Here is a 115343-nt window from a genome sequence, read left to right as displayed (position 1 = left end):
GGCCTTGTTCCATCCGGCACTGTTCTGGCTCAGTAACCTGTTTGGCGGCGGTTCGTGGACGCGCATTCTGCATCCGTACATGGGTGTGGCGATGTTTGTGCTGTTCCTCGGACTGGTGTTCAGTTTCTGGCGGGCGAATTACTTCAGTGCCAATGACCGAATGTGGCTCAGGCGCGTCGGACGTGTCGTGCGTAACGAGGAGGAGGGCGTGCCGCCGGTTGGCAAGTACAACCCGGCGCAGAAGCTGCTGTTCTGGGTGTTGCTGATCTGCATGCTGGTGCTGCTGTTCACCGGGCTGGTGATCTGGCGCGCCTGGTTCAGCGAGTACTTCGGCATCACCAGCATTCGCTGGGCGATGCTGCTGCATGCGTTGGCAGGTTTCATCCTGGTGCTGAGCATCATCGTCCACGTCTATGCCGCTATCTGGATTCGCGGTTCGGTCAACGCCATGGTGCATGGCGGAGTCAGCCGCGCCTGGGCAAGAAAACACCATAAGCTCTGGTACCGGGAAGTGACCGGTGACGAGACGCCTGAGCGACCGATCACGAAAAAAGGATGACCCCTTGGCCACGATCCTCGAGCCCGGGCAGATAGAAGCGGCGGCGAGTTCACCGCCGTTTCTGTACCTGCCACCGAACAACCTGTTCACCTTGCGCGCGTTGCGTCTGGAACGCATGGCCGAGGGGCATCCACTGGCGGACTATCTGCGTTTGATCGCAGGTCTGTGTCACGTCCAGCAGCGCCTGATGGACGATCCGCCCGTGGCCGCCATGCCCGATCCCGAACGCCTGCGGTTATGCCAGCAACATGGCTTGCCACCGTTCGCCGCCGACAGCCTGGTGCGCGAAGACGTTTGGCTGCCGTATCTCGAGGCCTTGTTGCAGCGTTATCAAACACCGCCTCAACCGGCGGTAGAGAAAGCGCTGGCGACCTTGCGCAACGCCAACACCGGGCAACGCAAAGCCTGGGCGATTGCCTTGGTCAGCGGTCAGTATTCACTGCTGCCGGCAGCGCTGGTGCCGTTTCTCGGTGCAGCGCTGCAAGCGGCCTGGAGCCATTGGCTGCTGAGCACGCCCAACCTTGAACTGCAGCGTGGCGACAGCCTCAGCCAATGCCCGGCCTGCGGTTCGCCGGCGATGGCCGGGGTCATTCGTCATCGCGGCAAATACAACGGATTGCGTTATCTGGTGTGCTCGTTGTGCGCCTGCGAATGGCATGTGGTGCGGGTCAAGTGCGTGTATTGCGAACAGAGCAAGGGGCTTGAATACACAAGCTTCGAGGATGACCGTCATGCCGCCAATCAGGCGCCGTTGCGGGCGGAAGTCTGCCCCGGCTGCAACAGCTACCTGAAATTGATCTACCTGGAAAACGACGCCGAAGCCGAAGCCCTCTCGGCGGACCTGTCCAGCCTGATGCTGGACATACGCCTGGAGCAGGAAGGCTACCAGCGTCCATCACCCAATCTGATGCTGGCACCGGGAGGCGACTGAGCCCTTATCCCTGCGAGCCCAGCGGCTACACTCAGAGGCGACGGTCAATCGTTTCCGGGAGCCTCTGATGTCCGCAACATCCGCCGGCCAAGCCTTGCGGCTGCCCTCCATCGACAGCTTGCTGCGTCATCCCGCCTGCCAACCACTGGCCGAGCGTTATGGGCGTGAGGCACTGCTGGCCGGCCTGCGGCAACTGCTCGATGAGTTGCGCGAACCGGTGCACAAGGGTGAACTCGATGCCGTTGAAATCGCCCCCGACGTATTGGCGGGGAGGGCGGGCGAGCGTCTGGCGATCCAGCATCAAAGCCGGGTCCGCCGGGTGTTCAACCTCACCGGGACGGTGCTGCACACTAACCTCGGGCGGGCGTTGTTACCGGAGGAGGCTATCGAAGCGGTGCAACAGGCTGCCCGCTATCCGCTCAATCTGGAATTCGACTTGCACAGCGGCAAGCGCGGCGACCGCGATGACTTGATCGAAGGGCTGATCCGCGAGCTGACCGGCGCCGAAGCGGTGACGGTAGTCAACAACAATGCCGCCGCCGTGTTGCTCGCGCTCAACAGCCTGGGCGCGCGCAGGGAGGGCATTATCTCCCGAGGTGAGCTGATCGAAATCGGCGGTGCTTTTCGCATTCCCGACATCATGGCCCGGGCCGGGGTCAAACTGCATGAAGTGGGCACCACCAACCGCACCCATGCCGGTGATTACGAGGCTGCCATCGGCCCGCGCAGTGGTCTGCTGATGCGCGTACACGCAAGCAATTACTCAATTGAAGGCTTCACCGCCCGGGTGCCAACAGCTGAATTGGCGGAGCTGGCTCACCGCCACGGACTGCCGCTGCTCGAAGACCTGGGCAGCGGTAGTCTGCTGGACCTGACCCGCTGGGGCTTGCCCGCCGAACCTACGGTGCGTCAGGCCTTGATCGATGGCGCGGACATTGTCACCTTCAGCGGCGACAAATTACTTGGCGGTCCCCAGGCCGGGTTGATTGTCGGCCGCAAAGACCTGATCGCGAAGATCAAGAAGAATCCGCTCAAGCGTGCCCTGCGGGTCGACAAGCTGACCCTGGCCGCGCTCGAAGCCGTATTGACGCTGTACCGCGATCCTGATCGGCTGGCCGAACGGCTGCCGAGTCTGCGCTTGCTCACCCGACCCCAAGCCGACATCCTCGCTCAGGCTGAACGCCTGCAACCGTCGCTGGCGCATGTGTTGGGCGATGGCTGGAGCGTCAGCGCAGTACCGGCGCTGGGCATGATCGGCAGCGGCAGTCAGCCAGTGGCTCGATTGCCCAGCGCTGCTTTATGCCTGCGGCCGAACGTTTCCAAACGTCTGCGTGGGCGGCGATTGCTTGGGCTGGAGGCAGCGTTTCGGCAGCTGCGGATTCCAGTGCTCGGTCGCATCGATGACGATGCTCTATGGCTGGACTTGCGCCAACTGGACGACGAAGTGGCATGGCTGGCCCAACTCGATCAATTGCAGGAGGAGGGCCGGGACGGGTGATTGTCGGCACGGCGGGGCACATTGATCATGGCAAGACCTCCTTGCTCCAGGCATTAACCGGCCAGGCCGGCGACCGTCGCCGGGAAGAACGCGAACGCGGCATGACCATTGACCTGGGCTATATCTATGCGGCGCTGGAACCGGGCGCAGCCCTGACCGGTTTTATCGACGTGCCCGGCCATGAGCGCTTCACCCACAACATGCTGGCCGGAGCTCAGGGCATAGATCTGGTGTTGTTGGTGGTGGCGGCCGATGACGGTGTCATGCCCCAGACCCGCGAACATTTGGCGATTGTCGAGTTGCTGGGCATCCCTCGGGCACTGATTGCAATCACCAAATGCGACCGGGTCGATCCGGCCAGAGTGCAAGCCGTCCGGGAACAGATCGAAACATTGCTCGCACCCGGCCCCTACGCCGACGCGCCGCAGATTGCGCTGTCGAGCGTGACCGGCGAGGGTATCGAGACACTGCGTCAGGCATTGCTGGATGCGCAACATGAGGTTCTTCAACGCAGTGCCAGCGGCGGTTTTCGTCTGGCGATCGATCGGGCTTTCAGCGTGGCCGGCGCCGGCATCGTGGTGACCGGCACCGCGTTGTCCGGGCAGGTTGCCGTGGGCGATACGCTGATGTTGAGTCCGCTGGGCAAACCCGTGCGGGTGCGAGGCCTGCATGCGCAAAACCAGGCGGCTGACTGCGCAACGGCCGGGCAGCGAGTCGCGCTGAACCTGAGCGCCGACCGTTTGGCCCTGGAGCAGATTCACCGTGGTCATTGGCTGTTGGCCGAATGGCTGCATGCGCCCACTCAGCGTCTGGATATCGAGATGGCATTGTTGGCCAGCGAAGCGCGAAGCTTCGAGCACTTTCAACCGGTGCACGTGCATCTGGGTACTCAGGATGTGACCGGGCGAGTGGCCTTGCTGGAGGGCTCCAGCCTGGCACCGGGTGAGCAGATGTTCGCGCAACTGCTGGTGAACGCGCCGGTGCTGGGGGTGAAGGGCGACCGCTTGATCCTGCGCGACCAAAGCGCCCAACGCACCCTTGGCGGTGGCCGAGTGCTCGACCCGTTCGCCCCAGCCCGACAACGCCGCAGTCCCGAACGATTGGCGCAGCTACAGGCGCTGGCCACCACGAACAGCCTGGAAGAGGCACTGCCGGCGCTACTGGCCAACAGCGACATCGGGCTCGATCCCCAGCGCCTGGAGCGCCAGTTCAACCGTCCGCGCGATAGCTGGGTGTTGCCCGCTGACGTGCGCTTGATCGAGACGCGGCAGGGGCCGTTGCTGTTCAGTGCAGTGCGCTGGGAAGCCCTGAAAGCGCCGTTGCTGGAACACCTCGCACGCTTTCATCAACTGGAACCGGATCAAATGGGACCCGACAGGGATCGCCTGCGTCGGTTCACCGGCACCGCGCTGGAGCGGCCGACCTTTATCAGTCTGCTCGACGAATTATTGGCCAGCGGTTCGATCGTCGCCAGCGGCCCATGGCTGCATTTACCCGATCATCAGGTGCGTTTGAGCGAGGACGACGAAACCCTGTGGCAACAGTTACAGCCGCTGTTCGAACAGGCGGGTTTCGATCCGCCGTGGGTGCGTGATTTGGCCAAAGGCGCTGGCCATGACGAGGCCACCGTGCGCCTGCTGCTGCGCAAGATGGCGCGCTTGGGACTGCTGCATCAAGTCGTCCGTGACCTGTTTTACACCGACACGCTGGTGCGCCGATTGGCAGCTATGCTGGTGCAACAGGCCCGCGATAATCCGGTGATTCAGGTCGCCGCGTTTCGCGATGCCGTGGGCCTGGGGCGCAAGCGTAGCATTCAGATTCTTGAGTACTTCGACCGGATCGGCCTGACCCGACGCTTTGGCGATCGGCGCCACATCCGGCTCGACAATGCACTGGCCCAACAAACAGCAGACTGACTTCAAGGAAGGCAATCGCGCCCGGTGGCGCGGCCGGGCTTCAAACCCGGTTGGGGACGGCAGCCGTTCCCGGGCAGGTCCGACTCCCGCTGCCTTCCGCCATACCGCCATTGTAGGAGCGAGCTTGCTCGCGATGGTCGTTAACGATAACGCGTGTTTACTGGCTAAACGCGGCGCTCTTGAGTCCATCGCGAGCAAGCTCGCTCCTACAAAAGAGACCTCATGTCCTTAACTGAACGGCATTGCAGTCTTTGCCTGTGTGTCTACCGCCCCGGCATTCATATAGCGACCCTGTCGGAGGTCAGCATGACCAGGAGTGGGAGTAGGGCGCGCGTTAGCCGTAAAAATTTTACGATATTTTTACGGTAGGTGTTTTTACCCACAACGATACTGGCAGTCGATTTTTATATCGGCCATTCGATTTTAGAGAAGCAACAAGTGAGCGAAACAGCGACCCGTGAATATGAAGACTCCCACACCAAGACTTCAGGCGTGGGCTTGCTCGTCGCCGCTGTCGGGGTGGTCTACGGAGATATTGGCACCAGCCCGCTTTACACCTTGAAAGAGGTGTTCGCCGGTCACTACGGTGTCCAGGCAAACCACGATGGCGTGCTGGGTATTCTGTCGTTGATCTTCTGGTCACTGATCTGGGTGGTCTCGATCAAGTACGTGCTGTTCATCCTTCGCGCTGACAACCAGGGCGAAGGCGGCATCATGGCCTTGACCGCATTGGCCCGGCGCGCTGCTGCTCCCTATCCGCACTTGAGTAAAGTGCTGGTCCTGCTCGGACTGTTCGGTGCCGCGCTTTTCTACGGTGACAGCATGATCACCCCGGCAATCTCGGTGCTCTCCGCTGTTGAAGGGCTTCAGCTGGCATTTGATGGAATCGAGCACTGGGTTGTCCCCTTGTCCGTGATCGTACTGGTGGCGCTGTTCTTGATTCAGAAACACGGTACGGCAAGGATTGGCACTCTCTTCGGACCGGTGATGGTGCTGTGGTTTGTGGTTCTCGGAGCCCTCGGGATCTACGGCATCTTGCAGCGCCCCGAAGTGCTGCAAGCGCTTAACCCCTATTGGGGCGCGCACTTTTTTATCGCTCATCCGGGGATTGGTGTGGCCATCCTCGGCGCAGTCGTGCTCGCGCTGACCGGCGCCGAAGCGCTGTATGCCGACATGGGCCATTTCGGCCGCAAGCCGATTGCTCGCGCCTGGTTCATCCTGGTACTGCCAGGATTGGTGCTGAATTACTTTGGCCAAGGCGCGTTGATCCTGGAGAACCCTGAGGCTGTACGCAATCCTTTCTATCTCCTGGCGCCGGGCTGGGCGCTCTTGCCGATGGTCGGACTCTCTACGCTGGCGACCATCATTGCTTCACAAGCAGTGATTTCCGGAGCCTTCTCCTTGACTCGTCAGGCCATCCAGCTGGGCTATGTTCCCCGTATGTTTATCCAACATACCTCCAGCCAGGAACAGGGTCAGATTTACATCGGCATGGTGAACTGGGCGTTGATGGTGGGCGTGGTACTGCTGGTCATCGGCTTCGAATCTTCCAGTGCTTTGGCTGCGGCGTATGGGGTCGCGGTGACGGGCACCATGCTGATCACCACCATTCTGTCCTCAGCGGTAGCCCTGCTCCTATGGAAAACGCCTCGCTGGCTGGCAATCCCGATGCTTCTCGGTTTTCTGCTGGTGGACAGCCTGTACTTCGCGGCCAACGCACCGAAGATTTTTCAAGGCGGTGCCTTTCCCGTCATCGCGGGCATTGGGCTGTTCATGTTGATGACGACCTGGAAACGCGGCCGCAAGATCATGGTCGAGCGGCTGGATGAAACCGCTCTTCCACTACCGCTATTCATTAGCAGCATCCGCTCGCAGCCGCCACATCGCGTGCAAGGTACAGCGGTGTTTCTGACTGCCAGGGCAGATGCGGTCCCTCATGCGCTCCTGCACAACCTGCTGCATAACCAGGTGCTGCACGAACAGGTGGTGTTGCTCACCGTGGTGTCCGAAGACAGTCCGCGGGTGGCGGCGGATCGGCGCTTCGAGGTCGAGGCTTATGGCGAGGGATTCTTCCGGGTAAACCTGCACTTTGGCTTTATCGAGGAGCCCGATGTACCCGCCGCATTGAGTCTGTGTCACTTGAGTGAACTAAATTTCAGCCCGATGCGTACGACCTATTTCCTTAGCCGCGAAACGGTTATCCCGACCAAGCGTATCGGCATGGCTCGTTGGCGAGAAAGCCTGTTTGCCTTTCTGCTGAAGAACGCCAACAGCAACCTGAAGTACTTCAAGCTGCCGTTGAACAGGGTGATAGAGCTAGGTACTCAGGTTGAGATGTAGGGGGCATGTTCGTCATCTGTTGGCTTGGCTTTCCAGGTGTAGCAGCCGGTAGGCCGCAGTGCTGGTCTGATTCATAAGCCGCTTTGAACCTGCTCACCAATAAGTTGGGCCAGTATCCTCACCGGTTCGGTAAAGCTTTGCCGAGACCGGTGTACGAGCCCGATATCACGATGGAAGGTGTGCTGTCCCAGATCCAGTGCCCGCACACCGGCGGGCCACTCTTGATGAGTGGCTGTCTGCGGCACCAGTGCTACACCGACACCATTTTCAACCAGCTTGATGATGGCCTCCAGTTCATCCAGCTCGCAAACCTCACGCAAGGTGAAATGCGCCTGCCGCAGGAAACGGTCGACCTGTCTGCCGCCGAATGATGATCGGTCATACCGAATGAAGGGTTGGCTGGAAAGCAATTGCGACCAATCTTCTCCGGGCACATCGCGCGGAACGATCAACCGGTAGGGTTCAAGCGCCAAGGTCGTCCAGCGCAAATCGCTTTGCAGCGAGAAGGGTGGGCGAATGATTGCTGCCATGTCGATCTCGCCCGCATCAACCAGGTTAACCAACTCCATCGATAGACCGGGGATTACACGGGTTCGGCATTGCGGGCACTGTTGATGAAATTTGGCCAGCGCGTCCGGTAAAAAGGAGCGCTGCACCGAAGCGATAGCGCCGATGTTCACCAGAACGCTGGCCGGTACCCCAACCGTGGTGGAGCCCAGGTTGTCATAAAGGCGAAGCAGTTCCTGCGCCTGCAGGAGTATCTGATGCCCCATCCTGTTCAGATGGGCCGAGCGTCCCTTGCGGTCGAAAATCTGGAAACCCAGCTCGGCCTCCAGTCGTTGCATCTGGGCGCTTACCGCCGCCTGGGTAAGACCAATCTTGTTCCCGGCAGCTGCAAAGGTGCCTTCCCGCGCGACGGCGATGAGTGTTTTCAGTTCTTTGATCATTCACAAATATTAATTGTGTTTCTAAGAAATATATATTGATTTTTTTGCTTGGTCTGCGGCTCTACGATAGCTCCGTCCTCAAAAACAAAACCGCTAACAACACCTCAATTGGAGTTCCGATGAGCCTTTCTCCTTTTCACCTGGCGATCCCTGTTTATGACCTCGCGGCGGCACGCACCTTTTACGGTGAAGTGTTCGGACTGGAAGAGGGTCGCTCCAGCACGCAATGGGTCGATTTCAACTTCTATGGCCATCAACTGGTTATTCATGAGCACCCAAAGACCGCTTCCCAAGAGAGTGTTCATAGCAATCCGGTAGACGGGCATGACGTACCCGTTCCGCACTTCGGCATTGTCCTGGGCTGGGAGCAATGGGAGGCACTGGCCGAACGACTGAAGTCCTTCGGTACCGAGTTTGTGATTGAACCCTACATTCGTTTCAAAGGGCAGGTGGGCGAACAAGCGACGATGTTCCTGTTCGATCCGTGTGGCAACGCACTTGAGTTCAAGGCGTTCAAGGATATGGGCCAGCTCTTCGCAAAATAATAGAACTAATGGCACAACCTTGTTGTGCCATCTGATTTCAAGTGAGCTGGAAGCTCATGACTCTAGCAACTGCCACATAACGCAGTCCTTTCATTCCAACAAGAAGGCTAGACATGAAACGTATTCCTTTGGTTTGGCAAATAATTGCCGGGCTGTTGCTTGGCGTGCTCGTCGGTTGGTACTTCAATACACACCCGCAGTATCAATTGTGGGTCAGTGCTGAAATCCTCAAACCCCTTGGCGACATCTTCATTAAAATGATGAAGATGGTCGTTGTTCCCATTGTGTTCTGTTGCATGATTCTGGGTATTGCCGGAGGCGGTGATAACAAGTCCTTTGGTCGCATGGGCGTAAAGTCGCTGGCTTACTTCTTTGCGATTACGGGCCTGGCCATTGTGATGGGGTTGTGTTTCGCGAACATTTTCGAGCCCGGAACGGGCACTGACATTTCGGGAATTTCGTACAGCACCTCTTCGGTCAAAATGGAGCCCTCGAAGGGCGCCCTCGTCATCCTGCAGAACATCGTCCCCGATAACGTTTTGGTAGCGATGTCGGAAGCGAAGTTGCTGTCGGTGCTGTTCTTCGCCGTGCTGTTTGGCCTGGCATTGAACTCGCTCCCCAGAGAGAAAAGCGCGCCGGTGGTTGCGGTGGTTCAAGGCATCTCTGATGCCATGTTCAAGGTTGTCTCAATCGTCATGGCTTATGCGCCGATTGGTGTGTTTGGCATGATCGGTGCCACCGTTGCGACCTTTGGCTTTGCCTCACTGTTGCCTTTGCTCAAGTTGATCGGTGTGGTTTACCTGGCACTGATTCTCTTTGCTCTGGTGGTGCTCGGCGGTGTCTGCTTCCTGATTGGCGAGAATATTTTCAAGCTGATCAAGTACTTCAGGAGTGAGCTGATTCTGGCTTTCTCGAGTGCTGCATCGGCAGCCGTCATGCCGCAGTTGATGAACAAGCTGGAGAGCTATGGCGTTCCCCGTCGTATCGTCAGTTTCGTGGTGCCTGTGGGCTATGCCTTTAACCTGGATGGAGCGTCAATCTTCCTCGGCGTGGCGACGATTTTTGTCGCACAACTTTATGGGATCGACCTGTCGTTGTCTCAGCAGATTCTGCTGGTGGTAACAATGGTTCTGACGTCTAAAGGGGCTGCCGGAGTCCCTGGGTTCGCCATCATTATTCTGTCCGCCACATTGGCGTCTGCCGGGCTTCCATTGGAAGGGGTAGCGCTTATCGCGGGGATCTTCAGGATTATCGACAGCGGAACAACCACGCTGAACGTGCTGGGAAATGCAGTTGCACCGTTGGTCATTGCCAAATGGGAGAAGGTCAGCATTGAGCCTTCAGGGGTTGCTCGAGTGGCGCAGAAAACCTGACCACCACCACCCAGTCAAGCGCAATCAGCTCATTGCATGACTCCTGACAAGTAAATGGCGCGGAACCTGTGGGAGCGAGCTTGCTCGCGAAAGCGGACTGACAGTCGACATAGATGTTGAATGTTATGACGCCTTCGCGGGCAAGCCCGCTCCCACAGGGGGTGCCAAGGCTGAGAGCGCGTTGATGAAGCCCGCCTTCAACGAGCAGGCCACCCTGTTCGGTGTCGATGGCGACAAGCTCGTCGGCGGTGCGATCCAGAATCTCTACGACATCATCGACAACGCGTTCCGTCCATCCCCGGAAGCCAAAGCCGCCATCGTTCGTATCGACATCGTCGGCACTGCTGCCAGTGCGCGGGTCGATACCGACAACGTCTCTGGGTTCCGCTTCACCGACTTCTTCAACCTGCTGAAGGTAGAAGGCAAGTGGACGATCGTCAGCAAGATTTACCACACCCATCCGAGCGCCTGATCCCTCGGACGTCTCAGGTGACCAGGAAGAGGCATTACACAGGCCTCTTCCTGGTCACCAGGACGATGTTCAGGTGTGCGCTGCGCTCACTTCGCCGGTGGTCGTGGAGTTCTTCCGGACAGCCTGATACAGCAGGCTGGACACCATGAACCCAAGAATGGCCAACAGACTCATCAAGCTGAAAACGTAGTTGTAGCCTTGCTGGCCGGGGAAATGGTCGAGGATCGCGCCATAGATGACGTAAGCGAACATGCCTGGCGCATAGCCGATCAGGCAACCAATACCGAAGGCAGAGCCGGTGATGTGCTGGGGAATGCCGACTTCACCCATGGGCGCCCAGAACACCCCGCGCATGGAGAACACGATGAGTGCGAAGGACAGGGTGGCCGCCATGCCCGCGTAGATGAAGCTCGGGCTTTTCGGGATGAGCATGATGACGCCCATGAGCGGCAGCAAGGCCAGGAATGCCCATTTCAGGTAGCGGCTGGTGCTCTTGAACTGCTTGTCGGCAATGAAGCCGCCGGCGGGACCACCCAGGATCTTGAGGAAGTACTGGTTGATGATGCCGTAGGCGCCCACCAGCGCTACGGGCAGCCCGTACATTTCCTTGAGGTAGGGAATGAAATAGGTCAGGCCGCAGTAGACGATGTAGACCATGAACACGTTAAGGCTGACCAGCCAGATGCCCGGTATCCTGATGGCTTCGAACAGGTTGGACAGGCCTTTTTGGGGCTGTGTGGTCGACTGCGGGGTGCCGCCCTTGAGCAGGAACCAGGTCAGGGTTCCGGCAAGAATGTCGATGACCGAGTAAAACAGGATCGCCGATTTCAGACCAGCCTCACCGGAGCCCATGGCGACGAAGACGCCCAGGGCAGAAAAGGCGACCAGGGTATCAATGACGCCACGCCCGCCTTCCAGAAGACCGAACAACCGCCCCTGTTCCTGATCATCACCCAGGTTGCGGATGGCCTTGAGCAGCGAGGGCCAGAAGAAGCAATCGGCACAGACGGCCAACAGGCTGAACACGATCAGCAGGTTGCTGAAGGGCGGGAAGGTCGCCAGGTAGAGCCCCAGGCCGCCGGTACCGATCAGGCCGAGGGGGATCAGCTTGCGTGTGTCGTATCTATCTGCGAGCAGGCCGCCGACGACAAACAACGCGGTGGCGACAATGGCGTTGGCGCTCAGCAGCAAACCGATTTCAGTATGGGTTAATCCCATGAACTCTTGCATGGGCACATAGAAGGCGTCCTTGAGGCTCGACAGCTTGTAGATGGTGCCACCACCGAGGATGAGAATCAGGAATCTGAGCCATTTGGCCTTGTCACGAGTTGTCATTATTGTTCTCCAGGCGTAATTGGGTAAGCAGTGCCGGTTGTTACGTCAGGTTCAGGCGTTAGCGTGGTTGGCCAGGGTCAACTCGGCCAGGGTTCGGAACTCGGCCAGCAGGCTTCGTACATAGGCGACCTGGTTGTTCGCCCAACGGTGTTCATCGGCCAACATTCGCTCCAGCGAGTAGCCGCTTGGCAGCGCCGTTTCACTCATTTCCCGGTACGCAATGAACGGGTCGGCGGCCTCAAAGGTCTGGCGGAACGCCGGGGCGACGTAGTGATTTTCCTGCTCAAGGATGAACGCGATCACTTGCAGGGTTGATTCGCCGAGCATCAACAATTCGAACACCATGCGGGCGTTGGGCAGGTCGTCTTCGTCACAGCCCTGGAGCACGCCGTAATGGCCGAAGCCGTTTTGCTCGGGGACGATGCGCACACCCTTGAGGTGGACCTGGCGTATGTGCGGCGCCAGGGTCCGGAGCGCCTGCATCGGCTGCTCGCAGGCATTGATCATGTTGCCGAAGTCGAACAAGGCATGCAGCCGGGGGTGGTTGAGGCGGTTCAGCAGTTGCGCGATCTCGGCGCTCTTGAGTTCCTCATGCTGCTCGAAGTCGAAGAACAGGTCATGCTCGTCTGCCTGCTGCGCGAGGTAATGCAGGTCGGACTCGATCACGTCCATGACCCGAGACAGCGCCCCTTCGTAGCGTGAGTAAACGCGGATGTTGCGGGTGCCCAGGGCCTTGGCAATGGCGATCACCTGATCGACATCTTTTTTCAGCGTGCTGCTGATTTCCAGGTGTACATCCAGTCCGAGCGCATTGGCCTTGTCAGCAAACGCCTGAAGCTGCGAGGGGGTCATTTGACTCAGGCTGTTTTCCTCGCCGTCGAGCAGGTGCAGGCTCAGCCCCTGCAGCTCGTGGCGATAGGCGAAATCCAACAGGTCGGCAGGCGTGACACGACCATGGGTGAGGTTGGTCAGCAGGGGATAGGCATGGGCAAACAGGCGCAGCTGCCCAAGTCGGTCGAGCAGCTGGCGGGCCAGTGCTTCAGTCAGTGCGGGAGGTGCCCCGGCCCGGGCAGCCTTGTGGCTGAGCAAGGCATTGAATCGTTCCTGGATCTTATTGTTCATTCGAGTCATTCCTGGTTCAGACGCCGGGTCTACCGGCGCAGCCTTTATCGCGCCAGTCAGGAACTCTCGATAGATCCATTATTATTTAAATGATAAGACCACTCTGCTCACCTGACGGGGTCCTGGCGCAGGAGCTCCATTTCGATCAGCGCCTGAGCCAGTGCCTCGACGCGCTCCTTGGCCTTATCCTCTGGCGTGCCGGCGAAACCGATCAACAGGGCCGGTGGCAGGTAATGCTGCAGGCAATAGTCGCTCAGGGCATAGGTGTGGATATTGTGCCGGGCCAGTTCCTTGGCGATGGCGTCGTCATCAAGCTGCGGTGGCAGCCAGGCGATCAGGTGCATGCCGGCTTCCACCGGGGTGATCTTGAAAAAACCACCCAGCCGTTGCTGCAGTTGCTCGACCAGTGCTTGCTGGCGAGCCTGGTACAGCGCCCGCATGCGGCGAATATGGCCGAGGAAGTGGCCTTCGCGCATGAAATCCGCTGTCACGGCCTGCAGCAGTGTCGGCGGGCTGCGATCCATGACCGCCCGCAGAGTGCAGAAGGGTTCGATCAAGGCGTGCGGCAATATCACGTAACCCAGTCGTAGCGAGGGGAAGAGCACTTTGCTGAACGTTCCGACGTAGATCACCCGGGCCCATTGGTCCATGGCATAGAGTGCAGGCAGGGGGCGGCCGCTGTAGCGAAATTCGCTGTCGCAGTCGTCCTCGATGATCCAGCTTTGGTTGCACGCGGCCCAGTCAATGAGTTCCTGGCGCCGCGCATAACTCATGGTCACGCCCAAGGGATGCTGACGAGAAGGCGTGGTAAACACCAGGCGAGCGTCAGGGCACTGAGCCAGGCCTTGCTGGATATCGATCCCCTGTTCGTCGATACGCAACGGGACCACCAGACCACCCTGGGCCTGGAGCGCGATTCGCGCCGCGATATGCCCCGGATCCTCCATCCACACGCTGTCCTGTGGATTGAGCAACAGCATGCCCAGCAGGTTAAAGGCTTGCTGGGCGCCGGAAACGATGACCACCTGCTCGGCACTGCAGTCGATGCCACGGGCATCAAAGACGTATTCGGCAATCGCCGTGCGCAAGGCCTGCAACCCCTGCAGTTCGCCATAGCCGAGCATGGCCTTGGTCGGCTTGTGCAGGTGGCGGTTCATCAGACGCTTCCAGACCAGTTGCGGGAACGCGTCGTAAGCGCTGTGGCTGGGCAGGAATGAGGTTGGGCTCCCGGCGGCCCAGTCGGCATAGGAAACCCCTCGAAAATGATTGCTGCGCAGAGACAGCATGGACTGGCTCAGATTGGACAGGCGGGGAGGCTGGCGCTGCCGCTGATCGTCGGCAATACCACGGCTGTCCCACTCATTGCCGACATAGGTACCGGCCCCGGTACGCGACGCCAGAAAGCCTTCGGCAATCAGTTGATCGAAAGCATTGAGAATGGTGATCCGCGACAGCGCAAGCTCTTTGCTCAAGGTCCGGGTCGACGGCAGGCGCACGCCCCCTTGAATTCTTCCACTGAGAATCTGTTTGCGAATCTGCAAGTAGAGTTGGCGGTACAGGGGGATGGAGCTGGCACGGTCCAGCTCGATACCCGACAACAGCAAACCTGCGGAGGATTTCATTACATGCTCGTCTGGATGGAGAGTGGTTTGACCTGGAACACCGTCAGGCATCGAGGTGCGCAAGGGTATCCAGAGGCACTGGATAAGTCATCCACTTGGGGACCGACGTTGGGGTAAGCCGACCGATTGTGACTTGCGCCAGAGAAATCAGCCGACCGGCTCGGTCGTACAACTCATTTCCCCTGAGCCTGGCTTCTGGAAAAGGACCACGTTGCCGTTTTGCCAGAAGCTGTATTTCCCCTGGTAATCCTTGCCAGTGTATCGGGTTCCCGAATCACTCTGCACCTGGCTCAGGGTGATCGAGGTGTTCGCCCATTTCAGGTACACGACACCAGGCTGCGTGCTAAAGAAGGTGGCGGCAATCAGCGCGTTAAACCCGGTACAACGAAAAACCAGGGGGCCTTCGGTGAGTCTGTCTGGATCCCTGGTTCTCACAATGGCCGAGCCTTGGCGTAGCTGGTGCGCGCGCTCGGCATAACTGCGGATCGTGCACGCCTTGGGCGCAGACTCGGAGGCACACTGATTGCGGGTCTCGATCCAGAACTGCTGGTCGATCATGACTTCGTCTGGACGCGGTACTGAATGTTCATCCGAGAGCGCCAGGCGATAAAGACGCGTCAGTTCGATATCCATCTGCGTCAGTTGCGGATCGCGACAGATAAGCTTTTCGACGGATGCCCTTGCCTTGGCGCAGTCGAAGCTGGTCTTGAAGATTGGCGAAGGGGGCGCAGCATTTGCACAGGTGCTCGTCGCCGCGCACACGCTGGCAGCGAGCAGACCGGTGAAAAGGGCCGTGACCGTTTTCATGTTGGCTTCACCCAGATCATTACGTGGGAATTATAGCGTCCTGGCTAAGGTATCTGACTTCATCAGGGGGGCTTGCGTTCGATAAGGATCGCTTTGTATGATGCTGTCGTTTACGTAAACGTCATAGTGTCACAGCGCCATAACCAATAAAAATAATCAAGGTTAGAGGGCTTCACATGTCACCAGAGATCGTGTTGGAAACACGTGACTTGACCAAGGAATTTCGCGGTTTCACCGCGGTGGACTCGGTCGATCTACGTGTGCAAAAGGGGCACATCCACGCACTGATCGGACCCAACGGGGCCGGCAAAACTACCGTTTTCAACCTCCTCACCAAGTTCCTCCCGCCCACTCGTGGCGAGATCCTCTACCTTGGCAAGTCGATCACCCATTTGAAACCCAATGAAATCGCGCGTCTGGGCCTGGTGCGTTCATTCCAGATATCCGCGGTGTTCGGTCACATGAGCGTGGTGGATAACGTACGCGTGGCGCTGCAGCGCAAGCTGGGCAACTCCTTCCACTTCTGGAAGTCCGAACGCAGCCTCGACGCACTCAATGAGCGGGCTCTGCAATTGCTGGAGGAGGTCGGTCTACTCGACTACGCCGACACCCTGACCATCGAGTTGCCCTACGGCCGCAAGCGCGCCCTGGAACTGGCCACCACCCTGGCACTGGATCCGACGGTGCTGCTGCTCGACGAACCGACCCAGGGCATGGGTCGCGAGGACGTGAACATGGTCATTGGCCTGGTGCGCCGGGCCGCTGTAGGGCGCACGGTACTGATGGTCGAGCACAACCTCGGGGTGGTCAGCGAACTGTGCGACCGTATTACCGTGTTGGCCCGTGGGGCGATTCTCGCCGAAGGCGACTATGCCAGCGTTTCCGCCAATGCGCAGGTGCGCGAGGCCTACCTGGGCAGCGAAGCCGTCAGCCTTGAAGGGGCCCACGCATGAGCAGTCTGCATACCCCGGATTTCGAGCAACTGCGAGTCGGCGACCTGCATGCCTTCTATGGCGAATCGCACATCCTGCATGGCATCGACCTGCAGGTGCGGCGCGGCGAACTGGTTACCTTGCTTGGGCGCAACGGCTCGGGGCGTTCCACTACCCTGCGCGCGATCATGAATATGGTAGGCCGTCGCACCGGTTCGATCGTGGTCAACGGCAACGAGACCATCGGCCTCGCCGCGCACTTGATCCCGCGTCTGGGCGTCGGCTACTGCCCGGAGGAGCGCGGCATTTTCGCCAGCCTCAATGTCGAGGAAAACCTCCTGCTGCCACCGATGGTGCGCAGCGACGGGATGAGCCTCGACGAAATCTACGAGATGTTCCCCAATCTTTACGAGCGGCGTTTCAGCCAGGGCACCCGGCTGTCCGGGGGCGAACAGCAGATGCTGGCCATGGCGCGGATCCTGCGCACGGGCGCCAATCTGTTGCTGTTGGACGAGATCACCGAAGGCCTGGCCCCGGTGATCGTCCAGAAGTTGGCCGAGGTGCTGATCAAGCTCAAGAAGAAAGGGTTGACCATTGTGTTGGTGGAGCAGAATTTCCGCTTCGCCGCTCCACTGGCTGACCGCCATTACTTGATGGAGCACGGTCAGATCGTGGAGGAAATCAGCGCCGCTGAGCTGGAGTCGAAACAAGAACTCCTGCAGAGCTGTCTCGGCGTCTGAGACACCGTTTTACCCCTCGCAATGTATCTGTCGGCGCGGCTCCCTGCCTGCCGGCACGGGGTTGCTTTGCCCGAAACAACAACAATAACTGTGGAAAGTGGGTGAACTAGATGAAGGTTTTTCAGAAGACTGCACGTGCCATCCTTGTCTCCAGCCTGATCGCCAGCGCTGCCCAGGCACAGGTCAGCAATGACGAGATCCGAATCGGCTACCTGGCCGATATGTCCGGGACTTACCGCGATCTCTCCGGCCCCGGTGGCCTGGAAGCGCTGAATATGGCCGTCGAGGACTTCGGCGGTCAGGTCAACGGCAAGAAGATCGTCGTCTTCAGCGCCGACGACCTGAACAAGCCGGATGTCGGTGCCAACACCGTGCGCCAGTGGGTTGATGAGCGCAATGTCGACATGGTCACCGGTATGGTTGCTTCCTCGGTGGTACTGGCGGCGAGCAAGGTGGTGGAGCAGGCCGGCAAACTGGCGCTGATTTCCGGCGCGGCGGCGTCCAGCCTGACCAACGAATTCTGCTCGCCCAATCACATCCACTGGACCTACGACTCCTACGCGCTGGCCAATGGCACTGCCAAGGCCGTGCTCGCTTCAGGCGGCAAGAACTGGTTCATCCTGACGGCCGACTATGCCTTCGGCCATGCGATGGAAGCGGACATTACCAAGGTCGTCGAGAGTGGTGACGGCAAGGTGGTTGGCAAGGTTCGCCACCCGTTCCCGAGCAGCGATTTTTCTTCCTACATCTTGCAGGCTCAGGGATCTGGCGCTGATGTGATCGCGTTCGCCAACGCCGGTTCCGACACCGTCAATTCGCTGATGACCGCCAGCCAGTTCGGCGTTGCCCAGTCAGGGCAGAAGCTGGCCGGCATGGTGGTGTTCCTCAACGACGTCCATGCCATGGGCCTGAACGTGACTCAGGGGCTGATGCTGACAACCGGCTGGTACTGGGACATGAACGACGACAGCCGCGCCTGGGCTCAGCGCTACTTCAAACGGACCGGCAAGATGCCGGGCATGGTTCCGGCAGGCATCTACTCGGCGACCATGAACTACCTGAGCGCGGTCAAGGCCAGTGGTAGCGACGATGCGCAGACGGTACGCACGCAGATGATGGCGACTCCGGTCAACGACATGTTCGCCAAGAACGGCAAAATCCGCGCCGATGGCCGGATGGTTCACGACATGTACCTGGCTCAGGTCAAGACTCCAGCAGAATCGAAAGGGGAGTGGGACCTGTACAAGATCATTCGCACCATTCCGGGAGACGAAGCCTACCGTCCGCTGGCTGAAAGCAAGTGCAAGCTGCTGACGAAAAGCTGATCGGCATGTGACTCCAGCTATTGCCCGGCTGCCAGCAGCCGGGTGTCACGGACTTCCAGCGAGTAGTAAATCATGACTATCGTATTCGGTATTCCCCTGAGCGTACTGTTCGGCCAGCTGCTCCTGGGGCTGATCAACGGGGCTTTCTATGCCTTGCTCAGCCTGGGCCTGGCGATCATTTTCGGGCTGCTGCGGATCATCAACTTCGCCCATGGTGCCCAGTACATGCTTGGTGCCTTCACCGCAGTAATGGGGCTCAACTACCTGGGCGTGAACTATTGGGTCGCGTTGGTGCTGGCGCCGTTGCTGGTCGGCGTCCTCGGCATGCTCATCGAGCGTGGCCTGCTGCGGCGGATTGCCGGTGAGGATCACCTCTACGGTCTGCTGCTGACCTTTGGCCTGGCGCTGATCGTCGAAGGCTCCTTCGTCAAACTGTTTGGCGTGTCCGGGTCTTCCTACCCGATGCCGGAGCTGCTCAAGGGCGGCTATAACCTCGGCTTCATGTTCCTGCCCACCTATCGCGCCTGGGTGGTAGTGGCTGCGCTGGTCGTGTGTCTGGCCACCTGGTTCATGATCGAGCGTACTCGTCTGGGCTCCTACCTGCGTGCCGGTACCGAGAATCCGAAGCTGATGCAGGCGTTCGGCATTAACGTCCCGCTACTGATTACCCTGACCTATGGCTATGGCGCAGCTCTGGCGGCGTTCGCCGGTGTACTGGCCGCGCCGATCTACTCGGTCACGCCGACCATGGGTGCCAACCTGCTGATCGTGGTGTTCGCCGTGGTGGTGATCGGCGGCATGGGCTCGATCATGGGCGCCATTGTTACCGGTCTGGCCATGGGCCTGATCGAGGGGTTGACCAAGGTTTTTTATCCTGAGGCGGCCAACACCGTGGTGTTCCTGGTCATGGTGCTCGTGTTGCTGGTTCGTCCTGCGGGACTGTTCGGAAAGGAGGCGTAAACATGACGAGTCTGGAAATCAAGCAGGGCGCTCGGGTCCTGCAACCGCAGGTTGTCCAGGAGCGGCGTCAGGCCGCCGTACGGCGCAAGCGTTGGTTCTATCTGGCATTGTTTGCCGTAGCGCTGGCCGCGCCGCTGGCGGTATACCCGGTGTTCCTGATGAAGCTGCTGTGCTTCGCCCTGTTCGCCTGCGCCTTCAACCTGTTGCTCGGCTACGCCGGTCTACTGTCCTTCGGTCATGCGGCCTTCCTCGCCACCGGCGGCTATGTCACCGGCTACTTGCTTAGCCACTACGGCGGCTTGGGGACCGAATTGGGCATTCTCGCCGGGACGCTGGCATCCGCCGCGCTCGGCCTGCTGTTCGGCCTGCTGGCGATCCGACGCCAGGGCATCTACTTCGCGATGATTACCCTGGCGTTGGCGCAACTGGTGTTCTTCATCTATGTGCAGGCGCCATTCACCGGCGGCGAGAATGGTCTGCACGGCGTGCCACGTGGCCAGCTGTTTGGCCTGTTCGACCTGAACAACAACCTGACGATGTACTACTTCGTCCTCGCGGTGTTCGTGTTCGGTTACGCCGTCATCCAGCGCACCATCCACTCACCCTACGGTCAGGTGCTCAAGGCGATTCGCGAGAACGAGCCGCGGGCGATTTCTCTGGGTTACAACGTCGACGCGCACAAGTTGCTGGCCTTCGTCATCTCCGCCGCTCTGACCGGCCTGGCAGGCTCGACCAAGACCGTGGTGTTCCAGTTGGCATCGTTGACCGATGCCCATTGGCACATGTCAGGAGAGGTGATCCTGATGACGCTGCTCGGTGGAGTGGGCACCGTACTCGGCCCGTTCGTTGGCGCCGCCGTGGTAGTCACCCTGCAAAGCTACCTGTCCAACGGACCGCTGGGTGAATGGGTGCACGTGATCCTCGGGATGATCTTCGTCATCTGCGTGCTGTTGTTCCGGGTCGGCATTGTCGGCTGGGTGCTAAAGCTGGCGCGGCGTAACTTCTAAAGCAAGTCATCAGTTGTGCTCTCAGGGTGCGGATCCAGATCTGCGCCGCGGGAAGCTGTTTGTCTGATTCAGCCGGTCGAGTCATTGGCTGGTTGTCTGGAAATTGCGGGAATACAAAGCGAATAACGGGTCACCGCCAAGGGCATTGCGTTGCAGCAGCCTGATTCGGGGGCGCGCTACCCATCTATGAGAAGAGAGATTTATGCGCATACATCGTTCCGCTCCATTCTTCACATTGTCTGGTCTTGCCGCTGCACTGTGCGTCTCGACGCCGGCGTCGGCTGATTTCATCAGCGACAGCAAGGCCAGTCTGGACACGCGTAATTTCTACATGAACCGCGACTTCCGTCAGAACGGTGCTGCTCAGTCCAAGGCCGAGGAGTGGGCTCAGGGCTTCATGCTGCGCTTCGAGTCCGGTTACACCGAAGGTCCCATCGGCGTCGGTGTCGATGCTATTGGCCTGCTCGGCGTCAAGCTCGACTCCAGCCCCGACCGGGTCGGCACCGGCATCCTCAAGAGCGATCGTGAAGCCCCAAGGCGGGCCCAGGACGAGTACGGCGAAGCCGGGTTCACCGCCAAGCTGCGCGCGTCCAAAAGCACCTTGAAACTGGGCACCCTGCAGCCGGTAGTGCCGGCGCTGATGCGCAACGACAGTCGCCTGCTGCCACAGACGTTCCGTGGTGCCTGGCTCAATAGCAACGAGATCAAGGGCCTGAACCTGGACCTTGGGCGTATCGACCGGGTCAACCAGCGCGATTCTTCGGATAACCAGGAGATGACGGTATTCAACGGCGGCAGGCGCAATATCGTACTGGGTGGCGCCAAGACCAGCGACGAGTTCCTGTTCGGCGGCGGTCGTTACCAGTGGACGCCCGAACTCTCCACCAGCTACTACTACGGCGGTCTCGACGGCATCTACAAACAGCACCTGGTCAACCTGGTACACCAGTTGCTGCTGGGCGAGGGCCAGAGCTTCAAATCCGATATCCGTTTCGCTCGCTCCAGCGATGACGGCGGCAGCAATGTCGACAACGACGCCTTCGGTGCGCTGTTTACCTATCGCCTCGGTGGCAACAGTTTCACCTCCGGCTACCAGCACCTTAGCGGGGACACTGGCTTCGCCTACGTCGCCGGCGCCGATAACGCACTGGTCAACCTGGTGCAGATCAACGACTTCGGCAACCAGGACGAGCACTCCTGGCAACTGCGCTATGACTTCGACTTCGCCGCCCTCGGCGTGCCGGGGCTGAGCTTCATGACCCGTTATCTCAATGGTGATAACGTCGACCGTGGCCCAGGGCTGAGCGAGGGCAAGACCTGGGAGCGCAACACCGATATCGCGTATGTGTTCCAGGACGGACCGCTGAAGAACCTCGGCCTGCGCCTGCGCAACGCCACCACCCGCAGCAACATCGGCAGCGACCTGGACGAGAACCGCGTTATCGTCAGCTACAGCCTGCCGCTCTGGTAAGGGAGTCCCCTCGCAAGACTCGCGGCCGCCTCCCTGGCGGCCGCGAGCCTGAGTCGCTTGTTTGACGTTAACGTAATGAGTTGTAGCGAACCCTGGGTCAGCTTCTAGCTGTCCAGCGCGAGCAGCCGCGGATCGGCACCACACATCTGCGCCAACACTTGAACCACCAGGGCATGATCTTCGCGCTGGGGAAGCCCTGAAACGGTGACCGCCCCGATGCAACCCACGCTTTTGACCAGAATGGGGAAGCTGCCGCCATGGTCGGCGTAATCACGCACGGGCAATCCCATCAAATGCTCGAGTGAATGCCCCTGCAGCTCAAAGGAGCGACCTACCCGGTAGGAACTGAGCTCCATCAGTTCCACGACATTTCGCTTGCGTCGCGCCCAGTCGGTATTGCTGGCGGCGGTTCCTGGCATCGAGTAGAAAAATACCGTCTCCCGAGCCAGCCTGACCTCGATCGTGGCTGACACGCCTTGCTCCTCGCAGGCCGTCTTCAATCGGGTTCCCAAGTCCCAGGCTGTCGCTTTGTCGAAGCGCTCGAACCTCAGGGTTTGCTCCTGGAATGCGATGCGTTGGAGATCGCTTTCTATGTCCATGGTCTCTCACTCATAGCTATCGGGCCGTTGGATTCAGCGCTGACCTTTATCCTGCATTCCATTCAAACCGTCGAGTATCTTCGCCAAAAAGCTTCGTCTGGCGGCAACAGGTTCGACACGCACATCGCCTGATGCTGATTCGACGAGGCCACTCCAGGCAGTGACGGTCTCCCGAGTGCGCTCGGCGAAGTCACTCAGCCTCGGCTCGGCGAAGGTTGTCGAATCCGTGGTGAGCAACTCAGTGCGAAAAAAGCCGGGCTCGAGGGAGAACCACGCCATCGGCACGCCTCCAGGCATTTTGTACCGTGATTGCGCATGAAGATCGGGTCTTGCTTTGCGATAAGCGATGTAGGACGCCAGGATGGCCGACACCGTCGACACGATGGTAAAGGTGGTCATGACTTCAGGGATGATGAACAGCAGCCCCCCCAGCAGCGTATCGCCATTCCAGGGCGGACAAGACAGTAAATTAATCGGAGAACAGCTCGAACATGAGCTGGCGTAACCAACGATTGGCCGGATCCTTGTTGTAGCGGGCATGCCAGAACAGATTGATCTCGATTTTCGGCAGTTCCAGAGGCGGCGGTAGAACGGCGAGTCCGAAGGGTTGTTCGCAACTGGTGGCGAATCGTTCAGGCACTGTTGCCAGCAAGTCCGTGCGTTGAAGTATGTGGCCGACTGCGACGAAATGCGGAACCTCCAAGCGTATGTTTCGCTCGATGCCGGCCCGTGCGAGGAACGTATCAACTTCGCCGTGTCCGGTGTTCGCCGCTACCACACGAACGTGGTCATAGCTGCAAAAACGTTCCAGCGTTAACGGTTCCTTGGTGGCGGGGTGGCCTTTGCGGCATAGGCATACGTAGCGATGGTGGAACAAACGCTGCTGGAAAAAACCCGCCTGAAGGTGAGGAAGCAACCCGACTGCAAGGTCGATCGCACCGTTCTGCAGCCCTTCGGCCAAGGTATCGGCGTTGTTGCGCAGCGTGCTGATCGAGCAACCCGGAGCGCGTTCAGCCAGAGCATCCATCAGCCGCGGCATGAAGTAGATTTCACCAATATCGGTCATTGCCATGGTGAATCTGCGATTGCCATTGAGCGGGTCAAACGTGTCCTGTCGACTCAGTGCATCGCGTAAAGTCTGAATGGCTAGCGCAATCGGCTCAGCCAGTTGCCGGGCATAAGGCGTGGGTTCCATTCCCTGGTAAGTGCGTACGAAAAGTTCGTCGTTCAAGGCGGTACGCAACCGCTTTAGCGCGTTACTGACAGCCGGCTGGGTCAGCTCAAGATTATCTGCCGCAGTCGAGACCCTACGGTCGATGAGCAGTTGGTTGAACACCAAAAGAAGATTGAGATCCAGCTCACGTAATTCCATAACGCCTCATGCAGATTGGGCTCATGCCAGGGCGATAACCGTTGCCTGCCGTTGGGTCTGCACCGCTCTGAAATGGCCGCTGCAAGAGTTGCAAGCCTATCAAGTGCTACACCGTCGCGTCCATCGCAAGGGCTGTGTGGCTTTTGCTCGTCTCCGATCTTTATTCACGCTCGAAATACCAGGTATTCGGATCGCTGCATTTATCACGGTTGATGCCTTGGCCATGATCGCTGCAATGCCCAAATTCTGAACGGTTTACGTCACCCAAGAACAACACGCATGTCGGTCAGCTGCTTGGGCACTGCGCGACTCCCGGAGGTGTCTGATCCTCCGGCTCTATAACAATCACAAAAAGAGCGATGCCATGCGTACGATCGATGTATCAGCCCTGATTGACGGGGCACGTTTCAACGCCTTCCATGCGCGCGTACTGTTCTGGTGTGCGCTAATCATCATCTTCGACGGCTATGACCTGGTCATCTATGGAGTCGTGTTGCCCTCACTGATGACCGAGTGGGGGCTGAGCTCATTACAGGCCGGAGCGCTGGGTAGTTGTGCGCTGGTGGGCATGATGTTGGGCGCGCTGTTTTTCGGATCATTGTCGGACCGGATAGGCAGACGTAAAACCATCATGATGTGCGTAGCTCTTTTCAGCGGTGTCACGGCGATCAACGGCTTGGCACAGAGCCCGGAGGTTTTTGCGTTATGCCGGTTTATCGCCGGCCTGGGGATCGGTGGGGTCATGCCGAACGTCGTCGCGTTGATGAATGAGTACGCGCCGAAGAAATCCCGCAGCACCTTGGTCGCCATCATGTTCAGTGGCTATTCGCTAGGAGGGATGCTGTCTGCAGGTTTGGGCATGGTGCTGATTCCTCAGTGGGGATGGCAAGCTGTGTTCTATGTGGCCTTGATTCCACTATTGGCATTGCCATTTTTGATAAGGCAGTTGCCCGAGTCGCTGGACTTCCTTCTGCGCACCGGGCAGACGGTCAAGGCCCAGATGTTACTGGCGCAGGCCGTACCGAGTTATGAGCCCAGCGCAACCGATCAGTTGAATCACATAGTAACTAAAGGCACGAACGTGTCGATTGCGCAGTTGTTCCAAGAGGGGCGCAAGTTGAGCACCTTCATGCTGTGGCTGGCGTTTTTCTGTTGCCTGCTGATGGTCTATGCATTGAGCTCCTGGTTGCCAAAACTCATGAGCGCCGCAGGTTACGGTTTGAACTCGAGCCTGGCGTTTCTGGTAGCACTGAACGTTGGCGCGATTATCGGCGCGGTAGCCGGTGGGTGGCTGGGTGATCGAATAGGTATCGCAAAGGTCTTGTTCGTCTTCTTCAGCTGTGGGGCTTTGGCCCTGAGCCTGCTCGCGCTCAAGGCCCCATTACCTGTGCTCTATTTGCTCATCGCCGTTGCCGGGGCGTGCACCATCGGTACGCAGATCCTGGCCAACGCCTGTACCGTGCAATATTACCCACCGCAAATCCGGGCTACAGGCCTCGGTTGGGCGATGGGCGTTGGTCGCACCGGCGCAATCATTGGGCCTCTGTTGGGCGGCGCACTGCATGCCTCTTCGTTACCGCTACAGGCGAGTTTTCTCATCTTCGCAATACCGGGGCTGGTAGGGGCAATAGCCATTCTGGTCTTCCTGATACAGAACGCGCGAAATCGATCTGGCTCCCTTCGTCACTCATACACTTGAACGTATCAATGAGGCCTTCGATCTAATGCATGAGGGTAAATCGATCTGCACTATTATCAAATAGTGATCCGCACCCTGGAGCTCAGGCTCCAGATCCAGACTCCCTGATACTGGAGGTCTATCGTGAGCGACTTGAAGCTTCATCCTTCGCTGGATAACGGAATAGAGCCAAGCTCTGCAAACTTCTCTGGCGGTACCCTGCAATGCCTGTGTCCGAGCGATAAGGTTGAAATCAGGATTGACGCCCAGACCCTGCACAATCACGCCTGTGGCTGCAGCAAATGCTGGAAGCCGGCAGGTGCGAAATTCGCGGTCATTGCAGTTGTTCCCCGCGATAAAGTCAGCGTCACCGCGAACGCTGAGAAGCTGGTCATTGTCGACGAGCGCGCGGTTATTCAACGACATGCTTGCAAAGAGTGCCATGCGCACATGTTCGGCCGCATCGAAAATAAAGACCATGCCTTCTATGGCCTGGACTTCGTGCATACCGAGCTATCTCCGCAAAAAGGCTGGGCTGCACCAGGCTTTGCAGCCTTCGTTTCGTCGATCATCGAAACCGGCACCCCGCCGGAGGACATGAAGGAAATTCGCGAAAAACTGCGCGCGCTCGGTTTGGAACCTTATGATTGCTTATCGCCAGATCTGATGGACGCATTGGCTACGCAAGTGGCGAAGTTGAATGGTGTTCTCGCATCCCGTTAAACCCCATTTGCCGAAGGCATTATTCGGCACGACCCACCTTGGCAGAACCATTGGTGCAACGCCCTTCACCTCTACCCGTTTCAGGTGAAGGAGGTTGCGTTCAAGCACCATTTTTCCGGATAAGGGCGGTGTTTTGATGGGCATGATGGCGAGGGATCGTCATTGCTCCGGCGAGCAATATTCACATTCGTAATGCTGGGTATGGGAGTTGCGGTATTTATCAATAGCGCTCAGATGGCGATGATTGAGTTACTCCAATAACAATCAGCCTTATGGGTACCTTGCTATGCATACCTCTCAATCTACTTTGCACATCGGTATTGTCGGCGGTGGTATCGCCGGCGTGGCATTGGCACTGGATCTGTGCCGCCACTCCCATCTGCGCGTTCAGTTGTTCGAAGCGGCGCCAGCCTTTGGCGAGGTCGGTGCAGGTGTCTCCTTCGGCGCCAATGCCGTTCGTGCCATCGCAGGTTTAGGTATTGCCGAACCCTACCGGCAGATCGCCGACCGCACGCTTGATCCCTGGCAGGATATTTGGTTCGAATGGCGCCGTGGCGAGGATGCCGGCTACCTCGGCGCAAGCCTGGCCGAAGGGGTAGGGCAGTCTTCGGTGCACCGTGCGGATTTTCTCGATGCTCTGGCCAGTCAGTTGCCAGAGGGAATCGCCCAATTCGGCAAGCGCGCGGTTAGCGTGGAACAGGATGCCGAACAGGCCCGTGTACTGTTTACCGATGGCAGCGAGCACCGCTGCGACCTGTTGATCGCCGCTGACGGTATCAAGTCTTCGATTCGTGATCATGTTCTTCAAGGCCTCGGCCAGCCCCTCGCGGCACCGCGCTTCAGCGGTACCTGTGCTTACCGTGGGATGATTGACAGCCAACAGTTGCGCGCTGCCTACCGTGCTCGGGGTGTCGATGAACACCTGGTCGACGTCCCGCAGATGTATCTGGGTCTCGATGCACACATCCTCACCTTCCCGGTCAAGCAAGGCCGGCTGATCAACGTAGTGGCCTTTATTTCCGATCGCAGTCGGCCTGACCCATCCTGGCCGAGCGATTCCCCATGGGTTCGTAATGCCAGCCAGGAAGAAATGCTTTCGGCCTTCGCCGACTGGGGCGATGCCGCGCGGGTGCTGCTCGAGTGCATTCCGGCACCGACCCTTTGGGCTCTGCATGAACTCGAAGAGCTGTCGGGCTACGTGCACGGCCGCGTAGGGCTGATCGGAGATGCGGCCCACGCGATGTTGCCGCACCAAGGCGCCGGCGCAGGGCAGGGGTTGGAAGATGCCTGGCTGTTGGCCCGACTGCTGGCCGACCCACAGGTTCTGACAAGCCGGCCGCAAGCGGTACTCGAGGTCTATGACGCTATCCGTCGTCCACGTGCCTGTCGTGTGCAACGCACGTCCTGGGAAGCCGGCGAGCTCTACGAACTGCGTGATCCGGCTGTAGCCAATAACGAGCAGCTGCTGGGCAAAACCCTTGCACAGCGTTTCGACTGGCTGTGGGATCACGATCTGCAGTCCGACTTGCGAGAGGCTCGTGAGCAATTGGGCTGGAAAGCACCCGCCTGGTGACTTGAACCAGCATGCACGGGGTGGGGCCCTAACGGCTCTGCTTCGTCCGCGAACACCAATCAGATCCTTGAGTGGCGAAGTGTCTGCTCTCGAGCCGACGCTGTTGTATCTCAGCGTATCCGGACGAGGCTTGCGGGGATTGGCTTACAAATTCTCCTTGCACCCGATACATCGTGGATACATGGCTGCGGCTAAATGGCCTCACCCGAATAGGTTTGCCCTGTCGAGGTGGAGGATGCTTTCGCGCATGTCGCTCCGGGATTCCCGGCTTCTTCCCCTTCGTCTTGTGCCTCCTCCAGGGTTTATCCGCCCTTGTGGCATGTCCCGCGCGGTTTGGCCGCGCACAGCATCCGGAGTAGCACCATGTCCCGTATATCGTTCTCGAACAAAACCAGCCTCGGCCTGGCCGCTATCGCCCTGGCCGGTGGCATGAGCCTGGCGTCATCCGCCGCCTTTGCCGTGGAGGCACTGCCCCAGGGTTACCAGTTGGCCTCCGCAGAAAAGGCCGGGGAAGGCAAGTGTGGTGAAGGCAAATGCGGTTCCAGCGAAGCCAGCAGCAAGCCCTCCAAGGCCACCACCGCCGAAGGCAAGTGCGGTGAAGGCAAGTGCGGCGATGCTTCTTTCGCCCGCACCGACACCGACGATGACAGCCGCGTTTCGCTCAAGGAACTCCTGGCGGTGGCCCCGAAAGGTACTGAGGATTTCAAAGCGATAGACACCAACAAAGACGGTTACCTCTCCGAGGCCGAGACCTACAAGTACAGGAGCAATCAGTACACCTCCAACGGCAAGAAAGTGCCCACGGAGCTGTTCTCCCGCCTGAGCAAAGCCCAGGACTGAGGCCGACGCCTTCACCTTCTGTCCTCCCTGCGCCTGTGGCCGGGGAGGGATTCTTGCCTTCTGGAGAACTCCCCATGAGCGCTGCCTCTACCTTGCATGGCGCAGGCCTCGGCTTGCGCCGTGCGCTGCTGCCCGAACTGCTGGCGACGGACGTTGGCGCCGTGGACTTTCTCGAATGCGCTCCGGATAACTGGATTGCTGTCGGCGGCGCCTATGGCGACGGCCTGGCACGCCTGGCCGAGCGGTTTCCCTTATCCTGCCACGGGCTGTCGCTCTCCCTCGGTGGACCTGCTCCGCTGGATCGCGACCTGCTGCGGCGCACCCGTCTTTTTCTCGAACACCATCGTGTGGCGCTATACAGCGAGCACTTGAGCTACAGCGCCGACGATGGTCAGCTTTACGATCTGCTGCCGCTGCCCTTTACCGAGGAGGCGGTGCACCATGTCGCCGCGCGCATTCGCCAGGCACAGGACGCACTGGGCCGGCGCATCGCGGTGGAGAACATTTCTTACTACGCCGCACCTTACCAGGCCCTGCGCGAGATCGACTTTCTCCGTGCGGTACTTGAGGAGGCCGATTGCGACCTGCTGCTGGACGTCAACAACCTCTTCGTCAACGCCTGTAATCACGGTTACGACGCCGCTGGCTACCTGGCCGCGATTCCGCCGCAGCGGGTGGTTTGCCTGCACGTGGCCGGCCATTACGACGAGGCACCGGACCTGAAGATCGACACCCACGGTGCAGCGGTTAAAGACGGTGTCTGGGCCTTGCTGGAACAGGCCTACCAGCGCTTTGGTGCGCTGCCGACACTGTTGGAGCGCGATTTCAACTTCCCACCGCTGGGCGAGTTGCTGGTCGAGGTCGAGCACATTCGCGCGCGGCAGCAGGCTGCCATTGCCTGGCCGGAGGTGCGCCATGCATGAGGTATTGCATGACCAATTGATGAGCATGGCCCGCTATGTGCGTGACCCGCAGCACAATGCGCCGCCGCCCGGTATTGAGGCGCGGCGCTTGGCGGTGTACCGAGAGCTATTCTTCGGCAATGTCGAATCCCTGCTGGCGGGTAGTTTTCCGGTGATCCGTTCCAGCCTGGGGGCGCAACTGTGGCAATCGCTGGTCCATGCCTTCTACGCCGATTACCGCTGCCGCACGCCGCTGTTCACCGAGTTGGCCGGGGAGTTCGTCGCCTACCTCGAAGAAGGCGCCGGTGATGCCCTGGAGATGCCACCCTGGCTCGCGGAGCTGGCCCATTACGAATGGGTGGAAGGCGCGCTGTTGCTGAGCGACAGGAGCGAGCCGGCGCATGACCCGGAGGGTGATCTGCTCGATGGCGTTCCTCTGCTGTCGCAGCTTGCCTGGCCGTTGGCCTACCACTGGCCTGTCAGCGAAATCGGCCCTGACTACCTGCCGCGAGAGGCACCACCACAGCCGACCTTGCTGCTGGCGCAGCGCCGGGCGGACCTGCAGGTGCATTTCTCGCTCCTGGCACCCATGGCCCACGCGTTGCTCGCTTCGCTGCAGGAGCGGCACTGCACCGGTCGCCAGCACCTGGAGGCACTGGCTGCAGCCATCGGTATCAACGCCGCGGCCATCCTGCCACAGGGCCTGGCCTTGCTGGAAAACCTGCGCGCGCAGGGCGTGGTGCTCGGCACCGCGCCCTGCGCGTAACCCAACGCCGGCACCCTCTCGTACCACCCAAGGAGACTCAACGATGACATCTATCCTGGATAGCATCATCTACACCGCTCATACCCGTACCACCGGCGGCCGCGACGGACACGGCACATCCTCTGACGGCGAGTTGAATGTGCGCCTGAGCCCGCCCGGCTCGGGCCGCCCGGGCAGCAACCCCGAGCAGCTGCTGGGTGTTGGCTGGTCGGCTTGTTTCATCGGTGCCCTGCGTCGCGCCGGGCAGAACCTCGCGATCAGCCTGCCGGAGGACGTGGCAGTGGCCGCCGAGGTTTCACTAGGCACCACCGACGGCGGCACCGGCTTTGCCCTGGCGGCCAAGCTGACCGTGGAGCTGCCGGGACTGGCGGCCGAGGACAAGGCTCGGCTGGTGGAAACGGCGCACCAGCTCTGCCCGTACTCCAAGGCGACTCGCGGCAATATCGCGGTAACTTTCGACATTCCCGCTATCTAGTCTTGATACCGCTACCTCTCTGTGGGGGCACTGGCTGTGTTCCCCACCTCCCTGACAATGAATCAAAGGGGATCAAGCCAATGCAAACAAACACCTCATCAGTCTTGAAGGGCCTGCACCTTAACCTCGATCGGGCTGGAAACTGGTTCGCACCTCTAAGCCTGCGTATTTTTCTGGCATGGGAGTTTTTCGAGTCAGGCCTGGAGAAATGGAACGGTGAAAATTGGTTCCAGGACATCCAGGCGGCCTTTCCGTTTCCCTTTAACCATGTTCCGGCCACGCTGAACTGGCAACTCTCCATGTGGGCAGAATTGCTCTGCGCCATTGCTCTGCTTGTGGGCCTGGGAACACGCCTCTCGGCACTCACCCTGATAGTGGTAACCGTGGTGGCAACCGCCGCAGTTCACTGGCCAGCCGACTGGTCGACATTGAGCGAGCTAGCCCAGGGCTACTCCATCAGCGACAAAGGCTACGGCAATTTCAAACTGCCAGTGATCTATCTCGCAGCGCTCCTGCCGCTGTTGCTCACAGGAGCCGGCAAGCTGAGCCTGGATGCGTTCATCGCACGATGCAGCGGGCGTCGGCAAACACGGTGAAAATAGACCGTGGGCCCTGCCAATCACGGCACACAACAAGAGGAACAACCAATGAATGCTTTGTTGAAGCAGGTCTTACAGGCCCACGGCGGGCTTGATCGCTGGAACAAATTTACCCGCGTCACGGCCACCATTATTGGAGGAGGTGGGTTGTGGGCCTTGAAAGGACTTGAAGCGACTACGACCCCGCGCGAGATGACTGCGACGATTCATGAACAGACAGCGTCTGCAAGTCCATTCGGACGCCCGGAATGGCATAGCGTGTTCGAACCTGGACGTGTTGCTATCGAGACCAGCGAGGGTGTGGTGGTGAGCGAACGGCTTGATCCAAGGAAGTCTTTCCTCGGCCACGCCATCGATACACCTTGGGATCCTCTTCATCTTGCCTATTTCAATGGCTATGCGATGTGGACTTATCTCAACACACCGTTCCTGCTGGCCTCGGACCGCTTCGAGGTTACCGAGGTTGAGCCCTGGCAGGAGGGCAACGAGCAGTGGCGGGTACTGCGAGCGCGATTCCCCAGGGAGGTCGAAAGCCACTGCATCGAGCAGGACTTTTACTTTGGCGAAGACTTCCTGTTGCGTCGACATGACTACCAGGTTGATGTGGCAGGAGGGTTTCGGGCTGCCCAGTACGTCAGCGACATCATCCAGGTGAAGGGTATTTCGTTTCCAACGAAGCGCCGCGCCTATATGCGCGGCAACGATCTCAAGCCAATTCGAGACTTGCTGCTGGTCTCGATTGATCTCAGTAACTTGCGACTTGAGTGACTCTGTTTTGTTGCCACCCACGCAAAACTGACGAAACGTAGGGGAATGTGTTGACCCTGAAATTCCTTAACTTACCGGCGTTGGGCCCAGCCTGATCTGCGCCGACAAGCCGCCACCCTCGCGATTGCTGAGGGTCAGGCTGCCACCGATGGCCAGCGCCAGTTGCTGGGCGATGGCTAGACCCAGGCCAGTGCCGCCGGTGTCGCGATTGCGCGAGGTTTCCAAACGGTAGAAGGGTTGCAGTACCGCCGTCAGTTCCTCGGCGGGGATACCCGGACCGCGATCCAGCACGCAAATGGAAATCTGTTCTCCGGCCTCGGAATGGACCTGGATCTCGGCCGCGCCAGCGAACTTCAGAGAGTTGTCGATCAAGTTGGTCAGGATGCGGCGCAAGGCATGGGGACGAGTAGTTATGGGAATACCGAGCCTGCCTTCGAGCGTCACCTGTTGGCCTGAGTCCTGGTAGTCGCAGGCCAGGCTGTCGAGAAACGCATCAGGGTCGATGCGACAGCTTTTCTCCACTGCACCATGCATGCTACGCGCGTAGGCCACGCCTTCATGGACCAGGCGTTCCATCTCGCTGAGGTCTTGCCAGATCTTGTCCTTTTCCGGCGAGTCATCCATGAACTCCGAGCGCAGCTTCATGCGGGTGATGGGGGTTTGCAGGTCGTGGGAGATGGCGCCGAGAATTTGCAGGCGCTCTTCCAGGTAGGCGCCAATCCGCTCCTGCATGGCGTTGAAGGCCACCGCCGCATGGGCGACTTCCGTGGGGCCGCCCTCGTCGAGCCGCGGGCCCTTGGTGTTGGGATCGAGGTTGTCAGCGGCCTCGGCCAGCTGTGCCAGCGGACGGATTGCGGTTCTCACCGCAAGCCAGGTGCAGGCCAGCAAAACGATCAACTGGATCAGTAGCACAATGGGCAACCAACGTGCCAGCGGCCACATGGCCGGCAGGATATCGAGGGTGATCGGACTGCCATCTTGAAGCGTCAGATGGGCCTGCAAGTGCGCACGCTCGCCGGCAAGCACCTCGACCGTCACCCTGTAGCGCTTGCCCACCGAGTCGTCGATCGCCTGTACCAGTTCATTGTATTGATTGGAGGGTACGGGGGAGCCTGGCTCCCCGGGGCCGAGCAGATAGCGATAGTTCCTGCGCTCGAGCTGCGGCAACCAGCCGGCCCGCTCAGCGGCGGGAAGTTGATCCAGGATGGCGATGGAGGTAGCCACATCGGTCTCCAGATTGTCGAGCATCATCGACTGAGAGCTCTGGTAGCGCTCGTAGAACAGCAGCGCGAACGACAGCCCGTGCGCCGTCACCAGACCGATCAGGAAAATCAGTGAAAGCCGGGAGGCGAGGGTGCGTGGCCAGAGGCGCAGGCGCGTGCTGCTCACTGGCGCGCCTCGAGGATTTCGACGGGCATGGAGAATACATACCCCTCGTTGCGCACGGTCTTGATATAGGCCGGCTCGTCCGCATCATCCACCAGCGGCTGACGCAGACGCTGGCGCAAGCGGCTGACCAGCAGATCGATGGAGCGGTCGAACAGGTCGGCGTCGCGGCCCTGGGTCAGGTTCAGCAACTGATCCCGGCTCAGTACTCGCTGAGGATGATCGAGGAACACCCGTAGCAACCGGTATTCGGCACCGCTGAGGGCGACCATCGTGCCGCTGCGATCGAGTAGATGACGGGTGGTGGTATCCAGCTGCCAGTCGCCGAAGCTCAGCAGGCGCCCGGGTTCGGTGACCTGAAAGTTGGGCGGCAACATGCGGGTACGGCGCAGCACGGCCTTGATCCGGGCGAGCAGTTCACGGGCGGCGAAGGGTTTGACCAGGTAATCGTCCGCGCCCATTTCCAGGCCGATGATCCGGTCCGTCTCGTCGTTGCGCGCGGTCAGCATCAACACCGGTGTGGCCCTGTGCTTGCCTACCCTGAGTTCGCGGCACAGCACCAGACCATCATCGCCGGGCATCATGATGTCCAACACGATCAGGTCCACCGGAGTGGTCTCAAGGAACGCGCGCATCTGGCGCCCATCGGCGACCACCGTCGCGCGCAGACCATTCTTCTTCAGGTAATTGGCTACCAGCTCGCGGATTTCACGATCGTCATCGACGACCAGTATGTGATCTACATGGTCCATGGACTGTTACCTCTGTGCCCCAGGTGCCATTGCATTCTATCCAATCGCATAGCGAGCGCCGCCCGGTTTTGTATACCAGTGTATCTGCAGTCCAGCAGATACATTCGCTGGAAAATCCCTGCCGTTTCCAGACCGATTCCGCTCGATTTGTATCGAACTGTATTTCCCTGTCGTTTGGATACACACCGACTGACTGCTCCGGTCAGGCTGACACATTGGAGATACGTGCACAGCCCTTAATTGCTTCACCGAGTCGCCAAGCCAGGCCACTCAGTCATTCAGCAATCGAGGATCAATCATGGGCACGAAACTCATCACCGCCGCCGGCCTTTTCGCAGCGTTGAACCTGTGCACGCTGTCGGCCCGTGCCGAAGTCGAGGCCGCCACACACGGCGCGCCAAGCCGTTTGGACATCAAGCAGGTCGTGGCCTTCGAAGAATCCTCGACTCAATTCTGCGAAATCGTCGAAGCGGGTATGACTTACCTGGACTCCCAAGACAAAACCCAGGTCTTGAAGTATCGGAAAATATCGAGCGCCTGCAGCGAGGGCGGTTGAGTTCTGTAGAACATCCGGTTTTTCAATCATCCCGAGGACACCATCATGAAAAAAATCCACACCTGTTTCACCGCGTTGTTGTTTGTTCTGGCCGGTGCGGCCAGTCATGCGGGTGCTGCGTCCGCCAAACGTCCGGACGCGAATCCGCAAAGCTGTTTCCAGCTTACGTGCGGCAAGTCCGGGATCGGCCAGCACTTGGTTGAGGGGGGGCTGATCGTACCCCTGGCCAGCGTGTTGCGTGACGGCCGCGCTGCCGCAGCCGAAGGCCTGGGCCGAGTGATTTGCGCGTCGGCCAATCACGCTGAAAACCAAAAAAACCGGAACGGATCCGCTTACTGCGGGCCGGGTTTCCGATCCCTGTCTATCCGCCTCAATTCCCTTACAGGTGAACCTTGATGCTCTTAATTGCCTTCCTGGGCGGGATCGTGACCGTCCTCAGCCCGTGCATACTGCCGGTCATACCCTTTCTCTTCGCCCGTGCGGACCGTTCGTTTCGCTCTGTATCGCTGACTCTGGTCGGCATGACGCTGACCTTTGCCGTGGTCTCGACCCTTGCGGTCGCCAGCAGCGGCTGGATCATTCAGGCAAGCGCTGTAGGCCGCCATCTGGCGCTGGTTGTACTGGCGCTCTTCGCGCTTTCGATGCTCTCGAACAGGGTAGGGGCATGGTTGACGCGGCCCTTCGTCGCCCTTGGTAATCGGCTCGATCAGTCCGGGCGCGCGATGAGCGGTTCGGCGGCCTCGGTGATGCTGGGGGTCGCCACCGGTTTGTTATGGGCACCCTGCGCAGGCCCGATTCTGGGGCTGATTCTGACCTCAGCCATGTTGCAAGGCGCCAACGTGAACACCAGTGTGTTACTGCTGGTATATGGCGGCGGTGCGGCCCTGGCCTTGGGCACGTTGATATTTGCCGGCAACCGGCTGTTGAACCGCTTGAAGCGCTCGCTGGCCGTGACGCACTGGTTTCGCCGTAGTGCCGGGGCTTTGATGTTGGTGGCAGTGGCGGTCATCGCCAGCGATGCGGATGAGAAACTGCTGACAGGCTTCTCTTCGGGCGGTGCTTACCAGGTCGAATCGGGCATTCTCGACTTGCTGCCGGACGCTGCCTCGTCGATCACCGATGGCCTGATCGGCAAGGTCAACGCCGAGCCTTTGCTAGACCTGAAAAGGGAAGGGCCCATGCCGTCTCTGAGCGGCGCGGTGCAGTGGCTAAACTCCGAGCCGTTGACCAGTGAGGCGCTGCGCGGCAAGGTCGTGCTCGTCGATTTCTGGGCTTTCGACTGCATCAACTGCAAACGCAGCATGCCCCATGTGAATGAGTGGGCGAAGAAGTACGCCAAGGACGGGCTGGTGGTGATCGGCGTGCATACTCCTGAATACGGCTTCGAGAAAGTCATCGACAGTGTGCGGGCCGAAGTCGACAGACGAGACGTCCACTACCCGGTGGCCATCGACAACGACTACCGGATCTGGACAGCGTTCCAGAATCGTTACTGGCCGGCGCACTACTTCATCGACGCTCAGGGACAGATTCGTTTCACTCATTTCGGCGAAGGTCGCTACGAGCACCAGGAAAAAGTCATTCAGCAATTGCTCAAGGAAGCGAAGGACACCCGTACTGCAAATGCTCAATAACCTGAGTGCCTGTAGGAGCGAGCTTGCTCGCGATGGCGGCCTGACAGCCGACCGATCACTTAATAGTGTACATATCCATTCCTGCGGTAACGGCCACTAATGGTTCCGCCCTTACGGCGTGTCACTTTTTCAAACGCCAAAAAGTAACCAAAAGGCTTGCCCCAAGCGTTCGGCCCCTCGCCAAGGCTCGGCGTTCCCTCGCTCCGGTGTCCATCAGGGGGCATCGCCCTCCGGTCTGCTGCGCGACGACCTCCATGCAATGTCCTCGGCTTCGCCGAGGGGCGCTGCGCGCCAGTCCCCTGATGAACACCTCCACTCGGCCTGCCGAAGGGGCGGGTAGATCAAAAGCGAAAGCAAAAGCCAAAGCGAGGCGGCCTACCGGCCGGCCTGTTTATGTGGTGACAAGCGAGCCGGATTACAGCAAAACCGTGTTGACGGAGAGGCTCAGGGCGTGATGGAGGTTAACGATAACGCGTGTTTTCTGAATGAACGCGCCGCCCTGGAGTCCATCGTCGGAACGCCGCCCGGACCAATCGAGCGTCGACCGGCTGCTCCAGGGGGGCAGCGTTCGCTTAACTGACTGGCATTGGAGCAGGGGCTGCCTTTCTGTATTTGCATGTGTCCATCTTGATCGCGTATACGCTCGCTTACAAAACCCGGCCTTTGCGACACATCCACAGTACATGCATTCATCAAAGTAGGGCTTCCAATCCCACTGCTTTGAAAGGGCATGATTATGCGATACACACGTCTCCTTGCCACCGCTGTGGCACTCGCCGCATTCGCCGGCCTCGCTCAAGCTCAAGAGTTGAAGCCTCACGCCGAGGCCAGCCAAGAGCCGAATTCGGTGAAAAGCTGGCAGACAGGCATTCAGCGCACGGATCTATTGCGCCAGAACCTCGACGTCTCCGGGCATGAGGTTATCCAGGCCCGTGTAGATATCGAGCCGGGTGTTGCATCCCCTAAGCATTCTCATCCAGGGGCGGAGGTCGCTTTTGTCCTCGAGGGCACGTTTGAGTATCAGCTCGAGGGGCAGCCACCTGTCACGCTCAAAGCCGGTGATTCCTTGTTCATCCCCGCTGGCGTCGCGCATGTCGCGAAGAATATCGGTGGGAGCAACGCGTCGGAGCTGGCGACGTACATTGTGAAGAAAGGCGAGCCGCTCCTGGTGCTGGAGAAGTAAGCGACGTCTACCGACTGTGCTTGGTCGGCATTCCCTGCATAAAGGCGGCGAGAAGCCCATTATCAATCTTGCCGCCAACCAGACAGACCGAAACCGCAGAAGAATCGTGTGCTCGAGAGAGTCTGTAATTTGCCACCGCCACAATCGTTCCAACTTCAAACTGAAGAGCGTGTGAGATGACAATGAAATCCGAACATGCAAGCCCGATTCTCGTCACCGGAGCAGCCGGCGATATCGGTGCCATTGGTCGCAATGTCACCGCCATGCTGATCACCAAAGGGCACAAGGTCCGCGCCCTGGTCCGGCGGGAGGATGAACGCGCTCAAAACTTACGCGCCCTGGGTGCCGAAGTCGTGCTGGGAGACCTGACCGACCTTGCTTCGATGCACCGGGCGATCGAAGGTTGCAAGCGCATCTACTTTGGAATGTCGGTCTCGGCGGCTTATCTGGAAGCCACTGTCAATACTGCCGCGGTGGCGCGCCACCATGGCGTCGAAGCCTTCGTAAACATGTCACAGATGACGGTCTCACAGATGAGCATCAACGAGACCACCGACAGTCCGCAGCATAAACTGCACTGGCTTGCAGAGCAGTCATTGGCTTGGTCGGGGCTGCCGGTCGTCACTGTGCGGCCCACCGTTTTTCTGGAAGGCTTTTTCCTGCGTCTCGCTGCTGCTGGCGTTCGGGAAAATGATGAGCTTGCTTTGCCTCTTGGCCACAGCAAGACATCACCTGTTTCGGCTGTCGACGTGGCTCGCGCGGTGTCTGTGATCCTCAGTGACCCGACGCCGCATATTGGTCATGCGTACAATCTGACCGGATTTGAGTCAGCTGATTTGGACCACTACGCGCAAGCCTTCTGCGAGGCGCTCGGCAGGACGATCCACTACCGCAACGTTCCGCTCCAGGATTGGAGTGAGAGGCTTCTACAGGCAGGTGTTCCAACCCACCTGATCAGCCACCTCACGGTGATGGCGCAACTTCATGCACAGGGACGCTATGACCGCATGACTGACGATCTGTTCAGGCTCACTGGCGAGATGCCGACGAGCATGGGCGACTTCGTGAAGCTTCATGCTTCAGAGTTCACCCGGGGTGACGCTGTTGTATAGGTTCATGGTTCACTCCGGCTGCATTCCAAAACCAACGCCAAAACGGTTCCAGGCATTGATTGCCGCGATGACGAACGTCAGTTCTGCCAACTCTTGATCGTTGAACAGGGCCGCCACTTCTTCGTAGATTTCATCTGGCGCGTGGTTGGCCGCAACCAACGTTAGCGTCTCGGTCCACAGCAGAGCGGCACGTTCTCGCTCGCTGAAGAAAGGCGTTTCTTTCCATGCACTCACGGCCATCAGACGGCGAAGGGTCTCGCCCGCCTTTGTCGCGTCAGTGGTGTGCATGTCGATGCAGTACGCGCAACCATTGATCTGTGAAGCCCGGATCCGCACCAGTTCACGCAGAGAACCGGGAAGTACCGATTCAGAAACGGCTTTTTCAAGGCCAAACATTGCCTTCATCGCTTGAGGAGCGGCCTGGTAATAATTGATACGTTTCGAACTCATGATTCATTCTCCAAATGTGGCCGAGGAGTACGGCCTTGGAGCTACTTTATTGATCTATAAGTTTCGGATAAAGTGGTGATTATCGTTTTAATTGTGCGATAAATAGGATAATAAAAGCCAGGCCAGACCGGTGCTGGCGGCGTCACTTGTGAGATGGGATGCGGCTGCGCAGAGACCTTCGTTATAGAAGCAAGGACAGCAGCAGAGCGCCCGGGGCCGATGCGGTCAGCGCAAAGGCCTGAAAGCGGCACGCACCTCGGCGCTGAATAGGTCCGGCTCTTCCCAGGCCGCGAAGTGTCCACCTTTGTCCACGCGATTAAAGTAGACAAGGTTGTGGTAGGCCCGGGCAGCCCAGCTCTTCGGCGGTTTGTAGACCTCCCCAGGAAATATCGTCACCGCAGCGGGAATCGAGATACCGGCCATGCTGGTGTTGCTGGCAGCGTTCTCCCAGTAAATCCGCGCGCTGGAGGTCCCTGTGTTGGTTAGCCAGTACAGCGAGATGTTGTCGAGCATCTCGTCGCGCGTGAACGCGCGTTCTGGTTCGCCGCGGGTGAATACCCAATCGCCGAACTTGTCGTAGAACCACGCCGCCAGTCCCACTGGCGAGTCGGCGAGGCTGTAGCCGATGGTTTGCGGACGCGTCCCCATGATGGCGGCGAATCCAAAGCCTTTGTTAAGGAATGCCCTCGTCTGATCAAACACTTCCCGCTCTTCCGCGTTCAGGTTTTCGGGTGCCGGATCACCGCTTCTCAGCGCCTTCGCAACTTCGGGCGGGATAGTCGTCGAGCGCTCAACCCTGTTGACATGAATGCCAAGCAGCCCGGCGGGAGCCTGACGGCCCATGGCATCGGAAATGATGGCACCCCAGTCGCCGCCTTGTGACACGTAGCGCGCGTATCCGAGGCGTTTCATGAGGGCATCCCAGGCACGGGCGACGCGGTCCGGATTCCAGCCGGTGCTTTGGGGCTTGTCCGAAAAGCCGAAGCCGGGAATGGAGGGCAGCACGAGATGGAAGGCATCCTCGGCGACCCCGCCGTGCGCCGTGGGATCGGTCAGCGGACCAATAACTTTCAGTAACTCGAAGACAGAACCGGGCCAGCCGTGGGTCATAATGAGCGGCAATGCGTTCGGATGACGCGAGCGAACGTGGATGAAGTGGATGTCCAGGCCGTCGATATTGGTCAAAAACTGTGGGAAGGCATTGAGTTTCACTTCTGCTTTTCGCCAGTCGTAACCCGTCTCCCAGTACTGCACCAGCGCTTGAAGCTTGGCGAGTTGCACGCCTTGGGAGCGGTCAGTGACCGTTTCCCGGTCTGGCCAGCGTGTTGCGCCAAGGCGGCGGCGCAGGTCAATGAGGGCTGCTTACGGAACATGGGCGCGGAAGGGGCGGATAGTGTCTGCTGCCAAGCGAGGCGCCGCATCGGGTAAGGCAGCCGCCATTATCGGACGAAACACCGCGAGCGCTGCCAACGCCGCTCCGTTCAGAATCAGGGCCCGGCGGGACAGGGCGCTAGCTTTGGTCGAGTTTTGGGCGGCCATGGTCTCACTACCTTGCGTATGGAATTTCAAGGTGAGCGAGGGGGGCGCTCACTTGGCCGTCACAACTGGCGACGCCTTCGCCACATAGGCCCATCTGGCTGAAACAAGGAAAGCCTCGGCGGTTTGGAGCATGATGGGCGGTTGCCCCTCAAATCATTACTCTAGTTGCCTTTGAGAGGATGAGAAAAATTTCGCCGCTGAAGTGCCCATCCCTCAGTTTCCCAGCAGAGCGTCGAGCTGCCCCTTGCGGTCAAGTGCTGCCATGTCATCGAAGCCACCGATATGGTGCTCGCCAATAAAGATCTGCGGCACACTGCGTCGGCCACTTCTTACAATCATTTCGTGAAATCGCTCGGGGTCGGCCTCGACGTTGATTTCTTTCACCTTGATGCTCTTGCCCGCCAACAAAGCTTTCGCGTTACGGCAATATGGGCAGATGCTGGTGGTATACATGATGACTTTATTCATGTTCGTGTTCTCCAGGCATGAAGCCTTTTTGGTGCATCTAGTCGACGCTATGATGCAGGTCGTCCAGTGATGAGTCGTGAGAGGCGGTATGGATCGCTTGTCTACGTTGTTGTTGCAGTTCGGTGTCCGCGCGAGCCTGTTCCACAATGGAGGGTTGCGCGGGGTGGCGTCATACAATGGTGCCGATCAGCTTGGCCGCATCCACTTGCTGCAGGCGGGCAGCGTCACCTTGCGTATCGCCGGCGAGCGCGACGTGCTTATTACCCGACCCAGCCTGGTGTTCCTGCCACGCCCGAGCCCGCATCAACTGGTCGCCAGCGAAGCCGACGGTGCGCAGCTGGTGTGTGCGTCGCTGGCATTCGACGGTGGCTCCGACAACCCGTTGTTGGTGTCGTTGCCCCAACGCCTGGTGCTGGCACGGGATGAACTGCCCATGCTGGCCGATACGCTGGCATGGTTGTTCAGCGAAGCCAACTCCGAGCATTGCGGCTGGGCGGCGGTGATGGATCGGTTGTTTGAGCTGCTGCTCATACAGCTGTTGCGGTATATGCTCGACCATCAGGGGTTGAGCACCGGGATGATGGCCGGTCTGGCCGATTTACGCCTGGCGCGCTCGCTGGTGCAGATGCACAACGCACCTCAACATGCTTGGTCAGTTGCAGAGTTGGCGAGCGAGTCGAACATGTCGCGCGCCGCCTATGCTGCGCATTTCCGATCCGTTATAGGGCAGACTCCTGCAGATTATCTTCTGAGTTGGCGTATCAGCCTGGCGCAAAAGCGCTTGCGTGAAGGGCGGCCGATTACGCTAATCGCCGACGAGGTCGGTTATGAAAGTCCCTCGGCTCTTGCTCGCGCGTTTCGCCGCAAAACGGGCTACAGCCCTCGGGACTGGATGAAATCCCTGACAGGAGAGGGGGCCTGAAAACATCGGACTACTTCAGACCGCCCCTGGAGGAAAACCATCAGTTAACGGGTTTCCATCTCGGTTAGAGAATGGCCCGCCACGAACACAGAAGCAGCAAGCAATCCCAAGTCTTTAAGGAGAAATTGGCCTGGAGCAACCGTAATAGCCGGGAAACCGAGACCGGGCTCAACCACTCCTGGTGTCGAGAACATAAAGCTCAACGTAGTGAAAAATAATCCGGCAGACAAAGTTCCACCGATCAATGAAAGCTTTGGTGATAGCAGGCGACCTGCAATAAGAGCACCGATCGAGATCTCCAGAACTCCGAGCAAGCTAGAGAAAATATCGACACTGAAAATGTCATAAACCCATCCCAATAGAGGGCTGTTGCTCACAAGTGGAACCAATCCCTCGGCCTCATAATGCGTGAATTTCATGCCGCCGAACCAGAAGTATATGATGGCGAGAGCAAAGTAAGTACCGTAGGTACCAATCGACATGGTTTTAACTCCAATCGATAACTTTTTCGACAAGCTATGGTTTTTGATGTTCAAAGCTTTCATTGTATAGGCTTCCAATGGTTTGGTATTGGCGGGCTTGATTAAGCAGCCATAAAATATGATTCAGGGTGATAACAAGTAGCATGCGTGAAAAAACAAAATCGTTACCCCATACTTCCTTATGTCAGAGGATCAGTGGTTTCGTTGATGCTGCTAACAATTAAACGGTTCATGAGTTATCTCCTGAAAACCTACGTGGTGTACGTTGGGCTGGAGATAGTGTTGTCTATGAGGCCACTCTCTTGGATTCCGAAAGTACAGAATTCAATGCAGATCGTCCAAGTTGGCTGGTACTTCCTGAAAGAGAGGCGGTTTCCCGTCCTCTGGCCCCCTCGCTGGAAATCAAAAGCCGGCTGTGTCCCTGGCGGGCCAGGGGAATGCCCATACGGCGTTGGAGCCACTTTATTAAACGTTCTACTGCGGATAAGCTGGCGATTACCGTTTTAATTGTGCGGAAAACAGGACAATAATGGCTTTCGACCGGCTAGAAGCAATGCGCGCGTTCTGTCGCATTGTCGAAGTGGGAAGCTTCACTGGCGCGGCTGACGCGCTGAATGTGGCGAAAACGACGATCTCCGGGCAGATTCAGGGCCTTGAAGCGCTACTGGGCGTGAAGCTGTTGCACAGGACCACCAGGAGGGTTTCGCCGACAACTGAAGGCGCGGCCTACTATGAACGCGCGCGTTCGGTATTGGATGATCTTGACGAGCTGGAGGCTTCAGTTGCACAGAGCCGAAGCGTGGCACGTGGCCGGGTGAGAGTTGAGATGCCTTCTCCAGTGGGTACATGCCTCGTTATTCCATCACTACCGGAATTCACGGCACAACATCCACAGATTCAGCTGGATATTGGGTGTAGCGAACGTGTGGTTGACCTCGTGCAAGAAGGCATCGACTGTGCTTTTCGAGGCGGCTTGGTCACGGACCAGGACCTGGTGTGTCGTTCGGTGGGTCAGATGCGGTTTTGCCTATGCTCTTCGCCTGACTATCTGCTGAGTTCGACGCCGGTACTGAAGCCCGACGACTTGCTACAACATCGTTTTATCGGATTCACATTTCCCGCCTCAAGCAAGCAGCTAATCCCGACACTTCATCGAGGCGATGACAGCTTTACCATCGAACAATTGCCGACGATGCGCTTTAACAATGGCAGCGCATACCTTACTGCCGGATTGGCCGGCCTTGGCATCGTCGCAGTTCCGCGCGCGGAGGCAAGTTCACATCTTCAGACGGGGAAGCTGGTTGAGGTGCTGCCAGGTTGGGAGTTGGATAGCATGCCGATCAGCCTCGTGTATCCATACACGCGGCATTTGTCTGCAAGGGTGCGGGCCTTCGTGGAGTGGGGGACAGCGCTAATGGCTAACCATCCGCTCTGGACGACGAAGCGCTAGGTTCGGGCAGGAGCTTCAGCATCAGGGTTTGGCCACGATCGGGTCCTTGCTTGCAGGTGTGCGATGACGGCCAACCGCCCACACGACACCGCTGGTAAGCAACACAATCGCAAGCAGCTCCAACGACTCTGGCAGGCGCTGCATGTGGAGAAAGCCATATCCGAAGGCAAATGTAGTAGCAGCGGTAAGAAGGCGCGTGCGGCGTTACCCGACGCGCCAGTCGGTCATTTGCTGGCGTCCAGCACGACGCGGTAGCGCGCCTTGCCACTGCGTAGGTGATCGATGGCGTCGTTGACCCGGCTCATGGGAAAGTGCTCGACCTGCGGCAGGATCTGATGACGTGCGCAGAATTCCAGCATAGCCGCCGTGGTACTGGGCGAGCCGACCGGCGAGGCGGACAAGGTCTTTTGTTGGGGAAGCAGATCGAACACGTGCACTGGAATAGCGCCGGGCACTACGCCAATACCGTGCATCCGCTGCTGCTCAGGTGCCAGCGGCCACGCAAAGGATTTCGTACAACGAAGGCCAGAAGGCAGGACAGCAGCAGTCCGGGCATTCCGATGGCAATGAATGCCGTGCGCCAACCATAGTTGTCGACCATCCAGGCGCCGACGCTCAGGCCGATGATGGCGGAAAGTGTCGGGGCCGCGGTGAAGCAACTGATGGCGAATGAGCGCCGATGGGGCGGGCCAATCCGGCCCAGGGTGCACCGCATCCTGATCTGGCATAAGAACGCCGGTTTGTCAGATGTGTTTGCTCCCACAGACATCATCAATCAAATCGGCGTTCTTGTTGCTGTGTTTCCCGAGGTTCCGTGAAGAACCTATTTAAAGTCACTGCCCGGCATTGAGCTTATACCGGTTTTTATTATCCGATGAGGCAACTCCTTGCTAGCTGTTGCTAGGGAAGGCGAACTGCGCCGCCTCGAGACTTGCACGTTGTGGCCAGCGTTGGGTAATCGCCTTGCGACGGGTATAGAAACGCACACCATCCGGGCCATAGGCATGCAGGTCACCGAACAGTGAGCGCTTCCAGCCGCCGAAGCTGTGGTACGCCACTGGAACCGGTAACGGTACGTTGACGCCGACCATCCCGACTTCGATTTCATCGCAGAACAATCGAGCTGCTTCACCGTCACGGGTAAAGATGCAGGTGCCATTGCCGTACTCGTGCTCGTTGATCAGTTGCATGGCCTCTTCAAGACTGTTCACCCGCACGATGCACAGCACCGGGCCGAAGATCTCTTCTTTATAGATGCGCATCTGCGGAGTAACGCGATCGAACAGGCAGCCACCGAGGAAGAAGCCACCTTCGTTACCGGTAACCTTCAATCCGCGCCCGTCGACGACCAACTGAGCACCAGCTTGCGCGCCGTCTTCGATGTAGCCGATTACCTTGTCCAGGTGTGCGCCGGTAATCAGCGGACCCATGTCCAGACCACTACTGGTACCTGCACCGATTTTCAGGGCTTTGATCTGCGGCACCAGTTTGCTGATCAGCGCATCCGCCACCTGGTCACCGACACACACGGCCACCGAAATCGCCATGCAGCGTTCACCGCACGAACCGTAAGCCGCGCCCATCAGGGCACTGACCGCGTTATCCAGATCCGCATCCGGCATCAGCACTGCGTGGTTCTTCGCTCCACCCAAGGCCTGTACACGCTTGCCGCGCTTGGTCGCTTCGCAATAGATGTATTCGGCAATCGGCGTAGAACCCACAAAACTCAGCGCTTTGACTTCCGGCGCTTCAATCAGCGCATCCACTGCTTCCTTATCGCCGTGCACCACGTTCAACACTCCTTTGGGCAGCCCGGCTTCATGCAGCAGTTCGGCGATCAGTAGCGTTGAACTCGGATCACGTTCGGAGGGTTTGAGGATGAAGCAATTGCCGCAGACGATCGCCAGCGGATACATCCACAACGGGACCATGGCCGGGAAGTTGAACGGGGTAATGCCGGCAACCACACCCAAAGGCTGGAAATCTGACCAGGCATCGATACGCGGGCCGACGTTACGGCTGTACTCACCCTTGAGGATTTCCGGAGCCGAGCAGGCGTATTCGACGTTCTCGATACCGCGCTTGAGTTCGCCAGCAGCGTCTTCCAGGGTCTTGCCGTGCTCTTCGCTGATCAACTGAGCGATACGTGCTTCGTTCTGCTCAAGCAGTTGCTTGAAGCGGAACATCACCTGGGCACGCTTGGCCGGCGGCGTATTGCGCCAGGCTGGAAAGGCTAGCTTGGCGGAGTCGATGGCCTGTTGCACGGTTTCGCGGTCAGCCAACCCGAGCGTACGGATATCCTCGCCGGTGGAGGGGTTGGATACCTTGCAAGTCCGCACGCTGCCGACGATGCGCTCTGCGTGAATCAAATGGGGGATAGTAGCCATTGTTATTTTTCTCTCATTTTGATGTCCTGGGGTAGCCAGGTCTTAACCGATGAAGTTTCCCGCCGGTACGTAGAAGTGGGGCAGTAGGCCGATATTGATGCGCTGCAGAACCTTGCTAGCGTTAGAGATCATCGGCCGCTAAACGATTTACCGTTTCGCCGCCGTACAGCACGCAATCGCGCAATGCTGCTGCCCGCGTGAGGTGGTGCCCGGCAAAGTATCGAGCGATGACGATTTTTGCGCCGTAGAAGCTCTGGTCTTCGGCGAGTCGTGGCTCGCTAATCAGCAGGGCGCGCGCCAGTTGCCAGCCACTGACCAATATCCCGCACAGTGTCAGGTAAGCGACTCCCTCGGCGTAGACCGCCTGTGCTGAACTACGATGGTGTTCAACCACATAGTCCACCACTGCCTCAAAGGCCAATCGAGCCTGGCGCAACGGACCGTGAACAGCCCGAGCATCCGGGTTGCCACTGGCGAGCAGTTGGTTCTCGGTTTCCTCAATGTGTCTGGCTAGCGACCGCGCCACTGCGCCTTGATCGCGCACCGTCTTGCGACCGATCAGATCATTGGCTTGAATGGCGGTGGTTCCTTCGTAAATCGGCAAAATCCGCGCATCTCGGAAATGCTGAGCTGCGCCGGTTTCCTCGATGAAGCCCATGCCACCATGGACTTGTATGCCCAGGCTGGTCACTTCCTGGGCCATTTCGGTGCACCAGCCCTTGATGATCGGTACCAGGAACTCATAGAGTGCCTGATGCTGCCGTCGTTGCCGGGGATCTGCATGATGTGCCGCCAGGTCGCTATGAGCTGCAGTCACATAGGCGGCTGCCCGGGCGCCTTCGGTCAAAGCGCGCATGTCCAGGAGCATGCGCTTGACGTCGGGATGCTCAATGATCGCAATGGTTCCATGGCTACTGTCCAATGCTCGGCCCTGGACGCGTACCCGCGCATAGGCAGTCGCTTGCTGTCGGGCACGTTCGGCGATGGCTACGCCTTGCATGCCGACGGCATAACGCGCCGAGTTCATCATGATGAACATGTATTCCAGGCCGCGGTTCTCCTCGCCGATCAAGGTACCGATCGCACCGCCATGATCGCCAAACTGCAGGATGGCCGTGGGGCTGGCTCTAACCCCCAGCTTATGTTCCAGGCTCAGACACTCTATGTCGTTGCGCAGATTCAGATGGCCGTCCGCATCGTGCAGGAACCTGGGAACCACAAACAGGGAAATGCCTTTGACGCCTTCCGGCGCACCGGGTACGCGTGCCAGCACCAAATGCACGATATTGCTCGCCATATCGTGCTGCCCATAGGTGATGAAAATCTTGCTACCGAATACGCGATAGCGACCATCGCCAATGGGTTCGGCACGACTGCGCAAGAGGGACAGATCCGAGCCTGCCTGGGGTTCGGTCAGGTTCATGGTGCCGGTCCATTCTCCCGATATCAGTGGTGGCAAATAGTAATCTTGCTGTTCCTTGCTGCCGGCCGTTAGCAAGGCTTCGATCGCGCCATCGGTCAACAGTGGGCACAGAGCAAAGGACATGTTGGCTGAATTGAGCATTTCATTGCAGGCCGTGCTGACCAGTTTCGGCAGCCCTGCGCCACCAAATCGGGTGGGGTGCGCCAGCCCCTGCCAACCACTGGCGGCAAACCGGGCGAAGGCTTCCTTGAAGCCAGAAGGGGTGATGACTTCGCCTGCGATCAACCGGCACCCTTGAACGTCGCCAGCATGATTGAGTGGTGCAATCACCTCCGTAGTGAATTTCGCCGACTCATCGAGCACCGCCTGCACCACATCGGGACTTGCGTCCTCCATTCCAGGTTGCCGGGCGATGGCGGCCAGGTCTGCCAACTCATTGATGACGAAGCGCATCTCTTTAACCGGGGCTTGATAGCTCATCGGTAACTCCTTGGAGGTCGTTCAGATAGTCAATGTTGCGCCGCTTGATTGGCGCCCCAGCCAGTTTCGGCGCGTACGCTCTGCGGTTCGAACGCGGTTCTTTCAAGGTTTGCAGCTGGGCTACGATCAAGGCACGAGACTACCCAGGCGATACCGAAGGCCAAGGGCATCGAGAACAGCGCGGGGTAGTCGAAAGGAAAGATGGCTTCGGGATGATGCAGCACCTTGACCCAGACACCGGGAGACAGCACGACCAAGGCAACAGAGCTGATAAGGCCGGCCAGGCCGCCACAAATGGCTCCCCGGCTAGTCAATCCCTGCCAATACATGGCCAGCAGCAGTATCGGGAAATTCGATGAGGCGGCGATGCCAAATGTCAGCGCAACGAGAAACGCCACATTCTGACCTTTGAAGACAATCCCCAAGGCAATGGCGACTATGCCCAGACCTAGTGTTGCCCAGCGGCTGACACGCATTTCATTGCGGCTGGAGGAATTTCCCTTGCACAGGACATTGGCATACAGGTCATGGGAGAGGGCTGAAGCACCGGCCAGGGCCAGACCGGAAACTACGGCAAGGATGGTGGCGAAGGCCACGGCGGCCAGGAACCCAAACATCAGGTCGCCACCCAGAGCCTGGGCCAGGTGCATGACTGGCATATTGCCGCCACCGAGTAGCGTGCCGCCTATAATCCCCTGTTCGAAGAATCTCGGTTGTTGTCCGACGATGCTGATCGCCGACATTCCCAGCACGCAGACCACGATGAAGAACAGCCCGATCAAACCAGTGGCCACAAAAACCGACTGGCGCGCTGCTTTGGCATCCGGAACGGTAAAGAAACGCATCATGATATGCGGCAGGCCTGCCACCCCGAACACCAGACCCAGACACATCGAGATGATGGAGAGCGGATCACTGGCGAACTTCAACGGCCCGAGTATTGCGCTACCGCTCTGGTGACTGGCAACCGCGCTGTCCACCATGCGCTCCAGGCTGAAGCCAAAGTGCTTGAATGCCAGCAGCGTCAGGAACAGGCCGCCGCCGAGCAGCAGGACAGCCTTGATGATCTGCACCCAGGTCGTGGCGACCATACCGCCGAATGTCACATAGACCACCATCAACACGCCGACGCAGATGACCGCGACCTCGTAATCGAGCCCGAACAACAGGTTGATCAACTGACCGGCGCCGACCATTTGGACGATCAGATAAAAACAGACGATGATCAGCGAACTGCAGGCTGAAAACACCCGTGTGCCCACCGGGTCGAGGCGGTAGGAGATGATGTCGGCGAGGGTGAAGCGTCCAAGGTTGCGCAGTCGCTCAGCCATCAGAAACATGATCAACGGCCAACCCAGAAATGCGCTGACGGAATAGATCATGCCGTCGAAACCGGTGCTGAAGACCATGCTTGAAACACCGAGCAGAGTCGCCGCCGACATGTAATCCCCAGCAATCGCGAAGCCGTTTTGCACACCGCTGATTCCACCCCCCGCCGTATAAAAGTCGGCCGTCGAGCGTGTGCGCCCGGCAGCCCAGTAGGTGATGCCTATCGTGGTGATAACGAAAGCCAGGAAGATCACAATCGCCGTAATATTAGGAGCGCGGGTGCTCTGAAGCGAGGCCTGCGCAACCGCCACGAAGCTGACGGCGGAGAGTAGGCTGAATACCGTTACCCGAGTGATGAGCTTCATGGCCGTACCTCCTCAAGCAGCGCCTGGGTCAACTTGTCGAACTCGTTATTTGCGCGCAGCACGTATAGGCCTGTCAGCAACCATGAACCGACAATCAGGGTTAATGCAGCCCAGATTCCGATGGTCAGGCTGCCGCTACTCAAGGGCACATGTGTCAGCAGTTGCGGTTGCCACGATACCGAAGCGATGAACAGGAAGTAGAGGCCCAGTACCACGGCGCTAAAGGTAAAGGCCAGTCGGCTGCGGCCCAGCACCAGGGAGTGATACCGAGGGTTTTCGCGGATCTTCTGATAAACGAGGTTCGATGACATGCTGCCGCTCCTTAATACCTGAGAGGTGATCGGGTGGAGTTTTTTGTTATGGTCCTGCCACGACGGTGGCAGGTGATGCATGACGGCCCTGAACGGGCTCAGACTCTAACTTTTTCGGTGCGCTTCTCGACGAAATCTCCGAGACGCCGCTGAACATCGTGTCCGGTCTGGACCACCGCAGCCATCAAGCCCTCGGCGAAGAGACCGTCAGTTGAGGACATGTCGGCAATGCGGTTGATTGAGCTGACGATGGCGTAGTTGGACAGCGCGGCGTTCGAGGCAATACGTTGGGCCAACTCGATGGCCTGTTCGAGCACATCCTGGCCTTGCTCGCACAGGTAATGGGCCAGACCCAACCGATGCCCCTCGCGGGCGTCGAGTACGCGTCCAGTCAGCATCATCTCGACCATCCGGTTGGCGGAGATGATCCGGGCCACGCGCACGGTGGCGCCACCCCCGGTAAAAATACCGCGTTGGCCTTCGGGTAGAGCGAAGTAGGTGGTGGAATCTGCCACCCGCACATGGGCAGCGGCAGCGAGTTCCAGCCCACCGCCGACAACCGCCCCCTGCATGGCCGCAATCACCGGGATGCCGCCATGCTGAATTTTGTCAAAGGCGCGGTGCCACGCCTGACATACACGCATGAAATCAATCGCCGAGCGCTCTTTGTCATGGTGTTCTTTAAGGTCCAGGCCGGCACAGAAATGTGGGCCCGCAGCAGCCAGTACGATGGCGCGCACGCTCGTTGGAACCGTGGAGAAGAAATCATCCAGGGCGGCAATCGCCTGTTCATCCAACGCGTTGCGTTTCTGTGAACGATTGAGCGTGACGATCGCGATGGTGCCGCGCAGTTCGATTTTCAGGAAGGGCTCGTTCATACAGACTCCAGATAGCAGTGATGGGTCAGGCTTGTGCCTGGTTCAGGGGAGGGTTCTGTGTATCGCCGCCAGTCGATGACTGGCGCTCGTAGTGATCGCGATACCGCTCGCGCAGGGCCAGTTTGAACAGCTTGCCGGTGGCGGTCAGGGGCATGTCCTCGATGAACAGGACGTCATCGGGTATCCACCATTTGGCAACCTTGTGTTCGAAGAAAGCCAACAACTCAGCGGCATCGGCTTGCGTGTCAGGCTTGGCAACAACGACCAGCAGAGGGCGTTCACCCCAGCGTTGGTGATCGCAGGAAATGCAGGCGGCCATGTGTATTTTGGGATGGGCCATGGCGATGTTTTCCAGGTCGATGGAGGAGATCCACTCGCCACCAGACTTGATGACATCTTTGCAGCGGTCGGTGATCAGCAGGTACCCGTCTTCGTCGATGGTGGCCATGTCACCGGTGTCGAACCAGCCTTCGGTCAGCGCCGTTGAGTCGCTCTGGTAGTAATCACGGACCACCCAATTGCCACGCACCATAAGGTTGCCTGGCTGTTGTCCGTCTCGGGGCCGGGCTATGCCAACTTCATCGACCGTGCGCATTTCGATGCCGAACAACTCGCGTCCCTGCTTGGCCAACACCCGGGTTCTGCTTTGATTGTCCTCGCCATCGTGCTTGGGCAGCAGGCGGCAAGCCGTTCCCAGGGGCGACACTTCGGTCATGCCCCAGGAGTGAGTGACATCGACGCCTAGCTCATGGAGTGCGCTGAACATCGCTGGCGGACAGGCTGATCCTCCGATGTAGGCTCTGCGCAGGGTCCGCGGTCGCTGACCACTGGCCTGCAGGGTTTCGATGTAGCCCTGCCAGACTGAAGGCACGCCTGCTGAAAAGGTCACGCCTTCGCCGTCACAGAGTGCTTGCAGAGATGCGCCATCCAGCCGGCTACCGGGCAGGACCAGCTTGGAACCCGCCATTAGCGCCGTATAGGGCAGTCCCCAGGCGTTGACGTGAAACATGGGTACCAGCGGCATTACCACGTCGTGTGCGGAGATCCCCATCGCGTCGGGATGAGAGGCGGCGTATGCCTGGAGCAGCGTGGAGCGGTGGGAGTACAGGACGCCCTTGGGTTGCCCGGTGGTTCCCGAGGTGTAGCACAGACCCGAAGCGGTGTTCTCATCGAACTCGGGCCAGTGCTCGAGGGCGTTGGCCTGGCGAAGCAATGCCTCGTAACTCAGAGAACCTTCGGCAGGGTCGACGTCGGTTAGCGCGATCCAGTGACGCACGCTTGGACATTGCCCGGTGATCTGAGCGATCAGCGCCGCGAAGCCGATGTCGTAACACACCGCGACGTCCTGGGCATGATTGATGATGTAGACAATCTGTTGCAGATGCAGCCTGGGGTTGATGGTATGACAGACCGCGCCGAGCCCTGAGACACCGTAGTAGATTTCCAGATGGCGATAGCCGTTCCAGGCCAGTGTGGCCACGCGATCACCCTGACATACTCCCAGCTCCAGCAGAGCACCGGCCAGTAGTTTGCTGCGCTGCTCGCAGGTGACATAGGTGTAACGATGGAGACTGCCATCGGCAAGCTGCGACACCACTTCATGGCTACCGGAGTTACGCGCCGCGTGGCTGATGATCGAAGAAATGAGAAGAGGTTGGTTCATCATTCCGCCATGTAACAGCATGGTTAAGTCTCCATTGTTTTTATTAGTGAGTAGTCTTTTGGACGGCTGGATAGAGTGTTTCGGTTAGCGGCAGACTTGCATTACCTGCCACTGTGTTGTGATCTGTTTAATGGTGTCTCTTGGTCAAGGTCGCTTTAACTATTGCTACAGCTCTAGCTTAGCCAGTGAGGTATCGGGCTGAAATAACCTGATCCGCCTATGTATTTGCATATCACGCCAAACTTGTTCGATGCAGGGATCGTTTTAGGCTATGCAGTACGCTTGGGGGATATTGGCCATATGAAGGAAAGCGCGGGGCGTGGCCTGCAAGCGCCGCGTCCCTGGTGCGTTCGTTAACTGGATGAGCCCAGTTGTTTACCAGATAGGCAGGCTATAGCTGACGATCAGGCGGTTTTCATCCAGGTCGCTGCCGAAGTTGGTCGAGCGCACCGTGGAGTTGCGCCATTTCACCCCGAGGTTTTTCAGTGTGCTGCTCTGGAACACATAGCCGATATCAGTATCGCGTTCCCACTCCTTGCCCTCTGGACGGTTGTTGCCCAGGTCGATATCGGAGCCGTTGATGTAGCGGGTCATGAAGGTCAGCCCGGGGATGCCAATCGCGGCAAAGTTGTAGTCGTAGCGGGCCTGCCAGGACTTCTCGTCCTTGTTGGCGAAGTCACCGATCTGCGCGAAGTTCACCAGGAACGCATCGCTGCCATTGACGTAGGCAAAGCCGGTGTCACCGCTCATGCGCTGATAGCCGAGACCAAGGGCGTGACCACCGAGGTTGTAGGTGAACATCGCACCCAGCGCCCGGTTGTCGACGTTGCTGCCACCATCGTCGGTGGAGCGGGCAAAGCGCAGATCGCTCTTGAACGACTGTCCCTGGGTCACCGGCAATAGGAAAGTCAGGTTGACCATATGCTGGCTGTAGAGGTTGTCCAGATGGCCGTAGCTGTAGCCGGTATTGAGGTTGCTGTTCCACTTGTAGTTCAGGCCGGCGAAATCGAACCGATCGCTGCTGACATGGCGGGTGCGGATGTTCTTCACGCCCGTGGTGGTGATGGCCATGTCCTGATAGTCCGATGAATCGCGCTGGTTGACCTGGGTCAACCGGCCGGCATCCAGGGTCAGGCCTTCGAGCTCCAGCGAAGTCAGCTGGCCGCCCTTGAAGGTCTTTGGCAACAACCGTGAGTCGTTGGCCAGGAGGGTCGGCACCTTGGGTTGCAAGGTACCGAGTTTCAGCACGCTTCTGGAGGCGCGCAACTTGGCGGTCAACCCCAGTTCGCCGTACTCGTCCTGCGCACCCCGGGAAGTATCGCGGTGGCGTTTGAGCAAACCGGAGCCGGCACGATCGGGGCTGGGTGCTGCAGTTCCTGATTGGCTTGTATTACCTGTCACTTGTGTTTTGATATGGCTCTGGGTCCGGGTTGCGATCGGTGTCGATTGAGCCTTAGCTTAACCAGCTACTTATCGGGCTTGAAATAACCCGATACGCCGATTTATTTGCATATCACGCCAGTCTGGCGATGCGCAGGGGAGTGGGGACGCGTGGATCATCCGGTGGATAACACCTTGTCTATGACCTTTGTCCAGGGACTGTTACAGGGGGCTACCAGTATCTGTAGCCGCACCGACATGCAGGGTTTTGTCACTGCAGCTGGTATCGCCCAACACTTGCTGGGAACGCCAGACGCGAGGGTGACCTACGATCAGTTTGTGCGCTTGTACCAGCAAGTGGCCGTGGGCAGTGGCGACGAAATGATGGGGTTATGGTCCAGGCGCATTCGCAGTGGCACGCTCAAGTACTTGTGCTTGAGCCTTCTTGACGCGAGTTCCCTTTCCAACGCCATGTACCGTTTCACTCGATTCTGGAACTTGTTGCTTGATGACTACCAGCTCGGTTACACCGAAGACTCGGGCAGGATTGTGATTTCCCTCGAAGCACGTGACAGCACCGCCAAGCTACAGCGCTTCGGCCATGAGTTAATGATGAAGCTGGCTCATGGTGTTGCGTCATGGTTGATTGGGCAGGAAATTCCTCTGCGCAGCGTAATGTTTTCCTTTCCACGGCCGGTGTATGCCTCGGAGTACATGCACATGTTCTCTGCGCCGATCAGCTTCCAGCAACCCTGTACAACACTCTGTTTTGACGTTGAGTGGGGGGAGCGGAGGTTTCGCCGCAATAAGGCCGAACTAATGCCCTTTCTTAAGGCCGCCCCGCGCTACTGGTTGTTCACCACGTTGAAAGAGCGTTTGGTGGCTCAGCAGGTGCGCCAATACTTACTGTCGAACCTGAAGCACGATGAAAGTTTGCAGGGCGCTGCCAGTGCGCTGCTTATGTCCACTCGCACATTGACCCGCAGGCTTAAGGAGGAGGGTACTAGCTACCAGCTGGTCAAGGACGCCTTACGTCGAGATATCGCCGTGCAGCAGCTGATTCACACGGGTCTCTCGATCACCCAAATTGCTTTGGGATTAGGCTTTGACTCCAACGCAGTATTCCATCGCGCGTTTCGGGGGTGGACAGGCAGTACACCTGGGGCTTATCGGTGCACAGGTGAATGAGGCCTGTCCGGTTCGGCACGTTGGCGAGCATTGCGCATGTCCAGGACCTGCTCTACCTCTCGCAGCACCTCATCGCTGATAGTTCCGTGATGACGCAGTTCAATGATGTCCTTGCGTTCAGTCCGGTTCTGCTGATTAATACAGATACTTCGTGTGCAGCCTATAGATAGGGGCGGTGTACGATGATTTCAGACTCAGTACCGACGGCTTGGCCAAGTCCAGAATCCGTGTGGCTCGAACGAGTTTTTTATCGATGAGAGTTGTAAAGCGATAAAGTGCAACTCGTATGAGTCTGACGACTTTTTGAGGGGGCGTTGTTTTGTCCGACTAAAATGTCCAATGTCGCGTATTGAGATCACTCGGCGTTGACAGCAGTCAATAGCCGGAAAAACAACAAACCGTTTTATTCATTGCGTATGGATTATTCCTAAGGTGAAAACCCAGAGGGCCTCAGTCCACGCGGGATACCGAGGATTGAGGATCAAACAAAGTGTGCCTAGTGTTCCGTGCGGATAATTAATTTATCTAAATGAACAGTGGAGATATACTGCGGGCCCAACGTCATGGATTGATTATGCGCATGGCCCGTCCCACTTCTCCCTTTGCTCTAACCTCCTCCGATCTCGCCACTTTGCAGGGCTGGCTACGGATGGGCACCTTGAAGCAGAACCTCGCACAACGCGCGCGAATCCTGCTGCTCCTGGCCGATGGTTTGACACCCAAAACGATCAGCGAACAGATGCAGGTAACGCCGCCGACGGTTTTCAAATGGCGCAAGCGCTACCTGGAGGCCGGGATTGAAGGGTTGACCGACCTGCCTCGCAGCGGCCAGCCGCATAAGCTCAGCGCCCAAAAGATGAAGGAAATTCTGACGCTGACCACCCAGCGCGTACCTCGTGAGGCGACGCATTGGAGTGTGCGCCTGATGGCCAAGTACGCGCAGGTCACCACGTGGCAAGTTCGGCAGGTCTGGGCCGCCTCCGACCTCAAGCCGCATCGCCTGAAGACGTTCAAGATCAGCAACGATCCCCTTTTTGCCGACAAGGTGGTCGATGTGGTCGGGCTTTACCTGAACCCGCCGGATAACGCCTTGGTGCTCTCGGTTGACGAGAAAACCCAGATCCAGGCACTGGATCGTACTCAACCGATGTTGCCACTGCGTCCGGGCCAAATCGAGCGTCGAACCCACGATTACAAACGCCACGGGACGGCAAGTCTGTACGCTGCTTTTGACATCTTGACGGGCAAGGTCATCGGGCGGATTACCCAGCGTCACCGGGCCAAGGAGTTTCTGGCCTTCCTGCAACAGATTGATCGCAGTACGCCCGCCGAACTGGATCTGCATGTGATCCTGGACAACAGTTCGACCCACAAGACCGTCGCGATCAAGCAGTGGTTGGAGAAGCATCCCCGCTTCAAGCTGCACTTCACGCCGACCAGCGCCTCATGGTTGAACGCCGTGGAAGGCTGGTTCGCTCAACTGGAAAGACGAGCCCTGTATCGAGGGGCGTTTACCAGCGTCACCGATTTGAAGGCAACCATCCGCCAGTTTATTGAAGTGCACAACGAGCACTCAGCGAAACCATTCAAGTGGAACAAAACCGCTGAGACCATCATCAGTTCGGTGCATAAGGCAAAGCTGGGGGCGATAAAAAATAGATTAATGAATTAACCGTACAGGCCACTAGATGGCCGGAAAATCACTGATTGATAAACGGAATTTCGTCAGAGGTGTAGTAATCAACAATATACCCAGCACGAAAATTCCGGCCATTTACAGGTCCACGCGAGGGGCGCTTAAGCAGATCAAATAATTAATCCTTTAAAATCATAACGTTATGGATGTTCAAGGCATTCTGTATATTTCACGTTGCTCACACGGGCACTGGGTAGCCAGGCCCTTAAACAGTTCTCTGAATCTGACATAGCCTGTCGTTTAACTTATGGGCAATGTTGAATGCTCATGAGATTTCGTGCCCCAGTCCGAATGCTCGCCCCCTACGCTTCATCGATCTCATCTGTTCATAACCCCCTGTTCATGGAGCCTGCTTACCCAATAGCAGCGATGGACCGAAGCAGACGTTATCGAGGCCGATGGACCACCGTACGACCAGTGCTGCGCAATGCGTTGAGCGAGGTCGAGCGACAAGCGATCGTGGCGCTGTGCAACATTCCCGCCCGTCACCCACATGAAAACCCGGCCCGTCGAACCGGCACTAACCCGAGGTTGCGTTGTCAGTAATTGGCTTCTGTAGCGACGAGGATCGTCTCTGATAGCGGCACGTCAGGCTACGTTTAGTGTTTTCTCCAATGCCTTAGGGCAAAACGCTTGCGATGGATTGCGTCCTGGACCGACTTTTCCTTTTGCGGGCGACATTCTATGGGTTTGCTTCTCGATCCGCGTCATGACATTGATGCCGCTTTATTAAGCTATCGCCGGGTGTTCTGGTCGCTGGCGCTGTTCAGTGGCGTGATCAACCTGCTGGTGCTGGTGCCGTCGCTCTACATGATGCAGGTGTACGACCGGGTCCTCACCAGCCGCAACGAAACCACCTTGTTCATGCTCACCTTGATCGCCTTGGGACTGTTCATGTTCAGTGCCCTGATCGAGTGGGTACGCGGCGAGGTGATGATTCGCATGAGCGCGGGGCTGGACGATGCCCTGGGCGAGCGGATTTTCGACGCCGCCTTCGCCCGCAGCCTGCGCGAGCACAACGCCAACCCGGCGCAGGTGCTCACCGATTTGGCGACGCTGCGGCAGTTGATCACCGGCCAGGGCCTGATCGCTTTGCTCGATGCACCCTGGCTGCCGATCTTCCTGCTGGTGGCGTTCATCTTTCATCCCTGGTTCGGCGTGCTGACGCTGGTTCTCGCCCTGGTGCTGATCGGTCTGGCACTGTGGGGTGAGTTGGCGACTCGAGCGCGTCTGGGCGAAGCCAATCAGCTGGGCGTGCAGTCGTCGATTTATGTAAACAGCACGTTACACAATGCCGAAGTCATTCAGGCCCTGGGCATGCTCGGGCCGTTGCGCCAGCGCTGGAGCCTGCTGCAGCAACGCATCATTGCCGCCCAGGCCCATGCGAGCGATCGCAGCACGCGTATCACTTCGACGACCCGTTTCGTGCGCATCTCCGGGCAGTCGCTGGCCCTGGGTCTGGGCGCGTTGCTGGTGCTCGAAGGCCAACTGTCGGCGGGCATGATGATCGCCATGTCGCTGCTATTGGGGCGTGCCCTGGCGCCCGTGGAAATCGCCATTGGCTCGTGGAAGCAATTCAACTCCGGCCGCCAGAGTTACCAGCGCCTGAGCCAACTCCTTGCCCAGCACCCGCGTGAGCATCTGCGCATGCCTTTGCCGCCGCCCACCGGCGCGGTGCGCCTGGAACAGTTGTATGTGGGCCCGCCCGGTGCCTCGCAACCGATCCTGCGGGGCATCAATTTCAGCCTGGTCAAAGGTGATGTGCTTGCCGTTGTCGGCCCCAGCGCCAGTGGTAAATCGACACTGGCCAGGGCGCTGGTCGGGGTATGGCCGGCCATGGGCGGGTCGGTGCGCCTGGACGACGCCGAGATCAGCCAATGGTCCCACGACGCCCTGGGCCCACACCTCGGATACCTGCCGCAGGACATCGAGCTGTTCGACGGCAGTGTGGCCGACAACATTGCCCGCTTCGGTGAACAGAACGCCGACAAGATCATCGCCGCCGGGCGTCACGCTGGCATTCACCAGATGATCCTGAGGTTCCCCAAGGGCTACGACACGCCGCTGGGCCCCGGCGGGCTTGGCTTGTCCGGCGGACAAAAGCAACGCCTCGGCCTGGCCCGCGCGCTCTACGGGCGCCCGTCGCTGATCGTGCTCGATGAGCCCAACTCCAACCTCGATGAAGCCGGCGAGCTGGCGCTGGTGCAGGCCATCAGTGCGCTCAAGGCTGCTGGCAGCACCGTGGTGCTGATTACCCACCGACCTAATGTACTGGCGGTGGTCGATCACATCCTGGTGCTCAAGGATGGCACTCAACAAGCATTCGGTCCACGGGATCGGGTGCTCAAGGCATTGATGCCGGGGCCTAGACCGGACGCGGTCAGGGAGGCTGGCGAAGATGCATGATCTGACCCCTGGGGCACAAACCGAGCAAGGCCTGAGCGTGCGCAGCACCACAACGCTGCCCAGCGCCAGTACCGACGCCGGCGGTGCGGCACGCTATGGTGTGGGTTTCCTGGTCCTGACGCTGGGCGGCTTCCTGCTCTGGGCCTGCCTGGCGCCGCTCGACCAGGGTGTCGTGGGCAGCGGCACCGTGGTGGTGGCGGGCGAGCGCAAGGCTGTGCAGTCGTTGGTCGGCGGGGTGGTGGAAAAGCTGCTGGTCAGCGATGGCGACCGCGTCACCCAGGGGCAGTTGCTGGTGCAGCTCAATACGGTGCAGGCGCAGTCGCAACTGGACGTGACCTTGGGCAAGTTGCTCAACGATCGCAGCGTCGAGGCGCGATTGATTGCCGAGCGCCTGGGTTCTGCCGAGATCCAATGGCCCGCTGAACTGCTGGAACATGCCGACGAGCCGCGGGTCAAGGCGGCCATGGCCTTGCAGAGCCAGTTGTTTCTGACTCGCCGCGCAGAGCTGGGCAGCCGCTTGCAGATCATCGAACACGAAGCCGCGGCGTTGCAGCAGCAATTGCTTGGCTACGAAGGCGTCAAACGCAACTACGACGCGCAGATGCGCTTTCATCAACAAGAACTCGAAGGCCTGCGTGATTTGGCCCGTGAAGGCTACGTTCCGCGCAACAAACTCTTCGAGGCCGAGCGCAACGCGGCCCAACTGGCTGGGCAGATTGCCTCTGGCGTGGGCGATGTCGGCAGGACCCGCCAGGCGATCAACGAAAGCCGGCTCAAGGCCCTGCAGGCGCAACAGGAATTCCGCCGCGATGCCGAAACCCGGCTCAGCGAGGTCTCTGCCGAGGCGGCAGGTTATGCCGATCAGATTCGTGCGTTGCAGTTTGAAGTCGACAACGGTGCTATCCGGGCGCCAGTGTCCGGGCAGGTCATGGACGTGAGCATCCATACGGTCGGGGGCGTTGCCCAGGCCGGACAGACCCTGATGCAGGTGGTGCCGCTGGATGCGCCGATGGCGATTACCGCGCGTTTCGAGCCGCTGATGGCCAATAAATTGCGCCCGGGTCTGCCGGTGCATGTGCATTTCACCGCCCTGCAACGGGTGGATACGCCGACAGTCACCGGCACGGTGACTACGGTGTCGGCGGACCAGTTGATCGATGAACAGACGCACCAGCCGTACTTCTCCGCCAAGGTCGAGATTCCCGCCGACACCGTCGCCTCGCTGCAGGCCGCCGGCCTGCTGGTGCGCCCCGGCATGCTCGCCGATGTCACGGTGGTCACGGGCGAACGCACCTTGATGAATTACCTGATGAAACCACTGCGCGAACGCTTGCTTGCGGCCTTCAAAGAGGAATGAGCATGACCGACCGGTTCCGTTATAGCGCCTGCCTGTTGCTGAGCCTGTGTACCGGTTGGGGGGCGATCAGTCCCACCGGGGCCGCCGAGGGGGGGCTGAGCCTGACCGCCGCATACGATGCCTCGCGCCTCAACGACCCGACCGTGCAATCGGCCGCCCACGCCTTCGATGCCTCGCGACATGAAGAGGCGATCGGTCGCGGCGGCCTCTACCCGCAAGTGTCGCTGACGTCGCGTTACGGCAACGGCGGGCGCACCGACGGCGGCGACGATCGTGGCTACGTCAACAGTAACGATTACCAGGCGAACAACGTCACCCTGGCGGCGCAACAACCGCTCTATGACAAGGGGCGCTGGGCGGCGTATCAGGAGGGCAAGGCGCGGGGGCAGTTGGGTACGCAGCTGTTCGACGTTGCCGGCCAGACCCTGTATGACCGGGTGGCCAAAGGCTATTTCGACGTCGCCCGGGCCGAGAATGAGATCAAGTTGATCGCCCAGCAAAAGGCCGCCATCAATGGCTTGGTCACACAGAGCAAAAAGCTTTATCAGGGCGGCCAGGGCGCGATCACCGATATAGATGAGGCCCAGGCGCGGCTCGATCTCGTCGACGCCCAGGAGGCTGAAGCCCAGGCCCGCCGCGTGGCTGCGTTGCGGGCCTTGTCCGGTCGCGCCAGCGTGCCCATCGATGACATCCAGCCGATGCGCGAAGCACTCGCCGCCGGTAGCCCGATCCCACCGGAGCAGGACTTGCCGTACTGGACGGCGATTGCCCGTGAAGCCAGCCCCGAGCTGGCGGCCCGGCTGGCGGCGGTGAAAGTCGCCGAGGCGCAGGCCGACAGCCAGCGCGCCGGGCATTATCCGACCTTGTCGCTGACCACTCAACTGACCCGCCGGGAAACCCGCCAGTACCAGGAACTCGATCCGCGCCAGGACACTTATTACGTGGGGGTGCAGCTGGATATTCCGTTGTATCGCGGCGGGGCGGTGCGCGCCTCGGTGGCGAAGGCCGAAGCACAATTGGCCGGTGCCCAGTCCGACTACGACGTACAGCGTCAACAGTTGGCCGAGGATATCGAGGCCGATTATCTGGGCGTCGTGGCCGGGTTCACCAAGAGCAAGGCGATGCAGCGGGCGGTGGAGTCCAATCAGCGGGCGCTGACCTCCACGGAAAAAGGCTTCCAGGGTGGAGTGCGTTCCACGGTGGACATTCTTGATGCCCAACAGCGGGTGTTCCAGGCCCGTCGAGACCTGCTCAACACCAAGCTCGACATGCTGCAAAGCTATGTGAGCCTGCACACCCACACCGGCCAGATGAACCGCGCGGTCCTGGAGCAGGTGCAAAGCCTGTTTTGAGCCGTAGGGTTGCAACCAGGTTCAAGATTGACGCCTATCGCCACGAGTTCGACCATGCCTGGGTGCCAATCCTGTGGGGGAGCCTGCACGCGAAAGCGGTGGATCAGCCTGCATCAATGTTGAGTGTACCGACGCCTTCGCGAGCAAGCTCGCTCCCACATTTGATCTGTGGCTGTCCTCGATTTTTGTGGCACTGCAAATCCCTTGTGGGAGCGAGCCTGCTCGCGAAAGCGGTGGGTCAGCTTGCATCAATGCTGAATGTGCCGCCGTCATCGCGAGCAAGCTCGCTCCCACATTTGATCTGTGGCTGTCCTCGATTTTTGTGGCACTGCAAATCCCTTGTGGGAGCGAGCCTGCTCGCGAAAGCGGTGGGTCAGCTTGCATCAATGCTGAATGTGCCGCCGTCATCGCGAGCAAGCTCGCTCCCACATTTGATCTGTGGCTGTCCTCGATTTTTGTGGCACTGCAAATCCCTTGTGGGAGCGAGCTTGCTCGCGAAAGCGGTGGGTCAGCTTGCATCAATGCTGAATGTGCCGACGCCTTCGCGAGCAAGCTCGCTCCCACATTTGATCTGTGGCTGTCCTCGATTTTTGTGGCACTGCAAATCCCTTGTGGGAGCGAGCCTGCTCGCGAAAGCGGTGGGTCAGCTTGCATCCATGCTGAATGTGCCGCCGCCTTCGCGGGCAAGCCCGCTCCCACAGGATGTGGGCTTGACTCAGGCTGTAAAGTCGCTGGCGTGCAGCTCCTTGACGCCCACCAGTTCGAATTCGAACTCGGGGGTGGCGTCGGCGTTGACACTGCCGTAGAGAATGCCATCGGCAAAGCGCAGTTGGCCGGTGGCGTTGGCAGGGTCGAAGGCGTTGCTGGCGATGAAGGTGAAGGCGTCGACAGCGGCGGTCAGCGGGTTGGCGTCCAGGCCGGTGAAATCCAGATGATCGCCCTCGGTGCTGTTGAAACCGTTGATCACATCGCGCAAAGCCCCGACGCCCATGTCCGACAGCGCACCAAACGCGTAGGTATCCGCGTCAGTGCCACCGGTGAGGTTGTCGGTGCCTGCACCGCCGATCAGCCGGTCATCGCCCGAACCGCCCACCAGCGTATCGTTGCCATCGCCGCCGCTCATGCTGTCGGCCCCTGCGGCACCATCGAGCACGTTATTGGCGGCATTGCCGGTGATGAAGTTGCGCCGCTCATTGCCGGTGCCGTCGATGTCCGACACGCCGGTGAGCACCAGGTTCTCGAGATTGGTGCCCAGGGTCCAACTGACCGAGGCCTGCACCGTATCAATCTGCGAGGTCGAGGTGTTGGTTTCCACCACACTGTCAAACGCGTTATCGACCACATAGCTGTCGTTGCCATCACCACCGGTCATGGTGTCGGCGCCCAGGTCGCCATCCAGCGTGCCGTTGCCCGAGCTGCCCACCAGGGTATCCGCCTGGTCGGTACCGGAAATCATCCCGCCCTGGTTCTGGGCGTTGTCGAAAATGTCCTGCACGCTGTTGTTGTCGTTGGGGTTGCCTTGGAAGCCAAGGTCATCGGCAATGTAGTCGGCCAGGCGCTGGCCGACGATCTCCGCCGACTCCTCGTGCAGGTGCCAGACGTCGTCGGGATACACCAGCGGATCGACTTCATAGCGCAAGGGCAGGTCGGTGTAGTCCACCGCCAGCTTGACGTCGGCGCGCTCGGCGGCGATGGCTTCCTGGGCGGCGCGGACATAGCCAACCCCCTCGACGATGGAGGCAATCTTCTCTTCCGAATAACCACGGGCACGCGCCGCGTCCTGCTGGTAGTGACCGGTTTCCATCAGGTACACGCTGAAGTTGCCGAACTGGGCATGCAGGTAATCAAACACCTTGAGGGTCGCGGCCTTGTAGGCCGCTGCTGCCGCTGCTTTGTCCGTGGCGCGGGCGATCTCCTGGGCGGCTTCCTCGCCCTGGCCCCAAATGATGCCCATGGTGACGTTATCGATGGATTGCAGTTCGGTGAGCTGGTCCCGCAGCAGCGTCACTGCCCGCAACAGCGCAGGCCCGGGTTGGTTGGTGTCGGTCAGCCACCAGCACAACTTGAGTTCCTCGGCGCTCAGAGTCGACAGGCCGTTGACCGTGCTGCCACCCAGCGCGATGTCGATGCCGTTGCCATCGGCATCGGTGAACTGGCTGCGCACGTCATAGGTGGTGTAGCGGTCCAGGTCCTTGACCAGCATCGACGTGCCGGACTGATCGTCGTCCTCCGTCATGCGCAGCAGGCGCGCATTGGATTGGCCGAGGGTGGGCAGGTAGAGGATGTCCTGCTGGGCGCGCTCGCCGAACATGAAGTCGCTGGCGGTCAGGGTGTTGAGGTAGTTGCCGTTGAGGGCGATTTCAAAACGATTGCCATCGGCATCCGCTTCGGCGGACTTGATGTAGGTCTTGTCGCCGGCCGCGTTGAGGACCTTGTACAGCGTGCCATTGCTGCCATCGCCGAAGCCGAGAAAGCCCAGGCCCGAAACATCGATCTTGTCGACGCCCGCGGTGAAGTCATAAATCGTGTCGGTGACCGTGATACCACCGGTGTCGTAGTCGCGGTAGCTGTCGAGCACGTTGGTGAAGCGGAAGGTGTCGGCACCGTCGCCGCCGTACAGCGAGTCGCGTCCAGCGCCGCCGTCGACGGTGTCGGCGCCAGTGCCAGCCTTGATCGTGTCGTTGCCACCGAGGCCGAGGATCAGGTCCGCACCCGCCGTGCCGTTGAGGGTTTCGGCGTTGTTGGTGCCGGTGACGGTGTTGGCGGGCGCATCGGCCACTACCAGGGCGAAGCTATCGCTGACCGATGCACCGGCCGGGTCCGTGGCCTTGACCAGCACGTTGTAATTGCCGGACGCGGTGCTGGTCGGCGTGCCGGTGAAGGTCAGGTTGGTGGCATTGAAGCTCAGCCACGCGGGCAGGGCGCTGCCGTCGGCCAGGGTCGCAGTGTAGGTCAATACATCCTGGTTGGCGTCGGTGAAGCTGTCATGGGTCACGGTGTAGCTGAACGGCATGCTTTCGGTGGCATTCTGGTCGAGAAGCGGGATGGCCACGACCGGCGCCACGTTGCTCGGGGTGGGCTGGTCGGCGAAGGCAAAATGACTGGCCGTCAGGCTACTCACCAGGTTGCCCGCCAGTGCCACTTCGAAGCGGTTGCCATTGGCGTCGGCGGTCAGGGACTTGATGTAAGTCTTGGTGCCGGCACTGTTGAGCACCAGGTACAGGGTGTTGTTCTTGCCATCCCCCAAGCCGGTGAAACCCATGGCCGAGAGGTCGATCTTGTCGGCGCTGATATCGAAATCGGTGATCAGGTCGCCAAGGTTGGCGCCGCCGGTGTTGTAGTTGCGGTAGCTGTCCAGGCGATTGGCGAACACAAAGATGTCCGCACCAAAGCCACCGGTGAGGGTGTCCATACCGGCACCGCCGTCGAGCTTGTCGTCGCCCGCGCCGCCACTGAGGCTGTCGTTACCCGCCAGGCCGAGCAGGGTGTCGGCCGAATCGCTACCCAGCAGCGAGTCGCTGCCGCTGGTGCCGGTGACCACACGATTGAAGATGAAATTGCTGGCGGTCAGGGTGCTGGTGAGGTTGCCCGAAAGAATCAACTCGAAGCGATTGCCGCTGGCGTCGGCATCGTAGTCCTTGATGTAGGTGCGGTCGCTGCTGGCGCTGTAGCTGACCTGCAGGGTGCCGCCACGGCCATTGCCCAGGCCGGTAAAACCGAGGCCGGCGAGGTCGATCTTGTCCTGGGTGACGTCGAAGTCGGTGATGGTGTCATCGAAGCTTGTGGTTGCGTTGCGGTAACTGTCAGACTGAGCGGCGAAACGGAACGTATCGGCGCCGGTACCGCCGGTGAGTTTGTCGATGCCTGCACCACCCACCAGAATGTCGCCACCGGCCCCGCCATTGATGGTGTCGTTGCCGGCACCGCCGTAGAAAATCTCGCTGGCGGTGCTGCCCAGCAGGGTGTCGTTGCCAGCCGTACCTTGCACGGTGGTCATCGGCACCGTGGCGCTGACATAGCTGCCGTCACCATAGACCAGCGTGGCACCCTTGCTGGTGTGGCTGATGGTATTGCCGATAATGGCGTTGCGATCAGTGCCGTCTTCGTTGCGTTCGGCGACGCCGTAGGTCGACAGGTCGCTGCCGATGATGATGTTGCCCTGGATCGTGTTATCGCTGCCGTTGAAGTACTTGCCGGACACGCCCAGGGTGTCGTTGTAGGACTGGATAATGATTTCCGGTACGGGGCTGCCCAGAGAATTATTGTTAAGCGTGTTGTCGATGATCTCGACGTGGTGACTGCCGTAGATGCGAACCCCGGCGCTGGTGTTGTCGTGGATATCGACGTCGCTGACCGTCACCTCGCTGGACATTTTGATCAGCACCCCTTCGGCGCCGTTGCCGTACACCTCGCCACCGGTGATGGTGATGTTGCTGGGGGAGGGGATGTCCTCGCTGCCGCGCTGGATCACGATGCCATTGCCGCCGTTGTCGTAGGCGACGTTATTGGTCATGGTGAAATCGTGGGTGCTGGTGACGACGTTGAAACCGTGGCGGTCGTTGTCGTAGGCGATGTTGTTTTCGAAGGTGCTGTCGCTGAGGAAGTCAGCAACGAAGCCGTCCAGGCCGTTGCCGTGGGACACGCAGTTCTTGATGACCATGTTGATGGTCTGCTCGTGGGGGTCGAAACCATACCCGGAGCAATCCTTGATCTCGACGCTGTCGAGGGTGACGTTGGAGTCGTAGCCCGCTTCGCCGGGAATGTAGCCGTTGAACCAACCGTCGATCTTGCCCGTGGTGCTGTCACGGTTGCCGTCGATGGTGAGGTTGCTGACGCCGAAGTCGTGGGTTTCCTCGCCATAGGCGGAGCGGATGACTCCCGTGATCTTGGTGTCGGAGCCGTCAGCCACCTTGACGGTAGTTGCGCCCATGCCGTCGCCGTACAGGTAGACGTTGCTCTTGAGCATCAGGCAGCCATCGGAAGGTTCCTCACCTCCCGAAACGATATAAGTTCCGGTCGGCATATACACCTGCCCCCCGCCTGCAGCGGCCGCAGCATCAATTGCACTTTGTATCGCCGCCGTGTCGTCAGTGATGCCATCTCCTTTGGCGCCAAAATTTTGTACATTGAAAATCATGAGATTATCTCCGTATCAGGCTAAAACCTCGGTAGATGCCAATATTCCATCGACAGCTACCGTTTTATGACCCAACGGAGCGCAAAAGTTGTGACCGAACATCGGAGAAGTGTCAAAAAACCGAACTAACTGATCAGCGGTTGTGAGGTATTTCGAAAAAGTAACGTTCTGTTGACGCTCGCTCAGGTAGCGAGCGATGCCCCTGTGGGTGGGAGCGGGCTTGCTCGCGAAGACGGTGGTTCAGGCGGCATTGATGTGACTGACACACCGCTTCCGCGGAGGACTGGCAGATGTGGCACCCACTTATGCGGCTGCCAACTCAGCGGGCGAGGGAAATTGCGCAATTACTGCCGCATAACTGGCAACCGCCTAGACTGGGTTAACTCACTAACCGAAGGACATAGAATGCTCATTGTCTTCAGCGGCCTTCCAGGTACCGGAAAGACGACTATCGCAAGTGACCTTGCCACCAGAATAAGTGCCGTGTATCTGCGGATCGATACGATTGAGCAGGCTATCCGAAATTCCGGTGCTCTGGCACAAGACGTGGGGCGCAGCGGTTACATGGTCGCTAATGAGCTTGCTCTGAGCAATCTTCGTTTTGGCAGCACGGTCATAGTTGACTGTGTTAACCCGGTAATCGAAAGCCGAAAGGCGTGGAGCGAAATCGCCACACGCTCTGGTGCTCCATTAGTGAATATCCAGGTGGTTTGCTCTGATAAACATGAACACCAGCGACGGGTAGAAACCAGGAAGATTGATGTTCCTGGGCTGACTCCACCAACCTGGCAGTCTGTATTGGATCATGAGTATGAGGCGTGGGATAACGCTCCGTTCAATATAGACACAGCCCTGACGTCTCCGGCGGAGGCAGTGGCAATGATCACTAAACGATTTTTATCCGAGGAGTAGCGCCAGCTAAAAGCCAAACGTAGCGGACGGTCATCATATCGACATCTTCGATTGACGACTGCCGCTGGTTTTCAGCAAAGGAGTTGGACAAGCGTAATGTCCGTGGCTCGATCAGGACATTGCTCAAGCGCTGTACGTCCGACTCGGGCAATAGATTAGCCGCTGCTAACGCTTGTTAGAAGCCGTGATGAGGTATATCCGGCTTGGTCGAAGCACACAGGCTCCGAGGGCAGATAAGGTCTGGTTCATGGTTTGAACGAGACTCTTACGTACATTCCGGATTTCGCGCCTCGTGGACAAATGAATGGGAGGCGGCCTCGATCCGCTCCTCGAGCTGAGCAATGTAAGTTTTAGCTTCCTTCAGGTTGGGGAACGAGATTACGTTTTCGCCAAGCCATACCTTGCATCCATTACCTTGCTCGTTTGTCTCAATTCTGATTTTCATCTGCAATCCCTATGCTGTTGGTGCGGCGCAGGGTATCGCATTTTTCAGATGTGTCAAAATGTATTGAAGGCTCTAAAATAAGGGTTTCAGAAGGGTGACAGATCAAGCGCCTGTCTTCGCCAGGTCTTTCTCAAGGTGATCCAGCAGCGTCGCCAATGCGTGGAATATGAATTCTGTGGTCGGTACTTCAGTCAGTACGCATACGGCGGCTTGAGCGCCGTCACATAAAATTCATCAAGATGGCGCTGTAGATCAACAACAAATCGATAGACTGGAATCTTTTGCCACAGGAAGGGCATTGATGCGCCGTGTGATTTTCAATCAAAAAGGTGGTGTAGGAAAGTCGAGCATCGTGTGCAACCTCGCCGCCGCAAGCGCAGCTGAAGGTTACCGCACGCTCGTTGTTGATCTGGATGCCCAAGCTAATTCCACTTACTACCTGACAGGGCTGACCGGGGATGACATCCCAGTTGGCATTGCCGATTTTTTCAAGCAAACGCTGTCTTCAGGGCCGGCTGTCAAGAAAAGTCGCGCTCAGATCTTTGAGACCGCCTATGACAATCTTCACCTCATCACGGCCAGCGGCGAGCTAGCCGATCTCCAGCCCAAGCTGGAAGCGAAATTCAAGATAAATAAACTGCGCCGGCTGCTGGACGATATTTCGCAAGACTACGAGCGGATTTACATCGATACGCCTCCGGCGATGAATTTCTATGCGTTCAGTGCGCTGATCGCGGCGGATGCGGTCTTGATTCCATTTGATTGCGATACCTTCGCTCGCCAAGCTCTGTACCAGGTGCTGGCACAGGTGGCAGAACTTCAGGCTGACCATAACGAGTCACTGGTCGTCGAAGGGATTGTGATCAATCACTACTCGAGCACCACTGGCTTTCACCGGAACCTGGTCGAAGAGCTCATCGCAGAAGGGCTGCCGGTGCTTCCGGTGTATCTCAGTAGCTCGGTCAAGATGCGTGAATCCCATGAGAGGTGCCAACCTCTGATCCACCTCGACCGGCGTCACAAGCTGACAGTCCAATTCGTTGAACTCTTGAACGTGTTAGAGGAAACAAATTAGATCAGTGCTGCTCAATCTTGACGATTTGATATCCCACGCACGGAATTCTCGGTGAGGAGGAGGGCACAATCCTCGGTAGCAGCGAGTTGAGTTGGGTGCTCGATCCTATCGACGGCACCCGAACTTTTATTACAGGCTTGCCGCTATGGGGAACGCTGATAGCCCTCAACAATGGTCAACGCCCGGTGCTGGGGGTAATAAATTCTCAGCTGTGTATCTATTTGTTCTTCCAACGATTATTTAGCAAGCCACGCCGGTCATCTTTTTTTTCCACTCAATTTCCAGCGATAAGTTTCGATTAATTGTTCGTAGTGACAAACCTGCGAAATCAACAAGATGCCTCTGACGGACTCCACAAAATCAACAGCATTCATGCCCCGGTGGACCATCCAATTTGAGAGAGATTCTTACCGTAAGGAACTGATCTGGCGGGAAATCCACCGTAGAAGCAACAGATTCCAGAGAACTGCCAGCGTTTACAGCTGTGAAGGTTGACAGTTGATCGGAAGATCGTAACGCATTGACCTTAAAGACTTTCTCAAAAAAATCGATGATAAGGCGGAAAATTTATTCTGTCTTCCGGCCTATGAGGAGATCAAAAAGTCAATCTTCCGGCTTTCAGATGCCGTCGATAATGTCGGAGCAGGCGTTGCAGTCGCTGGTATGTGCATACCTCTCCAAAGAGCATTTGGCGAATGCGGAGCAGGGCTGCCCCATTGCGGCGCTGGGGTCGGAGATGCCGCGCCAGGCGCCAGAAGTCCGCCGTGCGGCTACACGCCATATCAAGGAGATGATCGATATGTTCGGCTGTAGACCGGTGTTAGCTGCTGTCGCTTTGGCATCTTCAAGGCGACTGTGAATAGTTTGTAGGTGCTATGCGGTCCAGGAGCACCTGGTAGGTAGCTGTTTTCGCAGTTTCAGCAATATACCTGCTGATTGCTAAGGGCGAGGCTGGGATGAGCGGGTGTTTATAAGATCGCGAGCGGGGTAGGGGCATCGGACAATACCGGTCAGTGCCGACCTGCTCATGATAATGGCTTCCGAAAACAAAACATCCTGCGAAAGCGTAGCTCTCGCAGGATGTGGGAGATCATCTCATTAACCCCAGCCTATTAAAGGCCAGGTATTGCGCGCAAGCAGGTTTAATCGACTGCTTTGACCATGTCTTCGATGACTTTCTTGGCATCGCCGAACACCATCATGGTCTTGTCCAGGTAGAACAGTTCGTTGTCCAGACCGGCATAGCCGCTGGCCATCGAGCGCTTGTTGACGATGATGGTCTTGGCCTTGAACGCTTCGAGAATCGGCATGCCGGCAATCGGCGATTTCGGATCGTTCTTCGCCGCCGGGTTGACCACGTCGTTGGCGCCAAGCACCAGCACCACGTCGGTCTGACCGAATTCGGAGTTGATGTCTTCCATCTCGAACACTTGCTCGTAAGGCACTTCGGCCTCGGCCAGCAGGACGTTCATGTGCCCCGGCATCCGCCCGGCAACCGGGTGAATGGCGAACTTTACGGTGACGCCGCGGTGAGTCAGCTTTTCCGCCAGCTCCATCAGCGAGTGCTGGGCACGCGCCACTGCCAGGCCATAGCCGGGCACTATGATCACGGCATCGGCGTTGGTCAGCAGGAACGCAGCATCGTCGGACGAGCCGGACTTCACCGGGCGCGCTTCCTTGGCGCCGGCAGGACCGGCCACGTCGGCTGCGCCGCCGAAACCGCCGAGGATCACGTTGAAGAACGAGCGGTTCATCGCCTTGCACATGATGTACGAGAGGATCGCGCCCGATGAGCCCACCAGGGAACCGGCGATGATCAGCATCGAGTTGTTCAGCGAGAAACCGATACCGGCCGCCGCCCAGCCCGAGTAGCTGTTGAGCATCGACACCACTACCGGCATGTCGGCGCCGCCGATCGGGATGATGATCAGCACGCCCAGTACGAAAGCCAACGCCAGCATCATTGCGAACGCCGTGAGGTCGCCGGTGAACGTGAACACCAGGCCCAGGCCCAGGGTGGACAAGCCCAGCACCAGGTTCAACTTGTGTTGACCGCCGAACTGTACCGGTGCGCCCTGGAACAGGCGGAACTTGTACTTGCCCGACAGCTTGCCGAACGCAATCACCGAACCGGAGAAGGTGATGGCACCGATCGCCGCGCCAAGGAACAGCTCCAGTCGGTTACCGGCTGGAATCGAATCGCCCAGTAGCTTGACGATACCCAGCGATTGCGGCTCGACCACGGCGGCGATCGCGATGAATACCGCGGCCATACCGATCATGCTGTGCATGAAGGCGACCAGTTCCGGCATCTTGGTCATCTCGACGCGCTTGGCCATGATCGAACCGGCGGTGCCACCGACCAGCAGGCCGACGATGACATAGCCAATGCCCGCTGTAGCGAGCTCGGCGCCGAGTTTGTAGACCAGGCCGACCGTGGTGATGATTGCCAGCGCCATACCCAGCATGCCGTACACATTACCGCGTCGCGAGGTGGTCGGATGCGACAGGCCTTTGAGGGCCTGGATAAAGCAGATCGATGCGAACAAATACAAGGAGGTAACCAGGTTCATGCTCATGCTTTTTGCACCTCGACAGTGACTGCTGCGGCCTTGGTCACCGGAGCTTTCACAGGGGCCATCTTCTTCTTGAACATTTCCAGCATGCGCCGGGTGACCAGGAAGCCACCGAACACGTTGACCGCGGCCAACGCCACGGCCAGAGTGCCCATGGTCTTGCCCAGCGGTGTTACGGTCAAAGCCGCCGCCAGCATGGCGCCGACGATAACAATCGCCGAAATGGCGTTGGTCACTGCCATCAATGGCGTGTGCAGTGCAGGTGTAACGTTCCAGACCACGTGATAACCGACATAAATCGCCAGCACGAAGATGATCAGGTTGTAGATACCGGGGGAGATAAGCTCTTCCATCGTCTGAATCCCTGCTTAGGCGTTTTTGCGGATGACTTGGCCGTCGCGGCACATCAGGCACGCGGCGACGATGTCGTCTTCGAGGTTGAGCTGGAACTGGCCTTCCGGTGTGAAGACCAGCTTCAGGAAGTCCAGCAGGTTGCGGGCATACAGCGCCGAGGCATCTGCAGCGACCTGTGCCGCCAGGTTGGTGTGGCCAACGATGGTCACGCCGTGAGCGATGATCACCTGATCGGCGACGGTCAGCGGGCAGTTGCCGCCTTGCGCCGCCGCGAGGTCGATGACCACCGAGCCTGGCTTCATTTGCGCGACGGTTTCAGCGCTCAGCAATACTGGTGCCTTGCGACCCGGGATCAGCGCGGTGGTAATGACGATGTCCGCTTGCTTGGCGCGCTCATGGACCGCCAATGCCTGACGTCGCATCCAGCTCGCCGGCATCGGCCGCGCATAACCGCCGACACCGACGGCGCATTCGCGCTCTTCATCGGTCTCGTAAGGCACGTCGACGAACTTGGCGCCGAGGGATTCGATCTGCTCTTTCACTGCCGGACGCACGTCCGAGGCTTCAATCACCGCGCCGAGACGCTTGGCAGTAGCGATCGCCTGCAAACCGGCCACACCGGCACCGAGAATCAGCACCCGTGCCGCTTTCACGGTACCGGCAGCGGTCATCAGCATCGGCATGAAGCGCGGATAATGATAAGCGGCCACCAGCACGGCTTTATAGCCGGCAATGTTGGCCTGAGAAGACAGCACATCAAGGCTTTGTGCACGGGAGGTGCGCGGTGCGGCTTCGAGGGCGAAGGCGGTGATGCCACACTCGGCCAGCTTGGCAATGGTTTCATTGCTGAACGGATTGAGCATGCCCACCAACACGGTGCCGCCCTTGATCAGCGCCAGCTCGCTGTCGCTGGGGGCGACGACCTTGAGAATCAGCTCTGCCCCAAACGCATCGTTGGCGCTGCCAATGGTCGCACCTACGGCTGCATAGGCACTGTCGACAACGCTGGCGTTAATGCCGGCGCCGCTTTGCACAGTGACTTTATGGCCTTGGCCGATCAGCTTCTTGATGGTTTCCGGAGTTGCGGCAACCCGCGTTTCACCGGTCTGGGTTTCGAGAGGAACACCAATGTGCACGTCAAATCTCCTGCATGATCATCTTATTGCTGTTGATCTTTATAAGAAGGCCAGCGCACTCCGGATGGTGCTGCTGGGGCGGCCGATCAGCACGACCCCGCGTTAACAAGGCGGGGCGCGGCATTTTGCAGGCGAACTTTGTGCCCTTCAGGGATTATGAGGAGGGATAGAAAAATTGTGTTGTTCGAAAACCGACCTGTGCATGTCGGTGACAAACAAGTTGTCGTTTTCAGGCAGCCTTCTCACAACTGCTACCAAATTGCTCACTGTCTATGAGCAGAGGCGCTAACTTAACCCTTTCCGCTTTTAACCCTGGCCTTTGTGACCCTCTATATAGAGGCCTCGTGGTGTCGTTTTTCGAATGTCCATTCAACTTGGGTGTGACTTTTGCAAATAAATACAAATAGCCCGCCATGTTTCGGACGGGCAATAAAAAGAGCCTGCGCCTGAGGCCATTCACCCGCTTTGTGTGAGGAGATACCACGATGACAACGTTCAACACCGGGACAAAGCCCCAGAACCGTGCGCCTCAATCCATCGGTTTTTTACTGTTGGACAATTTCACGCTGATTTCTCTGGCTTCCGCCGTCGAACCCCTGCGCATGGCAAATCAGTTATCCGGTCGCGAGCTATATCGTTGGACCACACTTACCGCCGACGGCGGCCAGGTCTGGGCCAGCGATGGACTGCAGATCACCCCTGATGCCTCGATGCACGAAGCGCCGGTGATGGACACCGTCATCGTCTGCGGCGGTGTCGGCATTCAACGTACCGTGACCCGCGCGCATGTGTTGTGGCTGCAGAGTCAGGCGCGTCAGTCCAAGCGTCTTGGCGCGGTGTGCACTGGCAGCTGGGCCTTGGCCGGTGCCGGATTACTGGATGGCTTCGATTGCAGCGTGCACTGGGAATGTCTGGCGGCGATGCAGGAAGCTTTCCCGCGCGTAGTCATGAGCACCCGGCTGTTCACCCTGGATCGTAACCGTTTCACCAGTTCCGGCGGCACCGCACCGCTGGACATGATGCTGCACCTGATCAGCCGTGATCATGGTCGTGAACTGTCGGCAGCCATCTCGGAAATGTTCGTCTACGAGCGCATCCGCAACGAACAGGATCACCAACGCGTGCCGCTCAAGCACATGCTCGGCACCAATCAGCCGAAGTTGCAGGAAATCGTGGCGCTGATGGACGCCAACCTGGAAGAGCCGATCGACCTCGACGAACTGGCGGTATACGTTGCCGTGTCGCGGCGTCAGCTGGAGCGGCTGTTCCAGAAGTACCTGCACTGTTCGCCATCGCGCTACTACCTGAAACTGCGCTTGATCCGCGCCCGGCAGCTGCTCAAGCAAACGCCGATGTCGATCATCGAAGTGGCGTCGGTGTGTGGCTTCGTGTCCACGCCGCACTTCTCCAAGTGCTACCGCGAATACTACGGCATTCCGCCACGCGACGAGCGTGTAGGTTCCAACACCGCGCAACAAGTGGGGATGATACCGCTGCCGCAAGCCCTGGTGCTGTCACCATTGTCCGGACCGTTGTCGGCGCTCAGCCAGGCCCGCGACGAATCGACGTTTGCCAGCGTCCGAATATAAATCACTTCACGATGGACTCTGAGGTATCGGTAAGAGCCTCAGAGTACCTGCTGAACCCAGTCATTCCACCCTGAGTTTTCCCCCTCCTGTTCAATAGCTAAAGCTCGCACGCTCGTCATTCCATTCGCAATAGTCCCTTTACTCATCCCACACGCCTGGTGCTGCTGATACAGCTGTCGTGTTTGGAATAGTGGGCATCGTCCATGCGCCAGCCGCAGTTCACTTGGCGAGCGACCATTAAGGGGCAATAGGTATCGCCCGCGCGGCGGGTTCCACACCTTACTGGAGGGGGAGTATGCAAAAAACACCTGAGTCACCGATCGACAAGGTGGTTTTCTGGGCGGCTGCCGTGATTTCAGCCTCGTTCGTCGCCTGGGGGGCGCTCTCGCCCAAGGCCATGGCGACGGCGTTGCAGGCGCTGCTGGACACCATCATCGACGATTTCGGTTGGAGTTTCGTCGTCTCCACCGTGTTCTTCCTGGGCTTCGCGCTGTTCCTGGCCTTTGGCCGCTTCGGCGCAATCAAGCTGGGCAAGGACGGGGAGCAACCCGAGTTCAGCACTTCGTCGTGGATCGCGATGATGTTCAGCGTCGGCATGGGCATCGGGCTGATGTTCTGGGGTGTGGCCGAGCCGATCACGCACTTTGCGACGTCACCGCATGGACTGGCGCAGCCGCACTCCAGGGAAGCAGCCAAGCTGGCAATGGAGTACGCCTACTTCCACTGGGCGTTCCACCCTTGGGCGATCTATGCCATCGTCGGTCTGGTTATTGCCTACTTCTCGTTCCGCAAGGGGCTGCCGAACCTGATATCCAGCGCCTTTACGCCGCTGATCGGCGAGGCGGGTGTACGCGGGCCGTTGGGCAAGTCGATCGACGTGCTGGCGGTTCTGGCCACTCTTTTCGGCACCGCCACCTCGCTCGGCCTGGGCGCGCAGCAGATCAACAGCGGCCTGAACTACCTGTGGCACACCGGCGAATCGAATGGCATTGCGTTGACGATCATCGCGGTGATGACGGTGCTCTTCATCCTCTCCGCGGTATCCGGCGTGGGCAAAGGGGTGCAGTTCCTGAGCAACGTCAACATGGTGGTTGCCGTGCTGTTGCTGCTGTTCCTCGCGGCGGTGGGCCCCAGCGTGTTCATCATGAACACGCTGGTCGCGTCGATAGGCGAGTACATCCGCGAGCTGGTGCCGATGTCGTTTCGCACCGCGGCCTTCAGTGATGGCAAGTGGCTCGCCGGCTGGACCATCTTCTACTGGGCCTGGTGGATCTCCTGGGCGCCGTTCGTGGGCACCTTCATCGCGCGAATTTCGCGCGGCCGCAGCATTCGCGAGTTCGTCGTCTGCGTCATCTTCATTCCCAGTGGGGTGACGATGGTGTGGTTCTCAATCATGGGCGGCGCGGCCCTGTACTCGGAGTTGGCAGGCGCCGGCGGCATCGCTGCAGCAGTGAATGATCAGGGACCGGCAGTGGCGCTCTTCGTGCTGCTGGCTCAGTATCCCGCCGCAACGCTGACTTCGTTTGCGGCCATCGTGCTGATCGGCGTGTTCTTCATCTCGGGGGCCGACGCGGGCTCCATCGTCATGGGCATGCTGTGCGCCCGCGGCAACCTGGAGCCGCCGCGCTGGCTGGTGGTGCTGTGGGGCACGCTGGCGGGTGCGGCGGCCTCGGTGCTGCTGGTGATGGGCGGCCTGGGTGGGCTGCAGACCGCGGCCATCATCGTCGCCGCGCCGTTCCTGGTGGTGATGATTGGGATGTGCGTGTCGCTGTGGAAAGCTCTGCTGGATGACCAGCAGGTTGGCGAGGCGCGTGAGCCGTGTGCCGCCCCCGGCGATACAGAGCGTGCTGCTTTGGATTGAAGGTCCAGATCAGGTACTGCATCGCGGCGTCGCGCGAGCCGAGGCCGTGCTGCTTGTAGAGCAGATGAGCCTTCTCGACCTCGGCCATGTCGAGCTTCACGCTGAGGCCGGGCTGCCTCGGCACTTCTACCAGGCCGCCCTTGACCTGCAGCGCCTGCTGGGTGAGGCGCTGGCCGTCCTTACGCTGCATTCCCTCAGGCGGCGCTAAACAGCTTGTGCGGATCCATGACGAATTTCTTCGGCACCCCGGCATCGAACTCGTGGTAACCGCGCGGCGCGTCGTCCAGGCTGATCACCTGCACGCCGACGACCTCGGCAATGTTGATCCGGTCCCACATGATCGCCTGCATCAGTTGACGGTTGTACTTCATCGTCGGGGTCTGGCCGGTGTGGAAGCTGTGGGACTTGGCCCAGCCAAGGCCGAAACGGATGTTCAGGCTGCCATGCTTGGCGGCTTTGTTGACCGCGCCCGGGTCTTCGGTGACATACAGACCGGGGATCCCGATATTGCCGGCGACCCGCACCACGCCCATCAGCGCGTTGAGCACGTCGGCCGGGGCCTCGTGCTGCGCGCCGTCATGGCCGTGGCCACGGGCTTCGAAGCCGACCGCATCGATCGCACAATCGACTTCCGGCTCACCGAGCAGGTCGGCGATCTGCTCGTGCAGCGGAGTGTCCTGGGTCAGGTCGGCGATCTCGAAGCCCTGGGCCTTGGCATGCGCCAAACGCAGCAGATTGACGTCGCCGACTATCACCACCGCCGCACCAAGCAGACGGGCGGAGGCGGCAGCAGCCAGTCCGACCGGACCGGCACCGGCGATATACACTGTGCTGCCAGGGCCGACACCGGCGGTCACCGCGCCGTGGTAGCCGGTCGGCAGGATATCGGAGAGGCAGGTCAGGTCGCGGATTTTCTCCATAGCCTTGTCGCGGTCGGGCAGCTTCAGCAGGTTGAAGTCGGCATACGGCACCAGCACGTATTCGGCCTGGCCACCAACCCAGTCGCCCATGTCCACATAGCCATAGGCACCGCCGGGGCGCGCCGGGTTGACCGTCAGGCAGACGCCGGTGTGCTGTTCCTTGCAACTGCGACAACGGCCGCAGGCGACGTTGAACGGCACCGAGACCAGGTCACCAATCTGCACGTTTTCCACGTCACGGCCTTTCTCAATCACCTCACCAGTAATCTCATGGCCAAGCACCAGCCCGACCTGGGCCGTGGTCCGACCACGCACCATATGCTGGTCGGAGCCGCAGATATTGGTCGAAACCACGCGCAGGATCACGCCATGGTCGATGCGCTTGCCGCGTGGGTCTTCCATTTTCGGATAGGGGATGGTCTGCACCTCGACCTTGCCTGCGCCGAGATACACGACACCACGATTACCAGACATGCTTTACACCTCGCTTTTGTTGTTGTGAGAACACAGCCCTTGTACTGCGAAGGGTCGTGCGTCCTTACAGTGCAGCGGTATATGTCTTGCGTTTCGCGTGATTGCAGATTGGTTGGAAGTCACCTTCCAACGACGCGTGATTAGCAATCATCGTATCGATCCTACGCCTGGTATCAGCACTCTGCGAGAGCATTTAGCACCCAATCACCACCAGTTTCTGGACTCTCAACCACTGCAGGCGCCGACCCATTGCGCCAGGGTCGAGCGGGCGATTGGCAGCACGGCACGGCCGAAGATTTTCTCTTGCCGATACAGCGACAGAGTGGGGCACTTTGATCCGGATCGTGGCAGGAAGAGCTTGAGGCCCGCGGTCGACGGCGATGCCTTGATCGGATAAAAACCGTTTGCAGTGCCAGGTTTTTTCTGCGCGATGTCAGTTTGTTGGAGAGAGGGGCACCAGTCCAACTCTGGAGAAGCTTGATGAGTTGTGCCGCGTTCTCGGAGTCCATATGCGAAGGGAGGAAACAAATGACGTAGAGATCTTTCTTGATCGCGTGCGTAGTGAGCTACAACTCATTCAGCCAACGTAGAAAAGGCTGCGGGGCAGGGTGGTCGCGGCTGATAATTATCGAAGCGCGAAGGCTGGGGAATCTGTTTTCCGGAGTAGGAAACCGCAAGTCAGGCACGGCTAGGGCCAAGCTGAAAAGTCCGGAAGACTAGCTACGCATTTTGTCACCCAAAAAGTAGGATAGCGTCGATTGGGAGCTCTTGTGAAAGCTGATCGCAGCGCATGATCCCAATCGCCAGACCACCCAGAAACGATCAGCCCAAATTCATCGAGAATCCTATCAAGGACGACATTGAATTCGGAGGGATAATCTCCCAGCTCTATATCCGTATTGAGGATCCGAGCATCTTTGTAGTCCCCATGAATTTTTAGGATGTAACATTGGGTGTGAGTGATCGGTTCTGCGCCAGCAAGCGTATCAACGGAACTCACGACTGTTGGCTCAATTCCGAGGTCGCGTAATGCGTTCTCCATGAGACGATCAAAATTCGTGGTGATAATTACTCTGATGAAACCAGACTTCACCATCTCTGCGATGGCTCTGTGAGCAGGGGTAGGCATCTTCATGCCGTCTTCCAACTCCTGCTCGGTTGGCTCAAGAAAACCTTGAATGATAGCTCTGCGCTCTGTTTGCGTAGTCGCAAGCTCTTCGAGCAACGTCGAGTAATTTGGTTGGTTCCCAGTACGCTCAACGTACCAGGCATGCCAGTCTTCCTGATAAGGAACCCCTGCCGTTATGCCGGCGCGCTTAATGAGTTCCATGGTGATTTCCCACCCGGTAGGAATACCTGCTGACCTAGACAGGCCAGATCCGATCAGTACGGCATACACGCCTTTGTTCTCATGCATCGAAAACGCCAACTGGGTGGTTGGATCACCAGAAATCACGCTCATTTTATTCATCCAGTTTGAAAGGTTAGGGTTACAAAGCCGGCTCGCTGGCGCTCACACCCAAAAAGAAATCCCTGAAGGTCCTCAGATAATACTTAGACAGTCTCTAGAAAATCAGGAACGACTCACTAGCGTAATAGCTCAGCTTCAGCTACGCATTGATCCCGGTGCCAGTCCTGCCAAGCTGTCTGTTCACGCTTAAAGGTTTCCGAACAAACAATGCGGGGTCGAATAAGGTGGATATCACTTGTATCTTGAGCAAAGACATAGCGATCAGCATGCTCGATGATGATCTTTCGCACCAGTCGTGCCGTACCTTCATCAATCGTAGTGCCACGCTGCCATGGCCTCTGACCAATGCAAGTGTAGAGCAAGTGTTTCGGGCTCAAAGGTAGAAGTATGTCTCCATTCTCGACTCCCCAGCCGCCGTCAAAGTCATAGCTTTTGGGGCTTGTGAAGTTGAGACGAACAACAGGATTGTCAGTCGTGGGCCAGGAGATGCCCGCCGGGGCGTGAAGAATTGACCAGCGATAAGTTGGCAGTCGATTTATGGTGCGCGTCAAGAGATGCCGCACGTTCCACAGCCATAACCGTCTCCCGACCATCGTTTTGGCTTCTAGCATTCGGCTGCCATCTGGCTTGCTCTCGATGGAGACATTAAGAGGGAAGGCATTGGCACTATCTGCCTCTGTTTTCGGAAGTGCTGATCCGCGTTTCGCAGTCTCATGCAGCTTGTTAACCGAGTTCTCAATTGTCTCGTTCATCATATCTTGCAATGTTTCCCGCTGTCGGGCTAGGAACTCCTTGAGCCGCGCGGGGGTACGAACATCTTGAGCTACGGCGAAGCGAGCCAAATGTCTCCAGTGCTCAGGAGACAGCCGCTGTTCACGAACGACCCGGCTAATAGCTTCTTCCGCCGGTCCTTCAAACTCCCTATCTAGCCAACGCTCAAACTCGTCCGTTTCCCTTGTCCCGAGAAATAGGTGTAGAGATGTTGGTGAAAAGCTATGCCTTTAAGTGAGTGATCTTTCCAAAGTGGATAGTTGTCGCTCGGCACCAGTAGTCGATAGGTCGGGATTTTGCCGTCTTGCGCCCACTGCTTAAGGTAGAGCTTTGGCACGTAATGGTTGTCTTTGCGCAGTTGTTGCATCGTCGTATACCTACTTTAGCGGCCTGTTTGAAGCCAGTTGCACAAGACTGCCATGCTCAAACGCATCCAAGTAGTGTAGGCACTGTTCAAGAAGCTTGATCAAGGTTGACTGACTTAAAAAGCTGCCCGGCTGTTGCCTAGCTAAACACGTCAATCAGCTATCCCATCGGAAATGAATTTCTCCATTTTATTTGGCCCAGCTGCCTTCAGACCTTCTCCTTGGATAGAACGATACCAACTCACTAGAGCTTGCTTCATCTGTTGATCATCCTTCCTCCAAACCGGTCCAAGATGCTCAGCCCACAATTCGATCTCACGCTCAGTGACTGGTGAATTGGAGCTTAAGATCTCGGCAGCGTTGACCAGCATCCGAGCCAGCGCTTGGTCTATAACTTCCTCTGGAATCGACCAGTGTGCATTATGACCCAAGCAGTCCGTATAAAAGCCCAGCTGCTTCAATTGATCCAGTAGGTGCGGATGATCTGACTTTTCATCGAAGATCGGGCGCATATCGTCAAGAGAGCGGGCACCTTCTGCCGCTAGCTGTGGAAGGATCCACTGTAAGTTCTTGCTTGTGTGAGAGCGATACCGCCTCCACTCCACCTTCAACTCCGATTCATCACCGGCGACCGCCATACCCCGAATAATTGAGGTTTTTCCAGACTCTTCGATAGACAGGGCAGCCAATGACGCTGCTGAGGGAAATCTGCCTGCATCAAGAAGCAACTTGGCATCCTCAGCAAGCCGCACGGCATTTCCCGATGCGGCATTGATCCCCTTGGCGATCTGAGAGTGACAGAGTGGTCCTTTATAGCCGTCGAGCTTCTTCTGCATAGTGAATCGTCCCTACTTCTGTAGAAAGGATGAATGACTGCTTTTGGTCCAGGCTGTGTGAAAACGCATGCGCCGATTTGACGTCTGCGTTGCTACGTAAAATCTGTCGGCGCTTGGTTAGTCAGCAGACCTAAATTTTACGTAGGAACGCGATTTTCGTTCCGATTACGACTGTTAAACTTGCTCTAAAACGTTTTCGCACAGCCTGGGCCGATAGCTGTCAGTGGGGAAGGGCAGCTATCGACCCATAGCTGCCGGTCAGCAACGGCAGAATTCGGCCAGAAACAGCCACGCACGAGATACCGCTTACAATCTAAAGCTGCGACAACACCGAGGGTGGAGCCTGTGCAATTTGTACCTAAGAAGTCTGCGGTAAAGGTGAACGACGCTGGGTCGGTCCAGTCCCAATACCGATGGATTTCGGTCGAATCGATTGCGATGAGAACGTTGTCGAGTTGCAGGAGCAGAACGCGAATCATTTTTGCAGCGATTCCCTGGCCCATGAAACTACTGTCTGATTGATTGCGATTACTGGCGCCGTATTGGCTTCCAATTGTTCTGACGACTGCCGTTGTACTGTCTATCGTAGTAGGACGACATCCGGCACGTGGCCAAAGAACTAATGCCCCAGCATCGGAGGCCGAATCAAACAAACGTCCAAGCTCACTTTTTGCAGTTATTGAGTCCATATCTTTGCGCAAGGAGTATTCGCTTATGATCGCAAAGTATAGTTCGCTATTTACCGCTTCCTGCAAGCTGACATTTTTTTGTCTCGTCGTTGCCAGCCCGGCATACGCAGGCATGATAACGGGCTGGTGGGGTGGTTCTTGGTCCTGCAATATCGACGGGCGGTCGGCGCAAATGAAGTGGACCGTGGTCGAGGATAGCCAAACGACCGACAACGGTGATGGCACAGCCACCAGTACTTCCGGCGCCCGCTGGAAGGGAAGTTTTTCCGATAATGGTTCAAAGTGGGTGGCACTGACCAATCCACGCTTTGGCAATAAAGGAGGACTGTACTTCAACCACGCTGATGGTAATCGATGGTATTTACCCAAACCTACGGGTAATAAAACTACGGGATGGACAACTTGGAACGGTCAGCAATATCCATTAAGTTGCTGGAAGTAGATCGAAGATGTCCATCACTTTGATCGACCATAGCTCATGCAGACGACGCTAAAACGCTTGCAGAGGCCTATTACACGATAATTTGAACACTGTCAGTCCCTGCAGTGATCAAGAGGACTACAGGAGTTTCGACTATCAGTGACGGAGGATCACCGACATGTGGGTAGGCTCAATTAGACTGATCATAGAAACGAAGGACGCACCAAATGCGGGGACAGATAGCCTGGTACGGACTTCCGTGTTGAGAAATGGTTCAGAGGTGCTGTTGCTAAACCTGGACTATCCAAGAGAGGACGATCTAGAGCGTGGCGCGATCCGCAACTACGACTACGTGGGGCCAACGAAGGTGCTGCGGAGAAATGACAAGACCCCAGCACTCCCCCCAGGGATTGGCCAGAGTCCAATGCCATATCCCGGATATGGCATTGAGTTCTCCGATGGACTAAACGGCCACTTAAAGCTCAAATTACAAATACACGGTAGCGATATGTGGATCAAGGACAACGTTGACTTGTATGTTCGATTCATTCGCCTACGAGCAACCAGCTTCGACACTTTGACGTGGATTGAAGACCCCGACTGGACTTACATTGCTAGCTGGACTAGAGATGTGGCAATGAGCACTGACAGAGCTGAAGGCTCTGCCACCTGGACTTTAAATCTGCCTTAGGGACAATCCGAACAAGCTATGAGTTGAGCAAGAGCTTGTTCAATCCACTTTCAGCCCGAGGACAGGAGACTTAATCCGCAAGCAACCAGGGTTTACCCTGGTTGCTGCGCTTTACGGACGCAACTATCTGCGCAGATCAGCAACTGACTGTGTGCCATCCAACGGCCCGATAGGACAACAGCGTGACTAGCGCTCCGACCCTCGACGGCCTGCTGAGTCGGTGGGTTAACCTTCCCCTAGCCATTGGAGGGGGTGGTGTTTTTAGTGCACGTAATCTCGATGAATGAGGTGCAAATTCTCTCCTTGCAGATATCCCTAGTGCCGATGAGTTTAGTAGAGACTCCTCGCTCACCAACGTTCTCTTCGGGGTACTGAGTTGCGCGTAGGTAACCTTGCGTCTTGCACCATGCCGTTGCAGCTTCCTCTCCGCAACGTTTGGCCCACTCAACACAGAAGTCTAGGCGCAAGCCCTCGTACATAGGCGTTGCAAATGTCTTAGAGGTAGCCTCTGACTCCCGCTCAAGCCACTTTTGATTTATTGCCAAAGCCAAAACCACGAATGCAATACCCACCATGGCGGCCACCAGTCTTGGTACGCCACCAATCTGTGGAATCTTGAGTTCCTTGACCTCAATACCACCGCCGAAAACCCCGGCGGCAATCAAAATTCCCCCTAGTACAAAGGCCATTGTCTCTAGCGACATTATTCAGAGCCTCCTGGAACGCTCGTTAAAGAGTAGCTACATATTATGGTCACAGCCAGGAGCAACAGGAGGTCAGCACAATGAGACTAGCGGATGCTCAACCAATTTGTGGCGCGTACCAGCTTGCACCAAATGCTGATCGACGAGTTGGTGGCCGAAGGCTTGCCCGTGTTGCCGGATTATTTGAGTAGCACGGTCAAAATGCGTGAGTCCCATGAAAACGTCGGTGCCCATGATCCACCTGGCGCCACACCATAAGCTTTCATCGGAATTCGTCAGTTTGTTTTCCGCTTTGGAAAGAGCCAGTTGATCGCAGGACCACTGTTGAAATCTCAGCGTCTGGCACCCGCACGGTGCGTTCGACATAGCCGTCAAAGGCGGTCGGCATCATCTCCACTCGTTCCATCTCCAGGACTTCTGCCACCGTCAGCCCGTTGTACTGCGGGTGCAGCAGTTCGCCCCAGAGAGCACGGCAGCGTTGGCCGAGCCAGGCACTCAGTTCCTCGAAGGTGTGGAACATGCAGTTTTGAGCATCGAGCCAGATGCGCCGTCGGCTATCTTGGACGTTCTTTTCAACGATGCCTTTCTCCCACCCCGAGGCCACGTTGCAGAAGTCCGGATCGAACAGGTAGTGTGCGCACATCACGGCAAACCGGGCATTGACCGTCCGGCCCTTGCCCTTGTTGACCTTATCGACAGCGGTCTTCATGTTGTCGTAGATGCCGCGACGCGGCACCCCACCTAGCGCGCCAAACGAGCGGGTATGGGCATCGAACAACATCTCGTGGCCTTGGCTGGGATACGCAACCAACCAAAATGCGCGACTGGCACACAGCTTCATGTGGGAGACCTGGATGCGTCGGAATAGGCCACCAATCAGAAGACCTTCTTCGCTCCAGTCAAATTGGAAAGCCTCACCCAGCGCGAACGTCAGCGGTACAAACGCACGTAAGGATTTGCCTTGTTCACCGTGCCACGAGCGTATGAAGGCGGTGAGCTGGCTGTAGCCGCCGTCGTAACCCTCGGCCTTGATCATCTCAAAGAGTGCTTTGGCGCTCCTGCGGTTGTGCTTTGCCCGGAAGGAATCGACCTTGAGCGCCTGTTCCAGCGTCTCGTGAAATGGACTGAGTTTGTTGAAGGCTGCGCACCGCAGGTACGCCGGTTGAGTTGCTTCGGGTGCTCTGACCCATTTTCGGATGGTGTTTCTCGACAGCCCAGTACGCTTGGCTATCTGATGCAGCGACAACTTGTCGCGAAAATACATGCGCCGAATTTTGCCCATCATTTCCATGCTGATCACCCTGTGTTCTCCTGCTCAAAAATTGAGCAGAAGCAGTTGAACACCTGGGTCAGTTTTCGGTCAGCGGCAACAGGTTGGTATGCCGCTATTCCTTATGTAGGGGCTGCAATCGGCATGTACCTGATAGGACGCCGATCCGACCGTGTCGGCGAAAGACGCTACCACTGTGCAGTACCGGCGAGCATCGGGGCGTTGCTGCTCTTTATGTTTCCCTTTGCAGAAGGGCACTTGATGGTATCGCTGGCGCTGCTGACGGTGGCGACAACAACGATTTTCATGGCTTACACAGTGTTTTGGGCCATGCCGTCCGAACACATCAAGGGCGATGCAGCGGCGGGAGGTATCGCTTTCATTAACACCATCGGCCTGTGCGGTGGCTTTTGGGGACCTGCGGTTATTGGTTGGGCAAAAACGGCAACCGGCAGTATGAACCTGGGCATCGTTGCCGTGGGCTGCGCATCCCTTTGTGCGGCACTGGTCATCACTCGGAGCAGATCCTTATCGAGTGACCACGCTGCACCTGAATACAGCGCTGTGTGATCAGCTACTGGCAACTTCAACTTAATCGTCATGTTCCGCAAGGAACCCTCTAGTGGAGAGAACTTAAATGCTTCTACACCTGTCGACCTGGGCCGAAATCGGCGACTTTCTACAACGCAGTCGTACCATCGTGATCCCGATCGGTTCGAATGAACAACACGTGCCCGTGAAGCCCAGAAAACAGCGGACATCCTGATTGCCCCGACCTTCAACATTGGCATGGCCCAGCACCATCTAGGCTTTCCGGGAACCATTTCGCTGCGTCCATCAACCTTCATTGCAGCCATTGGCGATTGGGTACGGTCTTTGGCAGCGCACGGGTTTGAGAAAATCCTGTTCCTCAATGGTCACGGCGGCAATGTTGCATCGATTGAAGCGGCGTTCTCGGAACTCTACGCCGAGGCGAGCTTCGCTCGACGCCCATCGGGGTTTGCGCTGAAGTTATGCAACTGGTGGGACCTTGAAGGCGTGGGTGAACTGGCACGGGAGCAGTTCCCTACAGGGCACGGCGTTCATGCCACGCCTTCCGAGATTGCTGTTACCCAATGGGCATACCCGGACTCGATCAAGTCGGCTGAGTATTCGCCCCAGATCGCCGCGTGGGGGCCAATTCGCGAAGCACAGGACTTCCGCGCACGCCATCCGGACGGCCGCATGGGCTCGGACCCCGCTCAGGCAACACCGGAAAAAGGTCGAGCACTGGTGATGATGGCAGCTCAGGGCTTGGTTCAAGAGGTGGAAGCATTCAGCCGGGAATCGAAACCGGGCAGCAACGCCTGAGACACGTCATTTTGGCCAGCCTCCTGGGGCCCAGGGCTGGCCGTACCCAGCTCATCCACAGCGATGAAAGTGGATGCGCCTTCTTTGGTTTTAATAATATCTGGCTATTACCGCTACAACGAAACAGTCATTGATCTTTTAAAGTTATTTATTGTTTTGCTTCGGTGCTTTATGACTATTGGATATAGCCATTTTTGCGGTAGTTGTTTAAGTTCAGGCATTTACTTAACTAAAGATATCAATGGGCCATTAATTAAAGATCGAGATGCTTGAATTTGCTTAATAAAAAATACGATCTATAGCTATCCATACCTTTCGGATCGTGGACCGTCAGTTCCCCTCAGGAACTTGCACTTCGTCCAGGTCATCAACGGTTTCCGAGCAGTGGGTGGGTTCGGATGTAGTTGTGTTGGTTGTGAGGCGAGGTTGTAGCTGCCTCTGAAGGGATTTGACCATCAACCACCTGCATCCTGTCCGGAAAGGATCCGCCATGCCAGCCCAACTCAGCTATCCAGGCGTCTATATCGAAGAACTGCCGAGCGGCGTGCGGACCATTACCGGTGTCGCGACCTCGGTAGCTGCTTTTGCCGGTTCGGCTCCACGCGGGCCGATAAACAAAGCCCAGCACCTGTTCAGTTTCGCCGATTACGAGCGACGCTTCGGCGGTTTGGCGGTGGATTCCGAGATGGGCTATGCAGTCCGCCAGTTCTTCCAGAACGGCGGCACCGAAGCTTACGTGGTGCGTATCGTCAAGGACGCCAGTACCGCGAGCAAAACCCTGCAGAACGCGACGCCGATCGATGTGCTGAAGGCCGAGGCGCTGGACGAAGGCTCTGCTGGTAACGGTATCGAAGTCCGGGTGGATCACCTCACCATCAACCCCGGTAGCTCATTCAACATCACGTTCATCCGCGCCTCGGATGGGCGCGCCGAACGCTATGAAAACCTGTCGATGAACTCGATGGATGCCCGCTACGCCCTGGACCAGGTGAATGCGGTTTCACAGCTGGTAAAACTCAGTCGGATGGTCGGTCAGCCTGCGCTGGATGGGTTGGCCGCCGGTACATCGCGCAGTGCCAGCCTGGCCGATGTGGCGACCCTGCTGGACGCCAATCACAACGAATTTCGGGTCAGCGTGAACAATCTGCCGCCGGTCAAGGTGCTGATCGCGCTGCCGGCGGATATCGCGGGCGGCACCCCGACCCAGCGTCTGGATGCGCTGTGTGGCGCAATCCAGACCAAGGTTCGGGCGCAGGCAAACAGCCAATTGGCCTACCAGAACTTCACCTGTGCGCGGCCGGCCGCTACGCAGACAATTCTGATGACGTCCGGTGTCGGCGGTGAATTCTCCAGTGTGCGGGTGCTGCCCGGGCAGAAGAGCAATGCCAGCGCCGCGCTCAAACTGGGCAGTGAGGCCGGCGGGGTAGAGGTCGACTCGGTCGGAGCGATTCGACCGGTGCCGGTGCCTGATCCGGCGACCCTCACCAGCGATACCTTTGGTGCCAACGATCTGGATGCACTGCCGGATGCAACCCACACCGGCCTTCGCATCAGCCTCGATGGCAATCTCGACGTGATCGATATCGGTGACGCGGGGGCGGTTGGCGGCGACCTTGCAGCCAAACTGAAAGACGTCGCCGCGCGGATTGAGGCGGCGGTGCGTGCGCGCAAACCAGGCGATCCGGCCTACCGGAACTTTACCTGCTCGGCGGTCGGCAGCACCCTGGTCCTGGCCACCGGCACCCAAGGTGCGGCATCGAGCATCGCGGTCTCGGCTTCGCCGCTAAACAGCATCGCCAGCCAGCTGCACTTGCTGGCAGGCTCGCTCACCACCCAGCCGGTGAATGTCACCCTGCAAGGCGGCAGTGAAACAGCCTATTCCGCCGCGGATATCTATTCCTCCTTCATTGCCGACCGTGACACGCGCAAAGGGCTGTATGCGCTGGAAGAGGTGGACCTGTTCAACATCCTCTGCCTACCGGGTATCACCGACACTGGCGTGCTGATGGATGCAGCGGCCTACTGTGAGGAACGCCGGGCATTCTTCGTGATCGACTCGCCGCCAACGGCTGTCGATCCGCAGCAGATGGTGGTCGCAGTATCTGGCACGGCATTGCCAAAGTCCGATCACGCCGCGGTCTACTACCCCTGGATCTACATCGCCGACCCCTTGAAGAACGGCAAGCTGCGTCTCAGCGCACCTTGCGGCACCGTGGCCGGGCTTTACGCCCGCACCGATGGCGACCGTGGTGTGTGGAAAGCGCCGGCCGGCACTGAAGCCAGCTTGATCGGGGTGCAGGCGCTGAACTATCAATTGAACGACCGCGAGAACGGCAGTCTCAACCCGCTGGGGGTCAACTGCCTGCGCAGTTTTCCGGTCTACGGTGCGGTGTCTTGGGGGGCCAGGACTTTGCGCGGGGCCGACCAGATGACCTCGGAATACAAGTACGTGCCGGTGCGTCGGCTGGCGCTGTTTCTCGAAGAAAGCCTGTATCGCGGCACTCAGTGGGTGGTGTTTGAGCCCAATGATGAACCGCTCTGGGCGCAGATCCGGCTCAACCTTGGTGCCTTCATGAACAGCCTGTTCCGCCAGGGCGCTTTCCAGGGAAAAACGCCGCGCGAGGCCTATCTGGTCAAGTGCGATCGTGAAACCACCACCCAGGACGACATCAATCGCGGGGTGGTGAATATACTGGTGGCTTTCGCTCCGTTGAAACCGGCGGAGTTCGTGGTGATCAGGATCCAGCAGCTGGCTGGGCAGATTCAGGTGTAATCAAGGCTGCAGCCACTCGAACGGGTGGCTGCTGAACCGCTGCATCAGGGAGATATGCCATGGCTCAGTTCACGGTCAACGCCCAACGTTTCGATCCGTATAAAAACTTCAAATTCCGCGTCAAGTGGGACGGTCGCTATGTCGCGGGTATTAGCAAGGTATCGGCGCTAAAACGCACCACTGAAGTGGTCAAGCACCGCGAAGGCGGTGATCCCAGCAGCAGCCGCAAATCACCGGGGCGTACGGAATTCGAGGCGATCACCCTGGAGCGCGGGGTGACCCACGATGCCGATTTCGAGCGCTGGGCGAACAAGGTCTGGAACTTCGCCTCCGGTCTGGGCGCGGAGGTCTCGCTCAAGGATTTTCGCAAGGACATCATCATCGAGCTGTACAACGAAGCCGGCCAATTGGCCCTGGCGTACAAGGTGTTCCGCTGCTGGGTCAGCGAGTTCCAGTCGCTGCCGGACCTGGACGCCAATGCCAACGCCGTGGCCATCGCCCGCCTGAAGCTGGAAAACGAAGGCTGGGAGCGCGATTACGAGGTGGCCGAACCGAGCGAGCCAAGCTTTAACGAGCCGAACTGACGAGGCGTCGTGCCTGCTGGTGTTTCCATGATGGAGATCCCGACTGTGTCCAAGCTTGATTCCGCTGACTGGCTGGCGATCTGGGACCATAGCCAGACGCTGCCTCCCGCACTGCAATCCTGCGCGCTATTGGCGCCTTTGCTGACCGACGGACTGGAGGGCGCCAAGCGGTTGCCGGTGGGGCGGCGCGATGCGCATCTGCTGGATCTGTATGGCGCACTTCTCGGTCCGCAATTGACCGCCATGGCCTGCTGCGGACACTGCGCCGAACGCTTGGAGCTGAACCTGAACACGGCCGACCTGCGTTTGGATGATCCGCCCGCCGAGACGCAGGATCTTCAACTTGAGTGGCAAGATTACCGCCTGCGTTTTCGCCTGCCGGACAGCCTCGACCTCGCGGTTCTGGCCCAATCGCTGGAGATTGCGCAGGTGCCCGACATGGAGCAGGCGCGTCAGCTGTTGGCCCGGCGTTGCGTGCTGGAGGCCGGGCAGGGCGCCCAGCCGGTATCGCCCGAGGCCTTGCCGCAGGAGCTGCTGCAGGCCTTGAGCGAGGCCATGAGCCAGGCCGATCCACAAGCGCTGATTGAGTTGGACATGTGCTGCCCAGCGTGCGAGGAACGCTGGAGCGAGGCCTTCGATATCGGCAGTTACCTGTTGGAAAGCCTCGATCATTGGGCACAACGAACACTCGATCATGTGCATCTGTTGGCCACGGCCTACGGCTGGAGCGAGGCGCAGATTCTTGCCTTGAGCCCGCAGCGTCGCGCCCGTTACCTGGAACGCGTGCAGTCATGAGCGACTTGCTGCTCGCCCTGGCCCGGCGCGCCTTGCAGCCGCCGGCGATTCGCCCGCGAATCGGCTCGCGCTTTGAAAACGATGCAATCGTGCAGCGCGAATTCGAGCAGGCGCCGCAGGCGCAGTTGGCATCCACTCGTGAACTGCCGAAGGCACCTGCCGCGATACCCGTGGAGGTGCAATCGAGGCCCGAGTCATCAACACCGACGCCAACGCTGCTGCCTGTGACGCCGATGTTGCAGCGGGTGGCCTCACTGCTGCAACCAACGTCGCCGGCGGGGACCCTCCCGCCAGCCATGCCCGGACCGCCGCAAACTTTGGTTTCGGCCGTGTTTGAATCGCCCAAGGAGTCTGGGCTGCCCCGGGATCCGCTGCTGTTATCGCCGGTTGACGATACCGCGCCACAGCATTCGCCCCCAGGCCCGCAAACCCGGTTGATCGAACGCTTCCACAGTGAACGGCGCATCGAGCACCACGAGCTCAGTCGGGAGCTGATCGAGCACCGTGTCGAACGGCTGCACGAGCAAGCGCCCGGCAGCGCCACGGTATCGCCGCCACTTCATGCACGGCAGGAACCGCACCCGGCGCAGGCCGATGGGCAAGCCGCCGCGCCACGGATCGAGATCAATATCGGACGCATCGAAATCCTCCCACACGAAGCAGCACCCGCATCGCGTGTCGAACAGCCGCCCCGGCGCCTGCCGGCCAAGTCTCTGGATGACTACCTGAGCGAGCGTAATTCGGGTGCAGGGCCGCGGTCATGAGTTCGCCACTGGGGCTGGCCGCCGCGCTCGCGACACTCCAGCAAATGCTCGAAAGCGGTCTGGCGGACTTGAAAGTCAGCGATGTGCTGGGCGGTGCGCCGAGCGTCACCTGTATCGGCCCGGATCGCATTGATCCCGCCGGCGGCGACCAATTGAACCTCTTTCTCTACAACCAGACGCGCAATCCCGGCTGGGCCAATCTCGGACTGCCGAGCCGCGACAGTGCGGGCGAGCGCATCGGCAATCCGCCCCTCGCGCTGGACTTGCACATACTCATCACCGCCTATGGCTCCGCTGATTTCCACGCCGAGATCCTGCTTGGCGCTGCGATGCAAATCCTTCACGACACCCCGGGACTGGGCCGCGACGCCATCCGCGCGGCGCTCAAACCGATGCCGAACAAACCCAATGTGCCCAAGGCGCTGGAACTCGCCGGACTGGCCGATCAGCTGGAACAACTGCGGATCACACCCCTCAACCTCAGCACTGACGAACTCTCGCGCATCTGGTCCTCAATCCAGGTACCCGCACGGCCCAGCGCGGCGTATCTCATCAGTGTGCTGCTGCAATCGACGGCCAGAAGCCAGCGCACGCCGTTGCCGGTACTGGCACGTAACCTCTATGTGGTGCCGTTGCGTACGCCACGGGTGGACCGGGTCGAGTCGGTGGCCGGTGCGGCAATGCCGATTCTGTCGGACGGCAACGTGCGGGTCAGCGGCGCCCAATTCAAGGCTCAGGCCCTACAACTGTTGGTCAATGGACTGGACCTCAGCGCCGGACTGAGCAAAATCGAAAACGAGACCCTCGAGTTCGGCTTTCTGTTCCCGGCGCTGCCGCCATCCTTGCGGGCGGGGGTCTGCACGTTGCAGGTGGTCCATGGGCAATTGCTCGGGACACCGCCAGTCGCGCATGGCGCGGTGCAATCGAACCTTGGCGTGTTCATTCTCAACCCTCAAGCGGGCTTTGTCGTTCAGCCCGGCGCGACCAGCAAGGTGGTCGACGGTGTGACCTACCGCTTCGGCAGCATCAAGGTGACCTGTGTTCCGCCCGTTGGGCCGGGGCAGCGGGTGCGTCTGCTGCTCAACGAAAAAGCACCGCCAAGCGACCGGCCGGCACGGTCCTACAGTTTCAGCGCAACTGACGGCAATGGCATTCTCCCGCCGGCCGAGCAGAGCGCAACGGTCACCATCGAATATCAAGGCGTCGCCCAAGGGGCCTATTTGGCAAGGGTGCAGGTGGATGCCGGAACCAGTGCGCTGGTCATGGCCGCTGATGGCCAATTCAGCGCGCCGCAGGTGCTGCCATGAGCCAGCGCCGCGATTTCGCCGACAACCGCCGTGTGCTGACGCAGGCGCTGGATGCTTTTGCCGCCTACCTGACGGCGCGGCTGGCTGGCGAGCCGGCGCCCTTGGGCGCTTATCTGGAGACCCCGCCGGCGCTGGCGCTGCTGTCCGAGCGGTTGGGGTTGAGCCGTTTCGAACAGGATCTGTTGCTGCTGGCCGCCGCCGTTGACCTTGACCCACGCTTTCGCGACTTGATGGCGCAAGCCCAAGGTGACGTGAACCAACCCTGGCTGAGTTTCGAGCTGGCCCTGCGCCTGCTGCCTGAACCTGAGTGGAGTGCGATCACCCCGATCGGCCGTCTGCGGCGCTGGCAATTGCTTGAACCCTTCGGCAGCGGCGGGGCGCTGCAAGCGCGGCTGGTGGTGGATGAAATCATCCTGCACCGGATCGCCGGCCTGAGCTTTCCCGATCCGCGTCTGGAACCCTGGTTTCGTCAGGAAAACCTGGCGGACGCCGAGTCGGTCGCTGTCGACAGGCAACAGGCAAGGGCCAGCATCCTTGAGATCGCCGCCCAGTGGCAGGCAGCGCCCAGCCTTGCCTTGGCATCGATTGCACGACTGGTGGAAGGCGACGGCGAAGGCTATGCCCAAGCCCTGGCGACAGAACTGGGGCTCAAGCTGTACCGGATGGCCGGGCATGACCTGCCTGTCGGGCATGTTGAACGCGAGCAATTGGCGCACCTGTGGGAGCGTGAAGCGCTGTTGCACGGCGTGCTGCTCTGGTCGCAACCGCAAGATCTGAACGCGGAGCAGGCACAACGTCTGGGCGACTTTTTCGATCACTTGCAGGGCCTGATACTGCTCAGTGGTGACAGCGCGCCGGCCCTGCGTCGCCGTCAATGCCGGGTCAGCGTCCAGGGCAGCGACGCGTCGGCACGACTCCAGCTCTGGCAACAACACTTGGGTGAATCAGTCTCAGGCGTCAACGGCCGACTCGGTCTACTGGCGGAACAGTTTCAACTCAACAACAGCACCATCCTGCATCTCGCCGAGGCCTTCAAGGCCAGGCCCAAAGGCGGTGTCGAACACCTTTGGCAGGCATGTCGCGAAGAAGCTCGACGTGGCCTGGAGCACCTGGCTGAACGAGTGGACGCCCGCGCCGACTGGGACGATCTGGTGTTGCCGGACGCGGCCCTGACAAGTCTGCATACGTTGGCAGCCCAGGTTCGTCAGCGCACACGGGTTTACCGCGATTGGGGCTTTGCCGAGCGCAGCGACCGTGGCCTGGGTATCAGCGCCTTGTTCGCTGGCGGCAGCGGCACCGGCAAAACCCTGGCCGCCGAAGTGCTGGCTCATGAACTGCAACTGGACCTTTACCGCATCGATCTGGCGGCACTGGTCAGCAAGTACATCGGCGAGACCGAGAAGAACCTGTCACGGGTATTCGCCGCGGCCGAAAGCAGCGGCGCGATCCTGCTGTTCGACGAGGCGGACGCCTTGTTCGGCAAACGCAGTGAAGTGCGCGACAGTCATGACCGATACGCGAACCTGGAGGTCAGCTACCTGCTGCAACGGATCGAGACTTACCGTGGACTGGCGATTCTCACCACCAACTTGAAGCAGGCCATCGACCCGGCATTCCAGCGTCGCATCCGTTTCATCGTGCAATTTCCCTTTCCCGATATGGAGGCCCGCAGCGCCATATGGCAGCGGGCGTTTCCACCCGATGCGCCGTGCAACGCGCTGGACATTGGCAAATTGGCGCGGCTTTCGCTGTCTGGCGGGCATATCCGCAACCTGGCCTTGAACGCGGCCTTCCTGGCGGCAGACAAGGACATGGCCATCGGCATGCAGCATCTGCGTGCAGCCGCCGAAGCAGAGTTCGCCAAACTGGAAAAACCGCTGCCGGCGGCGGAAGTGGGGGACTGGACATGACCCGCCCCCTGACACCCGTCGCCCCGACCATCAGCCTGACGATAGGTACCCTGGCGTTGCCCGGTTATTCATTGCGCAATGGCCAGCGACTGGCCGGTGCCCTGGAGCGTGAGTTGGGACGTTTGCTGATCGCGGCACCGCTGCCAGGGCAGGGTTTTGCGCTCGAACAAGTGCAAATCCCCCGGTTTGCCACACCTGCGGGTGAGCGCCCGGAGCGTACCGGACGGCGCTTGGCACGACTGATCGCTGAACAACTGCAGGGGCCGGGACAATGACCGAACACGCCCTTGCTCCCAGTGCCAAACGCGACGCCACGCCGCCGAAGACTGCCGTGCGTGGTCTGCTATTACAGCGCAAGTGCGCCTGTGGCGCGGGTGCCGGTAACAGCGGCGAGTGCGAAAGCTGCGCCGCCGGCCGCCAACAGAACCTGCAACGCAAGGGCAACGGTGCCCAAGGCGGGCAGGGTGTCCCGGCCTCGGTCAACGAGACTCTGGCGCGTCCCGGTCGACCGTTGGATGCAGACACTCGCGATTTCATGGAGAGCCGCTTCGACAGCGACTTCGCTGCCGTACGCATACACGACGACAGCGCCGCCGGGGCCAGTGCCCGGGATGTGGATGCGCATGCCTTCACTGTCGGCCAGGACATTGTGTTCGGTGACGGTCAATACCAACCCCAAAGCGAGAGCGGTCGACACCTGTTGGCTCACGAACTCGCCCATACCGTGCAACAACAAGGCTTGCAGCGCTCCGGCATCAGCAACCTGGCCGATCAGGGGCCGCAGTATCAGCGGCTGGAGCGCGAGGCTGATCTGGCGGCCGACAGCGTGATGCGCGGCCAGCCCCTGGCCAGCGGCGTGCTCAGCCAGGGCGGAGCGCGCCTGTCGCGCAAGGACGGCAAGGGCAAATCACAGGACTATGAGGTGGAGAGCCGTTACAAAGACCTCGAAATGACCACCGGGCACAAGGTCACACCAGAGAAAAAAACCACTGCCAAAGTGAAGGGCAAGGACAAGGAACTGGCCTCTTTCGACGTCGATTTCCTGGAGCTGCATGAGGTCAAGGGCCCGGTGCTCAAGGAATGGCAAAGCAAAGCCAAGGCCAAGGCCCTGCGCGCAATCATCACGTTGCAGGGGGCCAAGGCCCAGGAAGCAGGTCTCTGGCAAATGCGCGTCAGTTCCGACGAGCTGCGTTCGCGCTGGACCAACCTGCGCGGGTGGAAGATGGGCGATGCGCTGAACGCCGCCTGGCAAAAGGCCGGTGGCGACGCCGAGTTTCCCAAGGTTGGCGGTGGCACCTGCGAGATGGATCACGTCATCGAATTGCAGGTGGGAGGCGACAACACCCAGGAAAACATCCAGGTGCTCGATCGCCTGGATAACGGCATGAGCGGTAGCCTGATCAAGCAGCAGGTCTTCGGCCTGGCACAAGCCATTGCCCAAAAGATCGAGGAGGGTGGCGAGGAGCCGCCGGCGCAAATCCGCTTGGTGTTCGCCGATTCAAAAATGAAGGGTACCGGCAAGTGCGGGCCCTGCTGCGAAACTGCCAGGAAGCTCGGCAAACCCGGCAAGGACGGTCGTGCCGACAAGTCCACTGAAACCCTGATCGACTACCCGGTTGTTGCCGGCGGCAGTACGCGGGTGCTGCGGGTCAGCGAAAAGAGCAAGACGCCGCCGATCTTCGAGTCCGGCATCCCGGAAAACGTCGCAGGTGCCGAAATTCTTCCCGGGCTGTTGTTGATGACCCTGCGCCGGGTCGGCAAGGGCAAGGACACCATCAACGCGATGATCGACAACCGCGACCGGACACGCCTGCCGATCACCCTGCCTGCCAAGGGCACCGGGGTGGTGCTGGATGTCGCCGAGGATGGCGGCCTGACCCTCTCCGAGGCCGCGAAGAAGAACGCCGGTATCGCGTTCACCTACGAGTACTTGAGCCCCGGGCGCTTCACCAAACTGGATCTGGTGCCCGGTGGGGTCGCTGGCGAAGGCTACATCACGCCCACCAAAGTGCCCTTGCTGCAGCGGCTCGAAGTGGCCTTCTCACCGGAGTATTTCCGGCTCAAGGCACCGCTGGACAAAGACAAGTTGAAGCCCCCGTTCGCCGGGGTGAAAATCACCGAGGCCTCCCTGGCCATCGACCTGGCGCCAAAACTGAAGCCGGTCGGGACCGTGGCGTTCGAGTTCGGCGCGGCGAAGAAAATCGCCGCGAGCAAAGTCGAGGTCAGTGCCGACGAGAACGGCCTGGTGTTGACCGGGATTCTCTTTGTCTATTTGCCCGGCGTCGATGAAGCCAAGGGCGAGATCAAGTATCAGGCCGGCGAGTGGAGTGGCGGGGCGCATATCGAGTCGGGGCAGATGGCCGGCAAGATTCCCTATGTAAAGAGCGGCGCTGTCGATGTATTCCTCAAGGCCGGCAAGATCGACGCCAGCGGCAAGGTCAACCTGGAACTGCCGGGCGGCAACGAGGCATCGCTGGAACTCAATTACACCCGCAGCAAGTGGGTGTTCCAGGGGCGCGGCAAGATCAAGGTCAAGAGTCCCTACCTCAAGCCGATCCAGGCCAGCCTCTGGTACGACGGCGAGCTGTTCATCGCCAAGGGCCAGGCCGGATTCGCCTTCTCGGGTCTCGACGGCATCGTGGATGCCACCTACGAGAACAAGGGCGGCAAGGAGAAGGTCTACGGCAAGGGCGATATCAAAATCGACAAGGGCCGCGCCAAGGGCAATATCGTCGTCGAGTTGCTGCCCAATGAAAAGATCATCGGCAAGGGCAAGCTCTCCTACGAAATCAAGAAGGACATGGTGGCAACGGCCGGCATCACGGTGGACGAACAGCAAAAGATCACCTTCGACGGCGAGCTGAGCTTTCCCGACATCACCCTGTTCAAGCGCTTCCCGGAGAAACAGGAAGACCAGCCGATTTTCTCGGCCTCGGGAAGCATCCCGATTCCTGGTGCCTCCATCGGCCCGATCGGGCTCAAGGTCAAGCTTTGGGGCAGCCTTGGGTATTACTACTATGTCGGCCCCGGGGTGCTCACCGGGATCAAGGCTACGGTCAAGTTCAGTCCCTTCGAAGCCGACCCGGATTTCAGTTTCAACCTCAAGGCCAAGGCCAGCATCCCGGCGGGCGGGGGTATCAGCGGCAAAGTCGGCGCCGACGTGGTCATCGATCTGTACATCGCCGAGGTCGGTGGTGGCCTCAACGTCGAGGCCAAGGCCGGTCTTGAAGGCAAGGCCGAATTGGCCGGCGAGATTGCCTACAGCAAGGACAAATTCAGCGTCGATGCCAGCGCCTATATCGGCGGCAGCGTGGTGCTGGCCGCGGCGCTGAATGCCCGGGTCTACGCCGAAGCCGGGGTCTGGCGGTTCAAGGTGCGTACTGAAAAGACCTGGAAACTGCTCGGTGGCACCTTCGACACCGGCCTGAGCCTCGGCGTACGCCTTCCGCTGCACTACGACAGCATCGACGGCTTTCGCATGCCCAAGCTCTCCGATATCAAACCGGAACCTGCGCAGATCAATCTTGATCCGTCGAAGATGCTGTCCAACCTGTTTGGCAATGCCAAGAGTGAGGAGCGCGAGGTATGACCGGCTTTTCCAATTCGCCGAAAGTGCTCAAGGGCGGGCTGATCCTGATCGACCCGGCCAGCGGTGCCGTACTGCGGGTGATCGCCTTGCAGTACAACCCTGACCTGTTGACCCGCAGCCTGCAACCGCAGAGCACCGGAGGCAGCGCGGCGATCAGCGAGCCGCTACGGCTGAAGGGGCCGCCGGTGGAAACGATCAAACTCGACGCCGAGATCGACGCCACCGACCAGCTGGAGTTCTCCGACCAGCACCCCGGCGCGATCGAGGTCGGTATCCACCCGCAGCTCGCGGCACTCGAAACCATCGTCTACCCGGACAGCAACGCCTTGATCCGCAACAACCAGATGGCCAACGCCGGCACCCTGGAAATCGTCCCGGTGCAGGCGCCGCTGCCCTTGTTCGTGTGGAGCAAGGAACGCGTGGTGCCGGTGCGTATCACCGATTTTTCGATCGTCGAGGAGGCGTTTGACGTCAACCTCAACCCGATTCGCGCGCGCATTAGCCTCGGCATGCGCGTGCTCAACATCAATGACCTGGGCTTCGGCGACAAAGGCGGGCACCTCTACATGGTTTACCACCAGAGCCGCGAACGCCTGGCGCGCACGGCCAGCAGCACGACCCTGGCCAGCCTGGGTTTGAGCGCGCTTTTTTAAATCAACGGATAGCTGAAGCACTAAAAAGGACAATCACGATGAGCGACCGTTTCCCACCCAACAGCCGTTACTACCCGACCGAAACCGCCGAGCTTGTCCAGGCCGACGGTCGACGCGTTGTCTACCTGCGGCGGCGCTTCGTCCCCGATCCGGCAAGCTTTGTCACGTTGCAGATCTACACCGTGATCGAGGGCGACCGTATCGATCGCATGGCCGCTGCGGTGCTCGGCGATCCAGAACAGTTCTGGCGCTTGCCGGATGCCAATGGCAGCCTCCACCCACTGGAGCTGGAAGAGTTGGGCCGGCAAATCCACCTGACCTTGCCCGAAGGCATGCAGGGGCCGAGCGATGCTTAAAGGCATGCATGTCTCGTTGCTGGTCGGCCCGGCGATTCCGCTGCCGGTGCCCAAGCCGCTGATCGATGCCTTGCAGAGCATCCAGGTGACGTCGGCGGCTGGCGCCCGCAGCGGCTTCCAGATCAGCTTCGCCCTGCACAACAACTCACCGCTGCACACCCTGTTGTTGCTCGCCGGCGGGCGAGTGCCCTGGTTGCGGGTGCTGATCGTGATCACCCTCAACAGCCTGCCGATGGTGTTGATGGACGGCCTAATCACCCGCCAGGAGGTCAGTGGTTCCAACGAGCCAGGGCAGAGCACGCTGACCATCACCGGTGAGGACCTGTCGGTGGCCATGGACCAGCAGGAATTCAACGGCATTCCCTATCCGGCCATGCCGGCCGAGGCTCGGGTGGCGCTGATCGTCGCCAAGTACGCGATCTTTGGCATGGTGCCGTTGGTGATCCCGCAGATTTTCAGCGATGTGCCGATCCCTGTGGAAAAGATCCCTACCCATGACGGCACCGACCTGGCCTATGTGCAGAAGCTGGCCAAGGACGCCGGTTACGTGTTCTACGTCGAGCCCGGCCCGCTGCCGGGGATGAATACCGCTTACTGGGGGCCGGAGATCAAGCTCGGGATACCGCAACCGGCGCTAAACCTGGGGATGGATGCCCACAGCAATGTCGAGGCGCTGTCGTTCAGCGTGGACAACACCAAGGCCAGCCTGCCGATCGTGTTTATCCAGAACCCGCTGACCAAGTTCCCGATTCCCTTGCCGATCCCCGACATCAGTCTGCTCAACCCGCCACTGGGCGCGCTGCCGCCCATCCCCAAATCGATCCACCTGCTGAAGGACACCGCCAAGCTGTCGCCGATGGCCGCCTTGTCCAAGGGCCTGGCGGAGGCCGCGGGCTCGGCGGATGTGGTGACCGCCACCGGTTCGGTCGATGTATTGCGCTACGGCACGGTGCTGAAGGCACGCCAACTGGTTGGCGTGCGCGGCGCGGGCACCGCCTTCGACGGTTTGTATTACGTGAAAAGCGTGACCAGCAACTTCAAGCCCGGCGAGTTCAAGCAGAGCTTCACGCTGACCCGCAACGGCTTGATCTCGACACTGCCGAGGGTACCGGTATGAACGTTGAGCAAGGCAAGTTCTACGGCAAGTTCCGCGGGGTGGTGTTGAACAATATCGACCCGATGCAGATGGCCCGCATCCAGGTCCAGGTGCCCGATGTGCTGGGGCTCGGAATCTCCAGTTGGGCCATGCCCTGCGTGCCGTTCGCCGGAAAGCAGAGCGGCATGTTTGTGGTGCCGCAAATCGGTGCCGGCGTCTGGGTCGAGTTCGAGCAGGGCAACCAGGATTACCCGATCTGGGTCGGCGGTTTCTGGGGCAGCGCGGCAGAGGTGCCAGCCCTGGCGCTGGCGGGGCTGCCGGTGTCGCCAAGCATTGTGCTGCAGACCGGCAACCAGAACGGCCTGACGATCTCGGACCTGCCGGGGCCAACGGGCGGCATCCTGCTCAAAACCCTCACCGGGGCGATGATTTCGATCAACGAGATGGGTATCACCATCAGCAACGGCCAGGGCGCGACGATCATGCTCAACGGCCCGGCGGTGAATATCAATCAAGGCGCATTGACGGTGATTTGAAATGAACATTTCACGCCATCACCCGCCTGGCCTAAAGCCCAATTGCACCCTGACAGGGGAGGACTGCTGATGCCCGGTTTTCTCTTGCATCTGGGCGCCACCGTGATGTGCAGCCATGGCGGACAAGCGACGCCGACTGCGCCTTTTGCGCGGGTGACACTCTCCGGCCAGCCCGTGACGACGCTGGCCGCGCCTTATGTGATTGCCGGCTGCAGCATGCCGCCGCCACCCGCCGGTAATGGCCCCTGCGTCACCGGCCAGTGGCTGGTCGGCGCGACCCGGGTGTTTGCCGGTGGGCTGCCGGTGCTGTTGCAATCGAGCACCTCGATCTGTGTCCCCACCGGCACGCCGATGCTGGTCACCGTCACCCAGCTACGGGTAACAGGAGTCTGATATGGCCTTGGACTTTCCCTTCAGCATCGACTCGCGCGGGCGCAGTGCCGAGGTTTTCGCCGATCTGCAGGTGCGGGACATGATCGAGCAGGTGCTGTTCACCGTGCCGGGCGAGCGGGTGAACCGTCCGGACTTCGGCTGCGGCCTGTTGCAATTGGTGTTCGCGCCCAACAGCGACGCCCTCGCCGCGGCCGTGCAGATGACCGTGCAAGGTTCGCTGCAACAGTGGCTGGGGGAACTGATCGAGGTCGAGTCGGTGACGGTCGAAAACCTCGATGCACGCCTCGGCGTGACGGTGCAGTACGTCATGCGCCGGGATCGCCAGCGGCAACTGGCGACCTTCAGCCGAGGACTTGCGCCATGAAACGCCAGTTTTTGTCCGACAACCGCCATCGCCTGCAATTGCTGCGTGACCTAGACCCGCCGAGCCTTAACGGCATCGACTACCTGGAAGTAGCCTCCGCGAATCAGCGCAAGCTCAGTGTGGCGTTCGTCAATCCGTTGGCTGGCATCACCGCTGCCCATTGCCGGATTGAAGGTGGGGTGCGCATCACTGGCGTGCACATCGAGAGCCTGAGTATCAACGGCAATCAGCTCGACATTACGGTGGACCAGGCCGGTGATTTCTCCTGGTATCGCTTCGTGTTGATCAACCCCACGGCGCCCGAGGATCCACCGCCGGGTTTCGACCCTTGCCTGTCGAGCATCCGCTTCAGCTTCAAGGCGCAGTGCCCGTCCGAATTCGATTGTGCCGACGATCATCTGTGCCCGCCGCAGGCGCCGGCCGAGCCGCTGCTGGATTACCTGGCCAAGGATTACGGGAGCTTTCGACGGTTGATGCTGGACCGGATGGGGCAGCTGATTCCCGGCTTTCATGAGCGCAACCCGGCGGATTTTTCCGTGGCCCTGGTGGAGATGCTCGCGCATATCGGCGATCAACTCAGTTATTACCAGGATGCCGTCGCCACCGAGGCGTATCTGGGCACTGCCCGGCGTCGCGTCTCCCTGCGCCGGCATGCGCGGCTGCTGGATTACCCGATTCACGATGGCTGCAACAGTCGGGTCTTCGTCAGCCTGAGCGTCTCCACCCAAGCCGACGGCCAGGTGTTGGCCGCGGGTACTCGTTTGTTGACCCGCAGTGCCGAGCCCGGGACTGTATTGAAAGAAACCGTACTGGAAACCTTGCCCGACGGTGCCACCCAAGTCTTCGAAACGATGCACGCGCTGCCCTTGCAGTCCGCCCATAACCGCATTGATATCCACCATTGGGGCGAGCCGGACTTCTGTCTGGGCAAAGGCGCGCAGGAGGCCGCCCTGATCGATGATCCGCCGCTGAGTTTGCAGGTGGGCATGCTGCTGATCTTCGAAGAAGTGCTGAGCCCTGGCACCGGCCTTGCGCCGGATGCCGACCGCACCCACCGGCATGCGGTGCGCTTGACCGGGGTCAAGCCGGGGCACGACCTGCTGACCGACACGCCATTGCAGCTGATCAGTTGGCACGCCGAGGACGCACTGCCGTTCGCGTTGTGCATTAGCGCGCGTATCCAGCAGTCCGGTGTCAGCGAGACCATCAGGGTCGCTCAGGCCTGCGGCAATGTGGTATTGGCCGATCACGGCCTGACCCGCGCCGATGAATCGCTGCTGCCGGACGCAGTACCGACTGCCGGCCAGTACCGGCCACGTCTGCGCGAGCCTGGCATCGTCTATGCCCAACCTTATGAACACGATCCGACGCGTTCGGCCAGCAGCGCCTTGTACCAGGATCCCCGGCAAGCCCGTCCGGCCGGCATGCAACTGCGCGAAGACGATCCCGATCAGTATGGTGACCAGCCCAAACCCGGTGCCAGCCTTTGGTTACCACGCCGCGACCTGCTCGGCAGTGACCGCTTTGCCCAAGAGTTTGTGGTGGAGACCGAAGCCGACGGCAGCGCGCACCTGCGCTTCGGCGACAATCGCTTCGGCATGCAGCCGCAACCCCGCAAACGGCTGTTGGCCAGCTATCGCCAAGGCGGTGGCAGCGTCGGTAATGTCGGTGCCGAGAGCATCACCCAAGTGGTCTGTGAAGACCCTCTGATCAAGGACTGCATCGAAACACTGCGCAACCCGTTGCCGGCGAGCGGCGGTGCCGAGGCCGAGAGCGCCGATGCGATCAAGCTGTTTGCCCCGCAGGCTTACCGCACCCAGGAGCGAGCGGTCACCGAGGCTGACTACGCGCGGGTCGCCGAGCGTCATCCGCAAGTGCAGCGGGCAGCTGCGCGGCTGCGCTGGACCGGAAGCTGGTACACCATGTTTGTCAGCCTCGACCGCAAGGGCGGCAAGCCGCTGGATGCCCCATTTCGCGAAGAAATGCTGCGCCATCTGGAACGCTATCGGCTGGCCGGCTATGACCTGGATCTCAGCGAACCGATCTATGCCCCGCTGGATATTCAACTGAGCGTCTGCGTATCGCCGGGCCACTTTGCCGCGACGGTCAAGCTTGGCCTGCTCAAGCGCCTGAGCAGTGGCGAAGACGGGCAGGGCCGGTTCGGCTTCTTTCATCCCGATCACTTCAGCTTCGGCCAGGGCCTGGCACTTTCTGCCCTGATGGAGGCGGCGCATTCGGTGACCGGCGTGGCCTCGCTCCAGGTCGAGGTGTTCCAGCGCTGGGGCAGAACCCCGAATCAGGAAATAGAGCAGGGCTTGATCAGTGCCGCGCCGCTGGAAGTGCTGCGCCTGGATAACGATCCGAACTTCCCTGAAAACGGCCGGCTGCTGCTGACTATGCAAGGTGGCTTATGAGTAATGGCGAACAATGCGGCTGCTGCGCCGGGATCAAGGTGCTGACGCCGGTCGACGAACTGAACCCGCCAGGGCAGACGACGTTGCACTATCGGGTCGGCACCCATGGGCGCTTTCGCGAAAGCCAGCTGGCGCGCCTGTCCGGCCAGCCGCCGCTGCTCGGGCTGAGCACCCGCGATGCCGATGATCCGGCGCTGGCGTTGCTCGATGCCTGGGCCGGAGTCCTCGACGTGCTGAGTTTCTATCAGGAGCGCATCGCCAACGAGGGCTTCCTGCGTACCGCCACGGAGCGGCGTTCGGTATTGGAACTGGGGCGCGCTATCGGCTACGAGCTGCGCCCCGGCGTGGCGGCCTCGACGTTTCTGGCTTTTTCTTTGGAGACCGCGCGGGGCGCGCCCTTGACCGCACGGATCGACGCCGGCACCAAGAGCCAGAGCATTCCCGAGCAGGATGAACAGGCACAGGTTTTCGAAACTCTGGAGCCGTTGTACGCGCGCGCCGCCTGGAATGCCTTGCGCCTGCAAATCGAGGAAGAGCTGCCACCGTACTGGGGCGCACGCACCCTGTATCTGAAGGGACAGAACACGCGCTTGCAAGCGGGCGACTCACTGCTGATCGTCGGCGACGAACGCCTGAAAAATCCCGGCAGCGAAAACTGGGACCTGCGCCGCGTCGCTCGCCTGCAAGTGATTTCGCCGGTGGAGCCGAGCGCTGACCCACTGGCCGGCTACACGGTCGTGACGCTCGACCGACCGTTGGGCAAGGTGATGCCCCATGTCGAGCCGGCGAAGGCCAATCCACGCTGTTTTGCCCTACGAACCAAGGCCGCGCTGTTCGGCCAGGCCGCGCCGGACTGGCGGGCGATGCCGCGCAGTCTGCGGGCAAGCTACCTGGGCCTGGACGACGATAATCAGGCGAAGATCAGCCTGCACGGGCAGTGGCCGGGCTTCACCCTGGCCGATATTTCCGATCCGCTGACCCGCCAAGCCACCGGTAGCGGATTGTATGGCGAGTATTTTGAAGGCATCGACTTCAAGACTCGCAAGCTCAGCCGCACCGACGCCACCGTTGATTTCGACTGGGGCAGCGCCAGCCCCGACCCGACGTTGAGCGTCGATACCTTCTCGGTGCGCTGGAGCGGCTGGCTGCAAATACCCGAGAGCGGCAACTACAGCTTTTTCGTCAAAGCCGACGATGGTGTTCGGCTGTGGCTTGGCGGCCAGTTGCTGGTCAACGAATGGCGTGATCAAGGTGCCACTGAATTCAGCGCGACCTTGTTCGAACTCCAGGCCGGACAAAAACTCGACCTGCGCCTGGAGTACTTCGAGAACGGCGGCGCAGCCACGATTCAATTGCGCTGGCAGGGCCCGGGCATTCCGAAACAGATCATCCCCCAGAGTCGGCTCTATCCCCGGGACGTACACAGCGTGCATCTGGACGCCAGCTATCCGCGGTTGGTCACGGGCAGTTGGCTGGTGCTGGCGCTGCCCGATTATCAGGAGCTGTATCAGGTTCTTGATAGCCGCGAGGATGCCCGCGCCGCCTTCACACTGAACAGCAAGACCACGCGCCTGAGCCTGCGTGGCGAACAACTGCGCGAGCTGTTCAACGAGCGCCTGCGCGAGACCACTGCTTACGGCGAATCGATCGAGCTGCCGTGGGCAACCCGGCCCATGTCGGGGTTACTCAGCGGTCATGTGTTGACGCTGGAGGATCTGCAACCAGAGCTGGATGCGGGCCGCTGGCTTTCGGTCAGTGGCCACACTTTGCTGGACGTGGCGCAAAATGCGCCGGCGCGTCAGCGGTTGTTGGCCAATGACCCGCTGGTGGCGGTGGAAATCGTCAGAGACGGCCGGTCCGCGAGCCTGTCCTTCACCGATGGCACACGCCTTGAAGTGCTGCTGGGCTTCGCCAGCGAAGTGCACCGCCTGCAACACAATGACAGCAGCGGCGCATGCTCGCGCCTGGAGCTTGAAAGCGATCTGCAACATGCCTATCTGCTGGCGAGTGTGCGGATCAACGCCAATGTGGCACCGGCCAGTCATGGCGACAGCAAGCAGATGCAGATCCAGGCGGAAATCCTCGGCAGCGGGGACGCCAGCCAAGCCTTCCAACGCTTTCTGCTGATGCAGAAACCGCTGACTTATATTTCCTCACCGAGCCCTTCGGGCACCCAAAGCACGTTGCAAGTGCGCATCGATGGCGTGCGCTGGTCCGAGGCGTCACGCCTGGAAGAGCTTGGTGCGCAAGACCGTGCGTATCTGCTGCGACGGAGCGACGATGGCCGGGTCACCGTGCAATTCGGTGACGGTCTACACGGCAGCCGCCTGCCCACGGGGCAGATGAATGTGCAGGCGTCCTATCGCGTCGGCATCGGTGCGACTGGCAACCTCGACAGTGGGCGGATCAGCCTGCTGCTGTCCCGTCCGTTGGGGGTCAAGGAGGTGATCAACCCGGTACCCGCAGCTGGCGGGGTTGACCCGGAAAGCAGCGACAGTGCCCGGCAGAACGCGCCACTGAGCGTACGGACGATGGACCGCATCGTCTCGCTGAGGGATTTCGAAGACTTTGCCGCGGCCTTCGCTGGCGTCGGCAAAGCTCAGGCGGTGTGGTTGTGGGATGGCGAGCAACGGTTGGTCCACCTCACGGTCAGCGGGGTGGAGGGCGTCAGCATCGATCCCGGATCGGCACTCTACCGCAACCTGGCAGCGGCCATCGACGCGGTGCGCCCGGCCCATCAGCCGCTCAAGCTTGCGCCCGGTGTCGTGCTGCGTTTCGGTGTGACGGCCAAAGTCCGGGTCAGCCCGGACTATCAGAGCGCGGCGGTCCTGAGCACAGTGCGCAGCGCGCTTGGGCAGGCCTTCGGGTTCGCGGCGCGGTACTACGGGCAGCCCGTCAGCGGCAGCGAGGTACTGGCGGTGATGCAGCGGGTGCCGGGAGTGGAGAGGGTGGATCTGGATAACCTGCGCCTTTACGACGGCCTGTCCAGCAGCAGCGTGGCGGGGCCGGATGGCCGACTGCGCGCCCGCGGTGCCCGGTGGCAGAGCCAACAGATACTGGCGGCGCAACTGCTGTTGCTGGACCCGGCCGCAGTCACGTTGACGGAGCTTAGCCTATGAGCATTGACGCCGAATTCCTGATGGCACGACTGCCGGCCTTCTATCGCGAGCGCGATGCCGAAATGGGTGGGCTACTGCGGGCGCTGCTGGAGGTCATCGCCGAGCAGGGTGCCGTGCTGGAGGACGACATTACACGGCTCTACGACAATTGGTTTATCGAAACCTGCGACGACTGGCTGGTGCCTTATATCGGCGACCTGCTGGGTGTGCGCGGTCTGTATCCGGTCAGCGGTACCCAAGCGTTCGACCTGCGCGCTTATGTGGCCAACAGCCTGCGCCTGCGGCGGCGCAAGGGCACGCTGCCGGTGCTGGAACAGTTGGCGTTCGACACCACCGGCTGGCGTGCGCGGGCGGTGGAGTTTTTTGAGCTGCTGGGCACGACCCAATACCTGGATCACTGTCGTCCGCAAAACTTGCGCACGCCGAACCTGCGGGATGCCACGCAATTGGAGCGCGTCGACGGTCCCTTTGACCGCAGCGCCCATACCGTCGAGGTGCGTTCGCTGCCGGCCGGGCGCTACAACATTGCCAACGTCGGTCTCTATCTTTGGCGACTGCAGGCCTACGCGCTACAACGCGTCACTGCCCGGGCCATGACCAGCCTGGAGGGGTTCTACAGTTTCGATGCCCTGGGCCGCGACGTTGCCGAGCCGCTGCTGCGGGGTGAAGGCATGCTGTTCAACCGGCCGCGCACGGAGCAGGAAATCACTCACCTGGCGCAACCGGAAAATGTTCCGGAGCCACTTTCACGGCGCCTGCTGCATGACGAACTGACAGCCCTGCGTCAGGCCCTGACCGATGGCGAGACGGCCAACCCGGTGTACTTTCCCTTTGATCAGGAAGAGGGTGACCCGGTGCTGCGAATCTGGCTTGACGGAGTAGAAGTGCCACCTGAGCATCTGCTGGTGTGCAATCTGTCGCCCTTACCCGGTGTGGTGCCGCAGGAACGGCGGCGACCACCGACCAGTGTGACGGTCAAGTCGACCAAGGCCGGCCAGCCGGACAAAACCTTTCCTGGCGTTGCCAACCTTTATCTGGTGGGTTTCGACCCAGTCCTTGGGCGTATCGCCTTGCCGTCCGGCAAGACCGCGACCCGGGTGGAAGTCGCCTATTGCTATGGCTTCTCTGGTGATGTCGGCGCCGGGGCCTATGATCGACGCCCGGTGCGGCGCGAAGACGAGCCGTTGCACGGCTTGCTGGACCCGGCAGATTTTCAGATACAGCTGCGGGTCCCAGGCGATTACGCAAACCTGGCCGATGCGCTCGCTGCGGTGATTGCCGGGGTCCCCACGCTGATTTATCTACTGGACGACGGGACCCAGGAACTGAGCCCCGATCTCAACTTGCCAGATACCCACCTGGCGATTGAAGCCGCCAACCAGCGGCGGCCGGTACTGATCGGCGACCTGCGTTTACGCGGCAACCTCAACACTCGGCTCAGCCTGTCGGGGCTGCTGCTGGACGGTCAACTGCGCCTGGACGGTGCGCTGGGCGAGGTGAATCTGCGTCATTGCAGCCTGACGCCGAGCAAGGGCGGCATCCGCCACACCGGCACTGGCAGCCAACTCTGGCTGCGACTGAACCAGTGTCTATGCGGGCCGTTGCGCGCGAGCAAGGCCATCGCCGGGGTCGAAGGCCGCAACAGCGTGTTCGATAACGGCGATGACTTGGCCTTCGATTTACCGGGCACGCGTCTGCAGCTCGATCGCTGCAGTGTCTTCGGCACCAGCGCCGCCGGAGAGCTGGAAGCCAGCAACAGCCTGTTCAGCGCCAAACTGAACATCACCCGACGCCAGGAAGGCTGCGTGCGCTTCTGTTATGTCCCGACTGGCTCGCAGACGCCACGCCGCTATCGTTGCCTGCCGGACCTGGTGACCCAAGGGCTGCCAGCTGCCCAGGCGAAGAGCGAACGGGTGCGGGTCACGCCAGCGTTTACCTCGGTGAATTTCAGCCATCCGGCTTATGCCCAGCTACGTCTTTCAAGTGCTCAAGAACTGCGTACCGGTGCCGAAGACGGCGCCGAAATGGGCGTGTGGAATCTGCTTCAACAACCACAGCGCGAGGCCAACCTGCGTCAGGCCTTGGACGAATACCTGCGCTTCGGCCTGGAGGCCGGGGTGATCTTTGTGAACTGACTGAACGCGCATAACGGGCCAGGAATATCATTATGAAAGCCGATCTCACCCGCTCAACCGACAAGCAGGACCAGCACTACCGCACGGTACGCATGCAACAGGGGCGGGTGCAGCTGGATGCGGACTGGAACGAGCAGCAGGACATTCTCAATCGCCGGATCGAGACCGAAACCGTCGATACCATTGGCCATAGCGGAGGACCGTTGGCCAACCCTGGTTTTCTACTGACCGGCAACGGCAAGTCCATCGGTATCGGCGTCGGTCATTACTACGTCGAAGGCTTGCTCTGCGAAAACGCCAGCCCGGTGACGGCGACCACCCAGCCACACTTGCCGGGAAATGCCTCGCCGGTGCTGCCGGCCAATGCCAGCCTGTTGCCATTGCCTCCGGCGAACGCGCCGCAGCTTGCCGAGGTCAAGGTCTATGACAACAACGGAGCGCCCGTCGACCCTCCTGATGGGGTTTACATTGGCTATCTCGAAGCCTGGCTGCGGCATATTACGGCCCTGGAAGACCCGCTTATCCATGAAGTGGCCCTTGGCGGGCCGGACAGTGCGACCCGCGACCAACTGCTGTGGCAGGTCAAGCTACTGCGTGCCGGCGAAATCGGTGCCGACCTGAACTGTCTGAGCGTGCTGCCGGCCTGGACTGCCTTAGTCACTGCCGCCGATGGCAAGCTGGCGGCCCGTGCGGAACCCAGCAATCCGCCCAAAGATCCCTGCCTGTTGGCGCCGGAAGCGGGTTACCGACGCCTTGAAAACCTGTTGTATCGCGTGGAGATCCATGACGATGGCAGCGTTTCAGCTGACCAGCGCTACAAGTGGTCGCGTGATAACGGCAGCATCGAGACCCGCGTAATACGTTGGCTAGGCGAGCCGACGGCGGACGAGTTCGAGGTCGCCAGCATCGGTCGCGATGCCTACCTTGCAATCACTGCCGGTTGCTGCTTGGAATTCTTCGACGATACCCATGAACTGCTCGGCCGGCCGGGAACACTGGTGCAGGTGCTCAAGACCGAAGGCAATCTGGTCACCCTCGATCTGGCCAGTGCCACCGGAGCGCTGGACAAGTCGCTGTACCTGAGCAATCCGCGCGTACGGCGTTGGGACGGTTGGGCGAAGCTAGCCCCGGCGGCGGCCAATTTGAACAGCGGCTGGGTGGAGCTGGAGGAGGGCGTCGAGATCAAATTCATCCCCGGCAAGTACCGTGTCGGGGATTTCTGGACCATTCCCGCTCGCACCGCTACCGCTGACATCGAGTGGCCATTGGTGGCCAATAAACCCGCCTTCCAGGCACCGCAGGGCGTGTTGCGCGCCTTCACCCGGTTGGCCTTGCTCAACTGCCAGGCCGGGGTCTGGAGCACACTAAGCGATTGCCGTCAGTTGTTTCCGGCGCTGACCGAACTGACCAATCTCTATTACGTGGGTGGCGACGGCCAGGAGGTCATGCCTAACCCTTTGGCGCCACAAAACCTGCCGTTGCCCAGCCCACTGGAAGTCGCGGTGTTCAATGGCAAGTTCCCGGTTGCCGGGGCCGAGGTCCGCTTCATTGTCAGCGGTGGCACGCTGCCCAACGGCACCGATAGCCAAGACATCACCACCGGCGCGGACGGTATCGCCAGCGTTATCTGGAGCCTGGCACCTGGCGTGCTGAACCAGACCTGCACGGCGCAATTGCTCGAAGCCGGCCAGGTCGCGGCGGGCAAGTACAACGTCCTGCACTTTTCCGCCAGCCTGTCCGTGGCAACACAGGTCGCCTATGACCCGGCGAAGTGCGCCGACATGGCCGCCCAGGGCATTCATACCGTGCAGGACGCCCTCGACGCGCTCTGTCAAAAAACTCACGGCGGTGGCTGTTGCACCAGCGTCGGTGTCGGCGGCGAGTTCGAGAACCTCGACATCGCTCTTAAAACGTTGCTCGAACAGGGCAAACGCGACATTTGCCTGTGCCTGCTACCCGGCGAGCACCGCCTGGCCGACAGCATTGATCAGGTCGCACCGGATGGCACTCATCTTTTCATCCACGGCAGCGGCCCCGCCAGCCGGTTGATGCTGCGCAATCAAGAGTTCAACTGTTTCGATTTCGCCTCACTGACGTTTCTGGATTTCGACATCATCATCATGCAGGGCGAGAATCAGAGCCTGCGTTTCCAGGGCTGTCAGCAAGTGCGCTTGCAGCGGATGCGCCTGTCGGGGCTGACGGTGCCCGGCATTAGCCTGGTGCAGATCGAAGACGCTCAGCGCATCGACCTCAGCGCCTGTCTGATCAATGCCTACGCGCTGAGTGGGGCACAGCACGCCCAGGATCTGCTTGCTGCCATACCCTTGCTCGCCCCCTTTGAGGTGGCAATAAAATCAGGCAAGGGCGACCTGTTTGCGCCGATCCCAGGCAAGGTGGTCGACACCTTGGCTAGGTTCAGTCCAGCTCAGCGAAAGGCGTTCGGGCAACAGGTGGATCGCCATCAGTTGGTCCTCAACACCAATGAAATCCTGGCATTGTCGACACTGCGCAGCGATATAGAGCAAGGCGCCAGTCAGCGCCGACTCGTGCTCTCGCTGGATCGCCTGCGCACTGAACTGCTGCTCAACCACACTGGCTTCGCCCTGGCCTTGGGCGACGCCGAGGCGGACACCTTGCTGGCGGATAACCAGATCAACGGCCGTGTGTCCTTGTACGGCGAGGCCAAAAGTGACGAAGCGCTGAACCTCGATCTGCTGAAAAGTCTGGGCCTGGCGTTGAGTCGGGGTCGCGTCCAACTCAAGCCCGGCTATGGCGAACTACGCCTGCGCAATAACCGCCTACGCGAGTTGCGACTGGGCGATGCGATGCTCGACCGCTTGCGAGAACTTGCCGGCGCAGCCGAGGGAGGTGTGCTCGAAGGTTGCTATCGCAGCCTGCTGGCGGATGCCAATACACTGGTGGGCACCGAAAACCTGCTACTGGCGTCGAGTCTGGCCCTGAGCCAGAACCAGCTGAGTGTCTTCGGCCACATTGCGGCGTGTATCGCCTCCCAAGGCAAGTACATCGGCAACTTCACCGTCGAATCTATCCTCTTCGTGCTGGGCCACAAGGCGAACCAACAGTTCGCCAATGCCGGGCTAATTTTCAGCGAGATGTAGCGGGGCACAGAAACAGGAGGGGGGTTGCTACCATTTAAATCGGCACACTGCATTTGCTGTCGGTGGCAACCGGTAGAAAATATGGTTGAGCAATTCTACGTAGCTGTCGCAACCCTTCAGGAGATTGCATGAAAGTTGGCGTGATTTCCGATACTCACGGCTTGCTCCGCCCCGAAGCCCTTGCCGCCCTGGAGGGATGCGAGCAGATCATTCACGCGGGCGACATTGGTAGCGCAGAGGTTCTTGATCAACTGGCCTCTATCGCTCCTTTGCAGGTCGTACGCGGGAACAATGACAATCACTTTGGCATTGCGATCAAAGCGTGATCGCAAAGTTTGCGGCGTCTCGAACATATGGCGGTTAGGCAGGCTCCATGAGGCAGTATTGCCGGGACGGGCGCAACAAATTGCTGTTTTTTACTGTATTCGAACATGGCCATTCGCCGATATTGCAGTTTTTCTGAAAAGCCCCTTCAACGTCAGCGCCTACTCCCCGCTGCGATGCTCTGCCGATAATTCCTCATCGAATATTCGCCATGGTTACTTGGTGAGCCGACCGCCAGGTTGGCACTCTCAGTGCCTGGCTCTTGAAATGAGGACACACATGAGCATTCGTATTTGGCATCAAAGTTTCACTGTACTGAGCGACCTGGGTGCGTACGACGAGGCCTTGCGTGCGCATTTTCGCAGGGTGGCCCGCCCCGACACCGAGATCCATATGCACGTTTTTCAGCCGCTCAAGCTTGGCGTCGCCCCTTTATCCCGCCTCAATCAGCGGATGTTTTGCCGATTCCAGCGCAAATATTCACCTTTTGGCGTTTTTTGGGCGCACCTCGCCTAAACATGCGATCCGCGCCACCAGCCTGACAAGCTCCCCAAGCGGATCAGGTTGTACACCGAAAAGCCCAGCAACAGCTGGGCGCTGAGCTTTTCGCGGCCGATCAGCTTGGTCTTGCGCAAGCCGCCCACGGTCTTTAATCAGCCAAATCCTTCCTCGATACGTTTACGTATTTTCATGCTGACGCCATAACCCGGATGACGTGTCGTACGGCCATCAATCGCGCTCTTGATGGCCTTTCTCGAGACATGCGGCGTCACCTTCAAATCACGCGCCATCTGGACAAAAAATTTCTGGTCATAGCTCTTGTCTGCACCGACGGTGCTGCCAGGTTTGGCCGTGCGCTCGAGCATCTTCAAGGCTGCCCCCACTTCGGCGTGACCATTGAACTCGGTGCATTCCACATCCACGATCAACCCATTGCGGTTTTCCATCAGAGTGTGGGCCATATGGGCCAGGCGACTGCCAACGGCCGGGCTTGCAAGCCAGCCTGGCCTGGGGATCGGTGGTGGATTGATGCGTCGCGTGGCCGCGTTTTTCACCCTTGAAGTCGAGGTAGTTGTTGCGTGGACCACTCTCTGGCGACTCTCATAACCTCAATCTCTCGAACCGCCCGGTGCGGACCCGCATGCCGGGTGGTGTGGCAGGGGAGCGGCCTATGAAGGCCGCCCCCTATGCCGATTCCGGCTTTGCCAGTCTGAGAAGGGTGTGGGATGCGGGTGAATTACCAAACATTTTTGGTTCTGCGTAGCCATTCTTCACGTTCAGCGAGACCAATCAAACCACCATTGATGGCCAGTGTGACTCTTCTAATGCTGTCTGAATCGGCCAACGCATTGCACTGTTTTGCATCCCATTCTGCAGCGGCGATGGCCACGCACCACTGGGCACTGATGACCTCGTCAGGTGACAGGCTGAAGTCCGGTGCGTCGGGCTTCCATTGGCGTAAAAGCTCCGTGGCTTTGGTGTAGCTCTCTTTGCCTGTCAACTGGAGCAATCCGCGACCTCGATAGTTGAAACCATCATTTGGACCGGTATTGCCCATGCGCTTGCCATAGACTGAATTGGCCAGTTTCTGTGGATTGTGTGCGTATGCCTGAGGGTCGAGAGGGCCCTTGGGCAGGAAGCGGCTTGGCCAGACCTTGGGCAATCGCTCAGGGCTGTAATTGAGATTCTCGAACTGGATTGTGAGACCGCCGCATTCAT

89 protein-coding genes, 1 tRNA gene and 13 pseudogenes (2 of these 103 cut by a window edge) are annotated in these 115343 nt (G+C 59.3%); 67 read left to right on the top strand and 36 right to left on the bottom strand.

Going from position 1 to position 115343, the window contains the following annotated elements:
* The 6 genes from AC3I0A_RS14350 to AC3I0A_RS14325 all read left to right on the top strand — a co-directional run.
* A protein-coding gene (locus AC3I0A_RS14350; RefSeq protein WP_489372524.1) for a formate dehydrogenase subunit gamma crosses the window boundary here: on the top strand, window positions 1-559 show its 3' portion. The gene continues 95 nt to the left of window position 1, outside the view; only the last 559 of its 654 coding nucleotides appear in the window; its start codon lies beyond the left edge, outside the window; it ends in the stop codon at window positions 557-559.
* Window positions 560-563: 4 nt separating this feature from the next.
* The gene (gene fdhE, locus AC3I0A_RS14345; protein WP_489372523.1) at window positions 564-1490 is read left to right on the top strand and encodes a formate dehydrogenase accessory protein FdhE; all 927 of its coding nucleotides are present in this window, start codon (window positions 564-566) and stop codon (window positions 1488-1490) included.
* Between the two features lie 67 nt (window positions 1491-1557).
* Complete coding sequence (gene selA / locus AC3I0A_RS14340; protein ID WP_489372521.1) at window positions 1558-2988, top strand: L-seryl-tRNA(Sec) selenium transferase; 1431 nt, start codon at window positions 1558-1560, stop codon at window positions 2986-2988.
* Window positions 2985-4904, top strand: a complete 1920-nt coding sequence (gene selB / locus AC3I0A_RS14335) for a selenocysteine-specific translation elongation factor (protein ID WP_489378503.1) — start codon at window positions 2985-2987, stop codon at window positions 4902-4904. The genes selA and selB overlap by 4 nt, the downstream gene beginning before the upstream one ends.
* 6 nt (window positions 4905-4910) lie before the next feature.
* Window positions 4911-5006 (top strand) — tRNA-Sec (locus AC3I0A_RS14330).
* A 336-nt stretch (window positions 5007-5342) separates the two neighbouring features.
* Window positions 5343-7244 carry a potassium transporter Kup gene (locus tag AC3I0A_RS14325; RefSeq protein WP_489372520.1) on the top strand — a complete coding sequence of 634 codons (1902 nt, stop codon included), beginning with the start codon at window positions 5343-5345 and terminating at the stop codon, window positions 7242-7244.
* Between the two features lie 71 nt (window positions 7245-7315).
* Here the strand turns inward: AC3I0A_RS14325 and AC3I0A_RS14320 are convergent, their stop codons facing one another.
* Window positions 7316-8191: a LysR family transcriptional regulator gene (locus tag AC3I0A_RS14320; protein ID WP_489372518.1), complete on the bottom strand. Its 876-nt coding sequence runs from the start codon at window positions 8189-8191 to the stop codon at window positions 7316-7318.
* Between the two features lie 119 nt (window positions 8192-8310).
* Here AC3I0A_RS14320 and AC3I0A_RS14315 point away from each other — a divergent pair, with 119 nt between their 5' ends.
* The 3 genes and pseudogenes from AC3I0A_RS14315 to AC3I0A_RS14305 form a co-directional block, all read left to right on the top strand.
* Window positions 8311-8736: a VOC family protein gene (locus AC3I0A_RS14315; protein ID WP_489372517.1), complete on the top strand. Its 426-nt coding sequence runs from the start codon at window positions 8311-8313 to the stop codon at window positions 8734-8736.
* 113 nt (window positions 8737-8849) lie between these two features.
* The gene (locus AC3I0A_RS14310; RefSeq protein ID WP_489372515.1) at window positions 8850-10109 is read left to right on the top strand and encodes a cation:dicarboxylate symporter family transporter; all 1260 of its coding nucleotides are present in this window, start codon (window positions 8850-8852) and stop codon (window positions 10107-10109) included.
* 157 nt (window positions 10110-10266) lie between these two features.
* Window positions 10267-10581 (top strand): annotated as a pseudogene (locus AC3I0A_RS14305) (nuclear transport factor 2 family protein); the annotation flags it as partial.
* 69 nt (window positions 10582-10650) lie between these two features.
* On the opposite strand, the gene AC3I0A_RS14300 reads toward AC3I0A_RS14305, so the two are convergent.
* From AC3I0A_RS14300 to AC3I0A_RS14285, 4 genes are all read right to left on the bottom strand, one after another.
* Window positions 10651-11916: an MFS transporter gene (locus AC3I0A_RS14300; protein WP_489372514.1), complete on the bottom strand. Its 1266-nt coding sequence runs from the start codon at window positions 11914-11916 to the stop codon at window positions 10651-10653.
* Window positions 11917-11967: 51 nt separating this feature from the next.
* Window positions 11968-13038, bottom strand: coding sequence for a sugar phosphate isomerase/epimerase family protein (locus AC3I0A_RS14295; RefSeq protein ID WP_489372512.1), 1071 nt, complete (start codon window positions 13036-13038; stop codon window positions 11968-11970).
* 107 nt (window positions 13039-13145) lie between these two features.
* Window positions 13146-14660 carry a MocR-like pyridoxine biosynthesis transcription factor PdxR gene (pdxR, locus tag AC3I0A_RS14290; RefSeq protein ID WP_489372511.1) on the bottom strand — a complete coding sequence of 505 codons (1515 nt, stop codon included), beginning with the start codon at window positions 14658-14660 and terminating at the stop codon, window positions 13146-13148.
* A gap of 147 nt (window positions 14661-14807) precedes the next feature.
* Window positions 14808-15467, bottom strand: a complete 660-nt coding sequence (locus AC3I0A_RS14285; RefSeq protein ID WP_489372510.1) for an MliC family protein — start codon at window positions 15465-15467, stop codon at window positions 14808-14810.
* 176 nt (window positions 15468-15643) lie between these two features.
* Between AC3I0A_RS14285 and AC3I0A_RS14280 the strand changes: the two genes are divergently transcribed.
* The 6 genes from AC3I0A_RS14280 (at window position 15644) to AC3I0A_RS14255 (ending at window position 21902) form a co-directional block, all read left to right on the top strand.
* Window positions 15644-16420 (top strand): ABC transporter ATP-binding protein, encoded by a 777-nt coding sequence (locus AC3I0A_RS14280; protein WP_489372508.1) that lies wholly within the window; start codon window positions 15644-15646, stop codon window positions 16418-16420.
* Window positions 16417-17139 (top strand): ABC transporter ATP-binding protein, encoded by a 723-nt coding sequence (locus AC3I0A_RS14275; RefSeq protein ID WP_489372507.1) that lies wholly within the window; start codon window positions 16417-16419, stop codon window positions 17137-17139. The genes AC3I0A_RS14280 and AC3I0A_RS14275 overlap by 4 nt, the downstream gene beginning before the upstream one ends.
* A gap of 110 nt (window positions 17140-17249) precedes the next feature.
* Complete coding sequence (locus AC3I0A_RS14270) at window positions 17250-18464, top strand: ABC transporter substrate-binding protein (RefSeq protein WP_489372505.1); 1215 nt, start codon at window positions 17250-17252, stop codon at window positions 18462-18464.
* A 72-nt stretch (window positions 18465-18536) separates the two neighbouring features.
* Window positions 18537-19424 carry a branched-chain amino acid ABC transporter permease gene (locus AC3I0A_RS14265; protein WP_489372504.1) on the top strand — a complete coding sequence of 296 codons (888 nt, stop codon included), beginning with the start codon at window positions 18537-18539 and terminating at the stop codon, window positions 19422-19424.
* 2 nt (window positions 19425-19426) lie between these two features.
* Window positions 19427-20431 (top strand): branched-chain amino acid ABC transporter permease, encoded by a 1005-nt coding sequence (locus tag AC3I0A_RS14260; protein WP_489372503.1) that lies wholly within the window; start codon window positions 19427-19429, stop codon window positions 20429-20431.
* A 202-nt stretch (window positions 20432-20633) separates the two neighbouring features.
* Entirely contained in the window at window positions 20634-21902 is a 1269-nt protein-coding gene (locus AC3I0A_RS14255) for an OprD family porin (protein WP_489372501.1), read from the top strand.
* 104 nt (window positions 21903-22006) lie between these two features.
* Here AC3I0A_RS14255 and AC3I0A_RS14250 read toward each other — a convergent pair whose 3' ends face one another.
* The 3 genes and pseudogenes from AC3I0A_RS14250 to AC3I0A_RS14240 form a co-directional block, all read right to left on the bottom strand.
* A complete protein-coding gene (locus AC3I0A_RS14250; protein WP_489372499.1) occupies window positions 22007-22501 on the bottom strand; it encodes a heme-degrading domain-containing protein in 495 nt (164 codons plus the stop codon).
* 33 nt (window positions 22502-22534) lie between these two features.
* Window positions 22535-22924, bottom strand: a pseudogene (locus AC3I0A_RS14245) (hypothetical protein); the annotation flags it as partial.
* A 46-nt stretch (window positions 22925-22970) separates the two neighbouring features.
* Window positions 22971-23873 carry a LysR family transcriptional regulator gene (locus AC3I0A_RS14240; RefSeq protein WP_489372497.1) on the bottom strand — a complete coding sequence of 301 codons (903 nt, stop codon included), beginning with the start codon at window positions 23871-23873 and terminating at the stop codon, window positions 22971-22973.
* A 364-nt stretch (window positions 23874-24237) separates the two neighbouring features.
* Here AC3I0A_RS14240 and AC3I0A_RS14235 point away from each other — a divergent pair, with 364 nt between their 5' ends.
* From AC3I0A_RS14235 to AC3I0A_RS14190, 10 genes and pseudogenes are all read left to right on the top strand, one after another.
* Complete coding sequence (locus tag AC3I0A_RS14235) at window positions 24238-25572, top strand: MFS transporter (RefSeq protein ID WP_489372496.1); 1335 nt, start codon at window positions 24238-24240, stop codon at window positions 25570-25572.
* Window positions 25529-25636, top strand: a pseudogene (locus AC3I0A_RS14230) (hypothetical protein); the annotation flags it as partial. The gene AC3I0A_RS14235 and the pseudogene AC3I0A_RS14230, both read left to right, overlap by 44 nt.
* A gap of 59 nt (window positions 25637-25695) precedes the next feature.
* The gene (gene gfa / locus AC3I0A_RS14225; protein ID WP_489372495.1) at window positions 25696-26274 is read left to right on the top strand and encodes an S-(hydroxymethyl)glutathione synthase; all 579 of its coding nucleotides are present in this window, start codon (window positions 25696-25698) and stop codon (window positions 26272-26274) included.
* Between the two features lie 286 nt (window positions 26275-26560).
* Window positions 26561-27847 (top strand): salicylate 1-monooxygenase, encoded by a 1287-nt coding sequence (gene salA / locus AC3I0A_RS14220; protein ID WP_489372493.1) that lies wholly within the window; start codon window positions 26561-26563, stop codon window positions 27845-27847.
* Window positions 27848-28210: 363 nt separating this feature from the next.
* Entirely contained in the window at window positions 28211-28687 is a 477-nt protein-coding gene (locus tag AC3I0A_RS14215; protein WP_489372491.1) for an HvfA family oxazolone/thioamide-modified RiPP metallophore, read from the top strand.
* A 74-nt stretch (window positions 28688-28761) separates the two neighbouring features.
* Window positions 28762-29610: an HvfB family MNIO-type RiPP peptide maturase gene (locus AC3I0A_RS14210; protein ID WP_489372490.1), complete on the top strand. Its 849-nt coding sequence runs from the start codon at window positions 28762-28764 to the stop codon at window positions 29608-29610.
* Complete coding sequence (locus AC3I0A_RS14205; RefSeq protein WP_489372488.1) at window positions 29603-30355, top strand: HvfC family RiPP maturation protein; 753 nt, start codon at window positions 29603-29605, stop codon at window positions 30353-30355. The genes AC3I0A_RS14210 and AC3I0A_RS14205 overlap by 8 nt, the downstream gene beginning before the upstream one ends.
* A 43-nt stretch (window positions 30356-30398) precedes the next feature.
* On the top strand, window positions 30399-30830 hold the full coding sequence (locus AC3I0A_RS14200) for an organic hydroperoxide resistance protein (protein ID WP_489372487.1): 432 nt from the start codon (window positions 30399-30401) through the stop codon (window positions 30828-30830).
* A gap of 80 nt (window positions 30831-30910) precedes the next feature.
* Complete coding sequence (locus AC3I0A_RS14195) at window positions 30911-31426, top strand: HvfX family Cu-binding RiPP maturation protein (protein WP_489372485.1); 516 nt, start codon at window positions 30911-30913, stop codon at window positions 31424-31426.
* Between the two features lie 51 nt (window positions 31427-31477).
* Window positions 31478-32197, top strand: coding sequence for a hypothetical protein (locus AC3I0A_RS14190; RefSeq protein ID WP_489372484.1), 720 nt, complete (start codon window positions 31478-31480; stop codon window positions 32195-32197).
* 66 nt (window positions 32198-32263) lie between these two features.
* Here the strand turns inward: AC3I0A_RS14190 and AC3I0A_RS14185 are convergent, their stop codons facing one another.
* Together AC3I0A_RS14185 and AC3I0A_RS14180 are read right to left on the bottom strand one after the other, a co-directional pair.
* The gene (locus AC3I0A_RS14185) at window positions 32264-33586 is read right to left on the bottom strand and encodes an ATP-binding protein (RefSeq protein WP_489372482.1); all 1323 of its coding nucleotides are present in this window, start codon (window positions 33584-33586) and stop codon (window positions 32264-32266) included.
* A complete protein-coding gene (locus AC3I0A_RS14180) occupies window positions 33583-34335 on the bottom strand; it encodes a response regulator (RefSeq protein WP_489372480.1) in 753 nt (250 codons plus the stop codon). The genes AC3I0A_RS14185 and AC3I0A_RS14180 overlap by 4 nt, the downstream gene beginning before the upstream one ends.
* 298 nt (window positions 34336-34633) lie before the next feature.
* On the opposite strand from AC3I0A_RS14180, the gene AC3I0A_RS14175 reads away from it, so the two are divergent.
* From AC3I0A_RS14175 to AC3I0A_RS14155, 5 genes are all read left to right on the top strand, one after another.
* Window positions 34634-34891: a DUF2790 domain-containing protein gene (locus AC3I0A_RS14175; RefSeq protein ID WP_489372478.1), complete on the top strand. Its 258-nt coding sequence runs from the start codon at window positions 34634-34636 to the stop codon at window positions 34889-34891.
* Between the two features lie 45 nt (window positions 34892-34936).
* Complete coding sequence (locus AC3I0A_RS14170) at window positions 34937-35287, top strand: hypothetical protein (RefSeq protein ID WP_489372477.1); 351 nt, start codon at window positions 34937-34939, stop codon at window positions 35285-35287.
* A complete protein-coding gene (locus AC3I0A_RS14165; protein WP_489372475.1) occupies window positions 35287-36525 on the top strand; it encodes a cytochrome c biogenesis protein DipZ in 1239 nt (412 codons plus the stop codon). The genes AC3I0A_RS14170 and AC3I0A_RS14165 overlap by 1 nt, the downstream gene beginning before the upstream one ends.
* A gap of 736 nt (window positions 36526-37261) precedes the next feature.
* Window positions 37262-37708 carry a cupin domain-containing protein gene (locus AC3I0A_RS14160; protein ID WP_489372474.1) on the top strand — a complete coding sequence of 149 codons (447 nt, stop codon included), beginning with the start codon at window positions 37262-37264 and terminating at the stop codon, window positions 37706-37708.
* A 176-nt stretch (window positions 37709-37884) separates the two neighbouring features.
* Complete coding sequence (locus AC3I0A_RS14155; protein ID WP_489372472.1) at window positions 37885-38820, top strand: NmrA family NAD(P)-binding protein; 936 nt, start codon at window positions 37885-37887, stop codon at window positions 38818-38820.
* A gap of 9 nt (window positions 38821-38829) precedes the next feature.
* Here AC3I0A_RS14155 and AC3I0A_RS14150 read toward each other — a convergent pair whose 3' ends face one another.
* The 3 genes and pseudogenes from AC3I0A_RS14150 to grxC all read right to left on the bottom strand — a co-directional run bounded on the left by AC3I0A_RS14150 (window position 38830) and on the right by grxC (window position 41277).
* Window positions 38830-39270, bottom strand: a complete 441-nt coding sequence (locus tag AC3I0A_RS14150; protein ID WP_489372471.1) for a carboxymuconolactone decarboxylase family protein — start codon at window positions 39268-39270, stop codon at window positions 38830-38832.
* A 225-nt stretch (window positions 39271-39495) separates the two neighbouring features.
* Window positions 39496-40710: pseudogene (locus tag AC3I0A_RS14145) on the bottom strand (epoxide hydrolase family protein).
* A gap of 312 nt (window positions 40711-41022) precedes the next feature.
* Window positions 41023-41277 (bottom strand): glutaredoxin 3, encoded by a 255-nt coding sequence (gene grxC, locus AC3I0A_RS14140; protein WP_489372470.1) that lies wholly within the window; start codon window positions 41275-41277, stop codon window positions 41023-41025.
* 88 nt (window positions 41278-41365) lie between these two features.
* On the opposite strand from grxC, the gene AC3I0A_RS14135 reads away from it, so the two are divergent.
* Window positions 41366-42199: a cupin domain-containing protein gene (locus AC3I0A_RS14135; RefSeq protein ID WP_489372469.1), complete on the top strand. Its 834-nt coding sequence runs from the start codon at window positions 41366-41368 to the stop codon at window positions 42197-42199.
* A 44-nt stretch (window positions 42200-42243) separates the two neighbouring features.
* On the opposite strand, the gene AC3I0A_RS14130 is transcribed toward AC3I0A_RS14135, so the two are convergent.
* Window positions 42244-42744 (bottom strand): YkgB family protein, encoded by a 501-nt coding sequence (locus tag AC3I0A_RS14130; protein WP_489372467.1) that lies wholly within the window; start codon window positions 42742-42744, stop codon window positions 42244-42246.
* 466 nt (window positions 42745-43210) lie between these two features.
* Here AC3I0A_RS14130 and AC3I0A_RS14125 point away from each other — a divergent pair, with 466 nt between their 5' ends.
* On the top strand, window positions 43211-44131 hold the full coding sequence (locus AC3I0A_RS14125; protein ID WP_489372466.1) for a LysR family transcriptional regulator: 921 nt from the start codon (window positions 43211-43213) through the stop codon (window positions 44129-44131).
* Window positions 44132-44355: 224 nt separating this feature from the next.
* Here the strand turns inward: AC3I0A_RS14125 and AC3I0A_RS14120 are convergent.
* The 9 genes and pseudogenes from AC3I0A_RS14120 to AC3I0A_RS14080 all read right to left on the bottom strand — a co-directional run.
* Window positions 44356-44607: pseudogene (locus AC3I0A_RS14120) on the bottom strand (alcohol dehydrogenase); the annotation flags it as partial.
* Window positions 44607-44819 (bottom strand): annotated as a pseudogene (locus tag AC3I0A_RS14115) (MFS transporter); the annotation flags it as partial. The pseudogenes AC3I0A_RS14115 and AC3I0A_RS14120, both read right to left, overlap by 1 nt.
* 202 nt (window positions 44820-45021) lie before the next feature.
* Window positions 45022-46518 (bottom strand): CoA-acylating methylmalonate-semialdehyde dehydrogenase, encoded by a 1497-nt coding sequence (locus AC3I0A_RS14110; protein WP_489372465.1) that lies wholly within the window; start codon window positions 46516-46518, stop codon window positions 45022-45024.
* Between the two features lie 121 nt (window positions 46519-46639).
* Window positions 46640-48421 (bottom strand): acyl-CoA dehydrogenase, encoded by a 1782-nt coding sequence (locus AC3I0A_RS14105; protein WP_489372464.1) that lies wholly within the window; start codon window positions 48419-48421, stop codon window positions 46640-46642.
* Between the two features lie 29 nt (window positions 48422-48450).
* Window positions 48451-50115 carry a cation/acetate symporter ActP gene (gene actP, locus AC3I0A_RS14100; protein WP_489372462.1) on the bottom strand — a complete coding sequence of 555 codons (1665 nt, stop codon included), beginning with the start codon at window positions 50113-50115 and terminating at the stop codon, window positions 48451-48453.
* Window positions 50112-50426, bottom strand: coding sequence for a DUF485 domain-containing protein (locus tag AC3I0A_RS14095; protein WP_489372460.1), 315 nt, complete (start codon window positions 50424-50426; stop codon window positions 50112-50114). The genes actP and AC3I0A_RS14095 overlap by 4 nt, the downstream gene beginning before the upstream one ends.
* Before the next feature lie 98 nt (window positions 50427-50524).
* The gene (locus AC3I0A_RS14090) at window positions 50525-51304 is read right to left on the bottom strand and encodes a crotonase/enoyl-CoA hydratase family protein (RefSeq protein WP_150804923.1); all 780 of its coding nucleotides are present in this window, start codon (window positions 51302-51304) and stop codon (window positions 50525-50527) included.
* A gap of 25 nt (window positions 51305-51329) precedes the next feature.
* The gene (locus tag AC3I0A_RS14085) at window positions 51330-52967 is read right to left on the bottom strand and encodes a long-chain-fatty-acid--CoA ligase (protein WP_489372459.1); all 1638 of its coding nucleotides are present in this window, start codon (window positions 52965-52967) and stop codon (window positions 51330-51332) included.
* A 375-nt stretch (window positions 52968-53342) separates the two neighbouring features.
* Window positions 53343-54329 (bottom strand): annotated as a pseudogene (locus AC3I0A_RS14080) (OprD family outer membrane porin); the annotation flags it as partial.
* A 189-nt stretch (window positions 54330-54518) separates the two neighbouring features.
* Here AC3I0A_RS14080 and AC3I0A_RS14075 point away from each other — a divergent pair.
* The 5 genes from AC3I0A_RS14075 (at window position 54519) to AC3I0A_RS14055 (ending at window position 62346) form a co-directional block, all read left to right on the top strand.
* Window positions 54519-55535: an AraC family transcriptional regulator gene (locus tag AC3I0A_RS14075; protein ID WP_489372457.1), complete on the top strand. Its 1017-nt coding sequence runs from the start codon at window positions 54519-54521 to the stop codon at window positions 55533-55535.
* Between the two features lie 580 nt (window positions 55536-56115).
* Window positions 56116-57207, top strand: coding sequence for an IS630 family transposase (locus AC3I0A_RS14070; RefSeq protein ID WP_489372455.1), 1092 nt, complete (start codon window positions 56116-56118; stop codon window positions 57205-57207).
* 708 nt (window positions 57208-57915) lie between these two features.
* Window positions 57916-59637 carry a type I secretion system permease/ATPase gene (locus AC3I0A_RS14065; RefSeq protein ID WP_489372454.1) on the top strand — a complete coding sequence of 574 codons (1722 nt, stop codon included), beginning with the start codon at window positions 57916-57918 and terminating at the stop codon, window positions 59635-59637.
* The gene (locus AC3I0A_RS14060) at window positions 59630-60994 is read left to right on the top strand and encodes an HlyD family type I secretion periplasmic adaptor subunit (protein WP_489372453.1); all 1365 of its coding nucleotides are present in this window, start codon (window positions 59630-59632) and stop codon (window positions 60992-60994) included. The genes AC3I0A_RS14065 and AC3I0A_RS14060 overlap by 8 nt, the downstream gene beginning before the upstream one ends.
* 2 nt (window positions 60995-60996) lie before the next feature.
* Window positions 60997-62346: a TolC family outer membrane protein gene (locus AC3I0A_RS14055; RefSeq protein ID WP_489372452.1), complete on the top strand. Its 1350-nt coding sequence runs from the start codon at window positions 60997-60999 to the stop codon at window positions 62344-62346.
* Between the two features lie 715 nt (window positions 62347-63061).
* Here AC3I0A_RS14055 and AC3I0A_RS14050 read toward each other — a convergent pair.
* Window positions 63062-67483 carry a glycosyl hydrolase family 28-related protein gene (locus AC3I0A_RS14050; protein ID WP_489372450.1) on the bottom strand — a complete coding sequence of 1474 codons (4422 nt, stop codon included), beginning with the start codon at window positions 67481-67483 and terminating at the stop codon, window positions 63062-63064.
* Between the two features lie 405 nt (window positions 67484-67888).
* Between AC3I0A_RS14050 and AC3I0A_RS14045 the strand changes: the two genes are divergently transcribed.
* The 3 genes and pseudogenes from AC3I0A_RS14045 to AC3I0A_RS14035 form a co-directional block, all read left to right on the top strand.
* On the top strand, window positions 67889-68395 hold the full coding sequence (locus tag AC3I0A_RS14045) for a P-loop nucleotide/nucleoside kinase family protein (RefSeq protein WP_489372449.1): 507 nt from the start codon (window positions 67889-67891) through the stop codon (window positions 68393-68395).
* Between the two features lie 746 nt (window positions 68396-69141).
* Window positions 69142-69915 (top strand): ParA family protein, encoded by a 774-nt coding sequence (locus AC3I0A_RS14040; RefSeq protein WP_489372448.1) that lies wholly within the window; start codon window positions 69142-69144, stop codon window positions 69913-69915.
* A 29-nt stretch (window positions 69916-69944) separates the two neighbouring features.
* Window positions 69945-70118 (top strand): annotated as a pseudogene (locus AC3I0A_RS14035) (inositol monophosphatase family protein); the annotation flags it as partial.
* Window positions 70119-71057: 939 nt separating this feature from the next.
* On the opposite strand, the gene AC3I0A_RS14030 reads toward AC3I0A_RS14035, so the two are convergent.
* Genes AC3I0A_RS14030 through AC3I0A_RS14020 form a run of 3 tightly spaced genes read right to left on the bottom strand, consistent with a single transcriptional unit; the run spans window position 71058 to window position 73981 of the window.
* Complete coding sequence (locus AC3I0A_RS14030) at window positions 71058-72494, bottom strand: NAD(P)(+) transhydrogenase (Re/Si-specific) subunit beta (protein ID WP_489372446.1); 1437 nt, start codon at window positions 72492-72494, stop codon at window positions 71058-71060.
* Entirely contained in the window at window positions 72491-72844 is a 354-nt protein-coding gene (locus AC3I0A_RS14025) for an NAD(P) transhydrogenase subunit alpha part 2 (RefSeq protein WP_489372445.1), read from the bottom strand. The genes AC3I0A_RS14030 and AC3I0A_RS14025 overlap by 4 nt, the downstream gene beginning before the upstream one ends.
* A 15-nt stretch (window positions 72845-72859) precedes the next feature.
* Complete coding sequence (locus tag AC3I0A_RS14020) at window positions 72860-73981, bottom strand: Re/Si-specific NAD(P)(+) transhydrogenase subunit alpha (RefSeq protein WP_489372444.1); 1122 nt, start codon at window positions 73979-73981, stop codon at window positions 72860-72862.
* 485 nt (window positions 73982-74466) lie between these two features.
* On the opposite strand from AC3I0A_RS14020, the gene gbdR reads away from it, so the two are divergent.
* From gbdR to AC3I0A_RS14005, 3 genes are all read left to right on the top strand, one after another.
* Entirely contained in the window at window positions 74467-75570 is a 1104-nt protein-coding gene (gene gbdR, locus AC3I0A_RS14015) for a choline metabolism transcriptional regulator GbdR (RefSeq protein ID WP_489372442.1), read from the top strand.
* Between the two features lie 295 nt (window positions 75571-75865).
* Entirely contained in the window at window positions 75866-77431 is a 1566-nt protein-coding gene (locus AC3I0A_RS14010; RefSeq protein WP_489372441.1) for a BCCT family transporter, read from the top strand.
* A complete protein-coding gene (locus tag AC3I0A_RS14005) occupies window positions 77415-77639 on the top strand; it encodes a hypothetical protein (protein WP_489372439.1) in 225 nt (74 codons plus the stop codon). Before AC3I0A_RS14010 ends, AC3I0A_RS14005 begins: the two co-directional genes overlap by 17 nt.
* On the opposite strand, the gene fdhA is transcribed toward AC3I0A_RS14005, so the two are convergent.
* The 5 genes from fdhA to AC3I0A_RS13980 form a co-directional block, all read right to left on the bottom strand.
* Window positions 77626-78825: a formaldehyde dehydrogenase, glutathione-independent gene (gene fdhA, locus AC3I0A_RS14000; RefSeq protein ID WP_489372435.1), complete on the bottom strand. Its 1200-nt coding sequence runs from the start codon at window positions 78823-78825 to the stop codon at window positions 77626-77628. The two genes, AC3I0A_RS14005 and fdhA, sit on opposite strands and share 14 nt — an antisense overlap.
* 688 nt (window positions 78826-79513) lie before the next feature.
* Window positions 79514-80287: an SIR2 family protein gene (locus tag AC3I0A_RS13995; protein WP_489372434.1), complete on the bottom strand. Its 774-nt coding sequence runs from the start codon at window positions 80285-80287 to the stop codon at window positions 79514-79516.
* A gap of 125 nt (window positions 80288-80412) precedes the next feature.
* Window positions 80413-81189 (bottom strand): DUF4238 domain-containing protein, encoded by a 777-nt coding sequence (locus tag AC3I0A_RS13990; RefSeq protein WP_489378502.1) that lies wholly within the window; start codon window positions 81187-81189, stop codon window positions 80413-80415.
* A 32-nt stretch (window positions 81190-81221) separates the two neighbouring features.
* Window positions 81222-81434: a DUF4238 domain-containing protein gene (locus AC3I0A_RS13985; RefSeq protein ID WP_489372433.1), complete on the bottom strand. Its 213-nt coding sequence runs from the start codon at window positions 81432-81434 to the stop codon at window positions 81222-81224.
* A gap of 150 nt (window positions 81435-81584) precedes the next feature.
* Window positions 81585-82268: an AbiV family abortive infection protein gene (locus tag AC3I0A_RS13980; RefSeq protein WP_489372432.1), complete on the bottom strand. Its 684-nt coding sequence runs from the start codon at window positions 82266-82268 to the stop codon at window positions 81585-81587.
* Between the two features lie 714 nt (window positions 82269-82982).
* On the opposite strand from AC3I0A_RS13980, the gene AC3I0A_RS13975 reads away from it, so the two are divergent.
* Window positions 82983-83399 carry a DUF6006 family protein gene (locus tag AC3I0A_RS13975; RefSeq protein WP_489372431.1) on the top strand — a complete coding sequence of 139 codons (417 nt, stop codon included), beginning with the start codon at window positions 82983-82985 and terminating at the stop codon, window positions 83397-83399.
* Window positions 83400-84305: 906 nt separating this feature from the next.
* Here AC3I0A_RS13975 and AC3I0A_RS13970 read toward each other — a convergent pair.
* Window positions 84306-84773, bottom strand: a complete 468-nt coding sequence (locus tag AC3I0A_RS13970; RefSeq protein WP_489372430.1) for a hypothetical protein — start codon at window positions 84771-84773, stop codon at window positions 84306-84308.
* Between the two features lie 93 nt (window positions 84774-84866).
* Between AC3I0A_RS13970 and AC3I0A_RS13965 the strand changes: the two are divergent.
* Window positions 84867-85083: pseudogene (locus AC3I0A_RS13965) on the top strand (ParA family protein); the annotation flags it as partial.
* A 33-nt stretch (window positions 85084-85116) separates the two neighbouring features.
* On the opposite strand, the pseudogene istA reads toward AC3I0A_RS13965, so the two are convergent.
* Window positions 85117-86064 (bottom strand): annotated as a pseudogene (gene istA, locus AC3I0A_RS13960) (IS21 family transposase); the annotation flags it as partial.
* A 45-nt stretch (window positions 86065-86109) separates the two neighbouring features.
* Between istA and AC3I0A_RS13955 the strand changes: the two are divergent.
* The 22 genes and pseudogenes from AC3I0A_RS13955 to AC3I0A_RS13850 all read left to right on the top strand — a co-directional run bounded on the left by AC3I0A_RS13955 (window position 86110) and on the right by AC3I0A_RS13850 (window position 114140).
* The gene (locus AC3I0A_RS13955) at window positions 86110-86613 is read left to right on the top strand and encodes an MFS transporter (RefSeq protein ID WP_489372429.1); all 504 of its coding nucleotides are present in this window, start codon (window positions 86110-86112) and stop codon (window positions 86611-86613) included.
* Between the two features lie 67 nt (window positions 86614-86680).
* Window positions 86681-87393, top strand: a pseudogene (locus AC3I0A_RS13950) (creatininase family protein).
* Window positions 87394-87883: 490 nt separating this feature from the next.
* Window positions 87884-90166, top strand: a complete 2283-nt coding sequence (locus tag AC3I0A_RS13945) for a phage tail sheath family protein (RefSeq protein WP_489372428.1) — start codon at window positions 87884-87886, stop codon at window positions 90164-90166.
* Window positions 90167-90225: 59 nt separating this feature from the next.
* Window positions 90226-90750 (top strand): phage tail protein, encoded by a 525-nt coding sequence (locus AC3I0A_RS13940; RefSeq protein ID WP_057399652.1) that lies wholly within the window; start codon window positions 90226-90228, stop codon window positions 90748-90750.
* Window positions 90751-90795: 45 nt separating this feature from the next.
* Window positions 90796-91545, top strand: a complete 750-nt coding sequence (locus AC3I0A_RS13935; RefSeq protein ID WP_489372426.1) for a T4 family baseplate hub assembly chaperone — start codon at window positions 90796-90798, stop codon at window positions 91543-91545.
* Entirely contained in the window at window positions 91542-92309 is a 768-nt protein-coding gene (locus tag AC3I0A_RS13930; protein ID WP_489372425.1) for a hypothetical protein, read from the top strand. Before AC3I0A_RS13935 ends, AC3I0A_RS13930 begins: the two co-directional genes overlap by 4 nt.
* Window positions 92306-93616, top strand: coding sequence for a Pvc16 family protein (locus AC3I0A_RS13925; protein WP_489372424.1), 1311 nt, complete (start codon window positions 92306-92308; stop codon window positions 93614-93616). Before AC3I0A_RS13930 ends, AC3I0A_RS13925 begins: the two co-directional genes overlap by 4 nt.
* Window positions 93613-95526, top strand: a complete 1914-nt coding sequence (locus tag AC3I0A_RS13920) for an ATP-binding protein (protein ID WP_489372422.1) — start codon at window positions 93613-93615, stop codon at window positions 95524-95526. The genes AC3I0A_RS13925 and AC3I0A_RS13920 overlap by 4 nt, the downstream gene beginning before the upstream one ends.
* On the top strand, window positions 95523-95801 hold the full coding sequence (locus tag AC3I0A_RS13915) for a hypothetical protein (RefSeq protein ID WP_057399647.1): 279 nt from the start codon (window positions 95523-95525) through the stop codon (window positions 95799-95801). Before AC3I0A_RS13920 ends, AC3I0A_RS13915 begins: the two co-directional genes overlap by 4 nt.
* Complete coding sequence (locus AC3I0A_RS13910) at window positions 95798-99115, top strand: eCIS core domain-containing protein (RefSeq protein WP_489372420.1); 3318 nt, start codon at window positions 95798-95800, stop codon at window positions 99113-99115. Before AC3I0A_RS13915 ends, AC3I0A_RS13910 begins: the two co-directional genes overlap by 4 nt.
* A complete protein-coding gene (locus AC3I0A_RS13905; RefSeq protein ID WP_489372419.1) occupies window positions 99112-99768 on the top strand; it encodes a hypothetical protein in 657 nt (218 codons plus the stop codon). The genes AC3I0A_RS13910 and AC3I0A_RS13905 overlap by 4 nt, the downstream gene beginning before the upstream one ends.
* A 38-nt stretch (window positions 99769-99806) precedes the next feature.
* Window positions 99807-100124: a hypothetical protein gene (locus tag AC3I0A_RS13900; RefSeq protein ID WP_489372417.1), complete on the top strand. Its 318-nt coding sequence runs from the start codon at window positions 99807-99809 to the stop codon at window positions 100122-100124.
* Window positions 100117-101241, top strand: a complete 1125-nt coding sequence (locus AC3I0A_RS13895; RefSeq protein ID WP_477783900.1) for a hypothetical protein — start codon at window positions 100117-100119, stop codon at window positions 101239-101241. Before AC3I0A_RS13900 ends, AC3I0A_RS13895 begins: the two co-directional genes overlap by 8 nt.
* On the top strand, window positions 101238-101756 hold the full coding sequence (locus tag AC3I0A_RS13890; RefSeq protein ID WP_489372415.1) for a phage baseplate assembly protein V: 519 nt from the start codon (window positions 101238-101240) through the stop codon (window positions 101754-101756). Before AC3I0A_RS13895 ends, AC3I0A_RS13890 begins: the two co-directional genes overlap by 4 nt.
* 69 nt (window positions 101757-101825) lie before the next feature.
* Window positions 101826-102149: a hypothetical protein gene (locus AC3I0A_RS13885; protein WP_057399641.1), complete on the top strand. Its 324-nt coding sequence runs from the start codon at window positions 101826-101828 to the stop codon at window positions 102147-102149.
* Window position 102150: 1 nt separating this feature from the next.
* The gene (locus AC3I0A_RS13880) at window positions 102151-102513 is read left to right on the top strand and encodes a GPW/gp25 family protein (RefSeq protein ID WP_057399640.1); all 363 of its coding nucleotides are present in this window, start codon (window positions 102151-102153) and stop codon (window positions 102511-102513) included.
* The gene (locus AC3I0A_RS13875) at window positions 102510-104927 is read left to right on the top strand and encodes a baseplate J/gp47 family protein (protein ID WP_489372412.1); all 2418 of its coding nucleotides are present in this window, start codon (window positions 102510-102512) and stop codon (window positions 104925-104927) included. The genes AC3I0A_RS13880 and AC3I0A_RS13875 overlap by 4 nt, the downstream gene beginning before the upstream one ends.
* Window positions 104924-108046: a putative baseplate assembly protein gene (locus tag AC3I0A_RS13870; RefSeq protein ID WP_489372410.1), complete on the top strand. Its 3123-nt coding sequence runs from the start codon at window positions 104924-104926 to the stop codon at window positions 108044-108046. The genes AC3I0A_RS13875 and AC3I0A_RS13870 overlap by 4 nt, the downstream gene beginning before the upstream one ends.
* On the top strand, window positions 108043-110181 hold the full coding sequence (locus tag AC3I0A_RS13865; protein ID WP_489372409.1) for a hypothetical protein: 2139 nt from the start codon (window positions 108043-108045) through the stop codon (window positions 110179-110181). Before AC3I0A_RS13870 ends, AC3I0A_RS13865 begins: the two co-directional genes overlap by 4 nt.
* 32 nt (window positions 110182-110213) lie before the next feature.
* Window positions 110214-113300, top strand: coding sequence for a DUF6519 domain-containing protein (locus AC3I0A_RS13860; RefSeq protein ID WP_489372408.1), 3087 nt, complete (start codon window positions 110214-110216; stop codon window positions 113298-113300).
* 128 nt (window positions 113301-113428) lie between these two features.
* Window positions 113429-113596: pseudogene (locus tag AC3I0A_RS13855) on the top strand (metallophosphoesterase family protein); the annotation flags it as partial.
* Between the two features lie 307 nt (window positions 113597-113903).
* Window positions 113904-114140, top strand: coding sequence for a hypothetical protein (locus AC3I0A_RS13850; protein WP_489372406.1), 237 nt, complete (start codon window positions 113904-113906; stop codon window positions 114138-114140).
* On the opposite strand, the pseudogene AC3I0A_RS13845 reads toward AC3I0A_RS13850, so the two are convergent.
* Together AC3I0A_RS13845 and AC3I0A_RS13840 are read right to left on the bottom strand one after the other, a co-directional pair.
* Window positions 114137-114725 (bottom strand): annotated as a pseudogene (locus AC3I0A_RS13845) (transposase); the annotation flags it as partial. The gene AC3I0A_RS13850 and the pseudogene AC3I0A_RS13845 overlap by 4 nt on opposite strands.
* Window positions 114726-114861: 136 nt before the next feature.
* Window positions 114862-115343: the 3' portion of a glycoside hydrolase family 19 protein gene (locus AC3I0A_RS13840; RefSeq protein WP_489372405.1), read on the bottom strand. The gene runs 157 nt beyond the window's last position; only the last 482 of its 639 coding nucleotides appear in the window; its start codon lies off the right edge, out of view; it ends in the stop codon at window positions 114862-114864.

It is taken from the genome of Pseudomonas sp. KH_024_B2, assembly GCF_057839965.1.
Note: the sequence above shows the minus strand (reverse complement) of the source record. Positions and strands in the feature narration are given on the sequence as shown.

What these genes read in the sequence shown, in the direction of transcription:
- AC3I0A_RS14155 (WP_489372472.1), top strand. Translation starts at nt 37,885, where the DNA reads ATGACAATGAAATCCGAACATGCAAGCCCGATTCTCGTCACCGGAGCA.
- salA (WP_489372493.1), top strand. Translation starts at nt 26,561, where the DNA reads ATGCATACCTCTCAATCTACTTTGCACATCGGTATTGTCGGCGGTGGT.
- AC3I0A_RS13880 (WP_057399640.1), top strand. Translation starts at nt 102,151, where the DNA reads ATGGCCTTGGACTTTCCCTTCAGCATCGACTCGCGCGGGCGCAGTGCC.
- AC3I0A_RS14240 (WP_489372497.1), bottom strand. Translation starts at nt 23,873, where the DNA reads ATGGAATTACGTGAGCTGGATCTCAATCTTCTTTTGGTGTTCAACCAA.
- AC3I0A_RS13870 (WP_489372410.1), top strand. Translation starts at nt 104,924, where the DNA reads ATGAGTAATGGCGAACAATGCGGCTGCTGCGCCGGGATCAAGGTGCTG.
- AC3I0A_RS14175 (WP_489372478.1), top strand. Translation starts at nt 34,634, where the DNA reads ATGGGCACGAAACTCATCACCGCCGCCGGCCTTTTCGCAGCGTTGAAC.
- AC3I0A_RS14010 (WP_489372441.1), top strand. Translation starts at nt 75,866, where the DNA reads ATGCAAAAAACACCTGAGTCACCGATCGACAAGGTGGTTTTCTGGGCG.
- AC3I0A_RS14060 (WP_489372453.1), top strand. Translation starts at nt 59,630, where the DNA reads ATGCATGATCTGACCCCTGGGGCACAAACCGAGCAAGGCCTGAGCGTG.
- AC3I0A_RS14210 (WP_489372490.1), top strand. Translation starts at nt 28,762, where the DNA reads ATGAGCGCTGCCTCTACCTTGCATGGCGCAGGCCTCGGCTTGCGCCGT.
- AC3I0A_RS13895 (WP_477783900.1), top strand. Translation starts at nt 100,117, where the DNA reads ATGCTTAAAGGCATGCATGTCTCGTTGCTGGTCGGCCCGGCGATTCCG.
- AC3I0A_RS14125 (WP_489372466.1), top strand. Translation starts at nt 43,211, where the DNA reads ATGGCTTTCGACCGGCTAGAAGCAATGCGCGCGTTCTGTCGCATTGTC.
- AC3I0A_RS14205 (WP_489372488.1), top strand. Translation starts at nt 29,603, where the DNA reads ATGCATGAGGTATTGCATGACCAATTGATGAGCATGGCCCGCTATGTG.
- AC3I0A_RS14180 (WP_489372480.1), bottom strand. Translation starts at nt 34,335, where the DNA reads ATGGACCATGTAGATCACATACTGGTCGTCGATGACGATCGTGAAATC.
- AC3I0A_RS13995 (WP_489372434.1), bottom strand. Translation starts at nt 80,287, where the DNA reads ATGAGCGTGATTTCTGGTGATCCAACCACCCAGTTGGCGTTTTCGATG.
- AC3I0A_RS14150 (WP_489372471.1), bottom strand. Translation starts at nt 39,270, where the DNA reads ATGAGTTCGAAACGTATCAATTATTACCAGGCCGCTCCTCAAGCGATG.
- AC3I0A_RS14280 (WP_489372508.1), top strand. Translation starts at nt 15,644, where the DNA reads ATGTCACCAGAGATCGTGTTGGAAACACGTGACTTGACCAAGGAATTT.
- AC3I0A_RS14295 (WP_489372512.1), bottom strand. Translation starts at nt 13,038, where the DNA reads ATGAACAATAAGATCCAGGAACGATTCAATGCCTTGCTCAGCCACAAG.
- AC3I0A_RS13900 (WP_489372417.1), top strand. Translation starts at nt 99,807, where the DNA reads ATGAGCGACCGTTTCCCACCCAACAGCCGTTACTACCCGACCGAAACC.
- AC3I0A_RS14195 (WP_489372485.1), top strand. Translation starts at nt 30,911, where the DNA reads ATGCAAACAAACACCTCATCAGTCTTGAAGGGCCTGCACCTTAACCTC.
- AC3I0A_RS14065 (WP_489372454.1), top strand. Translation starts at nt 57,916, where the DNA reads ATGGGTTTGCTTCTCGATCCGCGTCATGACATTGATGCCGCTTTATTA.
- gbdR (WP_489372442.1), top strand. Translation starts at nt 74,467, where the DNA reads ATGACAACGTTCAACACCGGGACAAAGCCCCAGAACCGTGCGCCTCAA.
- AC3I0A_RS14025 (WP_489372445.1), bottom strand. Translation starts at nt 72,844, where the DNA reads ATGGAAGAGCTTATCTCCCCCGGTATCTACAACCTGATCATCTTCGTG.
- AC3I0A_RS13910 (WP_489372420.1), top strand. Translation starts at nt 95,798, where the DNA reads ATGACCGAACACGCCCTTGCTCCCAGTGCCAAACGCGACGCCACGCCG.
- actP (WP_489372462.1), bottom strand. Translation starts at nt 50,115, where the DNA reads ATGAAGCTCATCACTCGGGTAACGGTATTCAGCCTACTCTCCGCCGTC.
- AC3I0A_RS14255 (WP_489372501.1), top strand. Translation starts at nt 20,634, where the DNA reads ATGCGCATACATCGTTCCGCTCCATTCTTCACATTGTCTGGTCTTGCC.
- AC3I0A_RS14105 (WP_489372464.1), bottom strand. Translation starts at nt 48,421, where the DNA reads ATGAGCTATCAAGCCCCGGTTAAAGAGATGCGCTTCGTCATCAATGAG.
- AC3I0A_RS13885 (WP_057399641.1), top strand. Translation starts at nt 101,826, where the DNA reads ATGCCCGGTTTTCTCTTGCATCTGGGCGCCACCGTGATGTGCAGCCAT.
- AC3I0A_RS14050 (WP_489372450.1), bottom strand. Translation starts at nt 67,483, where the DNA reads ATGATTTTCAATGTACAAAATTTTGGCGCCAAAGGAGATGGCATCACT.
- AC3I0A_RS13930 (WP_489372425.1), top strand. Translation starts at nt 91,542, where the DNA reads ATGAGCGACTTGCTGCTCGCCCTGGCCCGGCGCGCCTTGCAGCCGCCG.
- AC3I0A_RS13875 (WP_489372412.1), top strand. Translation starts at nt 102,510, where the DNA reads ATGAAACGCCAGTTTTTGTCCGACAACCGCCATCGCCTGCAATTGCTG.
- selA (WP_489372521.1), top strand. Translation starts at nt 1,558, where the DNA reads ATGTCCGCAACATCCGCCGGCCAAGCCTTGCGGCTGCCCTCCATCGAC.
- AC3I0A_RS14030 (WP_489372446.1), bottom strand. Translation starts at nt 72,494, where the DNA reads ATGAGCATGAACCTGGTTACCTCCTTGTATTTGTTCGCATCGATCTGC.
- AC3I0A_RS14135 (WP_489372469.1), top strand. Translation starts at nt 41,366, where the DNA reads ATGGATCGCTTGTCTACGTTGTTGTTGCAGTTCGGTGTCCGCGCGAGC.
- AC3I0A_RS13945 (WP_489372428.1), top strand. Translation starts at nt 87,884, where the DNA reads ATGCCAGCCCAACTCAGCTATCCAGGCGTCTATATCGAAGAACTGCCG.
- AC3I0A_RS14085 (WP_489372459.1), bottom strand. Translation starts at nt 52,967, where the DNA reads ATGAACCAACCTCTTCTCATTTCTTCGATCATCAGCCACGCGGCGCGT.
- grxC (WP_489372470.1), bottom strand. Translation starts at nt 41,277, where the DNA reads ATGAATAAAGTCATCATGTATACCACCAGCATCTGCCCATATTGCCGT.
- AC3I0A_RS14275 (WP_489372507.1), top strand. Translation starts at nt 16,417, where the DNA reads ATGAGCAGTCTGCATACCCCGGATTTCGAGCAACTGCGAGTCGGCGAC.
- AC3I0A_RS13860 (WP_489372408.1), top strand. Translation starts at nt 110,214, where the DNA reads ATGAAAGCCGATCTCACCCGCTCAACCGACAAGCAGGACCAGCACTAC.
- AC3I0A_RS13865 (WP_489372409.1), top strand. Translation starts at nt 108,043, where the DNA reads ATGAGCATTGACGCCGAATTCCTGATGGCACGACTGCCGGCCTTCTAT.
- AC3I0A_RS13915 (WP_057399647.1), top strand. Translation starts at nt 95,523, where the DNA reads ATGACCCGCCCCCTGACACCCGTCGCCCCGACCATCAGCCTGACGATA.
- AC3I0A_RS14165 (WP_489372475.1), top strand. Translation starts at nt 35,287, where the DNA reads ATGCTCTTAATTGCCTTCCTGGGCGGGATCGTGACCGTCCTCAGCCCG.
- AC3I0A_RS13925 (WP_489372424.1), top strand. Translation starts at nt 92,306, where the DNA reads ATGAGTTCGCCACTGGGGCTGGCCGCCGCGCTCGCGACACTCCAGCAA.
- AC3I0A_RS13920 (WP_489372422.1), top strand. Translation starts at nt 93,613, where the DNA reads ATGAGCCAGCGCCGCGATTTCGCCGACAACCGCCGTGTGCTGACGCAG.
- AC3I0A_RS14215 (WP_489372491.1), top strand. Translation starts at nt 28,211, where the DNA reads ATGTCCCGTATATCGTTCTCGAACAAAACCAGCCTCGGCCTGGCCGCT.
- AC3I0A_RS13975 (WP_489372431.1), top strand. Translation starts at nt 82,983, where the DNA reads ATGATCGCAAAGTATAGTTCGCTATTTACCGCTTCCTGCAAGCTGACA.
- AC3I0A_RS13970 (WP_489372430.1), bottom strand. Translation starts at nt 84,773, where the DNA reads ATGTCGCTAGAGACAATGGCCTTTGTACTAGGGGGAATTTTGATTGCC.
- AC3I0A_RS14110 (WP_489372465.1), bottom strand. Translation starts at nt 46,518, where the DNA reads ATGGCTACTATCCCCCATTTGATTCACGCAGAGCGCATCGTCGGCAGC.
- AC3I0A_RS14070 (WP_489372455.1), top strand. Translation starts at nt 56,116, where the DNA reads ATGGCCCGTCCCACTTCTCCCTTTGCTCTAACCTCCTCCGATCTCGCC.
- AC3I0A_RS14285 (WP_489372510.1), bottom strand. Translation starts at nt 15,467, where the DNA reads ATGAAAACGGTCACGGCCCTTTTCACCGGTCTGCTCGCTGCCAGCGTG.
- AC3I0A_RS14200 (WP_489372487.1), top strand. Translation starts at nt 30,399, where the DNA reads ATGACATCTATCCTGGATAGCATCATCTACACCGCTCATACCCGTACC.
- AC3I0A_RS13980 (WP_489372432.1), bottom strand. Translation starts at nt 82,268, where the DNA reads ATGCAGAAGAAGCTCGACGGCTATAAAGGACCACTCTGTCACTCTCAG.
- AC3I0A_RS13940 (WP_057399652.1), top strand. Translation starts at nt 90,226, where the DNA reads ATGGCTCAGTTCACGGTCAACGCCCAACGTTTCGATCCGTATAAAAAC.
- AC3I0A_RS14095 (WP_489372460.1), bottom strand. Translation starts at nt 50,426, where the DNA reads ATGTCATCGAACCTCGTTTATCAGAAGATCCGCGAAAACCCTCGGTAT.
- AC3I0A_RS14250 (WP_489372499.1), bottom strand. Translation starts at nt 22,501, where the DNA reads ATGGACATAGAAAGCGATCTCCAACGCATCGCATTCCAGGAGCAAACC.
- AC3I0A_RS14235 (WP_489372496.1), top strand. Translation starts at nt 24,238, where the DNA reads ATGCGTACGATCGATGTATCAGCCCTGATTGACGGGGCACGTTTCAAC.
- AC3I0A_RS13850 (WP_489372406.1), top strand. Translation starts at nt 113,904, where the DNA reads ATGAGCATTCGTATTTGGCATCAAAGTTTCACTGTACTGAGCGACCTG.
- AC3I0A_RS14265 (WP_489372504.1), top strand. Translation starts at nt 18,537, where the DNA reads ATGACTATCGTATTCGGTATTCCCCTGAGCGTACTGTTCGGCCAGCTG.
- AC3I0A_RS14320 (WP_489372518.1), bottom strand. Translation starts at nt 8,191, where the DNA reads ATGATCAAAGAACTGAAAACACTCATCGCCGTCGCGCGGGAAGGCACC.
- AC3I0A_RS14300 (WP_489372514.1), bottom strand. Translation starts at nt 11,916, where the DNA reads ATGACAACTCGTGACAAGGCCAAATGGCTCAGATTCCTGATTCTCATC.
- AC3I0A_RS14160 (WP_489372474.1), top strand. Translation starts at nt 37,262, where the DNA reads ATGCGATACACACGTCTCCTTGCCACCGCTGTGGCACTCGCCGCATTC.
- AC3I0A_RS13985 (WP_489372433.1), bottom strand. Translation starts at nt 81,434, where the DNA reads ATGCAACAACTGCGCAAAGACAACCATTACGTGCCAAAGCTCTACCTT.
- AC3I0A_RS14040 (WP_489372448.1), top strand. Translation starts at nt 69,142, where the DNA reads ATGCGCCGTGTGATTTTCAATCAAAAAGGTGGTGTAGGAAAGTCGAGC.
- AC3I0A_RS14270 (WP_489372505.1), top strand. Translation starts at nt 17,250, where the DNA reads ATGAAGGTTTTTCAGAAGACTGCACGTGCCATCCTTGTCTCCAGCCTG.
- AC3I0A_RS14260 (WP_489372503.1), top strand. Translation starts at nt 19,427, where the DNA reads ATGACGAGTCTGGAAATCAAGCAGGGCGCTCGGGTCCTGCAACCGCAG.
- AC3I0A_RS14310 (WP_489372515.1), top strand. Translation starts at nt 8,850, where the DNA reads ATGAAACGTATTCCTTTGGTTTGGCAAATAATTGCCGGGCTGTTGCTT.
- AC3I0A_RS14170 (WP_489372477.1), top strand. Translation starts at nt 34,937, where the DNA reads ATGAAAAAAATCCACACCTGTTTCACCGCGTTGTTGTTTGTTCTGGCC.
- AC3I0A_RS14315 (WP_489372517.1), top strand. Translation starts at nt 8,311, where the DNA reads ATGAGCCTTTCTCCTTTTCACCTGGCGATCCCTGTTTATGACCTCGCG.
- AC3I0A_RS13890 (WP_489372415.1), top strand. Translation starts at nt 101,238, where the DNA reads ATGAACGTTGAGCAAGGCAAGTTCTACGGCAAGTTCCGCGGGGTGGTG.
- fdhA (WP_489372435.1), bottom strand. Translation starts at nt 78,825, where the DNA reads ATGTCTGGTAATCGTGGTGTCGTGTATCTCGGCGCAGGCAAGGTCGAG.
- pdxR (WP_489372511.1), bottom strand. Translation starts at nt 14,660, where the DNA reads ATGAAATCCTCCGCAGGTTTGCTGTTGTCGGGTATCGAGCTGGACCGT.
- AC3I0A_RS13905 (WP_489372419.1), top strand. Translation starts at nt 99,112, where the DNA reads ATGACCGGCTTTTCCAATTCGCCGAAAGTGCTCAAGGGCGGGCTGATC.
- AC3I0A_RS14045 (WP_489372449.1), top strand. Translation starts at nt 67,889, where the DNA reads ATGCTCATTGTCTTCAGCGGCCTTCCAGGTACCGGAAAGACGACTATC.
- AC3I0A_RS14130 (WP_489372467.1), bottom strand. Translation starts at nt 42,744, where the DNA reads ATGAAAGCTTTGAACATCAAAAACCATAGCTTGTCGAAAAAGTTATCG.
- AC3I0A_RS14055 (WP_489372452.1), top strand. Translation starts at nt 60,997, where the DNA reads ATGACCGACCGGTTCCGTTATAGCGCCTGCCTGTTGCTGAGCCTGTGT.
- AC3I0A_RS14090 (WP_150804923.1), bottom strand. Translation starts at nt 51,304, where the DNA reads ATGAACGAGCCCTTCCTGAAAATCGAACTGCGCGGCACCATCGCGATC.
- AC3I0A_RS14190 (WP_489372484.1), top strand. Translation starts at nt 31,478, where the DNA reads ATGAATGCTTTGTTGAAGCAGGTCTTACAGGCCCACGGCGGGCTTGAT.